Here is a 115343-nt window from a genome sequence, read left to right on the forward strand (position 1 = left end):
GGTGCGCACTTCGTGCGCGACCTCCATCGGGGGAGGCTGCGCGTAGCGCATGCCTCAGGGGCGCGGGGAACTGCGCGACCAGCCACGACGAGACCCGCACCCGGCATCGAGGCACCCGGCGCCGGGCATGACTCGGCCGCGGCGGCTCCCCCTCCGCGCCGCCGCGGCCGATCCCCGTCGGGAATGGAAGTCTGTTCAGACCGATTCGCCCGTGGCGTGGTAGTCGTCCGTGGTCGCGTCGCCCTCGCCGGTGGCGTGGTAGTCGGCGGGCTTCACGACGACGGGCTTCGCGGCGGTGGCCTTCGCCGCGACCGTGGTGGGCTCGGTCTCCTCGCCGGTGGCGTGGTAGTCGTTCGGCTTGACGGTGCCGGTCTCGTCGGCCATGACGGTCAACTCCTCTATGTGGGACGGTAGGGAGCGCACCCGCCCGGCAGTTCCCCCGAGGACTGCCGGACAGGCATCGCAAGGCCGTTCACCATAAAGGTGAGACCCAGGCGCCGATCCACCTGCCCCCCGTGGCGGTGGATCGGTAGTTCAGAGAGTGCCGGGTCGCGATAAACGAACGATGAACGCGCCCGGGGAGCGGGGCCGCTGGGTCAGCTCGCCGGTACGGCGCTGAGCAGTCGGCGCACGTCGTCGGCCTCCGCGCCCCCGCGCTCGTCGAAGATCGACAAGGCTTCGCGCCAGCATACGCGGGCCCGTCCGGACTGCCCGATGCCGTGGAGGCCGCTGCCCAGCGTGGTGAGCACGTTGGCGCGGCGCCAGTCGCCGCCGATGCCGTGGAGCACAGAGAGGGCCTGTTCGGCGTGGGCCGCGGCCTGCGCCGGATTGGCGTCGGCGAGGTGGACCTCGGCCAGCCGGTACAGGGTCATGCCGTGCCACAGCCGCTGCCGGGCGTCCTGGAAGACGCGCAGGGCCTCGGTGAGGGTCGCCAGGGCCTGCGTGATGTCCCCGGCCTGGGTCAGGGCGAGGCCCAGCGCGTACTTCGCGTTGGCCAGCCGCAGCGCTCTGCCCGAGGTGTCACCCTCGTAGATGGTCAGTCCCTCTCTGGCCAGGGCGACCGCCGACTGGTGGCGGCCCGTCGCGAGGTGGACCCGGGACAGGTTGCACAACACGCTTGCCTCGCCCGGCTTGTTGCCGTCCTTCTGGAAGGCGTGCAGGGCCCGCGTCAGATGCTCCTCCGCCTCCCGGTGGCGGCCGGTGTACAGGGCGATGATCGCGCGCTGGTTCGGGGCGTGGCTGCACACGATCGGGTCGTCGATGGGCGTGCCCACCAGCAGCGCGCGCTCGGCCTCGGCGTCGGACTCGTCGAACTGGCCGGAGACTTCGAGGATGTGGCTGAGGGTGACCCGCGCGCGCCCCTCGGCCCAGGCGTCGCCGGCGGCCTGCGCGGATTCGATCAGTGACGTGAGGGCCAGGACGCACTGGCGCGAGCTGATGCCCGATTCGCCGAGGTCGGCGGAGACGACGAGGAGGTCCGCGGCCCTGCGCAGCATGCCGGGCGAGGCGGCCTGCTGGGCCGTGGCCAGGATGCCGTTCGCCTCGGCGAACAGCCAGTCGAGGGCCTGCCCGCGGTCGCTGAACCGCAGCCCCGGGTAGGCCCCCAGTGCCAGGTGGTCGAGGACCCGCTCCCCGGGCCGCTCGATCGCGTAGACCCCTGCGGCGGTCGCCAGGTAGAAGTCCAGCAGCCGGGACATCGCCGACTCGTTGTTCCCCGAGCGGAGTTCGTCGCGCTCGGCGCACGCACGCGCGTAGAGCCGTACGAGGTCGTGGTAGCGGTAGCGGCCCGGGGCCGCCGACTCGATGAGGGACGTGTCGACGAGCGACTCCAGGATCTCCTCGGCCTCCTCGACGGCCAGGTCCAGGACCGCCGCGGCCGCCGCGAGGGAGATGTCCGGCCCGTCCGCGAGGCCCAGGAGGCGGAACGCGCGGGCCTGCGCGGGCTCCAACTGTCCGTAGCCCAGCTCGAAGGTCGCCTTCACCGCGAGGTCGCCCGCCTGGAGTTCGTCCAGGCGGCGGCGTTCGTCGGCCAGCTTCGCGGCGAGGACCGAGACCGTCCAGGTGCGGCGGGCCGCGAGGCGGGAGGCCGCGATGCGGATCGCCAGCGGCAGGAAGCCGCACGCCGCCACCACGTCCAGGGCGGCCTTGCGCTCGGCCGCGACCCGCTCCTCGCCGACGATGCGGGTGAACAGCAGGAGGGCCTCCTCCGGGGACATGACGTCCAGGTCCACCAGGTGGGCGCCGGCCAGGTCGACCATCCGGACCCGGCCCGTGACCAGCGCGGCGCAGCCCTCCGTGCCGGGGAGCAATGGCCTGACCTGTGCCGCGTCCCGCGCGTTGTCCAGGAGGACCAGGACGCGGCGGCCGTCGAGCGTCGAGCGGTACAGCGCCGCCCGCTCGTCCGGGGAGTCCGGGATCGCGGAGTCGGGGGTGCCGAGCGCCCGCAGGAACGAGCCGAGGACCGTCTCCGGCTCGGCGGCCCGGGGGCCCGCGCCCTGGAGGTCCACGTACAACTGGCCGTCGGGGAAGGAGGCGCGGGCCGCGTGGGCCACGTGCACCGCGAGCGTCGTCTTGCCCACGCCGCCGATGCCGGCCACCGCGGAGACCGCCATGACGCCGCCCGCGCCGGACTCAGAGGAGGCGGCGGACAGCGTCTCGCTCAGTTCGCGTACGAAGCTCGCGCGACCGGTGAAGTCGGGCACGGTCGCGGGCAGCTGGGCCGGGCGGACCGGGGCGGCCGCGGGCTCGGCGGCCGGCGCAGAGGGTTCGGCGAGGCCGGGGTCGGCCCGCAGGATGCGCTGCTGGAGTTCGGCGAGTCCGGGGCGCGGGTCCACGCCCAGCTCGTCGGCGAGGAGGCGGCGGGTGTCCGCGTACACGGCCAGGGCCTCCGCCTGGCGGCCCGAGCGGTACAGCGCCAGCATCAGCAGCTCGCGCAGCCGCTCGCGCAGCGGGTGGGCCGCGGTGAGGGCGGTCAGCTCCGAGACCGCCTCCGCGTGGCAGCCCTGCTCCAGGTCCATGTCGAGGCAGGCCTCAAGGAGTTGCAGGCGCCACTCCTCCAGGCGGGCGCGCTGGGTCTCCGCGTACGGGCCGGGGACGCCGGCGAGCGGTTCGCCGTCCCACAGGCCGAGGGCCTTGCGGGCGAGGGCCCGCGCCCGGCACAGGTCGCCGGACTGGCGGGCCTTCTCGGCGTCCGCCCACAGTTCTTCCGCCGCCGTCAGGTCCAGGGTGTCGCGCCGGGGCAGCCGGATCGCGTAGCCGCCGGACTCGCTGGCGAGCACGTCCGGGCCCAGGACCTTGCGCAGCCGGGACGCGTAGGTGCGCAGGGCGGCGAGGGCCTGCGAGGGGGACTCCTCGCCCCACAGCGCGTCGATCAGCTCGGCCGCGGTCGCGGTGCGGCCCTCGCGCAGCAGCAGGGCGGCCAGCAGGGCGCGCTGCTGCGGGGAGCCCGCGGCCAGCGGTTCGCTGCCGCGCCAGGCGTGGACCGGGCCGAGGACCTGGAAGCGCAGACCGGATGCGGGCGCGGTCGGCACGGTTTCCTCAGGCGTGCCGGACCGTCGCTGCTCCGGAACCCGCGGTCCACCGTCCATCGTCGCCGCCCCCTGCCGCCACACCAGCACCTGTTCGTCACGTACTCCGCGCCCGTGTTGCGGCGCCTCTGCCCACGCTGTCCAGACGGCGCGCCGTCGTCGGCGCGCTCCCCCCAAGGCAACTCCGTCAGTTTGCCTTGTTCATGGCAGATACGTCAGCCGCGGGAGACTGTCATCACAGACATCTCACGCGTACGACTCTCACCATCCGCACAAATCCGTCGGCGGTCGACTAGCTGACGGGTCGTCAGATCGGCGCTACCGTGAATCCATGGAGACCACGGAGACCGCAAACGCACAAAGTGCCCCGGAATCAGTCGACTTGCCGCTCATCATCTCCGTCGACGACCACACCGTCGAGCCGCCCACCGTGTGGTCCGACCGGCTGCCGAAGAAGTTCGCCGACGTCGGGCCGCGGATCGTCCGCGCGCCCCTGAAGGAAATGAGCTTTCTGGGCGGAAAGTTCGCGCCCGTCATGGGCCGGCCCGGTGACGACGGGCCCATCGGAGACTGGTGGGTGTACGAGGACCTCCACCGGCCCCTCACCCGGCTCGACACCGCCGTCGGCTACGACCGGGACGAGATCAAGCTGGAGGTCATCACCTACGAGCAGATGCGGCCGGGGTCGTTCGACGTCCCCGCCCGGCTGGCCGACATGGACGTCAACCACGTCCAGTCCGCGCTCTGCTTCCCCACGTTCCCGCGCTTTTGCGGGCAGACCTTCACCGAGGCCAAGGACCGGGAGCTGGGGCTGCTCGGGGTGCGCGCGTACAACGACTGGATGGTCGACGAGTGGTGCGGGCCGGCTGCCGCCGGGCGGCTGATACCGCTCACTCTCGTCCCGCTCTGGGATCCCGGGCTGGCCGCCGCCGAGGTGCGGCGCAACGCCGCGCGCGGGGTGCGCGCGGTGGCCTTCTCCGAGATTCCGCCGCATCTCGGGCTGCCGTCCATCCACGGCGACGAGTGGGATCCGTTCCTCGCCGCGTGCGACGAGACCGGGACCGTCATCGCCATGCACATCGGGTCCAGCAGCAAGATGCCGTCGACGTCGCCGGACGCGCCGCCCGCCGTCGGGTCCACCATCACCTTCGCCAACTGCTGCTTCTCGATGGTCGACTGGCTGATGAGCGGCAAGTTCGAACGCTTCCCGAACCTCAAGGTCATGTACGCCGAGGGGCAGATCGGGTGGATCCCGTACATCCTGGAGCGGGCCGATGTGGTCTGGGAGGAGAACCGGGGGTGGGGCGGGGTCGCCGACAAGGTGCGTAAGCCGCCGAGTGAGTACTTCGCCGAGCATGTGTTCGGGTGCTTCTTCGATGATGCGTTTGGGCTGCGCAATCTGGATGCCATCGGGGTGCCCAATGTTCTTTACGAGACCGACTATCCGCACTCCGACTCGACCTGGCCGAAGTCTCGGGAGGTGGGGGAGGCTCAGATGGGGCATCTGGCGCCGGATGTGGTGGAGCGCATCGTGCGGGGCAACGCCATCGATCTTCTCGGGCTGACGCCCGAGGGGCTCTGGGATCCTTCGGCGTCCTGACCTCCGGTCGGGGTGGGTCGCCTGTGGCGGGGCGGGGCTGTTTGCGCAGTTCCCCGCGCCCCTTGAGGGGTTGTTCTTCGGCTTGCGGCCGGTGGCCGCTTCTCGCGCAGTTCCCCGCGCCCCTGGAGATGCGCACTTCGTGCGCGACCTCCATCGGAGGCGCGCCACCTGCCCAAGGCGGAGGCGTGGCCCCTGCCTCAGGTGGAGGTGTGCCCCCTACCCCCTGGTGGAGGCGCGCGCCCCCTGCCCCGTGTGGAGGCGCGCGCCCCCTGCCCCGTGTGGAGGCGCGCGGAGCGCAGCCTCAGAGGGGAGGCTGCGCGCAGCGCATGCCTCAGGGGCGCGGGGAACTGCGCGACCAGCCCCCGCCGGGCCGCAGACGAACGACAACCCGATAAGGGGCGCGGGGAACTGCGCGACCAGCCCCCGCCGGGCCGCAGACGGACAACAACCCCTCAAGGGGCGCGGGGAACTGCGCGAGAAGCTCCGCCGGTCGTCGGGTGGATGGTGGCCCGGGGCTTGTCTGACGGGGTGTCAGGTATGAGGATGGGGGGCGTTGGTATGTGACGGACCGTCAGGTAAGGGGATCCGGGTATGGCGCGGCTCGCTTACGGGATTCAGCTCCCCATTCAGTCCCAGAGCACCATGTACGCAGAGAAGTGGGAGGACGGAGCCGGCGTCGACGACCTCGTGGAGATCGCACGGGCCGCCGACCGTGGCGGGTTCGACTACATCGCCGTCTGCGACCACGTCGGCATCCCGCGACGCCTCGCCGACGCCATGTCGACGACCTGGTACGACCCGGTGGCCACCCTCTCCTTCCTGGCCGGGGTGACGGAGCGGGCGAGGCTGCTCAGTCACGTCGCCGTCGTCGCGCTGCGGCATCCGCTGCTTTCCGCCAAGAGTTACGCGACCCTGGACCACCTCAGCGGCGGGCGCCTGATTCTCGGGGTCGGGGCCGGTCACGTACAGGAGGAGTTCGAGGCGCTCGGCGTCGACTTCGCCCGGCGCGGGGCGGTGCTCGACGAGACCGTCGACGCGCTCAAGGCGGCGCTCACGCAGGAGGAGTTCCCCTCCTATAAAGGGGAGTTGTTCCAGTTCGAGGGGCTCGGGCAGAAGCCCAGGCCCGCACAGGCGCACGTCCCCGTATGGGTCGGCGGTTCCTCGGCGCCCGCCATCAGGCGCGCCGCGCTCAAGGGCGACGGATGGCTGCCGCAGGGCGACCCGCGGGACCAGCTGGCCGAGAAGATCGGGACCATCAGGCGGCTGCGCGCCGAGGCCGGTATCGAGGCGCCGCTGACCATCGGCGCCATCGCCGAGCCGCTGTACGTGGGCGAGCCCTCCTGGCACGTCGGGCGGCGCACCCTCAGCGGCCCGCCGGACGAACTGGCCGAGTCGCTGCGCGCGTACGCGGCCATGGGGGTGCACCAGATCCAGGTGCGGTTCCGCAGTCGTGGACGTACCGAACTCGTCGATCAGATCGCGGCCTTCGCGGCCGATGTGGCACCCCAACTCAGCTGAGGAGCGTAGGGACATGGGCAAGCTCGACGGGCGCGTCGTTCTCATCACGGGTGCGGCGCGCGGGCAGGGCGAGAAGGAGGCGCGGCTGTTCGCCGCCGAGGGCGCGAAGGTCGTCGTCGCCGATGTGCTCGACGATCAGGGTGAGGCTGTCGCGAAGGACGTCGGCGGTCTGTACGTGCATCTGGATGTCAGCAGGGAAGAGGACTGGGGCGCCGCCGTGCGCGGCGCCAAGGACGCCTTCGGGAAGATCGACGGGCTGGTCAACAACGCGGGCATCCTGCGCTTCAACGAACTGACCAGCACCCCGCTGGAGGAGTTCCAGCAGATCGTGAACGTCAATCAGATCGGCGCCTTCCTCGGGATCAAGACCGTCGCCCCCGAGATCGCCGAGGCGGGCGGCGGGTCGATCGTGAACACGTCCTCGTTCACCGGGGTCACGGGCATGGCGCTGGTCGGCGCGTACGCCGCGAGCAAGCACGCGATCGTGGGCCTGACCCGCGTCGCGGCCCTGGAGCTGGCGGCGAAGAAGATACGGGTCAACGCCGTCTGCCCCGGCGCCATCGACACCGCGATGAGCAACCCCGCCCAGCTCGACCCGGGCGGCGACATCCAGGCCGGCACCGAGGCGCTCGACGAGCTGTACCGCAAGCTCGTGCCGCTCGGCCGGGTCGGCAGGCCGGAGGAGGTCGCGCGGCTCGCGCTGTTCCTCACCGCCGAGGAGGACTCCTCGTACATCACCGGGCAGCCGTTCGTCGTCGACGGCGGGTGGCTCGCCGGGGTCAGCATCCTCTAGCCCTGCTCGCCCCGACCCCGGTGTACCTGACGATGCGTCAGGTATTGACGGTCGCAGGTCGCAATGGAACAGTCATCCCATCCAATCTGACGGATCGTCAGAAACTGACGAGGACGGTGAACCTCCTTGGAATTCGGGCTCTTTGTACAGGGATACGTGGGCAAGCAGGCGCTGACCGACCCCACCGCCGAGCACCGCGCGCTCATGAACGAGACCGAGTACGTCATCCAGGCGGACAAGTCCGGCTTCAAGTACGCCTGGGCGTCCGAGCACCACTTCCTGGAGGAGTACTCGCACCTCTCGGCGAACGACGTGTTCCTCGGGTACCTGGCACACGCCACCGACCGGATCCACCTCGGCTCCGGCATCTTCAATCCGCTGGCCCAGGTGAACCATCCGGTGAAGGTCGCCGAGAAGGTCGCCATGATGGACCACCTCAGCGAGGGGCGGTTCGAGTTCGGCAGCGGGCGCGGGGCCGGCAGCCACGAGATTCTCGGGTTCATACCTGGTGTGACCGACATGAACTACACCAAGGAGATCTGGGAAGAGACCATCGCCGAGTTCCCGAAGATGTGGCTCCAGGACGAGTACGTCGGGTTCCAGGGCAAGCACTGGTCGCTGCCGCCGCGCAAGATCTTCCCCAAGCCGCACGGCTCGTCGCACCCCGCCATGTGGTACGCGGCCGGGTCCCCGCCCTCGTACGCCATGGCCGCCAGGAAGGGGCTGGGCGTGCTCGGGTTCTCCGTGCAGAAGGTCTCCGACATGGAGTGGGTCCTGGAGCAGTACAAGACCGCGATCACGGAGGCCGAGCCGATCGGTGCCTTCGTCAACGACAACGTCATGGTGACCTCGACCGCGATCTGTGCCGAGACCCATGACAAGGCCGTCGACATCGCGGTCGGGGGCGGGCTCAACTACCTTCAGTCGCTGGTCTTCCGGTACCACGACACCTTCCCGCGGCCCGAGGGGATTCCCGAGTGGCCGGAGGTTCTTCCCGAGTACAACCGGGAGATCATCGAGCTGCTCATCGCCGAGGAGCTGATGATCTGCGGGGATCCCGGGGAGGTGCTTCAGCAGTGCAAGCGGTGGGAGCAGGCCGGGGCCGATCAGTTGTCGTTCGGGTTGCCGATCGGGATCTCGCACGAGGACACGCTGAACTCGATCAAGCTCATCGGGGAGCATGTCATTCCGAAGATCGACACCGATCCGGTGCATCGGACGACCCGGTTCCGGTCGGCCGGGGTCTGACCTCTTGAGCTGCCCCGGCTTTCCTCCTCCCGGACAGGAGAGCCGGGGCCCTGTCGTAGTCACCGTCACGGGGCTCCGCCCCGGACCCCGCTCCTCAAACGCCGGAGGGGCTTGGTTTGGGGCTCCGCCCCATACCCCGCTCCTCAAACGCCGGAGGGGCTTGAGTTGCTGAGGAGCAGGCATGCTCGATCACCTGATCAAGGGCGCGACCGTCGTCGACGGGACCGGTGCCCCCGCCTACGTCGCCGATGTCGGCATCCGTGACGGGCGGATCGCCGTCATCGCCGAGGCCGGGGCCGTCGCCGAGGAGGCGCGGAGCAGTGAGGACGCCTCGGGGCTGGTGCTCGCGCCCGGGTTCGTCGATCCGCATACGCATTACGACGCGCAGTTGTTCTGGGACCCGTACGCGACGCCCTCGCTCAATCATGGCGTGACGACGGTCGCGGGCGGCAACTGCGGCTTCACGCTCGCGCCGCTGAACCCCGAGCGGCCGGACGACGCCGACTACACCCGGCGGATGATGTCCAAGGTCGAGGGGATGTCACTGGTCGCCCTGGAGGAAGGGGCGCCCTGGAGCTGGAACTCCTTCGGGGAGTACCTCGGCGCCCTCGACGGGCGGATCGCGGTCAACGCCGGGTTCATGGTGGGGCACTGCGCGCTGCGCCGGTACGTGATGGGGGCGGACGCCGTCGGCGGGCAGCCCAGTGAGCAGCAGATGGACGCCATGCTCGCGCTGTTCCACGACGCCATGGACGCCGGCGCGTGGGGTCTTTCCACCACCCAGTCCTCCACGCACTCGGACGGCGACGGCAAGCCGGTCGCCTCGCGGCACGCGCTGCCCGCCGAACTCATCGCGCTCAGCAAGGCGGTGGGGGAGCACGAGGGTACACAGATCGAGGCGATCGTCGCCGGGTGCCTCGATCAGTTCAGCGACGACGAGATCGACTTGTTCGTGGAGATGAGCGCCGCCGCCGGGCGCCCGCTCAACTGGAACGTGCTGACCATCGACGCCGCCGTCCCCGAACGCGTACCGCGCCAGCTCGCGGCGAGTGAGCGGGCCCGCAAGTCGGGCGGCCGGATCATCGCCCTGACCATGCCGATCCTGACCCCGATGAACATGTCGCTCGGCACGTTCTGCGCGCTCAACCTCATCCCCGGGTGGGGCGATGTGCTGGGGCTGCCCGTCGACGAGCGGATCGCGAAGCTCCGCGACCCGGACGTGCGCGCCGAGATGCTGCGCCGCGCCGGCAGCAAGGAGGCCGGCGTCTTCCGGCGGCTCACCGACTTCGGGCGCTACGTCATCGGGGACACGTACTCGGAGACCAACGAGGGGCTCACCGGACGGGTCGTCAAGGACATCGCCGCCGAGCGGGGGCAGGAGCCCTTCGAGTGTCTCGTCGAGATCTGCGCCAACGACCGGCTGCGGACGGTGCTCTGGCCGATGCCGACCGACAACGACCCCGACTCGTGGGCGCTGCGCGCCGAGGCCTGGGGGCACGAGGACGTCATGCTGGGCGGCTCCGACGCCGGGGCGCACCTGGACCGGATGTGCGGGGCGCCGTACACGACCCGGTTCATCGGGGACTGTCTGCGCGGGCGCAGGCTGGTCGGCCTGGAGCAGGCCGTGAAGATGCTGACCTCCGACCCGGCCGAGCTGTTCGGGCTCCGCGAGCGCGGGACCGTGCAGGAGGGGTTCCACGCCGATCTGGTGCTCTTCGATCCGGAGGCCATCGACGCGGGCAAGGCGACGCTGGTGCACGACCTGCCCGGCGACAGCCCGCGCCTGGACTCCAAGGCGATCGGCATCACGGCCGTGTGGGTCAACGGGGTCGAGGCCATCCGCCATGACGTCGTCAGCGGCGCCGTGCCCGGGAAGGTGCTCCGCTCGGGGCAGGACACGCGGACGGTGAGCACCAAGTGAGCGCTGTGGACGGCAGGTTGTTCATCGGCGGCGAGTGGGTCGAGCCCGCGGGCGGCACCTACGACGTGGTCGACCCGGCGAGCGAGCGGGTCGTGGGCGCCGCCCCCGAGGCCTCGCGGCAGCAGGTGCACGACGCCGCGCGCGCCGCCCGGGACGCCTTCGGAGCCTGGTCGCGGACGACGCCCCGGGAGCGGGCCGCGATCCTCGACCGGGCCGCCGACCTCATGCAGCGCGACTTCGCGGCCAACGCCGAGCTGGCGCAGGCCGAGAGCGGCGCCACCACCGGCACCGCCCGCGGGATGCAGGTCGGCGTCGGCATCACCCGCTTCCGGCGGTACGCGCAGGGCGCCCTCGAACCCGTGGAGGAAGGGCTGGCGCCGCAGATCAACGAGGCCGGGCCCATGGGCAAGGCAGGGGTGATGGGCGCGCTCGCCGTGCGCCAGCCCGTCGGCGTCGTCACCTGCATCACCTCGTACAACAACCCGTGGGCCAACCCGGCGGGCAAGGTCGCGCCCGCGCTCGCCATGGGCAACACCGTCGTCGTGAAGCCGGCCCCGCAGGACCCGCTCTCCGTGTACCGGATGGCGGCCGCCCTCGACGAGGCCGGGGCGCCGCCGGGTGTCGTGAACGTGGTGAGCGGTGCCTCGGTGGACGTGGGGGAGGCGGCCGTCGACTCCGACGACGTGGACATGGTGAGCTTCACCGGGTCCACCGCCGTCGGGCAGCGCATCGGCGAGGTGTGCGGGCGGACCATGAAACGGCAGCTGATGGAGCTGGGCGGGAAGGGCGCCGCGGTCGTCTTCGGCGACGCCGACCTCGACTCGGCCGTCGCCGGGATCGGCACGACATACGCCTTCTACAGCGGGCAGATCTGTACGGCGCCGACCCGGGCGCTCGTGCACCGCTCGGTGTACGACGCGTTCGTCGACAAGCTCACCGCGTACAGCGCCTTCATGAAGGTCGGCGACCCGAGGGAGCGCGGCACGGTCGTCGGGCCGGTCATCTCGGCGGCCCACCGCGAGCGCGTCGAGTCGTACGTGGAGCTGGGGCGCAAGGAGGGGGCGACGGTGGTCGCGGGCGGGGAGCGGCCCGCCGGGCCCGGCACGGACACGGGCTTCTACGTCGCGCCGACGCTGCTCGCCGGGTGCACCAACGACATGCGGGTGGTGCGCGAGGAGATCTTCGGCCCGGTCGTCACGGTCGTCCCCTTCGACGGGGAGGGGCCGGGCGACGAGGACGAGGCGGTGGCGCTGGCCAACGACTCCGAGTACGGGCTCATCGACTACGTGTGGTCCGGCGACGTCGCCCGCGCCTTCCGGGTCGCGCGGCGGCTGCGGGCCGGCGGGGTCGGGGTGAACACGGTCGGGCGGAACATGGAGGCGCCGTTCGGCGGGTTCAAGAAGAGCGGGGTGGGGCGGGACGTCGGCTCGTACGCGCTGCACGCCTACAGCGAGCTGCAGTCGATCGTGTGGCCCGGGTGACGTGACGGGGTGACGTGACGGGGTGACGTGACGGGGGTTACGTGACCCAACCGTCACGGGAAAATTTTGAACGGGGCATATCGGACCCGGCTGCGATTCCCGAATATCGGACGCCGGGCCGATCGCCTTGCAAAGTGCGGCTAGGGTGAGAGGGTGGCTCACTAAGTCTTAAGTGGTTGCCCGAATTGCCCATGGATCATTAAGAGTCCATGTCGTGACGAATCCCGCCAGATGTGGAAACCGCAGGATTTAACGTCCTGTTCATGACTCAGCTGGACGTGCGGCCCCAGGAGGGCACAGGGAAGAGCGAGGGCAAGGGCCTCGGCGGGAACTCCGTCGGGCTGCTCGGCAGCGCCGTCATCGGCGTCTCCACGGTGGCGCCCGTCTACTGCCTCACCTCGACCCTCGGCTCGACGGCCGGTGAGGTCGGGCTACAGATGCCGGCGGTGTTCCTGGCCGGGTTCCTGCCGATGCTGCTCGTCGCGTTCGCGTACCGCGAGCTGAACAAGGTGATGCCGGACTGCGGTACGTCCTTCACCTGGACCGTCAAGGCGTTCGGGCCGCGCGTGGGCTGGATGTGCGGCTGGGGTCTCGTCATCGCGACGATCATCGTGCTGTCGAATCTCGCCGGGGTCGCGACCTCGTACTTCTGGCTGCTCGCCGGGGAGATCACCAACAGCTCGGCGGTGGCGGATCTCGACGGCAACAAGGCCGTGCACATCCTCACGTGCCTGGCGCTGATCGCGGCGGCCACGGCGATCAGCTATCGCGGCATGACCGCCACGAAGGGCGTGCAGTACACGCTGGTCGGCCTGCAACTGGTCGTGCTCGCCGTCTTCGTCGTGATGGCGGTGACGAAGGCGGGCTCGGCGGACTTCCCGACCTCGGTGCCGTTCTCCTGGTCGTGGCTGAACCCGTTCTCGGTGCAGTCCTTCGGCGCGTTCACCGCCGGGCTCTCCCTGTCGATCTTCATGTACTGGGGCTGGGACACCTGCCTGACCGCCAACGAGGAGACGATCGGCTCCGAGAGGACGCCGGGGCGCGCCGCGCTCATCGCGATGGTCGTCCTCGTCGGCTCCTACCTGGCCACGGGCGTCGCCGCCCAGATGATCGTCGGCTCCGGAGACAAGGGCCTCGGCCTCGCCAACCCGGAGACCTCCGACAACGTCTTCGCCGCGCTGGCGGGACCGGTGATGGGCCCCACCCTCGGCATCCTGCTCTTCCTCGCGGTCCTCGCCTCGGCGGCGGCCAGCCTGCAGACCACCTTCATCCCGGTCGCCCGCACGGTCCTCGCCATGTCGACGTACGAGGCGCTCCCGGCCTCGTACGCCCGCGTCCACCCGCGCTTCAAGACGCCGGGCCGGGCGACGGTCACCGCGGGCGCGGCCACGGCCGTCTTCTACACGGTCATGACGCTGGTCTCCGAGCACGTCCTGGTCGACACGATCTACGCGCTCGGCCTCATGATCTGCTTCTACTACGCCCTGACGGCGTTCGCCTGCGCCTGGTACTTCAAGGCGGAGCTGCGCTCCTCACTGCGCGACTTCACCTTCAAGGGCCTCTTCCCGGCCCTGGGCGGCCTCCTGCTGTCGGCGGTCTTCGTGAAGACCCTGGTGGACATGTGGAACCCGGAGTACGGCAGCGGCTCCTCGGTCCTCGGCGTGGGCTCGGTCTTCGTGATCGGCGTCGGCCTGCTGCTCATCGGCGTCGTGATCATGCTGGTCATGGGCCGCCGCAGCCCGGCCTTCTTCCGCGGCGAGGTGCTGAACCGGGAGACCGAGGTGCTGGTGGTGGGGGAGTAGGGCCGCTCCCCGGCCGCTCCCCGAACCGGCTCCCGCCCCTCACGCCCCCAAGAAGATCGGGTTCGTGAACGCCGTCAGGGCGCCGGGCAGGCCCGGGACCGTCGTGGGGTGGCGGACCTCGGCGCGTACGTACGCCGCGTAGGACGGCGTCGTCCGCCAGCTCGCGCTGCCTGTGCCGGAGTCGGGCAGTGGAGCCGACGTGAACAGGGTGCCTTCGTCCGTGACGATGTGCAGGGTGCAGCCGGGGGCGCCGCTCACCTTCAGGTCCACCGTCACCGGGGTGTCGGCGGCGACCGTGAGGCGTTCGCCGAGGCCGGCCACCCGGCCCCGGCCGCCGCTCGCCGTGAAGGCGACCTCGACGTCCTTGGTCTCGGCGACGTAGGCGTGGCCCGCTCTGATGCCCGCCTGGATCGCGTCCCGCGTGAGGTCGTCGGCGAGGACCACCGTCTGGGGGCCGCCGACCCGGTCCGGGTCGCGGTGGGCGTCGCTGTTGCCCATCGCGGGCAGCCAGGAGCCGCCGCGGCCACGTGAACGGGCGTAGGAGACAAGGGTGTTGTCCCAGTCGGCCAGGGAGATCTCGTCGTCCGCCGTGTACGGGCCGTTCCACACCTCCACCGCGTCCGCCTCGCCGAAGCCGAACTTCCAGCCGCAGCCGATGCAGGTCGCGTGCGGATGCGCCGGGACGACCAGGCCGCCCGCCCGCCGGATCCGGTCCGCGTACTTGGCCCAGCGGTTGTCCCGGGCCCGGTAGCGCCAGTCGATGAACGTGCCGGGGTCGGTGCCGAGGGCGACGACATGGCCGTTGCGGGTCGTGATCTCCTCGCCGATCATCACCAGCAGGTCGTCGCCCGCCACGTCCGCCCAATGGGCGTGGGAGGAGTGGGTGTTGTGGTCGGAGGTGTTGATGAAGTCCAGGCCCGCCGCCCGCGCGAGGGCGCCGATCTCGGCGGGGGTCCGCTTGCCGTCCGAGTACCAGGAGTGCAGGTGGCAGTCGCCGCGGTACCAGGCCCGGCCGCGCCCGCGCGCCCGCTCGGGCGGATAGGACGGCGCGGGCGTCTCGCCGGGCTCGCCGTGCGTGAGCGTCACCGTGACCGAGTAGGGCAGGCCGTCCGGCGCCACCGTGTACGGGCCGAGCGCGATGTGCCAGGTCCCGGCGCGCACCGGCCCCGGGATGTAGCCGGGCGTCGCGTCGTCGGCCCGCACGAAGAACTCGGTGCGGGCCCCGCCCGACCAGCCCCGGAAGCCCTCGCCGCCGAGCGCCGTGCCGCGCTCGTCGAAGATGCCGATGTCCAGCGCGTTGTTCTGCGTGCCGGCCGGCACGGTGGCCTTCGTGTACGTGTACGCGACCTTGATCTCCCGTACCCCGCGCGGCACCTCCACCGGCAGGTACACGAAGTCGGGGGCGCCCGGCGGCAGCGTGCCGGTGAGCGTCCGGGTCGACCGGGAGCCCTCGGCGGCGTCGGCGAAGCTCATGGTGCCGAGCGTAAGCGCGGTGGCCGCCCCGGTCGCCAGCAGCGCCCGCCTGCCGAGGTCTCTGCCGTCTCCGTGATCGGCGTCGGTGCACATGTCGCGGCTCCCCAGAGTGTCGGATGTGGCGCGGGCAACTCTGGTATTGAGCCGTTAACCGCTCTCCAATGGAAGGGGAGCGGCGGATTACGACCTGGAGCGTTTGCGGAACAGGCCGAAGACCAGCAGGGCGACGAGCACGAGCAGAATGATCAGGATCAGGGCGATCTTTCCGAACGATCCGCCGTGCCGCGATTTGTGTTTCCGCTTGGACTTGCCGATCCGCGTCACCGACTTGGCCACGGTGACCTTGTGCGGCGCCGATGCCGACGACTTGTGCCCCGCCGCCGTCGCGGCCGCCGACACCGTCGTGCTCCCGGTGTGCGCGGACGCCGTCGCCGGAACCGCTCCGAACAGCAGCGCTCCGAGCAATACCAGCACCGCCGCCGGACGTGAACGTACAGACATCGAAAACCCCCGTGAGGAATGGCCCGGAAACAACTCCGAGCCGCGATTCGCAAAAGGCCGGTAAAGAGCTTGTGGCGAATGCGATCAGGGGAGCGTAGCCCTGCCCATGGACTCCTGGAACCCCCGCCGGTAGGAAAGCCGCATGCGGATCTCGACCACGATCTTCCTGACCGACGAGACCATCACGCCCGTGCGCCTCGCCGCCGAACTCCAGCAGCGCGGCTTCGCCGGGCTCTATCTCCCCGAGCACACCCACATCCCCGTGGAGCGCACCAGCCCGTACCCCAACGGCGGTGACCTGCCCCGCGAGTACACCCGCACCCTCGACCCGTACGTCGCGCTCGCCCAGGCCGCCGCCGTCACCGACCACCTCACGCTCGGCACCGGCGTCACCCTCCCCATGGAGCACGACCCGATCGCCCTGGCCAAACAGATCGCCACCCTCGACCACCTCTCCGGCGGCCGCTTCACACTTGGCGTCGGCTTCGGCTGGAACCGCGAGGAGGCCGCCGACCACGGCGTCACCGAGTGGCGCACGCGCCGCGATCTCGTCCGCGAGCGGATGGGTGTCATGCGGGCGCTGTGGGCGGCCGAACCCACGTCGTACCAGGGTGAGTTCGGCCCCGGAGTGCGCGCCAGCCACGCCTTCCCCAAGCCGGTGCGCGGCGGCGCGCCCCGCATCCTCGTCGGCGGCGCCGCTGGGCCGAAGCTGTTCGCGCACATCTGCGCCTACGCCGACGGCTGGATGCCCATCGGCGGCGCCGGGCTGAGCCGGACGGTGCCCGAGCTGAGGGAGCGCTGGCAGGAGGCGGGCCGGGACCCCGGCGCGCTGGAGATCGTGCCGTACGCGGTGCTGCCGACGCCCGGCAAGCTCGCGCACTACGCCGAGCAGGACATCGAGGAGGTGGTGCTGCAACTGCCGCCGGGGGATACGGGGACTGTGCTGAAGTCTCTCGACGAGTACGCGCAGTATTTGTGAACGCCCGGAAGAGGGTTGTTCTCCTGGAGCGCGGCCGCGGGTCTCGTCGTGGCTGGTCGCGCCGTTCCTCGCGCCCCTGAGATGCGCACTTCGTGCGTCATCTCCTCAACCGCCATGCGCTCTCGTAGGCCGGAGGCCCCCGCTCGTATGCTCAATTCATGAGTGATCAGGACGCCGTACCCCAGACGCAGCAGACTGACCGTCCCACGGCCAACGCGATGCGCCGCGCGCTGAAACGGGCCAGGGACGGCGTCGCGCTCGACGTCACGGAGGCCGCCGTGCTGCTCCAGGCGCGCGGCGCCGACCTCGACGACCTCACCGCGTCGGCCGCCCGGGTGCGCGACGCGGGCCTGGAAGCGGCCGGGCGGCCCGGCGTCATCACGTACTCCAAGAGCGTCTTCATCCCGCTGACCCGGCTGTGCCGCGACAAGTGCCACTACTGCACGTTCGTGACCGTCCCCGGCAAGCTGCGCCGCGAGGGCCACGGGATGTTCATGTCGCAGGACGAGGTCCTCGACATCGCGCGCAAGGGCGCCGAACTCGGCTGCAAGGAAGCCCTGATCACCCTCGGCGACAAGCCGGAGGACCGCTGGCCCGAGGCCCGCGAGTGGCTGGACGCGCACGGCTACGACGACACCATCGCGTACGTCCGGGCCATATCGATCCGCATCCTGGAGGAGACGGGCCTGCTCCCGCACCTCAACCCGGGAGTGCTGTCCTGGACCGACTTCCAGCGGCTCAAGCCCGTTGCGCCGAGCATGGGCATGATGCTGGAGACGACGGCGACCCGGCTGTGGTCGGAGCCTGGGATGCCGCACTACGGCTCCCCGGACAAGGAACCGGCCGTGCGGCTGCGGGTGCTTGAGGACGCGGGCCGCTCCTCCGTCCCCTTCACCAGCGGGCTGCTGATCGGCATCGGCGAGACCTACGAGGAGCGGGCGGAATCCCTCTTCGCGCTGCGCCGCGTCGCCCGCTCGTACCACGGCGTCCAGGAACTCATCATCCAGAACTTCCGCGCCAAGCCGGACACGGCGATGCGCGGCATGCCCGACGCCGAACTCGACGACCTGGTCGCCACGGTGGCCGTCGCCCGGCACATCATGGGCCCGTCGGGCAATCTCCAGGCCCCGCCGAACCTCGTAGACGGCGAGTACACGCGCCTCATCGGCGCCGGCATCGACGACTGGGGCGGGGTCTCCCCGGTCACCATCGACCACGTCAACCCCGAGAAGCCGTGGCCGAAGCTGGAGGAGCTGGCCGAGCAGTCCGCGACCGCCGGCTTCGAGCTGCGCGAACGGCTCTGCGTGTACCCGGAGTTCGTGACCCGCGGCGAGCCGTGGCTCGACCCGCGCCTGCTCCCGCACGTCCGCGCCCTCGCCGACCCGGAGACGGGTCTGGCCGTCCCGGACGCGCCGGTGGTCGGCCGCCCCTGGCAGGAGCCCGACGAGGGCTACGTGGCCGCGTCCGGCCGCACCGACCTGCACCGCACCATCGACACCGACGGCCGCACGTCCGACCGCCGCGACGACTTCGACGAGGTGTACGGCGACTGGGAGGCGCTGCGCGAGCAGGCGGCGCCGGGCATGGTGCCGTCCCGCATCGACGGCGACGTGCGCGAGGCCCTCGCGGTGGCCGCCGACGACCCCACCCGGCTCACCGACGACCAGGCCCTCGCCCTGCTCCACGCGGACGGCCCGGCGCTCGACGCCCTCTGCGGAATCGCCGACGACATCCGTAAAACAGTCAACGGCGACGACGTCACGTACATCGTCACGCGGAACATCAACTTCACGAACGTCTGCTACACCGGCTGCCGCTTCTGCGCCTTCGCGCAGCGCCGCACGGACGCCGACGCGTACACCTTGTCCCTGGACCAGGTCGCGGACCGCGCCCAACAGGCCTGGGAGGTCGGCGCGGTCGAGGTCTGCATGCAGGGCGGCATCCACCCGGACCTGCCCGGCACGGCCTACTTCGACATCGCGAAGGCCGTGAAGGAACGCGTGCCCGGCATGCACGTCCACGCCTTCTCCCCGATGGAGGTCGTGAACGGCGCGACCCGCACCGGGATGTCGATCCGCGAGTGGCTGACCGCCGCCAGGGAAGCGGGCCTGGACTCGATCCCCGGCACGGCCGCCGAGATCCTCGACGACGAGGTCCGCTGGATCCTCACCAAGGGCAAACTGCCCACGGCCACCTGGATCGAGGTCATCAAGACCGCCCACGAGCTGGGCATCCGGTCCTCCTCCACGATGATGTACGGACACGTGGACCAGCCCCGCCACTGGCTCGGGCACCTGCGCACGCTCGCCGGAATCCAGCAGGAGACCGGTGGTTTCACGGAGTTCGTGACGCTGCCGTTCATCCACACCAACGCGCCGGTGTACCTGGCGGGTATCGCCCGCCCCGGCCCGACCACCCGCGACAACCGGGCGGTCACCGCGATGGCCCGGATCCTCCTCCACCCCCACATCCCCAACATCCAGACCAGCTGGGTGAAGCTCGGCACCGAGGGCGCCGCCGAGATGCTCCGCTCCGGCGCCAACGACCTCGGCGGCACGCTGATGGAGGAGACCATCTCGCGGATGGCGGGCTCGTCGTACGGCTCGTACAAGTCCGTCAAGGACCTGATCGCGGTCGCCGACGCGGCGGACCGCCCGGCGAAGCCGCGCACGACGCTGTACGGAGCCGTCCCGGAGGAGCGGGTACGGGCCGCGGCCGCGTCGGACGGGCATCTGCCGGAGCTGCTGCCGGTGCTGGAGGACTGAGGGCGGCCGGGACCCGGGGCGCCCGAGCCCGGGTCCCGGCCCTCTTTAATGACTCACTCGTGTCAGTGCCTGCTGTTAGCCTCCTGCGACCCGTGATCAGAACGGGACGACAGGGGAGGGGCCAACATGCCACGCAGTAAAAGGACTTGGAGCAGACTCAGACGGGCGGCCGTCGTGGGCTCGGCGACACTGACGGTCGTCGCGGCGCCGTCGGCGGCCCTGGCGGCCGACAACCTGCCGCCGTTGAAGCCGCTCGTGCAGGACTTGGGGACCGGCGGCAAGGCGTGCGGCACGGGGGCGGAGCGGCCGTACGTCTCGGAGGCGCCGCGGCTGACCGCCGTGCTCTACGACCCCGAGAGCGACGACGGGCCCGTCGAGGGCAACCTCGTACAGGGCGATTTCGAGGCCTGGTGGACGGGTGCGGACGGCGCCGAGCAGCGCAGGACCTACACCTCGTACACGTCGGATTCCGGCAGGGAGCAGTCCTGGCGGATGCCCGACGACGTGCCGCCGGGCACCGTCGTGTCCTGGCGGGTCCGCGCGAACGACGGCGAGGCCGTCTCGGCGTGGAGCTCAGAGGACGGCGGATCCGTCTGCGAGTTCGTCATCGACGACGAGAACCCGGAGGAGCCGGTCGTGTCCTCGGCCGAATTCCCGGAGGATTCGTGGACCTCGCCCGTCGGGGAGTACGGCACCTTCACGGTGGACTCCCCGTCGGACGACGTCGTCAAGTACCGCTACTCGTACATAGGCGGCGGCTATAAGACGGTGTCGCCGAAGGAGCCTGGCGGGCCCGCCGCCATCCGGTTCCTGCCGGTGGACATCGGCCCCGAGACGCTGAGCGTTCAGGCGATCGACCACTCGGGCCGCATCAGCGGCACCGTGAACTACAGGTTCTATGTCACGGACGGCCGCGCGCCCGCCGCCCGCTGGAACCTCGCCGATCCCGCCGGCTCGAAGTCGGCCGCCGCCGAGTCGGGTCCCGCCGCGGAGGCCGGCACCGGCGTGACCTTCGGCGCCGCGGCGCCGGGCGGTACCGACCTGAAGTCCACGGCGAGCCTGGACGGCACGGGTCACGGATTCCTGTCCCCGGGCACGGCTGCGACCGACACCCGGCGGACGTTCGCGGTGGGCGGCTGGGTCCGCCCGGCCGCCACGGACGCGGTGCGGACCGTGGCGAGCCAGGACGCCGACGGCGCTCCCGGCTTCACCCTCGGCCTGCGGCCGGGCAGCGACGCGGCGCCCGTGTGGTCCTTCAAGATCGGCGGCGCGCAGGTGTCCGGGGGGACGCCCGAGACCGGCGAGTGGGCCCACGTCCTCGGCCTCTACGACGCCGAGACGGGCCTCGCCACGCTGTACGTGAACGGCCACGACGTCGGTACGCCCCAGAAGGCGACCCCGGCCGAGGCCGCGGGCGCCTTCCAGATCGGGCGGGCGCGTGGCGCGGCCGGATACCGCGACCGTTGGCACGGTGAAGTGGGTGACGTACGGGTCTACGACCGTGTGGTCGTCCCCGAAGAAGCCACTGAACTGGGCGCCCGCACCCCGGAATTGAAGGGGCACTGGTCGCTGGAGAACGCGGACGGCGGCGTGAGCCCCGAACTGCACGGCGGCGCGCCGCTGAAGCTGTCCGACGGTGCGACGATCCGCCGCAACGTCGACGACGGCTGTGCGCTGGACCCGGACTGCACTCCGGCGACCGACTACGCGCTCGTGGGCGACGGCGACCTGACGCTGGACGGCACGACCGGCCACGCGGCCACGGACGAGCCCGTCGTGGACACGGGCGACAGCTTCACCATCGGCGTCGTGGTCCGCCTCGCGGACACCGAGCCCGAGCACCCGATGACGGTGCTGTCCCAGGGCGGCGAGCACGCGGACGCGTTCAAGGTGCGGTACGACCCCGCGAGCCACCAGTGGCAGCTGGTGGTGACCGGCTCCGACGAGTCCGGGGCGAAGGAGACCGTCGTCGGCCGGCAGGAGTCCGCCGACGGCGGGCAGGGCGCGGGCCACCGGCTGGCCGTCGTGTACGACGACGCGACCGACCAGATCAAGCTCTACGTCAACGGCTACACGAGCGCCGATGCGACCGCGACGTTCCACGGCGCCTGGCACAGCGACGGCGGTCTTCAGGTGGGCCGCGGGCAGGTCGACGGCGCGTGGGGCGAGTACCTGCGCGGCTCGGTCGACGAGGTGCACGCCTTCTCCGGCGCGCTGGACGGCTCCGACATCCTCGGTCTCGGCTCCGGCAACGAACCCTGCATCTGCTGAGGACATGACCTGCTGAGGACGGGCGGACGCACCGATGAGGGTGTGTCCGCCCTTTCGCGTGCGGGCTCAGACCAGCAGGTCGCGCTTCAGGTCGCGCAGTTCGGCCTTGCTGATGCCGAGGCCCTGACGCTCGTACGCGTCGAACGAGCCGAACGTGTCGCGGACCTCGTCGAACCCGGAGTTCAGGTAGCCGGCGCGGACGTCCAGGAGCGGCTTGTAGACCTTGGCCTGCTCCGGCGGCATCGAGGCGAGGGCCGCCGCGTTGGCCTCGGCGCGGTAGTCGTTCGAGGCGAGGTAGTCGGCCATGACCGTTTCGCGGGGGACGCCGAGGGCGGTGAGCAGCGCGGCGTTCGCCCAGCCCGTGCGGTCCTTGCCCGCCGTGCAGTGGAACAGCACGCTGTCGCCTGCCGTGATGCCCGAGAAGACCTTCCGGTAGGCGGTCTTCGCGGAGGCGCCGCTGACCATGAACTTCTCGCCGTCGGTCATCATCGCGACGGCCGCCGCCTCCGTCGTGGGCAGCGTGGTGCCGGTGTCCTGGCCCGCGAGGACGTCCGCGACCACGTACGAGGTGCCGGCCGGGACGCGGTCCGGCGCGGCGGAGCGCTCGGAGGCCATGCGCAGGTCGAAGTCCGTGTCGATGCCGAGCCGCTTCAGCTTGGCGAGGTCGGCGGGGGTCAGCTTGTCGAGCGCGTCCGAGCGGTAGATCTCGCCCATCTTCACCCAGTGGCCGTCGCTGGTGCGGTAGCCGCCGGCGTCGCGGAAGTTCACCGCGCCGTCGAGCTTGACGAGGCGGTCGGCCAGGTGCAGGCCGTGGCCGCGGTCCGCGGTGAGGTCGAACCACTGGCGGTCGGCGTTCGCCGGGAGGCCGGTGACCTTCACCGTGCCGGTGGAGCCGCCGCTCGCCACGGTGCGGCCGTTCGCCTTCACGGTGACGTGCCGGGTGCCGGGCGCCTTCCAGGAGATCTCGTACGTGCCCGGGGTCGCCGCCGCCGTGACCACGGCCTGCGTGAAGGGGATCCGGGCGGACGGCGCGTGGTGCCCGGCGTGTGCGGTGTGCGCGGAGGCCGCCGGGGCTGCGAGAGTGGCCAGGAAAGCGGCGGCCGACAGAGCGGTGACCGTGCCCCTGACACGCGTCATCTGCTGCTTCGTGTGCGTCATGAGGCGGATGCTTCGGGCCCCCGGAGAGCGGGGGGCGACGGGGCGGTGAACGGCGCGGGAACCTCAGGAAGCGGACTCTTCTGTACCTTCGCGAACTGGGCAAATGCGCGCCGAAGTGACCACAAGGGCGTCTCTTCCCATACCAGTTGAGGTCGCTTGGATCACTGAAGCGAACGTTCCTGGTCGATTACAGTGCTGCGAGTCGAAGGCCGCAGGGCAGCGAAGGAGAGCCATGGGCGCACCACCCGCCGCCGGGGCCGTCTGGGGCCGCGCCGAACAGCAGGACTTCCGCAGCCGGGTGCGCGGCGCGTTGCTCGGCTCCGCGCTCGGCGACGCGCTGGGTGCCCCGCTCGACGAGAAGGCGCCGGACGACGCCCCCGCCGCGCGCGGCGCCGAGCTGCTGCCCGCCTACGGCCGCACCGGTGCCGTCACGGCCGCGACCCAGCTCGCGCTGTTCACCGTCGACGGGCTGATCCGCGCCCAGGTGCGCCGTGACACCGGCGCCTGGCACCCGCCCACCGATGTGCACCGGGCCTATCTGCGGTGGGCCGCCACCCAGCGCGACTGGGGGCCCGACGAGCGGCGCAAGGAGGACGGCTGGCTGGCCCGCGAGGAGTGGCTGTACGCGCGCCGCGGGGCCGTTCCGGCGTGCCTGCTCGGGCTCGGCAACGACGTCATGGGCACCATGGACAAGCCCAAGAACCCCGACGCGGACGGGCCCGAGGCGGCGACGCGGTCCGCCGGGTTCGGGCTGCTGGTCGGCTGGGAGCCGCAGCTCGTCCTTCAGCTGGCCGTCGAATGCGCCGTGCAGACGCACGGGGCGCCCGAGGCGTATCTCTCGGCGGGCGCGTACGCCGTGATCGTGCACGCCCTGGCGCGCGGTGACTCGCTGGACGCGGCGGTCCAGCGGACTCTCGCCCTGCTCGCCGCACGGCCCGGGCATCCGCCGGTCGCGGACGCGCTCAAGCATGCGCTGGGCGCCGTACGGCAGGGCATGCCGAACGCGGCGCGGGTCGGGGAACTCGTCGACGAGGGCGGGGCCGTCGGGGCGCTCTCGGGGGCCGTGTACTGCGCGCTGGTCGGCGAGGACATCCGTCACGGGCTCGGGCTCGCCGTCCACCACGACGGGCCTTCTGCTGCCGTCGGGGCGCTCTGTGGGGGGTTGCTCGGGGCGCTGCACGGGGAGACCGCGTTGCCTCCGGCGTGGGTGGTGGAGCTTGAGGGCCGGCCCACGATTCTTGAACTGGCCGACGATTTCGCCATGGAGATGACGCAGGGGGCCGCGCTGCATGGCCCTGCCGGGGCGTCTGAGGGGTGGCTGGCCCGGTATCCACGGGCGTAGGCCCTGGCCGGCCGGTGGTCGGGTGCGGGTCGCGTCGTGGTTGCTCGCGCAGTTCCCCGCGCCCCTGGAGATGCGCACTTCGTGCGCGATCTCCATCGAGGGAGCTGCGCGAAGCGCACGCTCCAGGGGCGCGGGGAACTGCGCGACCGGCCACGACGAGAGCCGCACCCGGATCGCGACCCGCGGTCTACAGGCGCTGGACGTCGTCCTGGGCCCCGGTGGGAGCCGGGATCGTGGCAGCTGCCGAACCGGAGCCGTCGTCGTCGGTGTTGATGCGTTCGATGATGTCGTCGCGCTCGGGAGTGTCCTCGGGCTTGATGAAGCCGATGCCGATGTAGAGGACGAGGGACACCGCGAGCGGGATCGAGACCTGGTACTGGAGCGGGACGCCCCCGTCGACGTTCCAGCTGATCGGGTAGTTGACCAGCCAGAAGGCCAGTAGACCCATCGCCCAGCTGGTGAGCGCCGCGGTCGGCCCGGATTTGCGGAACGCGCGCAGCAGCCCGAGCATCATCGGGATCGCGATCGGCCCCATCAGACCGGCGACCCACTTGATGACGACGGTGATGATGTCCTTGAAGGTGGGCGAGTTGACCTGCGTGGCCACCGCCATGGACAGGCCGAGGAAGACGACGGTCGTCAGCCGGGCGGCGATCAGGCCCCGGCGTTCGTTCCAGGAGCGCGCCTTGGCGGAGAGCACCGGGGCGACGTCACGGGTGAAGACGGCCGCGATGGCGTTGGCGTCCGAGGAGCACATGGCCATCGTGTGCGAGAAGAACCCGACGATGACGAGGCCCAGCAGCCCGTGCGGCAGCAGCTGCTCGGTCATCAGGCCGTAGGAGTCGGAGCCGTCCGGCTTCTGCGCGTGGACGAGCAGCGGCGACATCCACATGGGGAAGAACAGGACGGCCGGCCACACCAGCCACAGGACCGCCGACAGCCGGGCGGAGCGCGTGGCCTCCTTGGGGGAGGCGGTGGCCATGTAGCGCTGGGCCTGGTTGAGCATGCCGCCGTTGTACTCGAAGAGCTTGATGAACAGGAACGCGAGCAGGAACACCGCGCCGTACTGGCCGACCAGCGGCTTGCCGTGGCCCTGGAGTTCGGGCCGGTTCCAGGCGTCGAGGAAGCCGATGTTCTTGTCGTCGAGCTTGATGACGACCGCGATGAACATCGAGACACCGGCGAGGAGCTGGATGATGAACTGGCCCAGCTCGGTGAGGGCGTCGGCCCACAGCCCGCCGATGGTGCAGTAGACGGCGGTGATGGCGCCGGTGATCAGGATGCCCTGGTTGAGGGAGATGCCGGTGAACACCGAGAGCAGGGTGGCGATGGCCGCCCACTTCGCCGCCACGTCGACGATCTTCAGCAGCATGCCGGACCAGGCGAGCGCCTGCTGGGTCGGCAGGTTGTAGCGGTTCTTCAGGTATTCGAGGGGTGACGCCACGTGCAGCCGGGACCGCAGGCGGTTGACCCGGGGTGCGAAGAGGTTGGCGCCGATGGCGATCCCGATCGCGATCGGGAAGGACCAGGTGACGAAGGACGTCACGCCGTACGTGTACGCGATGCCGGCGTAACCGGTGAACATCACCGCGCTGTACCCGGACATGTGGTGCGAGATGCCCGACAGCCACCACGGCATCTTGCCGCCGGCCGTGAAGAAGTCGGAGACGTTGTCCACACGTTTGTGGGACCAGACGCCGATCGCGATCATGATGCCGAAATAGCCGATGAGCACGACCCAGTCGAGACTGTTCATGTGCCCCCTCCAGGGGTCCGCCTTGTGAACGTTGCGGCTCTTCGTCAGTACGTCCGTTTCAGCGGGCGCCCCCGTGCGGGAGTGGGGACTTCGGGGATTGAACCCCTTGTTCGGGGAGCCGGTCAAGGGCTCTCACGGTCATGGATGTGAACCGAGATCAGCAAGTCGAACGATTTTGCACTTTCGTGACCCGGCGGGGAGTTGTCGTGAACGTGACCGGGGCCACACCATGAGCGGGCACTTCGTCAGTAGCCACCAGAGCCATCAGAGCCACCAGCAGCGCACAGACGCGAACGACCGCACGGGATGCGGGTCCCGTGCGGTCGCGTGAGAGGAGTGTTCTCGACTCCGATGATCAGTGCATGAGTTCGCCCGCGTTCACCAGCAGTTGCTGACCGGTGATCGCGCGGGCCCGGTCCGACGCGAAGAAGACCGCCGCGTCGGCCACATCGCCGTCCGTGGCGAGTTCGGGCAGGGCCATCCGTTCGGTGAGCCGCCCCAGGACCTCGTCCTCCGGCACCTTCTCGGTGTGCGCCGTGAACTGGACGAAGGCCTGCACCGGCGGGCCCCACATCCAGCCCGGCAGCACCGTGTTCACCCGGATCCGGTGCGGCCCCAACTCCCGCGCCAGGGAGTACATCGCGCTCGTCAGCGCGCCCTTCGACGCCGCGTACGCCGCCTGCCACACCTGGGTCGGCGCCGCCACGGCCGACTGCGTCCCGATGATGACGACCGAGCCGCCGCGCTCCTTGAGGGCGGGCAGGCAGGCTCGGGTCATGCGCAGCGTGCCGAGCAGATTGACGTCGAGCACCCCGCGCCAGGTCTCGAAGTCGGCGTCCTCCAGGCCGCCGAAGTAGCTGTCCCAGGCGGCGACATGGACCACCGCGTCCACCCCGCCGAACCGCTCGCGGGCCAGCTCGGCGAGGGCCGCGCACTGCCCCTCGTCGGTGATGTCCGTGGCCCGGTACGCGGTCCGGGCGCCGGCCGGGTCCAGCTCGGCGGCGGCCTTGGCCAGATTGGCCTCCGTGCGCGCCCCGAGCACCGCGTTGCCGCCGTCGCGCAGCACGGCCGCGGCCACCTGGTGACCGAGCCCGGCGCCGACGCCGGAAATGATCACGGTCTTCCCGGCGAGCAGCTCACCATTCCCCATCGGTCGCCTCCCGGCTCTGGTCATCTTTCTGACGGAGCGTCAGAGTAGGGGCGTCGCACGGAGGACGGAAGGGGATCGGCATGGACACCCACAGTGACTCGGGCACCCACGGTGACTCGGACACCCACAGTGAGACCTACGCGGAACTGGCGGCCGTCGGCCCGTACGGAGTGCGCCCCGGGCACGCCCTGATCACCATGGTCGAACCGCACCCGGGCCACGAGTACGCGTACAACCGCTGGTACGAGGACGACCACTACTACGCCGGCGCGATGGCCATGCCCTGGATGTTCGCCGGGCGCCGCTGGGTCGCCACCCGCGACCTCCAGCTCCTGCGCTACCCGGAGAAGTCGGCGGTCGCCGAGCCGGTCACGGCGGGCTGCTACCTCTCCACGTACTGGGTCACCGAGGGCCGCTACGACGAGCACATGAAATGGACCGTCGGCATCAACAAGCGGCTCAACCGGGACGGCCGGGTCTACCAGGACCGCACCCACGTCTTCACGGCCTTCCAGGACCACGAGGCGACCGTCTACCGGGACGGGGCGGCCGGACCCCGGGACTTCCACGCCCTCGACCACCCGTACGCGGGTCTGGTCGTGGAGGTCATCGACGTCGAGCGGCCGGAGCAGCGCGCCGGACTCGTGGAGTGGCTGCGCGCGCGCCATCTGCCGAAGACGCTCGCGGGCTCACCGGCGGCCATGGTCACGCTCTTCAGGCCGACACCGCTGCCGGGCGACAGGATGACGTACGTGAAGCAGGTCGAGGGCGTCGACACCCGGCTGACGCTGCTCTGGTTCCTGGAGGCGGATCCGCGCGAGTGCTGGCAGGAGCACTTCGCGGGGCTCGGCGAGCGGGTGGCGGGGGCGGGGCTCGGGGCGCGGGTGGAGCTGATGGCGCCGTTCGTCCCGACGGTGCCGGGGACCGACCGGTACGTGGACCGGCTCCGCTGAGATACGGCCGAGCCCCCTCGGCCAGGACGGCGACCAGTCGAGAGGGCTCCCACAGTGATGCTCAGTGTTGCTCTGTGATGCTTGCTGTGCGTATGCGGTTGTTGAGCCGTGGTGCATCGGCACGCTTCGTGCCGCGGGTGTCTCCGTGCGGTCAGAACGCGCCCGTGCTCACCTCGTGCACGAACGCGGTCCACGAGCCGGGCGTGAAGCCGATCGAAGGCCCTTCCACGACCTTCGAGTCCCGTACCGCGATGGCGTGCACCACGGGAGACTTGACCTCTACGCACGCGCCGTTGCCCGTGGAATACGAGGACTTGATCCAGGATTCCGTGGCGCCTTGCTGGATTGCCATGTTCGCTCCGGTTTAGCCAGTGGTCGAATTACATCCCCGCTCGGTGATCCAGAGCGGTTCCCGCCAACGATGGTGACTCGGTGGCGTGATCGACGCTACTCGCCAACTCGGGTGCGTGAAGCGGGCATTCACTCGACCGGATGGCATATTCCACTGGGGTCTTCCGTTCGCCAGAGGCGAAGGTGTACCGTGCGGCGCCTTTGTCCCGAAGTCGCGGAGAATGCCGAATCTGCCCGGAATTTGATCTTCCGGAAAGGCCGCCGAAGATCGTCAGCGAGCGTACTCCTTGGCGATCTCGGAGATGAACTGTTGCGATTGGTCCACATTCAGCGCTTGTGCCCGCAAATGCTCGTACATGACGCTGTACTTCTGCACATCGTTGGCCTTCTCCAGGTACAGGTCGCTGGTGACGCCCTCGATATAGACCACGCTGGAATCCGCCGCGTCGGGGAACTCCAGAATCGCGTACTGCCCGTTGAGCCCCGGGTGCGCGCCCATCTCGAACGGGATGACCTGGACCGTCACGTGCGGCAGCTGGGACTGCTCGACCAAGTGCTCCAACTGCTCCCGCATGATGCCCCGGCCGCCGACCGTGCGGCGCAGCGCCGCCTCGTCGAGCACCGTCCACAGGCGCAGCGGGTTGTCGGGCGCCTGGATGCGCTCCTGGCGCCGCATCCGGACCTGGACGCGCTTGTCGATGTCCGACGGCATCGTCTCCGGCAGCGCGCCGTTGATGAGCGCCTCCGCGTAGCCCCGGGTCTGCAGCAGGCCCGGGACGACCTGGGGGTCGTAGACGCGCAGGCTCGCCGCGTCCGTCTCCAGGCCGATGTACACGCTGTACGGGATGTCGCCGAAGGAGTGCCACCAGCCCTGCTGGCGCGAGTCCTTGGCCATCTGCATCAGCGAGTCCACGATGCGGTGGTCCTCGACCTCGTAGACCCCGCACAGGTCGCGGACATCGCGCTGGCTGATGCTGCGCCGCCCGTTCTCCAGGCGGCTGATCTTCGACTGCGACACCAGCAGGCGCTCGGCGACCTCCTCGGCGGTCATGCCCTTGAGCTCACGGAGCCTCCGCAGCTCCTGGCCCAACCGGCGTCGCCTGACGGTGGGATTGACGTTGGACGCCACGGGACGTGCACCTCCGGCTGCGTGCATTTTTTTGTACGTTGCGTATCTGCTGTTCAGCAGATTGCCACCAACCGGCCGCCACCGCTGCCAAACAGCGGATATGCGGGGGGTGCGCAGCGGGAACGCGACCGCGCGGGGCGATGCCCCGGGGTCCGCTCCGCGGTGCGGAGGACGGACGCCGGGCGCATCACCCCGCGCGGTACAGCGGCTCCCGAACCGGGTCTTGGGGACTGCGGTGCGGCGCTGGTGCGGTTGGTGAGTCAGTTACTCGTGGTGCTGGTGGTGCTCGTACTGCTGGTGGTGCCCATGGCTCGCACAGTGCTGCGCCGACGGCTTCCGAGTCTCCTCAGTGGGCCGCGGCGCGCGCCATGTGGCCGTGGTGGTGCTGTTGCATCGGAACGCCCCTTGCGGGTTCCGGTGCGCCCCGGCCCGCCGGGGTGGCGGGCGAACGGCGTGGCTGCGCGGCCACCCCGTTCTGGACGTCCATCACGGCGTGCGCCACGAGGCCGCCCATCGGGTCGTGCCTGATCAGATCCCGCAACCGGGAGCGGGACGATCGTCCCTCGTTGCCCGGGTACAGGTGCTTGCCGAGTCCGACCGCGTGGGCCAGTGCGGCGAGCGCCGCGGTCCGTGGGTCCGGCGGGACGCCGGTACGGATCGCACTGTCCAGCCGGGCCCTGATCTCCCGGCTGATCGCCGTGTCCGTCGCCTGGTAGCGAGTCGTCGGCAGTACCCCGCACATCTGGCCGGCCACGGCATGCACCATGCCGCACCGCTCCAGGTGCGAGAGGTAGGTCTGGCGAAGCCCCAGTCGTGGCCCGCCAATCCAGTGGACTGCCCGCACAGGAGCGCCGCGCCTTCGCAGCAACTCCAACGCGCAGTCCAGAGTCGGATCTCCGGTCGGCCGTGGTGCCACCACGGCGATACGATCCCCGTCTGGGGCTATCCGTCCGGCCAGCGCCAGCTCTACTAGCTGTGCTCCGGCCAGACCTAGGTCGAGCGACTGCGGCTGCGCTGTGGTACCCGTGGCCGGGTCCAGAGCGAGCAGCAGAAGCTCCTCCGGAATTGTTCTGCGGCTCCTGCCCATCCATGCCTCCCCGCGTGGATGAATGACAGGGTGACCCCTCTCACATTGGTCTGTCGAGAGTGCGTGGGGGCTTTGGTAGGGAACCAGTAGGTATGTCGTTCTCGTCTACCACGTGGGTTAAGCCCCCACACAGGACACTGGTACATGGTTCGGACAGCGCTGGTTTGCGTCGGCGTCTAGTGGTTAGCGGTCGAGGAGGCATCGGTGGCGGGGACCCCCGACAGGTCGGGAGAGCAGCAGGCGTCGGGAGGCCCGGGCTCGCAGGAGCGCGATCCGCGCCTCGCTGTGGCGCGGGAGACGAGCCCGGAGGTGGATCGCGCTACGGCGGTCTTCTCGGTCCGTGACGCCGCGGGGACGGGGTCCGGTTCCGGATCCGGCTCCGCGGCGGGTACGCGGTCCGGTCCGGGTGCTTCGGGTACTTCGGGTACGGAGACGGAGTCGGCCGCCGGGGCCGACGCGGGTGCGGACGAGCCCGGTGACGCGCGGTTGCGCGCCGCTGTGGCCGCGTGGGTGTCCGGTGGCGGTACGAGTGACAGTGCGGGGGGCTCCGCCGGTGCGGGGTCCGAGGAGGCCGGGCCGGCCGACGCCGACGACGTGAGCGAGGAGAGCGCCGCCGTGCCGGACGCCGACGCCGAGGATTCCGCTGCCGAGCCCGCGGGCGCGGACGCCGGGGACTCGGGGGCCGAGGATGCCGCCCCGGAGACCGTGGCCGAGGCCGCGGACGCCAAGGACAGCGGCGCCGAGGACGCGGACGGCAAGCCGGCCGACGCCGAGCCCGTCGCCCCGGAGGCTGCCGCCGGGAGTGCGGACGCAAAGGGAACCGGAGCCGAGGATTCGGCCGCCGAGCCCGTGGACGCCGAGGCTGCCGCCCCGGAGGCTGCCGCCAAGGGGGCCGACGCCGAGGACGCGGACGCCGAGCCGGCCGACGCGAAGCCCGCAGGCGCGGACGCCGAGGCTGCCGAGGCCGAGGACAGCGGCGCCGAGGACGCGGACCCTGAGCCCGCGGACCCTGAGCCCGCGGACCCTGAGCCCGCCGACGCCAAGCCTGCCGGTCCGGAGGCGGCCGCCAAGGGCGCGGATGCCGAGGGCAGCGACGCCGAGGACGCGGACGCCAAGCCCGCGGCCAAGGACGCCGACGCCGAGGACACCGGCACCAAGCCCGCCGCTCCCGAAGCCGACGCCAAGGGCGCCAGCGCCAAGCCCGTCGACGCCAAGGACACCGCGGCCGAGGTTGCCGGTGCCAAGGGCGCGGATGCCAAGGACAGCGGCGCCAAGCCCGCTGACGCCAAGCCCGCCGCCGTCGACCAGCCCACCGCCGTCTTCAAGGCCGTTCAGCCGCCGGTCGATCAGCCGACCACGATGCTGAAGTCGCCCGCCGCCGGGGGGGCCGGGAAGGCCGGTGCCAAGGAAGAGTCCGAGGCTGAGCGGACCAGTCGGTTCGTGCCGCTCAAGCCGCTCGACGAGAGCGGCCCCGCTGCCGCGAAGGCGGACGGGCCCGCCGTCGCGGAGCCCGAGCGGACGCGGCAGCAGCCGTTGCCGCCGAAGCCGCCGATCGACCTGCTCGCCGAGCTGACCAACACCCCGCCCCCGCCGGAGACCCGCACCCGCACCGCGGTGCGCCGGGTCAAGGTGTGGACGCCGATCGTCATCCTCCTGATCGTCGCGTTTGCGATCGTGCAGGCCGTACGCCCGCTGCCGACGCCCACGCTGGCGCTGACCGCCGACGACTCGTACTCCTTCGACGGCGACAGCACGAAGCTGCCGTGGCCGTCCGAGGGCCAGGGCTGGATGGACGTCCAGGGCATCGGCACCATGGACGACTTCGGCAAGCAGACGCCGGTGCCGATCGGCTCGGTCGCCAAGTCCATGACCGCGTACATCATCCTGCGCGACCACCCCCTGAAGGCGGGTGCGGGCGGCCCCGAGATCAGCGTCGACAAGACCGCCGAGAAGGAGGGCGGCTACGACGCCGACGGGCAGAACGAGTCGACGCTGAACACCGTCAAGGAGGGCGACAAGCTCTCCGAGAAGGACGCGCTGTCGGCCGTGATGATCCCGTCGGCCAACAACATCGCGCGGCTGCTCGCGCGCTGGGACGCCGGTTCCGAGGAGGCGTTCGTCAAGAAGATGAACGCCACCGCCAAGAAGCTCGGCATGAAGAACACCACGTACACCGACCCCTCGGGCCTGAAGGAGAGCACCGTCTCCACCGCCGAGGACCAGGTGAAGCTCGGCAACGAGCTGGTGCAGATCAAGGCGCTCACCGACATCACCAAGCTGCCGGTATGGAAGGACCCGTCGGGCAAGACGTGGACCAACTACAACCGGCTGGTCCCGTACGACGGCGCCATCGGCATCAAGACGGGCACGACGACGAAGGCGGGCGGCAACCTGCTGTTCGCCGCGACCAAGGAGGTCGGCGGCGAGACCGTCACCGTCGTCGGCGCGATCCTCGGCCAGCACAAGGCGCCGATCATCGACACCGTCAACGCGGTCAGCAAGACGGCGATGATCGCCGCCCAGGGCGCCCTGAAGCCGGCGACCATCCTGAAGAAGGGCGACGTCGTCGGGTACGTGGACGACGGCCTCGGAGGGCACACGCCGGTCGTGCTGACCAAGAACGTCACCGCGGTCGGCTGGGCCGGCAAGACCGTCAAGCTGGAGATCGCCGACCAGAGCGGAAAAACCGTTCCGCACACCGCCACCGCCGGTACCAAGGTGGGCGTGCTCAAGGTGGGCGACGGGGAGGGCGGGGCCGTCGAGGTGCCCGTCGCGCTGCAGAGCGACCTCGCCGAGCCCGGCTTCGGAGCGAAAATCAAGCGCGTCGGCTGAGGTGGTTGCGGGAGGCTGGTGACCACCGGCCTCCCGCGGCGCCCGTTCACAGGTGCCGTGCTAGCGTCGCGAGACCGGGGCAGGACCGGGGCGTTCGGGACGTTCCCCTCGGTCGTCACAACGGTACGTACGGGGAGTGTCAGCAGTGGCCACAGCGGAGCCGACGCGTGCCGACGACGCGGACGCGGAGCCGGGCTCGGAGCGCGTACGAATACGGCCCGCGCACGAGTCGCGCGGTACGGCGAGGAGAGCGGCGGCGCGGCGTGCCGCACAGCATCCCGTCCTGCTCGCCACCGCGATCGCCGGGATCCTGCACCTCATCTGGTTCTTCACGTTCGCGAACAGTGGCGGTGACCTCGCCGCGCAGGACGCGTGGGCCGAGTTCGTGGGCCGGCACCCCGACTCCGCGTACAACCTCGCCTGGTACGGCGGCATGCACCCGGTCTCGTACAGCGTGGTGTCGCCCTATCTGATGTCCGTGCTCGGTGTGCGGACGACGATGATGATCGCGGGGACGCTCTCCGCCGCCCTGCTGACCATGATCCTGATCCGTTCGCGGGCCGTCGCCAGGCCGCTGTGGCCCGCGCTCGCCGGGGTCTTCGCGCTGCTGTGCAACGCGGCTTCGGGCCGGGTCACGTTCGGGCTCGGCATGATGTTCGGGCTCGGCGCCGTCGCCGCCGTCTTCTGCTGGCCGCACCGCTGGCGCTACAAGCGCTGGGCGAAGGCCGTCGTCGCGGCCCCGCTGGCCGGCATCGCGACCGCCTGCTCGCCGGTGGCCGGGCTCTTCGTCGGGCTCGTCGCCGTGGCGCTCTTCCTCCAGAAGAGACGGCCGGGAGCGTACGCGCTCGGGATCGCGCCCGCCGCCGTGGTCGGGCTCTCGGCGTGGCTGTTCCCGTTCTCGGGGACGCAGCCGATGTCGTTCTGGTCGGCGCTGCTGCCGATGGTCTACGGCGTCCTCACCTACGTCCTCGTCCCCAAGGAATGGGTGACGGTCCGGATCACCTCCGCCGTCTACACCCTCGCCGTGCTGCTGGTGTGGCTGATCAGCTCGCAGATCGGCTCCAACATCACCCGCCTCCCGATGCTGTTCGCGGGCGTCGCGCTGCTGGCCGCGCTGCCGTTCACCGTGCCGCGCTCACGCAAGTGGTACGTCATCGTCATCGCGTTCGTCGGGTTCAACGGGTGGATCGGCTTCAAGTCCGTCGACGACGTCGTGCACACCACCCCGGCCGCCTCCTGGGCCCGCGAGCTGGCGCCGCTCGTCAATGAACTCCAGCAGGTCAGCGCCGAGCGCGGCCGCGTCGAGGTCGTGCCCGCCCGCTCGCACCGGGAGGCCTCCGCGCTCGCGCCGTACGTGAATCTGGCGCGCGGCTGGAACCGGCAGAACGACATGCAGCGCAACCCCCTCTTCTACGACGACACGCTCAACTCCGCGAACTACCACGAATGGCTCAAGCGTTGGGCCGTGCACTATGTGGTGCTGCCCAAGGGGGAGCCCGACGGCTCCGGTGGTGAGCGTGAGCGGGAGCTGGTGCAGCGCGGGCTGCCCTATCTGAAGCAGGTGTGGGGCGACGCCAACTGGCAGCTGTTCGCCGTCACCGATCCGACGCCGATGGCCGAGCCGCACGCGCGGGTCGATGCCGCCGAGCAGAGCGAGCTGACCATCGAGGTGACGAAGCCGGGGCGGGTGCTGATCCGGATCCCGTACTCGCCGTGGCTGTCCGTCGTGGACGCCGACGGCAAGGGTGTCGGTACGCCGCAGGAGACCGAGGCGTCGAAGCGGGCGCGGGAGGCGGACGACAGCCTTCCGCGGGCGTTCGACAATGTGCACGGGTGCCTGATGGAGACCGACAAGGACGACTCGGGTGACCAGTGGACCGTGCTCCTCGCCCCGAGGCCCGGCACCTATCGCCTGGCGGCGCCGTACCAGTGGTCGCGGGGAACCCCGTGCCCGGAGGAACTCCGCTGACGGTGCCCCTGTGCGGCGCTCGTCGCGGTTCCCCCGCGCCCCTTTTCGGGTTGTCGTTTGGCTGCGGGCGGGTGGGGGCTGGTCGCGCAGTTCCCCGCGCCCCTGGGTAGTCGGTCGTGTGCGGCCCGGTGGCCGCTTCTCGCGCAGTTCCCCGCGCCCCTGGAGATGCGCACTTCGTGCGCTGTCTCCATCAAGGCGCGCCACCCACCCAGGGTGGAGGCGCGGCCCTGGTTCAGGGGGGAGGTGCGCCCCTTGCCTTCGGATGGAGGCGCGCGCAGCGCAGCCTCCGAGGGGAGGCGGCGCGTAGCGCCTGCCTCAGGGGCGCGGGGAACTGCGCGAGAAGCGGCCACCGGCCCGCAGGCGGAGAACTACCTAGGGGCGCGGGGAACGGCGCGAGAAGCGGCCACCGGCCCGCAGGCGACGAACTACCTAGGGGCGCGGGGAACTGCGCGACCAGCCCCCCACCGGGTCGCAGGCGTGAGACGGGCTCAGTGGGACAGTAGGGCCGCGAGGCGGGGGAGTTGGGTCGGGTCCTCCAGGGCGGAGCCCACCGCGACGACCCGGGCGCCGGCCGCCAGGTACTCGGCGGCGTTGCCGGCATCGATGCCACCGGTGGCCACGAACGGCACCTCCGGGAACGGCCCCCGCATGGCCCGGAACCACTCCACCCCCAGCACACTCGCCGGAAACGCCTTGAGCCAGTCGAGCCCGAGCCCCCGCGCGGCCTGCACATCGGTGGGCGTCGCCACCCCGGGCAGATGCGGAAGCCCGGCGACGGCGCTGGCCCGCGCCACGGCGGCGTTGAGACCCGGCGCCACGGTGAACGCCGCCCCCGCCGAAACCGCCCACTCCAACCGCTCCATGCCGGTGACGGTCCCGGCCCCCACCGGTTTCCCCCGCTCGGCACCGGCGGCGACCACCGCCCCGAGCACCCGCGCCGCCTCCTCGCTCTGCACCGGCACCTCGACGCACTCGATGCCCAGGTCCCAGGCCCGCGAGGCCAGCTCGACGGACTTCTCGGCGGACATCCCGCGCAGGATCGCCATCACCGGCACCCCGGCGAACAACGTGTCGAAGGTCGTCATGGTCGCCATCCCAGCTCCCTGGAGATCGTCTCGGTCGTGGTCAGCAGATCGGGCAGGACGTCACGGATCAGCGCGTCGAGGCCGGCCCGCGCCTTGAGCGCGGTCACCGACACGGCCGCGACGACCTCGCCGCCGCAGTCCCGTACGGGGACGGCGACACAGTTCACGTAGGACTCGTACTCGCCGTCGTCGACGGCCCAGCCGCGCCCCCGCACCGTTTCGAGGGCCGCCCGATAAGCGCCCCGGTCGGTGATCGTCGTATCGGTGCGGGGCGCGAAGTCGCAGTCGGCCAGCAGGAGTTCGGCCCGCTCCGGCGGCAGGTGCGCGAGGATCGCCTTGGCCACCCCCGCGGTGTGCAGCGGCACGGGCCGGCCGATCTCGGCGTACAGCCGCACCCCGTCGGCCGGGTCGACCTTGTCGGCGTAGACGATCCGCTCGTCCTCCAGCGCGGCGAGGTGCACGGTGTGCCCGCAGGCCGCGCCGAGGGCGCGCAGCGGTCCGGCCGCGATGTCCCGCAGCCCGAACTGTTCCCGGGCCAGGTGGGCGAGTCCGGCGAGCCGGTACCCGACCGCGTACCGCCCGTCGGGCAGCCGGCGCGCGAGGCCGCCCTCGGTGAGCGACTCCAGGATGCGCAGCGCCGTCGAGCGGTGCACGCCCAGGTGGTCGCCGACCTCGGTCTGGGTGCGGGGGCTGCGGGCGACGTACTCCAGGATGTCGATGGCCCGCCGTACGGTCTGGGACACGGGATCACCCACGCTCTTCGGAGAGAGTGATGTCGGTGGCCGGGACGTAGTCCTCCACGCTGCGCAGGGTGCGTCCGGCGAGCCGGTGGCCGAGGGCGAGCCGGTCGCGCTGCGCCGCCCCGGCGAGCAGCCCGCCGAGATAACCGGCGGCGAAGGCGTCCCCCGCGCCGACGGCCTCGACGACCTCGACGGCGGGCGCGTCCACGAACTCCCGTACTCCCGGGGCGAATACGGTCGCGCCGACCGGGCCGTCCTTCACCACGAGGGTGCCGCGCGGCGCGAGGTGCTCGTGCAGGTCGTCGGCGGTGGCGGTGCCCCACAGGGCCTCGCCCTCGTCGCGGCCGACGAACACGATGTCCGCACGGCGGGCGAGGTCGAGCAGCGCCTGCGCCGCCAGCTCCCGTGAACTCCACAGTGCTGGGCGGTGGTTGACGTCGAAGGAGAGCGGCGTGCCGTGTGCTGCGGCGCGTTCCGCGAGTACGCGGACCGCGTCCGCGCAGCCCTCGGACAGCGCCGGGGTGATGCCGGTCAGGTGCAGCAGCCGTACGCCGTCCAGGGCGATGCGCTCCGCGTCGGCGGCCGTCATCCGGGAGGCGGCCGAGCCGCGCCGGTAGTAGTGGACGCGGGTGGTGCCGTCCGGTGCCGGGTCCTTGAAGTAGACGCCGGTGGGGGCGTCCCGGTCGACGCTCACGTGCGCGACGTCCACCCCGCGGCCCGCGACCGCCGTGACGATCCGCCGTCCGAAGGGATCGTCGCCGACCCGGCTCGCCCAGGCCGTGCGGTGCCCCAGATCGGCGAGGTACTGCGCGACGGTCGACTCGGCGCCCGCGACGGCGAGCCGGATCTCCCGGCTGTGCTCAAGGCCCGCGCCGTCGGCCGGGGTCAGCTGCGCCATGGTCTCGCCGAGGCAGATCACCTCGGGACGGTACGGGGACGGCACGGGCGGCTCCTGTCGTGCGGGACTGACTCACTCGGGCCGACGCTAACAGCCACTCCGCAACGAGCGTGCACATGGTGCAACAGCCTCGCCGAGGCCGTTCCGGAAACCGGATGCGCCCGCCCCGCGCCGCCCGGCATGCTGCGGACCATGCCCTACCTGATGCAGCCCGCCATCGCGCCCGGCACCCTCTCCCGCACCCCGCAGCCGACCCTGCGCACCGCCGACGGCGACCTCGTCCTGCGCCCCTTCGAACCCGAGGACGCCGCGGCGATCCATGCCGCCTTCCAGGACCCGGTGCTCCAGCACTGGCACATCCGCACGATGGACTCCGCCGACGAGGCGGGGGAGTGGCTGGAGTCGGTGCGCGCGGGCTGGCACAAGGAGACCTGCGCCCAGTGGCTGGTGGTCCGGGCCGCGGACGGGGAGCCGCTCGGCCGGATGGCCCTGCGGAGCCTGAACCTGGAGGACGGGGTCGCCGAGGTCGGCTACTGGGTGATGGCGGGCGCCCGCGGCCTCGGCGTGGCCCCCAGGGCGCTGACCGCGATGACGGACTGGGCCCTGGCGGCCGGCTTCCACCGCATCGACCTGGAGCACTCCACCGGCAACGAGCCCTCGTGCCGGGTCGCGGAGAAGGCCGGCTACCCGCTGGAGGGCACCCGGCGCAGCTCCGCGCTGCACGCGGACGGCTGGCACGACATGCACGTCCACGTACGCATCCGACAGGACTGACCGGAGGGGGAGTTACGCGAGCGCCAGGGCGGCGACGACCGGCGCCGCGTACAGCAGCGGGAACGGTACGTGGCTGAACCAGCGGGCCCGCACCACCGTGACGACGGCCCCCGCGAAGTACAGCACCAGGCCGATCCCGGCGATCGCTCCGATCACCGGCACGGCGAGCCCGACGAGCAGGCCCACGGCCCCCGCGGCCTTGGCCGCGCCCAGCCACGGCAGCCAGCCGGCCGGGACGCCGTAGTCCGCGATGGGCTTGACCACCCACTCGGCGCGGGCAAAGACGGAGACGGCCGAGAAGGCGGTCATGGCGGCGGCGATCACGGTGACGACGACGAAGGCGACGGACATCGGGGGCTCCTCAACAGGCTTGTCGGGCTGCGGAATTGATCCGCTGCCTCACTGACGCGGCCCGCGCCGGAAGTGTGACAGCGCCGCCGTACCCGACTTCGTACCGAAGCTGCCCGAAGTACTCTTGACAGCGTGCGTACTGTTTCGCGACCTTTGAGCCCTATGGGGGAACAGGGGGGGCCCATGCTGCGCGCCCCTGCCGAAGGGCGGTCGATCGCACGGTGAACATCACCACGTACAGACCCGACGAGCTGAGCGCGTCGCTGCGCGCCGTCTGGCACGAGATCATGGACGACGCGCCTGACTACCAGAACCCTTTCCTGTCACCGGAGTTCGCGCTCGGCGTCGCCCGGCACCGGCCCGGTGTGCACGTCGCGGTGTTGCGTGAAGGGGGCGAGCCGGTCGGCTTCCTGCCCTTCGAGAGGGGCCCGCTCGGCGTCGGCCGCGCCATCGGGCTCGGCCTGTCCGACTGCCAGGCGCTGGTGCACCGGCCGGGCGTCGGCTGGGACACCCAGCAGCTGCTGAGGGCCTGCGGACTCTCGGTGTTCGAGTTCGACCACCTCGTGGAGGAGCAGAAGCCCTTCGCCCGCTACGTCACCGGCACGTTCGCCTCCCCGGTGCAGGACCTCAAGGACGGCGGCCACGACTCCTACCCGGAGTGGCTGCGCGCGACGTATCCGGGGCAGGCCAAGACGATGCTCAAGAAGGAGCGCCGCCTGTCGCGCAACGTGGGGGAGATGCGCTTCGTCTACGACGAGCACGACCCGGCCGTGCTGCGCCGGCTGATGCGCTGGAAGTCGGCCCAGTACCGCCGCACCGGCCGGATGGACCGCTTCGCCCGCCCCTGGATCGTGGATCTGGTGACCGATCTCGCGACCGTCCAGGAGCCCCACTTCACCGGCGTGCTCTCTGTCGTCTACGCGGGCGGGCGGCCGGTCGCCGCGCACTTCGGCCCGACGTCCCGCACGGTCTTCGCGGGCTGGTTCACCGCCTACGACCCCGAGTTCAGCTACTACTCGCCGGGCCTGATGATGCATCTGCGGATGGCCGAGGCGGCGGGCCGGCACGGCATCCGGATGATCGACTGGGGGCGCGGCGAGAAGGAGTACAAGGACTGGCTCAAGACCCGTGAACTGCGCGTCACCGAGGGCTTCGCGAGCCGCCCGCACCCGGTGGCGGCCGCCCACCGGCTGTGGCGCCGCCCGGTCCGCGGCCTGCGCAACACGGTCCTGGCCCACCCGGGACTGCGCGACCGCGCGGACCGCCTCCTGAAGACGGTGGGCGCGCTGCGCGGGTGAGCCCCGGGGGCCCTGCGGCTCGTACGTCCTCAGGCCTTGCGGCCCACACCCCCGTAGAACCCGATCCTGCCCGCCTCCGCGGGCGGCGGGGAGTCGGGCCGCCAGTACGAGATCTGGGAGAGCCCCGGATCGACCAGCTCGAAGCCCTCGAAGAAGCGCTCCACCCGGTCCTTCGCCCGCAGATTCAGCGAGGCGGAGGCCTTGCTGCTGTATCCGGCCTCGGCGTTCCTGCGGTCCGCGAAGTCGCCCGTGGCGTGCGACAGCACCACATAGCTCCCGGCGGGCAGCGCGTCCCGCAGCTCGGCGGCGACGCGCTCCGGCTCGTCGTCGTCGGTGAGGAAGTGCAGCACGGCGACGAGCAGCAGTACCAGCGGCTCGTCGAAGTCGATCAGCCGCCGCACGTCGGGGTGCCCGGTGATGCTCCCCGGATCCCGTACGTCACCCAGGACGATGCCGGTCGAGCCGGTGCGGCTGAGCAGCGCGTCCCCGTGCGCCTTCACGATCGGGTCGTTGTCGACGTACGCGACGCGCACGCTCTCCCCGGCGGTCGTCTCCGCGATCTCGTGCACGTTCGGCGAGGTGGGCAGCCCGGTGCCGATGTCGAGGACCTGGCGCACCCCCTGCCCGACGGCGAAGCGCACGGCCCGCTCCATGAAGGCCCGGTTCGCCCGCACCCCGTCCCGCGCCTCGGGCGCCACGGCGATGAGGTCCTCGCCGGCCTGCCGGTCCACGTCGTAGTTGTTCTTGCCGCCCAGCAGGTAGTCGTAGATCCGCGCAGGATGCGGCCTGCTGGTGTCGATCACCCCGGCCTGCATGTCGTCCCGCTGCACGTTGTGCTCCCTCCGTGATCAGATACGGACAGCTTCGCACATCAACTAGTGGCTTGAACGGCGTAGTTGACCGGGAGCACACATCAAGGCCGGTCCCGTACCCACGAGATACGGGACCGGCATGCGGGAGTCGCGCGGTCGGCCTGTCCGAGTCCGGCCGCTGTCGGCGTCGGCGAGCTGACAGCGGCCCCTCCCATAGGAACAACGTAGAGGCGGGGGCACAGGAGGTGACAGCCCCAACTGCACTGTTCCGGCAGCCCAGATGGGCCGTTCCGGGTGCGCGCCGGTCCGGTGCTCACGGCTCCCGGAACTCGCGCAGCAGCCCCGACCGCGCGGCGGTGACGACCGCCTCCAGCTGACTGTGCGCGCCCAGCTTCGCCATGATCCGCTTCACATGGCCGCGCGCGGTGTGCGGGCTCACCACGAGCCGCTCCGCGATGGCCCGCGGACCGAGCCCCTGGCCCATCAGCCGGAGCACCTCGCCCTCCCGCGGGGTGAGCCCCCGATGGTCGCGGGCGGGCCCTTCGGGCAGGGAGTCGAGCGCCGAGACGAGCAGGCTCAGCGTGGACTCCTCGACGTACACCGGTCCCTCGGCCGGGGCGCGGACGGCCGCGAGGACGGCGGGGAACGGGCTGTCCTTGGCGATGAATCCGGCCGCCCCCGCCGAGGTGCCCGCCACCAGCTGGCTGGGCCGGGTGTCCGCGGTGAGCAGCAGGACCCGGGTGCGCGGATGGTCCGCCCTGATCCGGCGGGTGCCCTCGATGCCGTCGGCGCCCGGCAGGTGGATGTCCATCAGCACCACGTCGGGCGCCTGCGCGGCGACGAGCGGAACGGCCTCCTCGACCGTGGCCACCGCGCCGACGCACACCAGGTCGGGCTGGGCCCCGAGCGCGATCTCCAGCGCGCCCGCCATCGCCTGCTGGTCCTCGACGACAAGTACTCGGATCATGGCGGCACCCCGGCCCGAACCCGCTTCGCGACTGTCGTCCGAGCGTAGCGGCGCAGGGCCCGCGCGCATCCGCCCAACGGCCGATCCGCCTTTCCGAAAGGGCTCTGGCCGTCACCGCCGGTGCTGCGTAGCGTGAAGGGAGCAGCCAGACTGCGGAGGCTTCGCGATGAGCGGCGCAGGCGATCCGGCACCACGCCATGAGCTGATTCCCGTACGGGAGTCAGGGCCACGGCGCCGTCCGGTCAGGGACCACCGATGACCCGCGACGCGGGCACCTACGTCTTCACCCTGTACGTGGCCGGAGCGACGGAACGCTCCGACGCCGCCCGGTCGAATCTGCGCCGGTTGTGCGCATCCCGGCTCGTGGACGGTTACGAAGTCACTGTGATCGATGTCGTGGACCGGCCCGAACTGGCCGAGGAGCACCGCATCCTGGCGACCCCGACCGTCATCAGGATCGCACCGCTCCCGCAACGACGCGTCATCGGCGACCTGTCCGACGAACGCCGTGCGGCTCTCGCGCTCGGATTGCCCGACTCGGCCGAACTCTCCGAGGAGAGGGGGGGGCGATGACTGACACCGACGCCATCCCGAGGATCCCTACCGGCATCAACGGCTTCGACCAGATCGCGCTGGGCGGGCTGCCCGCGGGGCGCTCGACGCTGGTGGCCGGGACGACGGGCAGCGGCAAGACCCTGTTCGCCATCGAGTTCCTCGCGCGGGGAGTGCAGAACCACGGCGATCCGGGGGTGTTCGTCACCTTCGAGGAGGACCCCGACGCCATCCGCACCAATGTCGCCTCACTGGGCTTCCCCATCGCGGAGTGGGAGGCGACGGGTAAGTGGACATTCGTCGACGCCTCGGCGGACATCGCCATGGAGGCGGCGACGATCGGGGCGTTCGACCTGGGCGCCCTGACCGTGCGCATCGCGCACGCGGTCCGCCGGATCGGCGCCCGGCGCGTCGCGCTCGACTCGCTCGGCGCGGTCTTCGGCAACCTGAACGGCTTCGGTTCCCTGCGGCACGAACTGTTCCGCATCGTCTCGGCCCTCGACCTGCTCGGGGTGACCACCGTGATCACCTCGGAGCGGCCCGAGGAGTACAACAGCGTGTCGCGCCTCGGCGTCGAGGAGTTCGTCCTGGACAACGTCATCATCCTGCGCAACGTCCTGAGGGCCGAGCGGCGGCGGCGGACCGTCGAGATCATCAAGTTCCGCGGTACCAGCCACCGCACCGGGGAGTGGCTGTTCACCATCAGCCCGCGCGAAGGCATCGTGATCATGCCGCTCGCCTTCCTGCGGCCGCGCGAACGGGCGTCGACCGAGCGCGTCTCCTCCGGCAACCGCGACCTCGACGCCATGTGCGGCGGCGGCTTCTTCCGGGACTCGATCGTGCTCCTCACCGGCCCGACCGGCACCGGCAAGACCCTGACGAGCCTGTTCTTCGCGGCCGCCGCCGTCCGGGCCGGAGAGCGCTGTCTGCTCCAGACCTTCGACGAGACCCGCGAACAGCTCGCCCGCAACGCCGCGAGCTGGGGCCTCGACCTCGACGCCATGGAGGGATCGGGCCTGCTGCGCATCGTCTCCGAATATCCCGAAGTGGCCTCGCCGGAGGATCACTTCCTGCGGATCCGGCGCGTCATCGAGGAGTTCGGTCCCTCGCGGGTGGCCATCGACACCCTCTCCGCGCTCGAACGGATCGTCAGCTCCCGCGCGCTGCTCGACTTCGTCATCGCCCTGGGCGCGGTGCTCCGGCACCACGAGATCACGACCCTGCTGACCTCGGCGCCGACCGGCCGGGTCACCCCGACCGTCACCCCGGCGATCGCGATGGAGGTCGCCAGCCTCACCGACGTGACGATCCTGCTGCGGTACGTGGAGACCGGGGGCGAGATCCAGCGGGGCATCGCCGTTCTGCAGACGCGCGGTTCCGCCCACGACCACAGCATCCGCCGGTTCGAGATCGACAACACCGGGATGCACATCGGCGATCCGATGCGCGGCCTGTCCAGCGTCCTCGGCACGGTCGACCCGGCGGCCCCCGGCGGCCTGGCCCAGCCCTCCCCTCAGGCGGGCGGGGAGCGGCCGGGCGAGCGGGACGTGCGCCGTCCCGACGGGGATGCCGATGGCTGAAGCGGAACGGCCGGCGGACCCGGCCGTGAGCGGTGAGGAGCCGGGCAGCGGGCCGGGCCGCTCGCCGGACGGCGCGGTGGACGGGGTGGCGCGGGGGGCGGGGGCCAAGGGTGCGGGGTCCGGTACCGGGTGCGGGGGTGCGGGGCACGGCAGGGTGCCGGGCGCGGCTCCCGGTGTGGCGCCGGGCACCGTGCCCGGAACGGTGCCCGGCGTGGTGTCCGGTGCAGTGCCCGGCGTGGTGCACGGTCACCCGAGCGAGGCGGTCCTGGCGGAGGTGCCCGACGGGATCGTCGTGGTCGACGACGAAGGGATGATCAGGCTCTGCAACCCGGCCGCCGCCGCCCTGTTCGGCCGCTCCGCCGGAGAGCTCCTCCACCTCCCCTTCGGCTTCCCGGTCACGTCCGGCGGGGGGACGGAGATCGACCTCGTGCTGCCCGCCGCCGGCCCGGCACGCATGGTCGAGATGCGGGTCACCGAGACGCACGCACTGGGCGAACGCCTCTACATCGCGACGCTGCGCGACGTCACCGAGCGGCACCGGGCGCAGCGCGCGCTGGAGGCGGAACTCGACCGCCAGGGCACCATGATCGCGGTCACCGCGCACGAACTGCGCACGCCGCTGGCCACCATCGGCGTCCTCGCGCACACCCTGCGGGACACGGGCCCCCACCTCACGGACGCCCAGCGCGAGGACATCGCGCACCGCATCATCGACAGCACCGAACGGCTGCGGGCCCTCGTCCGCAAACACCTCGCCGCGGCCCGCATCGACGCGGAGGCCACCGACGCCGCCCCGCTGCCCGTCCCCGTCCTCGAATTCGTCCTGGAACACCTCGGCCAGCTCGGCGAGGACGCGCCCCAGGTGGACGTGGACTGCCCGCCCGACGTCGAGGCGTACGTGGACCGCGGCGACCTCTGGGAGATGCTGGCCAACTACCTGGAGAACGCCTTCACCTACGGCCGCCCACCGGTCAGCGTCAGTGTCACCCCCGCGCCGGCGCCGGGAGACGACATCGTCCTCCGCGTCCACGACGACGGCCCCGGCGTCCCACCGCCCGCGGTCCCCGACCTCTTCCACCGCTTCGCCCGCGGCACCGGCGCGCGCCGGGGCACGGGCCTCGGCCTGTGGATCGTCCGCAGGCTCGCGCGGGCGGCGGGGGGCGACGCCTGGTACGAGGCCGGTCAAGCCGACGCGGGGCCCGCGTTCTGCCTGCGGCTGCGGCGGGCGCCGGAGGAGCCCTGACCGTCATGTCCTCAGAACGGCCGCCTCTTCAGTCCCGCCAGACGGAGACCAGCCGCGCCGCGACGGCCAGCACGATCGCGGAGCCGAGGAGATACAGCGCGAGCCGCGAATCGGGCAGGTCCGACGACCACACCTGCCAGGCCGACGGGCTGTATCCGTCGGCGTCGAACGAGGACCCGTACGAGCCGGAGTAGAGCAGGAGGGTCGAACCGGTCCGGCTGCGCACCCACAACAGAGCGCCTATGACGGCGCAGGTCGCCGCTATCGAGTAGAGAATCGTGGCGCTGCGCGGGGCCTGTCTGTTCACTGGGTCTTCCTTGTCACTCAGGGCCGTTGAGAGTACCTGGAGCGGTCGCAGGCCCTCCAGGAACGAGCGGCGGTTGAAGTCAGCGGCGCCTCAGTCCCGTTCGGTCGTTTCGAGGGGGCCCGAGGCCAGACCCGTGAGCCCCACGCCGACGAGCATGACGGCACAGGCGACAACGACGACGGTGGCGCCCCGAAGGTCGACGAGTGCGCCGAGCACGTTGTTCATCAGCAACAGGGCCGAGCTCTGCACGAGTACCAACACCGCCTGGATCCGGGACAAGTGGGAGTCGGGTGACGACGCGAGAACCAGCGGCGCGATGTGCGCGGAGAACGTCCCGTTACCGATTCCGATGACCAGGCCGGCGGCGACGGATGCGGTCGCGCCGGGGGAAAGACCGAGCACGAGCACGCCCACACCCGCCAGGATCAGCGCGCTCGCCGCCATCAGACCGGGCCGTCCCAGCGGGCCGCGCCTCACCACCACCAGGGTGACCGCCACCATGCCCACGCCCTGCGCTCCGAGCACCAGCCCGGCAGCTCCCGCGCCCCACTCCTCCTCGCGTGCGAGCAAGGGGACCAGCAGGGACAGCACGGGCAGCAGGAAACCGGCCGCCGCCCCAGTGAGCAACAGCCCCGGGCGCAGCACCGGATGGGAGAAGGCCACCTTCACCCCGCTCAAGGCTTCCTTCAGGAGACCGTCCGTCTTCGGGACCCGAGGCACGTCGTGCCGGGGACGGACGGCGATCAGGACAACCAGAGTGAAGGCGAAGGTGAGCGCGTTGACGAAAGCGGCGCCCGCGAACCCGACCAGGCCGACCAGCACGCCGGCCAGCGGACCGCCTCCCATGCTGATCACCTGGCCGCCGACCTGCCTGAGGGACAACGCACGAGGCAACTGGCCCTTGGCCACCAGGCGGCGGGGCATGGACCCCGAGGCCGGCAGATAGAACGCGTCGACGACGCCGACCGCAACGCCCGTCGCGATGAGCAACAAGGGCGTGGCCCCCAAGTAGTAGGCGGCGGTCGCGAGGGCGAGCGAGAAGACCAGCATCGCCGCGTCGCCGGTGATCAGGACACGGCGTGCGCTGACGCGGTCGCTGACCGCTCCTCCGACGAGGAGGAGCAGGACGCGGGGCAGCGTGATCGCGCTCAGGGCCAGCGCCGCGACGCTCCCGCCATGCTCGCTGGCCTCCCAGCCGAGAGCGAAGTAGAAGACCTCATTGCCCACGAGCGACACCAGAATGCCGACGAGCCACAGCGTGTAGTCCCGAGGCAGCCGGTCCTGTCCATGCTTCTCGTCGCACACCTCCGGGACCCGGACGACACCGGTCTCCACGGTCCCCTCGGCCGCCTCATCACTGGCCGCCATTGGCCCCCCGATCGATCCCGACGATGACGATGATCACGGGGCCGACAGTGCCACACGGCACTGACATCGGGCCCGCTCGTCGAGATGCCCGCACCAGAGGGAACTGCCCTACAACGCTGGAGACTTGCTCGTTCGGCCGTCGAGATTGCGGTGAGACCGCCTGCCCCTCACAGAGCCAAGGAGATCCTGATACCGAGCGCGACGACGAAGACCACGGCCATGCCGTTCAGGAAGCGACGAACCGGTGTTCCGTCCTTGGACAGCGCGAAGCGGGAGGAGCGGCCTACTGCGGGCGGCTCGAGCACGAAAGGGGGCACACTATCCGCGTGGGCCGGGAACCTGCTTCCAGCCGTCAACAGACCGCGTAATGAACAGCACCCGGTAGACGTCTCTGCTCCATACGGTGGCACCCTCCCCGTGCTCGGCGAGTTCGGCGAACGCCTCCTCCTCCGAGTCGAAGTGGTACTTCCGCCCCTTCGCGTTCCGGATCATCCACTCTCTGCCGGGCAGCCCTGCGAGTCCCATAGCCACGAATATCGTCCCCTCCCGTGTTGTGGGCGAGATCGTAGCTCCCCACGCTCGCCACGATGTGCCCGCGGGGCCGGGATCACGGCAAAGGGCCAGTTCAAGAGGATCAAGCCTCTGAACTGGCCCTTCATGGTGTGCCCCCGGCAGGATTCGAACCTGCGACACCCGCTTTAGGAGAGCGGTGCTCTATCCCCTGAGCTACGAAGGCGGGACAAGGCGGCCAGGTGGTGCGGGGCCGCCGCGGTCAGTGTAGCGGAGGGTGGTTTGGTGGGGTGGAGGGCTTGGGGGCGTGGGCGGCCCCGGGAGGGCGGCGGGTCAGGGGGTGTCCAGGGTTTCGAGGAGGTCTGTCACGCCCTTGTGGATCGAGGGGGAGTCCGCCCCCTCGGCGTAGAGGGTGGTGAAAGTCTCCGGGGGAAGCGCCGTGCGGACCGCTGATTCGCAGGTGTGGCGGTGTTCGGTCATCTCCGGGGAGCCGAGGTGCGGGGTGCCCAGGATGTTCCAGGCGCGGTCGACCAGGCCGAAGATGCGGGCCGCCAGTTCGGGGCGACGGTCGCCGGTGGCCGCGAGGGCGAGGGAGTCCAGGGTGACCGCGATGCCGTAGAGGTCGTCCAGGTGGCACTTGGCTTCGAGGGAGGAGCACAGGGGGGCGATCGCCTCGGCGGGGCTGCCCTGGGCGATGCACTGGTTGCCCCAGACGTAGTCGGCGTAGGCGCCCGCCCACATCTCGCCGATCGGGGAGGTCAGCTCCTTGAGGCGGTCGACGCGGGCCCGGACGCCGTCGGCGTCGCCGAGCATCATGTGGGCGTAGCCCCACACGGGCAGCGAGATCAGTTCGATGATGCGCGGCCCGGTGCGGGCGGCCTGTTCGTGCGCCGCCGCGTAGAGGGGAAGGGCCTGGTCGGGGGCGCCCTGGAGGGTCAGGGCGCTGGCGTGCACGCACAGGGCGCCGGCCAGCGCGGGTTCGTCGTCGTACTTCTCGGCGAGGGTCCGCGCCTCGGCCGTCAGCCGGGTCGCGGCCTCCAGGTCGCCCTGGCCGACGGCGACCATGCCGCACGACCACAGCGCCCGCGCGGTGCCGCGCGGCCGGTCGGGGGCGAGGGCCAGGGCCGCCTCGGTGTAGTGCCGCCCCTCGCGCAGATGCCCGCAGCAGAACCAGAAGTAGACGAGGTCGCTCGCCATCTCCAGGGCCGTGTCGGGCTCGGTGGCCAGGCACGTGGCGAGGGCGGCCCGCAGGTTGGGCAGCTCGGTGGCGGTGCGGGCCTGCCACTGCGCCTGGTCGGGGCCGATCCACTCCTGCTCGCCGCGGTGCGCCAGGAGCCGGTAGTAGTCGCGGTGGCGCAGCCGCAGCCGGTCGCTCTCGCCGAGCCGGTCGAGCCATTCGGCGCCGTACTCGCGCACGGTGTCGAGCAGCCGGTAGCGGGACTCCTGCGGCGGGCCCTCCCGCAGCAGCACGGACTTGGCGACGAGGCCGTGCAGGACCTCGGTGAGATCGCAGTCGGCGAGCGGCTCCGAGCTGCACACGAAATCGACGGCGCGGGTGTCGAAGCTGCCGGGGAAGACGGAGAGCCGCGCCCACAGCAGCCGCTCCTGCGGGGTGCACCACTCGTGGCTCCAGCCGATGGTGGTGCGCAGGCCGCTGTGCCGGACGGGCCGGTGGAGGGAGGGGACGCAGTCGTCGAGGCCTTCGTCGAGGCCGTCGTCGGTGACGGGCGGCTCGGCGCCGGCGTTCGACGACAGTACGTTCATGCGTTCGTCGAGGCGGTGGACGAGGTGGTCGACGGACGTGGCGCGCAGCAGGCCGGCGGCCAGTTCGATGGCGAGCGGAACGCCGTCCAACAGGTCGCAGAGCCGCGCCAGTTCGGCCTGCTCGGCCTGTTCCGGCTCGTGGTCGTCGGGCCAGGCGCGGGCGCGCAGCAGCGCCGGGGCCTCGCCCTCGGGGCCGGTGTCCATGGGGCCGACGGCGACGCGGTGTTCGTCGGGGATGCCGAGGGCCTGCCTGCTGGTGGCCAGGATCCGCAGGCCGGGCGCCGCCGCGAGCAGCGTGCGGGCCAGCTCGGCGCACTCCTCGACGAGGTGCTCGCAGGTGTCCAGGACGAGGAGCAGTTCGCGCTCGCGCAGATAGTCCGAGAGCACGTCGATGAGCGGGCGGTTCGTCTGGTCGGCCACCCCCAGGACGCCCGCGACCGTGTGCTCCAGCAGGTCGGGGGAGAGGACCGGGGAGAGCTCCACGAGCCAGGCGCCCTGGGCGAATCCGGGCGCGGTCCGCGCGGCGGCCCGCAGCGCGATCCGGGTCTTGCCGATGCCCCCCGGGCCGGTGAGGGTGACGAGCCGTGCTGTGCCGAAGGCCTCCAGGACCTCGTCCGTCTGCCGGGCCCGGCCGACGAACGCCGTGGTCTCCAGGGGCAGGTTGCCGTACTTGGGGTTGTCGCTCTGCGTGGCCATGGGGGGAACTCACCTCTCCCAGCGGGACTCCGGAGGACTCCCCTGGTGGACCGGTTTCCAGACACGGAGCGTTGCACACCCGGAGACCGCCTGTCACTCGAACGGGGGACACCTGCCCGATGCAGTCAAGAGGCGGCCGAAGGGTGGACGGTGCAGGCGCCTTGACGCGGGCCGGGGACAGCGACGTACCGTCCGGTATGGCCTCGTCCCCGGAAGACCTGAGAGCCCTGGAAGCCCTGCTCACCGCCCCCGGTGCGCCCTTCGCCGTCGTACGTGACGAGGGCGGACGCCTGTTCTACGCCGAAGGGCCGCGCACGCTGCGGGAGTTCGCCGAGACGACGTGGGCGTTCGGCGACACGCCCTTTCTGATCGCCGACACCGGGCGGCTCACGTACGGCGAGTTCTTCGCGGCGGCGTGCGCGCTGGCCCGCCGTTTCCTCGCCGCCGAGAGCGAGGGCGGCTACGGGCTGCGGCCCGGCGACCGCGCCGTCATCGCCCTGCGCAACCATCCCGAGTGGCAAGTCGGCTTCTGGGCGGCCCAGTTGGCGGGCCTGGTGGCGGTGCCGCTGAACTCCTGGTGGACCGCGGACGAGCTGGCGTACGCCCTCGACGACTGCCGCCCGCGCGTGCTGTTCGTCGACGGGGAACGGTACGAGCGCGTCGCGCCCTGGCTGGCCGGCGTCGGCGACAGTGAGCGGCCCTGGACGCTGGTCTGCCACGAGGAGGGGCGCGCGGTGGGCGGTCCGCGCGTCGAGCGGTACGCCGATCTGCCCGTCGCCGATCCGCTGCTCGGGCCGCCCGATGTCGACGTCTCCCCGGACGCGGACGCCACGATCCTCTACACCTCCGGCACCACCGGCCGCCCCAAGGGCGCCGTCGCCACGCACCACGCGCACATGGCGGCCATCGCCAACCCCCGCTATTTCGCGGCGCTTTCGTCCCTCGGGCGGGGTGTGATCCCCGGGCAGGGGCCGCTCCTTCCCGGGCTGCTCACCTTCCCCTTCTTCCATGTCGCCGCCTTCACCGGGTTCTACGGGGCCATGGCGGCGGGCGGCACGCTCGTGCTGATGCGCAAGTGGGACACCGATGCCGCGCTCGCGCTGATCCGGGAGCACGGCATCGGGAGTTTCGGGGGCGTACCGGCGACGGCTCTGCAACTCCTCGCCCGCGCGGACGAGTTGGACGACGACCTGCCGACCCTGGCCATGTTCAACACGGGTGGTGCCGCCGCGCCGCCGGAACTGGTGGCCCGGCTCACCGCCCGCTTCGGCGAACGCATCGAACCCCGTAACGGCTACGGGCTCACCGAGACGCTCGGCGGCATCAGCGCCAACTTCGGCGAGCAGTACCGGCGGCTGCCCGGCAGCGTGGGGCGGCCCGCGCCGGCCGTCGAGGCGCGGGTCGTCGATCCGGGCGGGGTGGCGCTCGGCGAGGGGGAGGTGGGGGAGCTGTGGTTGCGCGGGCAGTGTCTGATCCGGGGCTACTGGGATGATCCGGCGGCGACCGGGGCGGCCTTCACCGACGACGGGTGGTTCAGGACCGGGGACCTCGCCGAGATCTCCTCCGACGGGCTGATCAGCGTCGTCGACCGGATCAAGGACATGGTGATCCGGGGCGGGGAGAACGTGTACTGCGTCGAGGTCGAGGGCGTGCTGCACGGGCATCCCGATGTACTGGAGGCCGCCGTCGTGGGGGTGCCGGATCCCGTGCTCGGGGAGGTGGTCGCGGCGGTGGTGCGGGCTCGGGCCGGTTCGGGGCTCGATGCGGCCCGGGTACGGGAGTTCGCCGCGCGGTCGCTGGCCGGGTTCAAGGTGCCTGAGCGGGTGGTGGTGCAGGAGGTCGAATTGCCCCGTAATGCTACGGGGAAGGTGTTGAAGCGGGAGGTGCGGCGCGGGTTCGTCTAGGCCCGACGGGGGCTGGGTGCTCAGTTCCGTCGTTCGTCCGCGGGCCGGTGGCCGCTTCTCGCGCAGTTCCCCGCGCCCCTGAGGCATGCGCTTCGCGCAGCCTCCCGATGAGATGGCGCACGAAGTGCGCATCTCAGGGGCGCGGGGAACTGCGCGACCAGCCACGACGCGACCCGCACTCGGCGACGGTCCCTATTTGCGGGTGACGGAGACTCGGTAGTCGCCGGATGCGTCGACTCCGGTCACCGCGATGCGGACCCCCGACTTCCGGTCACGGAAGACCTCGCCGGGGCGCCACGTGGCGTCGGACAGCTCGGCGTGGACGTTGGGGCGGCGCGTGCAGCCGCCGGAGTCCGGCGTCGCGTCCTCCACGGCGACGGGCCCGTGCCCGGTGTCCACATCGGCGTCGACCCGGTAGATGAGCACCCCGGGCCGGCACACCGCCTCGTCGTTGCCGCCCGGCGTCCGCACCTCGACCGCGTACCCGGTCTTCTCGGTCAGCGGCACGAACGCCACCTTCGTACCGCCGCCCTGCGCCGACATCGGCGAGATCACGTGCTGGGTGGTGCCCGGCTGGGCGGCGCAGCGGATCTGGGAGTCGTCGAGCCAGCCCAGCTTCCACTTGTGCCAGCCGAGCAGATCGTTCCCCACGCCCCAGTCCTCGCTCATGATGTCCCAGTGCCCGACGGCGCCCCCGCCGTCCTGGGTGTAGAGGTCGGGCAGGCCGAAGACGTGCCCGTTCTCGTGCGGCAGGACGCGGTAGCCGGTCTCCGCGTAGGAGCCCGAGCCGTCGTCCTGCCGGGAGTAGACGAAGGACATGTTCGACAGCGGCACCCCGTCGGCGACGGGGGCGTCGTGGTTGCCCGCGAAGGTCACCGACAGCACGGTGTCCAGGGCGGACGGCCCGGCGTTCGGGGTGACCAGGATGTTCACGAGGTCGTAGGCGCGGAAGTCCACGTCCGGGTCGGCAGCCGCCACGATGTCGTCGACCAGCTCGCGGTAGCCGGGGTCGAAGGGGGCGCCGCGCTCTATCCCGTACGCGCCGAACGCCTTCGGCATCCGCAGCCAGTGCCTGATCGGGGCCTCGGGAACGTAGTCGAGCTTGCCGTACGAGGCGGTGGCGAACCAGCGCTGGGTCTGCGGGAAGAACTCCGCGAGCCGGTCCGTGGCCCGGCCCTCGCCGGGGGCGTCGGGGAAGTCGACCATCAGGTTGAGCGCGTGGACGGTGCCGGTGGAGCGGGCGTAGCCGGAGGCGGTGGGGACGCCCTCCGACATCTGGACGCCCATCGTGCCGCGGATCATGCAGGAGCCGAGGGAGGTGGCCCGGGCCAGTGACACGGGGCCCGCGGCGGTCGGCCGGCTGTCGACGGTCCGGCCGGTGCTGGCGGACATGGTCAGCGCGAGAGCCACCGCGGTGGCCCCGGCGAGCAGCGCGCCGCCGCGCCGGCCCCTGCGTATCTGCTGCCGCATCCGATCCGCCTCACCGTCGTGGTCCGGGGTCCGTTTCGATCACCCTGTGACGAGGTGCGGCGGGTCGCGCGCTGGGTGCGCCGATCGTGGGTTTCTGCGCCGGAGGCGTGTGAGCCAGGTCACATGAGGGCGGGAAATAACCGGGGACGGTTTCCCCGTTTGGGATAGGTGTCCGACGAAGCGGGGACCTGCTCCCCGCTTCGCGAATCCGGACTCAGCCCCAGACCCAGTACAGAAGGAGACCGTCGTGGCCACCGCCCCCGTGACCGAGCAGCCGCAGCGCCGCGTCCCGCGCCCGCGGGCCGACGCCGTGCGCAACCGGGAGCGGATCGTGGCCGCCGCGCGCGAGCTGCTCGTCGAGCACGGGACGGAACTCCCGCTCGACGAGGTGGCCCGCCGCGCGGGCGTCGGCAACGCCACGCTCTACCGGAACTTCAAGGACCGGGGAGAGCTGCTGCACCACGTCGTCCTCACAGTCACCGACCATGTGACGGACCACGCGGAGCAGGCCCTCACCGCCGAGGACGCCGGCGAGGACTCCTTCGAGGTGCTGCGCGGCTTCGTGCACGCCGCCGCGGACGAGCGCATCGGCGCGCTGTGTCCGCTGCTCAACGCGACCTTCGACCAGGAGCACCCCGAGGTGGTCGCCTCCCTGGACCGGCTCACCGCCGCCATCGAGGACCTCATCGGGCGCGCCCACGCGGCCGGGCGGCTGCGCCCCGACGTCGGCGTCGGGGACCTGATGGTCGCCCTCTCCCAGCTCACCAGGCCGCTGCCCGGCACGGCATGCCTGGGCTTCGACCGCTACGTCCACCGTCATCTGCAGCTGTTCCTCGACGGCCTGATGACACCCGCCCGCTCGGAACTCCCGGGTGAGGCCGCGACCTTGGAGGACCTCCGCCAGGACTAGCTCCTCGCCCGATCCTGCATTTCCCTACGCGCATCGTCCGGGCGCGCCCTGTACGTCACGGGGCCCCGCGCATGCTCGTACGCACCCGAATTCTCACGCTTATTCACGACTTGGAGTCCCGCTGTGGGTACGCCCTTGCCTGACACGGCACCCGACGCGCGGCGCTGGAAGGCTCTCGTCTTCATCGCGCTCGCCCAGCTGATGGTGGTCCTCGACGCCACCATCGTGAACATCGCCCTGCCCGCCGCCCAGAGCGACCTGGGCATATCCGACGGCAACAAGCAGTGGGTCATCACGGCCTACGCGCTCGCCTTCGGCGGCCTGCTCCTGTTCGGCGGGCGCATCGCCGACCTGTGGGGCCGCAAGCAGACCTTCGTCACCGGCCTGATCGGCTTCGCCCTCGCCTCCGCGATCGGCGGTGCCGCGCAGAACGAGGCCATGATGTTCGGCGCCCGAGCCCTCCAGGGCCTCTTCGGCGCCCTCCTCGCCCCGGCCGCGCTCTCCCTGCTCGCCGTGATGTTCACGGACGCCAAGGAGCGCGCCAAGGCGTTCGGCATCTACGGTGCGATCGCCGGTGGCGGTGGCGCCGTCGGCCTCATCCTCGGCGGTTTCCTCACCGAGTACCTGAACTGGCGCTGGACGTTCTTCGTGAACATCCCGTTCGCGATCGTCGCCGCCGCCGGTGCCGTCCTCGTCATCCGTGAGCCGGCCGGCGGCCGCAACCGCTCGCCGCTCGACATCCCCGGCGTGCTGCTCTCCACCCTCGGCCTGGTCTCGCTCGTCTACGGCTTCACGCGCGCCGAGACCAACGGCTGGTCCGACGCGACCACCATCGGCATGTTCGTCGCCGCCGCCGTGCTGCTGCTCGCCTTCGTCGCCGTCGAGGCGCGGGTCAAGCACCCGCTGCTGCCGCTGCGCGTCGTCGCCGACCGCAACCGCGGCGGTGTCTACGCCTCGCTCGGTCTCGCCGTCATCGGCATGTTCGGCCTGTTCCTCTTCCTGACCTACTACCTCCAGGTCGTGAAGGGCTACTCGCCGGTCAAGACCGGCTTCGCGTTCATGCCGATGATCGCGGGCATGATCACGGGCTCCACCCAGATCGGCGCCCGCCTGATGACCCGCGTGCCGCCGCGCCTGCTGATGGGCCCGGGCTTCCTGGTCGCCGCGCTCGGCATGGGTCTGCTGACCCAGCTGTCGGTCGACGCCTCCTACCCGGCTCTGATCCTCCCGGCCCAGCTGCTGCTCGGCCTCGGTATGGGTACGGCGTTCATGCCGGCCATGTCGCTCGCCACGATCGGTGTCGAGGCGCGGGACGCGGGCGTCGCCTCCGCGATGGTCAACACCTCGCAGCAGGTCGGCGGCGCCATCGGCACCGCTCTGCTGAACACGATCGCCGCCTCGGCCACCACCTCGTACCTGGTGGACCACGCCGCCGGTGCCCGCAACCCGCAGCTGCTGCAGGCGCAGGCCCTGGTGAGCGGCTACAGCCACGCCATCTGGTGGGCCGTCGGCATCCTGCTCGTCTCGGCGACGATCGCCTTCACCCTCATCAACACCGGTGTCCCGGGTGTCGGGTCGGCCTCGGCCACGTCCGGCGACGCGGACGGTGTCGAGGACGAGTTCAAGGTGCCGGTGATCGCGCACTGATCCCGGTACCGGCCCCGGTGGGCGGCCTCACCTGAGCCAGGGGAGGTCCGCCCCGGCCTCCTTCGGCTGAAGTCCCTCGGCGACGATCCGCATGATCTCGCCGAGGGACTTCTGCTGTTCCGCGTCGAGCCGGTCGAAGAGGGCGTGCCGGACGGCCGCCACATGGCCCGGAGCGGTCCGCTCCAGGACGCCGAGCCCCTCCTCGGTGAGCACCGCGAACTGGCCGCGCTTGTCCGAGGGGCAGTCCTCGCGGCGCACCCAGCCGTTCGCCTCCAGGCGGGCGATCGCGTGCGACAGGCGGGAACGGGTGATCTTCGCGTCCCGCGCCAGCTCCGTCATCCGCAGCCGCTTGCGGGGGGACTCGCTCAGCTTGACCAGGAGCCCGAAGTACACGTGCGGCATCTTCGCGTCGCGCTGGAGTTGCCGGTCGAGGTGATCCTCCAGGAGCGTGGTGGCATGGAGGTACGCCCGCCAGGTGTGCTGTTCGTCCTCGGTGAGCCACGGGGGCTCGGTGCTGTCCGCGCTGTTCTTCGGCTCCATGGCATCCATCGTAGAGACCTCCTTCTTGAATATTAAACAATTGGCGCGTACTTTCGTGTACAGCAGCACTTGAAACTTCAAGGAGGTTCGTCGTGACCGCCCCTCTGGCACCCGAGCGCATGCCCGCGCTCTACCTCTCCCACGGCGCCCCGCCGCTCGCCGACGACGCGCTCTGGCCCGGCCAGCTCGCCGCCTGGTCGGCCGGTCTGCCCCGCCCCAAGGCGATCCTGATGGTCTCGGCGCACTGGGAGGAGGCCCCGCTCGCCCTCGGCGCGATCGAGACGATCCCGCTCGTCTACGACTTCTGGGGCTTCCCCGAGCACTACTACCAGGTGACGTACGCGGCCCCGGGCGCGCCCGAACTCGCCGACTCCGTACGCAAGTTGCTGCGCGCTCCGGGAATCCCGGTGCAGGACGTGCCGGACCGGGGCCTCGACCACGGCGCGTACGTCCCGCTCGTCGAGATGTACCCGGACGCCGACATCCCCGTCCTCCAGGTCTCCATGCCGACGCTCGACCCGCAGAAGCTGATGGACATCGGGCGGCGGCTGGCTCCGCTGCGTGACGAGGGCGTGCTCATCGTCGGCTCCGGGTTCTTCACGCACAATCTTGCGGCGCTGCGACAGGGAGGCATTCCTTCGTGGTCGGTGGAGTTCGACGACTGGGGGCAGCGGGCGCTGGACGCCGGGGACGTGGACGCGCTGCTCGACTTCACGCACAAGTCGCCGGCCGGCGCGCTGGCGCATCCGCGGACCGAGCATTTCGCTCCGCTGTTCGTGACGATGGGCGCCGCGGAGGCCTCCGGCGAGTTGGGGGTGCAGCGGTCGGTGATCGACGGGTTCTGGATGGGGCTGGCCAAGAGGTCGCTGCAGTTCGGGTGACGCTTTCGTGGTCGGGCGCGGGTGCGTCGTGGCTGGTCGCGCAGTTCCCCGCGCCCCTGGAGTGCGCACTTCGTGCGGCATCTCCATCAGGAGGCGCGGCGGGGCCGCAGCCTCAGGGGGAGGCGGCGCGTAGCGCCTGCCTCAGGGGCGCGGGGAACTGCGCGAGAAGCCCCACCGGCCGTCAGCCGACCGACGACCTATGAGCCCCCACCGGGCTGCGGACGACGACGGTGGTCGTCCTAGCCTCGGGGCATGAGTGATGCGACAGAGGCGACGGTCAGGGCGGGGCGCGAGAGCGACCTGGAGGCGCTGACCGAGCTCTACAACGAGTACGTCCGGGCGACCCCGATCACCTTCGACACCGAACCGTTCACCGCGGAAGCGCGGCGGCCCTGGCTCGACGCGCATCCGAACCACGGCCCGCACCGCCTCTTCGTCGCCGAGGAGGCAGGGGATGGCGGCCGGATTCTCGGGTACGCGACCTCGAGCGCGTTCCGGCCCAAGGCGGCGTACTCCACCTCCGTGGAGGTCACCGTGTACTGCGCCCCGGCCGCGGGCGGCCGCGGTGTCGGAACACTGCTGTACGAGGCGCTGTTCAAGGCCCTCGCCGACGAGGACGTGCACCGCGCGTACGCGGGCGTGACCCAGCCCAACGAGGCGTCCGTGCGGCTGCACACCCGTTTCGGGTTCCGGCCGATCGGCACCTACCGGGAGGTCGGGCGGAAGTTCGGCCGCTACTACGACGTGGCCTGGTTCGAGAAGGACCTGGATGACGGACCCGAGTGAGGGACCTGAGTGAGGGACCTGAGTAAGGGGACCGCGTGACGAAAGGCCCTGGATCTCGTGACCTTCGCGGGCGGCACGACGGCCAGGAACAGGCAACCATCAGAGCGCCGGGGTCGTCTCAGGTGGCAGAGGCCCGCCGCCGACCGAGGGCCACGTCACTCGTGTCCCACTGCCTGACCTGCGTCTCTGTGGATCCTGGTGGTATCTCGTCGGCCTTCTCGCGCAGTGTGGCGCGACAGGGTACTGCATGATCAGAAAAAAGATGGGCGGCTTGGGAATTCTGTCCGGATTCCAGACGTTGATTCGTTCGGATGCAGGGCACCCGAGAGGGCGACAAGCCGACCTACCACCGCAAGGGAGCACGCATGGCAACCCGTGCCGTAGCCCGTCGTAAGTCCGCCGCCTCCGGCGAGACTGATGCGGCACGCAGTGTTCGCGCCGTAGGCGGGGAGATCGCCGACCGCGACCTGGTCGGCATGTACCTCGACGAGATCGCGCGGACACCGCTGCTCGACGCCGCCAAGGAAGTAGAGCTCTCGCAGACCATCGAGGCGGGCGTCTACGCCCAGCAGATCCTCGATGGCGAGCTGGGCGATTTCGGCGACAGCGAAGCCGCGGGCAAGGCGTCCCGCGAGGAGCTGGAGGCGCTCGTCGCCGAGTCCGACAAGGCCAAGGACATCTTCATCCGGTCGAACCTGCGGCTGGTGGTCGCGGTGGCCCGTCGCTACCCGCGCGCGGGCCTGCCCCTCCTCGACCTGATCCAGGAGGGGAACGCCGGCCTGGTGCGCGCCGTCGAGAAGTTCGACTACCGCAAGGGCTTCAAGTTCTCGACGTACGCGACGTGGTGGATCCGTCAGGCCATCACCCGTTCCATAGCCGACCAGTCCCGCACCATCCGCCTCCCCGTCCACCTGGTCGAGGAGCTGGGCCGGATCCGCCGGGTGCAGCGCGAGTTCAACCGCGAGCACGGGCGCGAGCCGGAGCCCGCCGAGATCGCCGCGCAGCTCGAGAAGACGACGCCGGAGCGCGTCACCGACGTCCTGGACTGGGCCCGCGACCCGGTCTCGCTGAACATGTCGGTGGACGACCAGGGCGAGACCCAGTTCGGGGACCTGCTGGAGGACACCTCCGCGGTCTCCCCCGAGCAGTCGGTCCTGACCCTGCTGCGCAGCGAGGAGCTGGACGATCTGATCGGCCGGCTCGACCAGCGCACCGCGTCGATCATCAAGATGCGGTACGGGATCGACGACGGGCGGGAGCGCACGCTCACCGAGGTCGGCAAGGAGCACGGGCTCACCCGTGAGCGCATCCGGCAGATCGAGAAGCACGCGCTCCTGGAGCTGAAGAAGCTGGCCCGCGACACCGGCTTCGACGCAGCTGCCTGATCCGTCTACGGGGTGCGGTCCGCCGCGCCCCGCCAGGGGCGCGGGGAACTGCGCGCTCAGCCACGTACAAGCCGCAGACGCGTTTGCTCATGCACCGAGCAGACGCGTCTGCGGCTTTCGTCGTGGTTGCTCGCGCCCACGCGGCGGAGCCGCAAATCGACACAGCCCCGCGCCCCTTACGGGGCGCCCCGCACCATGCGGGCGCCCATTTCCCGTACGGCGGAGATCAGTTCCTCAGGGCCCCGGACCCGGAAATCGAACCCGGTCATAGCCAACCGCACGGCCACCCACTCCACGGCATCGGACGAAGCCCCCCGCAACCGGCACCCGGAACTGTCCGGCAGCGGCTCAAGGGTCCCGGCCGCCGGAGGAACCCGTTCGGCGACCACCTCCACCGGCGCCGCGAACTCCACGTCCAGCTCGTACGACCCCGCGCCCCGCGACGACATCGACCGCCGCACGAACTCCGCCGCGTCGCCGCCCGGCACCTCCCGCGGAGCGAACCGCGCACCGGTCGCGAACGGCTCGGTCAGCCGGTCGACCCGGAACGTACGCCAGGCGTCGCGATCGATGTCGTACGCCACGAGGTACCAGCGGCGCCCGGTGGAGACGAGCCGGCACGGCTCGACCAGGCGGCGCGTCTCGGAGCCGTCCGCCGCCCGGTAGTGGAAGCGGAGCCGCTCCGTGCCCGCCGTCGCCGAGGCGATCACCGTCAGCGTCCCGGGCTCGATGGTGGCGCCGTCCCCCGAGGTCAGCGGGATCGTCGCCGCCTGGAGCGTGGCCACCCGGTGCCGCAGCCGGCCCGGCAGCACCTGTTCCAGCTTGGCGAGGGCGCGTACGGACGCCTCCTCCACCCCTTCGACGGCGTGCCCGGCCCCGGCGCGCAGGCCGACCGCGATGGCCACCGCCTCCTCGTCGTCGAGCACCAGCGGCGGCAGCGCCTTGCCCGCGACCAGCCGGTAGCCGCCGTCGGCGCCCAGCGTGGCCTGCACGGGATAGCCGAGGTCGCGCAGCCGGTCGATGTCGCGGCGGACGGTGCGGCGCGAGACCCGGAGCCGGTCGGCGAGTTCGCCGCCGGGCCATTCGCGCGGGGTCTGCAGCAGCGAGAGGAGGGTGAGGAGCCGGGCCGGGGTGTCCGTACTGGGCGTCGTCATGCGTCTCAGGATGCTCCTCATCTAGGACACGATCTGACCTATATGACTTCTAGTGTTCGGGACATGACCTCAACCGCAGCAACCGAACCGGCCGGTACGCCCGACACGACCGGTACGGCCGATTCGACCGGTACGGGCGTCGGCGACCGCCGTCGCTGGTTCGCCCTCGCCATCGTCATGACGGCGGCGTTCATGGACCTCGTGGACGTCACGATCGTGAACGTCGCCCTGCCCACCATCCAGCACGACGAGGGCGCCACCGCGGGCCAGCTCCAGTGGATCACCGCCGGGTACGCGCTCGCCTTCGCGGCCCTGCTCATCACGGGTGGCCGGCTCGGTGACGTGTTCGGCCGCAAGCGGCTCTTCCTGCTCGGCATCGGCGGCTTCACCGTCGCCTCCGCGCTGTGCGGGTTCGCCGCGAACCCGGAGATGCTGGTCGCCTCGCGGATCCTCCAGGGCGGCATGGCGGCGATGATGGTGCCGCAGGTCCTGTCGATCGTGCACGCCACGTTCCCCGCGCACGAACGCGGCAAGGTCTTCGGCCTGTTCGGCGCGATCGTCGGACTCGGCGCGGTGACCGGCCCCCTGCTCGGCGCGCTGCTCACCGAGTGGAACATCGCGGGTCTGGAGTGGCGCCCGATCTTCCTGATCAACCTCCCGGTCGGCATCGCCGCGCTGATCCTCGGCTCCCGCGTCATCACCGAGTCGAAGGCGCCCAAGGCGCTGAAGCTGGACCTGGTCGGCGTCGTCCTGGTCACCCTCGCGATGCTCGCGCTCGTCTACCCGCTGACCGAGGGCCGCGAGAACGGCTGGCCGGTCTGGGGGTACGTGATGATGGCGGCCTCCGTGCTGATCGCAGGAGTGCTCGTCGCGTACGAGAAGGCCAAGACCCGGCGCGACGGCTCCCCGCTCATCGAGCTGTCCCTGTTCAAGGTGAAGAGCTTCGCGGCCGGTATCGCCGTGCAGACTGTCTTCGGTATCACCACCGGCATCTTCTTCCTGACCTGGACGCTGTACATGCAGCTCGGCCTCGGCTGGAGCCCGCTGCGGGCGGGCCTGACCGGGGTGCCGTTCTCCATCGCGGTGTCGGTCGCCGCCGGGATCTCGGTGCAGAAGCTGGTGCCGCGCTTCGGCCGCAAGGTGCTCCAGGCGGGCGCCCTGCTGATGGCCGCCGGTGTGCTGATCTACGTATGGCAGGCCGGGCACTACGGGCTCGGGATCGCCTCCTGGCAGATGGCGCTGCCGCTGGTGGTGATGGGGCTCGGCATGGGGCTGATCGTCGCGCCGCTGACCGACGCGGTGCTCTCCGATGTGCCGCGCGAGCACGCCGGTTCGGCGTCCGGGCTGATCAACACCGTGATGCAGATGGGCAACGCGCTGGGTCTGAGCCTGGTCTCGGTCGTCTTCTTCAACGTCGTCGAGGACCATGCCGCCCAGGGCAGCGCGGCCTTCATCGACGGCTTCCGCAGCGCGCTGCTGTGGGCGGCCGGCATCCTCGTCGGCATCTTCCTGCTGATGTTCGCGCTGCCGAAGAAGGCTTCCGAGGGCGTCGGCGAGGCGGCCGAGCCGGAGATCGAGCGGGAGCTGATCGCGGCCCCGTAAACGGGAACTGATCGCGGCCCCGTAAGGGGCGCGGGGCTGTATCAATATGCGGCTCCGCCGCGTGGGCGCGAGCAACCACGACGAAACGCGCACCCGGCAACGAGACGACTCGACTTCAGGCGCCGGCCCCCACCCGGTCCAGCGCCTGAAGCACGTCCGAAGGACTGCCCCCCGGCGCCACGGCCCGCCCGATCCCCCGCCGGACGGCGCCCCGCACGGTGGACCAGGACCGCAGCCCCACCGGATGGAACTCGGCGTCCGGCAACTGGTGGACGAACGGCCACAGCGCCCGCTGCGCGCTGTCCTCCTCCAGCTCTTCCGAGTCGCTGACGGTCGCGGGCAGGGTGCCGGTGTCCGAGCCGTAGGTGCGGGCGGCCGGTGAGGTGAACAGGAAGGTCAGGAACGTCTTCGCCGCCGAAAGGCGGCCGTTCGCCTTGAACGCCATCAGCCAGTCGTTGAGCCCGACCGGCGGCGCGACCCCGTCGCCGTCCCGCTTGGGGAAGGGCGCGGTGGCGTACTTCACGCCCGCCCGGCCGGCCGCGGAGAGCAGCACCGGGTGGGCCAGCAGCATCCCGGCCCTGCCCTGGAGGAACTGCGCGTAGGCCTGGGTGCGGGTGAGCCTCGCCGGGTCGGCGCCCGCGAGGCCCGGCACGACGAGCTTGTCGCGCAGCCAGGTCAGCGTCGCCACGTTCTCCGTGGCGGCGAAGTCGTAGCCGGACAGCGACGCGTAGCCGCCGTCGCCCGCGAGCAGCCAGGCGAGCAGTTCGTCCTCGGCGGCCTCGGGGCCGAAGGTGAGCGCGTAGGGCGTGGCGACGCCGATCCGCCGCAACGCCTGGGCGCAGGAGCGGAGTTCGGCCCAGGAGGCGGGGGCGCGGGTGAGCCCGGCCTGCTGGAACAGGGCCGTGTTGTAGAACAGGCGCGGGGCGCTGGCCTGCGTCGGGATGCCGTACTGGATGGTGTCGATCTTGCCCGCGTCGGCGAACGAGCCGATGAAGTTCGCCTGCACCGGCACGGCGAACAACTGGTCGGCCGAGTAGAGCCTGCCCTCCTCGGCGTACGGCGCGAAGAAGTTGCCCTCGGAGATGTCGGGGGCGCGGCCGTCCTTGACCCGGCGGGCGAGTGTGGCGTCCAGCTTCAGGAAGGGGACGCGCTCCACCTTCACCCTGATCGCCGGGTGCTTCTTCTGGAAGGCCCGCACCGCGGCGTTCCAGCGCTTCTCGATGGATGTGCCGACGGTGCCGTCGTAACCGGCGAGCAGCACGTCGAGCGTGGTGGCGTCCCCGCCGCTGTCGCCGTCCGAGCCGCAGCCGCTCATCGCCAGGGCGCCCGCCCCGCTCAGGCCCGCCGTCTGAAGAAGGAACCGCCGTCGCCGCACTGCGCTTTCCCCGCTGTTCTGTTGTGAGTACCCCGGGTCTTTCGTCCGTGGCACATTGTGCCACACGGGCATACTCTGACTTTGTGGCAGGTATGGCCGTTCACCGGCCTCGCCCGCCCGGTACATCCCCAGTGAAGTGGAGTCCCTGATGAACGACCTGACCGGCAAGACCGTCCTCGTCTCCGGCGGAGCCCGTGGCATCGGCGCCGAGATCGCCCGGCGCGCGGTGGCCGCGGGCGGCGCCGTCGTGATCGGCGACGTACTCGACGACGAGGGCCGGGCGCTCGCCGCCGAGCTGGGCGAGCGGGCGCGCTTCGTCACCCTCGACGTGACCTCGGAGGGCGCGTGGCAGGCGGCCGTGGCGTACGCGGTCCAGGAGTTCGGCGGCGTGCACGGCCTCGTCAACAACGCCGGGGTCTCCACCGGGACGCCCCTGGAGCAGGAGAGCGTGGAGCACTTCCGCAAGGTCGTCGACATCAATCTGGTCGGCGTCTTCGCGGGCATGAAGACCGCGATCCCGGCCATGAAGGAGGCGGGCGGTGGCTCCATCGTCAACATCTCCTCGGCCGCCGGACTGATGGGGCTCGCGCTCACCTCCTCGTACGGCGCCTCTAAGTGGGCCGTGCGCGGCCTCACCAAGATCGCGGCGGTGGAGCAGGGCACCGCGAGGATCCGCGTGAACTCCGTGCACCCCGGCATGACGTACACCCCGATGACCGCCCAGCTCGGCATCCCGCGCGGCGACGGCGGCTACCCGAACACCCCGATGGGCCGGGTCGGCGAGGCCGAGGAGATAGCGAACGCCGTGGTGTTCCTGCTGTCGGACGACGCGGCGTACGTGACCGGCGCCGAGCTGGCGGTGGACGGCGGCTGGACCACGGGCCCGACGGTGAAGTACGTCATGGGGCAGTAGGAGCCGACCGGCGCAGGGTGCCCGTTTGTGTCTGCCTGATGCCCGAGTCTGTTTACTTTCTGGAAATTCAGCCGTAGCCTGCCAGTGAAGCAACAGATTCGGGCATATTCGCAGGCGAGAGCACAGGTATACGGGCATGTACGCACCGGAGCGTCAGCAGGAGATCCTCCGACTCGCGCGGGACGGCGGCCGGGTCGACGTGCTGTCCCTCGCCGAGGAGTTCCAGGTCACCGCCGAGACCATCCGGCGCGACCTGAAGGCCCTGGACCGCGCGGGGCTCGTCCGCCGGGTGCACGGCGGCGCCATCCCGGCCGGACGCCTCGACTTCGAGCCCGACCTCGCCGAGCGCGAGTCCACCGCGGCCGACGAGAAGGACCGCATCGCCCGCGCCGCGCTCGCCGAGCTGCCGGCCGAGGGCAGCGTCGTCCTGGACGCCGGTTCGACGGTCGCCCGGCTGGCGGCCGCGCTGCCGCCGGAGTCCGCGCTGACCGTCGTCACGCACTCGCTGCCCATCGCGGCCCGGCTCGCCGACCACCCCGGCATCCAGCTCCACCTCGTCGGCGGCCGGGTCCGCAACCGCACCCGCGCCGCCGTCGACGCCTGGGCGCTGCGGGCCTACGGCGAGATCCGCGCGGACGTCGTCCTCCTCGCGGCGAACGGCTTCTCGGCCGCGGCCGGACTGACCACCCCCGATCTCGCCGAGGCCGCCGTCAAGCGGGCCGCCGTCGCCGCGGCCCGCCGCGTCGTGCTGCTCGCCGACTCCGGCAAGCACGGCCAGGAGCACTTCGCCCGCTTCGGCGACCTCGCCGACGTGGACCTGCTGATCACGGACACCGGCCTCGGTGACGAGGACGCGGCCGCGATCGAGGCGGGCGGCACGGAGGTGATCCGCGCATGAGCGGCACCCGCACCCCCGGCCAGGCCCCCAGTCAGCAGAACGGCGACACCCGCATGATCCTCACCGTCACCCCCAACCCCTCCCTCGACCGCACCTACGAGATCCCCGGCCTCGACCGCGGCGAGGTCGTCCGCGCCGCCGGCGAGCGCATGGACCCGGGCGGCAAGGGGGTCAACGTCTCGCGGGCGGTCGCCGCCGCCGGCGCCCCCACCCTCGCGGTCCTGCCGCTGGGCGGCGCCCCCGGCGCCCTGGTCGCCGACCTCCTCGACGCGCAGGGCATCACGGTCCACCCGGTGCCCGTCGCGGGCCAGACCCGTTCGAACATCGCCCTCGCCGAACCCGACGGCACCCTGACGAAGATCAACGCCCCGGGACCCGAACTGAGCGCGCGGGAAGCCGAGTCGCTGCTCGCCGCGGTGGCGGAGCGGTCGGCCGGCGCCGACTGGATCGCCTGCTGCGGCAGCCTGCCGCGCGGCCTGGCCCCGGCCTGGTACGCCGAGCTGGTGGCCCGCGCGCACGAGGCGGGCGCCCGGATCGCGCTCGACACCTCGGGCCCGGCGCTGCTCGCGGCCCTCAAGGAGCGCCCCGACGTGGTCAAGCCCAACGCCGAGGAACTGGCCGAGGCCGTCGGCCGCCCGCTCACCACGATCGGCGACGCCGTCGCGGCGGCCGAAGAGCTGCGCGGGGCGGGCGCCGCCGCCGTCCTCGCCTCGCTCGGCGCCGACGGCCAGCTTCTGGTCGAGGCGTCCGGCACCTGGTTCGCGAGCGCCCCCGTCGACGCGGTCCGCAGCAACGTCGGCGCGGGCGACTCCTCACTCGCCGGCTTCCTGATCGCGGGCGGCGAGGGCCCCAGCGCCCTCGCCTCGGCCGTGGCCCACGGCGCGGCAGCGGTCCAACTCCCGGGCAGCGCAATGCCGACCCCGGGGGACCTGGTGCCGGACGCGGTGGTGGTGACGGCGGAGGTGCCGCTGGGCCGCCCCTTGAAGGAACCGGTGACCCGATGAGCAGCCCCACCAGGGGCGCGACCAGCCACGACGCCCTCAGGGATCGCCCCGCCAGGGGCGCGGGGAACTGCGCGACCAGCCACGACGCACCGGCACCCGTACTCACACCGGCACCCGCCCCCACCTCGGCACCGGTACCGGCCCCCGAACAAGCCACCCCGCACCGTAGGCAAAGGAGCCCGCGATGACCACGGCCCAGATGATCACCGCGGACCTGGTCGACCTCGACCTGTCCGCCGAGACGAAGGACGAGGCGGCCCGCTCCCTGGCCACCCGCATGGTGACCCTCGGCCGGGTCACCGACCTGGACGGCTTCCTCGCCGACGTAGCGGCAAGAGAGGCCCAGATGCCGACCGGCCTAGACGGCGGCATCGGCATCCCGCACTGCCGCAGCCCCCACGTCACCGAGCCCACCCTCGCCTTCGGCCGTGCGGCCCACGGCATCGACTTCGGGGCGCCGGACGGCCCGGCCGACCTGATCTTCCTGATTGCGGCCCCCGCCGGAGCGGACGACGCCCACCTGACGATCCTGTCCGCACTGGCCCGCCAGCTGATGGACGAGGACTTCAAGGCGGCCCTGCGCGCGGCGACCGACACCGAAGCGGCCGCGGCGCTGATCCGCGGCGACTCCCAGGCCCCCCACGAGCAGGACGCCGAGACCGCCTCGCCCGCCGAGACCACCACGCCCGCCGGGACCGCCGCGCCCACCGGGACCACCACGCCCGAGCCCGAACCCCCGGCGCCGGCCGACACGTTCAAGATCGTCGCCGTCACCTCCTGCCCCACCGGCATCGCCCACACCTACATGGCGGCCGAGTCCCTGGAGAACACGGCCCGCGACACCGACGGCGTCGAACTCGTCGTCGAGACCCAGGGCTCGGCCGGTTTCACCCGCCTCGACCCGGCGGTCATCGCGGCGGCGGACGGCGTGATCTTCGCGCACGACGTGCCCGTACGGGAGAAGGAACGGTTCGCCGGAAAGCCGACGGTCGACGTCGGCGTGAAGGCGGGTATCAACCGCCCCGCCGAACTCATCTCAGAGGTACGCGGCAAGGCGGCCCGAGGCGAGATCACCGGAGCCGGATCGGGCGCCGGGTTCGGAGCCGATCCGTCATCCACAGCTGTGGACAACTCTGGTGAATCCGGGGATGGATACGGGACAAAGCTCCGCAAATGGCTGATGTCAGGCGTCAGTTACATGGTGCCCTTCGTCGCCGCCGGAGGCCTGCTCATCGCGCTCGGTTTCGCGATCGGCGGCTACAAGGTCGCCGACGTGAAGGTCGAGACCCTGCTCAACAGCTTCGACTGGACCTCGTCGACGAGCTGGGCCGCGCTCCTCTTCTACACCGGCCAGGCCGCCTTCGCCTTCCTCGTCCCGGTCCTGGCCGGCTACATCGCGTACGGCATGGCGGACCGGCCGGGGCTCGTGCCCGGCTTCGTCGGCGGCTCCATCGCGCTGACCGTGAACGCGGGCTTCCTCGGCGGCCTCGCGGCGGGCCTCATCGCGGGCGGCGTCGTCATGGCGATCCAGAAGGTGAACGTCCCGGCGGTGCTGCGAGGCATCATGCCGGTCGTCGTGATTCCGCTGCTGTCGTCGATCGCCGTCGGCTTCCTGATGTTCGTCGTGATCGGCAAGCCGATCGCCTCGCTGCAGAGCGGGCTGACCGACTGGCTGAACTCCCTGTCCGGCGCCAACGCGCTGCTGCTCGGCGCCCTGCTCGGCCTGATGATGTGCTTCGACCTGGGCGGCCCGCTCAACAAGGTCGCCTACGCCTTCGCGGTCGGCGGCCTCGCCGACCCCACCGACGGCTCCCTGAAGATCATGGCCGCCGTGATGGCCGCCGGCATGGTGCCGCCGCTGGCGATGGCCCTGGCCACCACGGTGCGCGGCAGCCTCTTCACCCGCTCCGAGCGGGAGAACGGCAAGGCGGCCTGGGTGCTCGGCGCCTCCTTCATCACCGAGGGCGCGATCCCGTTCGCCGCGGCCGACCCGCTGCGCGTCATCCCGGCCTCCATGGCGGGCGGCGCGGTCACCGGCGCCCTGTCGATGGCCTTCGGCTGCACCCTGCGCGCTCCGCACGGCGGCATCTTCGTGGTCCCGCTGATCGGCAACCCCTGGCTCTACCTCGTCGCCATCGCGGCCGGGGTCTGTGTCGCCGCCGCCCTGGTGGTCGTACTGAAGGGGATGCGCAAGAACGCGCCGGGCAAGAGCGAGACGGCGGCCGACGGTGCGGCGTCCGCGGAGGCTCCGGTCCCGGCCGCGGTCTGAACCCGCGCGGGCGGAAGCCGACTTCACGGACGGCGCACGGTCCAGTGCGAAGGCGGCTCAGGGCCCGGTCAGGGTCCGGTCGAAGTGTCCGGTACTGCGAACACTGTGAATACTGTGAACACTGCGAGATACGTCACGGTCCGGGACCAAAGTCCCGGACTGTGGTGTTCACTGGACCGCATGCCTGAGCACGTGTCGATCCTTCAGCAGATAGGCCTGGCGGCGCTCGCGCTCGTCACTGTGGCCTGGGTGGTCGGTCTGGTCCGCCTGGTACGTGTCGTCGCCGTCGCCCCGCCGGAGCCGCCCCGGTCGCTGCCGCTGGGCGTGCTGCCCGGCCAGGGCAAGGCACCGGCCGTGGAGTCGGTGCCGCTGACCGCCGACGAGCAGGACGCGTTCGCCGGACTGGTCCGGCAGTTCAGCCGCCGCTAGGCGCTGTGCCTACGGTCGCCGCCGTCGGCCGGGCCGACGTCACCGTCTGACTCTTGAGGCGGCCCGCCGGTCGATCGCGGCGCGGGCGGCCTCCTGGGTCAGGTACACCTCGCACATGTGCGAGCCGTCCGGCGTCGCCGTGTGCTCGACCTCCCACAGGCTGACCTCGCAGCCGTCGCCCAGCAGGAACGCGTGCTCGTACAGCGCGAATCCGGGGCTGAGCCGACGGCCGAACGCCTGCGTGATCTGGTGCGCGCACGCCTCCCGCAGCAGCCGCGCCGTGCCGGGGCCGGGGCGGGTCTCCACCTCCGGGTTCTCCGCGCGGCGCAGCAGTCTGCGGGCGTGGTCGACGGAGCTGTCCGGGTCGGCGGGCCCGAAGGCGGGGCGCTGCGGCGGTACGGGCGGCAGCTGTACATGGGCGCCGGGGGTGTCGACGGCGGTCTCGGGAAGCCCGTGGCCGTCCGAGGTCTCCGAACCGTCGAAGTCGGTGAGGGCTCGGAAGGCGCCGAAGGTGCCGAAGGTCGTGAACGTGGTGAAGCCCTCGGGGGCGAGGGACACGTCGAGGTCGAAGCCCGGCGCGGCCTCCGGCGGCATCGGCAGCCGGCCGGTCGCCAGATGCACCTCGTCCGCGGTGACGTAGACCTCGTGCTGGGCGATGCCGTCCCGGCCGGTGTTGTGCACCAGCTCCCACAGGGTCAGCGGGCTGCCGTCGACGAGCAGCCAGGTGTGCCGGTACGTCTCGCGGTGCAGGCCCGCGCTGTGGTGGGCCGAGTGGAGGGAACTGTCGTACGCCAGCGCGCAGTCGATGCCCTCCAGCGTCTCGTCCGGCAGCTCGAAGGAGTTGATCGAACGGCCGAGGAGGCGTGCGAGTTGCTCTTCGGGCGACCTGTGGGACGGGGCGTCGTACAGGTGGCCGGACTCGTCGTCGTACGGAACGCTCAAGACACCTCCCGGCATTGCCGCATGTCACCTAGTGGGTGCATACCGTAGCGCCTCGGTCGGACATCGTGTCCGTGAAATCGCAAACAGAGAGCGGGAATTGGGTGCGTTCCTGCTGCTTCCTGGACAACGTGCGGGCCGCGCGAGAGGTTCCTGCGCGCCCCGCATGTGAAATTCGACCAGAGAGAGCGGGGGAGGGGAAGAGCGACGGGGAGTGAACGGGCGACGGTGAGCCGGGAGGGGACGGTCAGCCGGCGCTGGCGGCCGTCCACTGGCTCCACGGCATGTTCCAGCCGTTGAGGCCGTTGTCCGGCGAGATGGTCTTGTCGTGGGAGTTCTTCACGACGACGACGTCACCGACGAGGGAGTTGTCGAAGAACCACTTCGCGGTCGTGTCGCCGCCCGCGCCGCGCACGTCCTGCAGGCCGACGCAGCCGTGGCTGGTGCCCTGGGAGCCGAAGATGCCGGGCGAGCTCCAGTAGTTGCCGTGGATGAACGTGCCCGACTGCGACAGACGCATCGCGTGCGGCACGTCCGCGATGTCGTACTCGCCGCCGAAGCCGACCGTGTCGCCGTTCATCCGGGTCTGCACGAACTTCTCGGAGATCACCATCTGGCCGTTGTACGTGGGGTGGGCCGTGCTGCCGGTCGAGACGGGGACCGTCTTCAGCGTCTGCCCGTCGCGCACCACGGTCATCTTCTGCGTGTTCACGTCGACGGTGGAGACCTGGGCGCGGCCGACGGTGAAGGTGACCGTCTTGTTCTGCACCCCGTGGATCCCGTTCGCCCCCTCGACCCTGTCGAGGTCGATCTTCATCGTGACCTTGGAGCCGGCCTTCCAGTACTCCTCGGGCCGGAAGTCGAGGCGCTGGGAGTTGAACCAGTGGCCCACGACCTGCTGCCCGCTGCTGGACGTCACCTTGATGTGCGACTGCACGTCCTTCTGCTGGGTGATCGCCTTGTCGAACGTGAACGAGACCGGCATCCCGACGCCGACCGTCGTGCCGTTGTCCGGCGTGTACGTGCCGATGAAGCTGTTCGCCGTGGTCACCGTGGTGAAGATGGAGTTGGCGGCGGCCGTGTCCCCGTCGCCGTCCTTGGCGGTCGCCGATATGCGGTACTTGGTGCCGCGCTCCAACTGCTCCTTCGGCTTCCAGGACGCGCCGTCCGCGGCGATGGTCCCGGCGACCTGCTTGCCGCCGGCCTCCTCGGTCATCTTCACGTCGGTGAGCTTGCCGTCGGCGACCTTCACCCCGGTGGCGTTGATGGAGGCGCTGGTGGAGCCGTCCTTCGCGGAGATGGTGATGCGCGGGGCGTCGCCGCCCTTCCCGCCCTTCTCGTCGTCCGCGGTGGCGCTGCCCCCGCAGGCCGTGAGGGTCAGCGCGCCAAGGGCGAGGGCGGCGCCGATGACGGCCATGTTCTGCCTGCTCACGGTCTGCTCCTTCTTGTGGTCTTCTACGTCTTTTCAGGTACTCCCGGCTGTTTCTCCGGTACGAGGAGAGAGTCCGAAAGGACTGGAAGAGTTCCTTCCGTTTGTTGTGAAGGCAGCCACAGGGACAGTCCTGTTACGTCTGTTACGCAACCGTCCTACGCCTGGTCGTAGAGGTCGCCGTACGCCAGGTGCGTCCCGCTGGGGGTGACCGCCGACTCCGCCGCCCGCACCGCCCGCACGATCGCTCGCGTCACCAGGTCCGCGCCCGCCGCCAGGATCTCGTTCAGCGCCAGCGGGTTCGCGGCGTCGAGCGGCCGCGCGCCGGTGGCGAGGGCGAAGACCGTGTCGCCGTCGTTGAGCAGATGGACGGGGCGCACGGCCCGCGCGATGCCGTCGTGCGCGGTACCCGCCACCTTCTGCGCCTGGGCGCGGGTCAGGTCGGCGTCGGTGGCGACGACGGCGAGGGTGGTGTTCAGCGGGGGCGGCGGCGCGCCCTGATCTGCCGCTCGCCGCTCGGACAGCGGTGCCGGCCCGTGTGCCGCCTCGGCGTCCGCCCGGGCCCGCGCCAGCCGCCGGCCCGCCGCCTCGTGCACGGCGGGAGAGGGATACGTCACCGGGCCGTGCCCCGCGAAGAAGTCCCCGTACAACGCCCCCGTCACCGGATCGATCGCCGAACCCGCCGCATTGGCGACGACCAGCACCCCGACCGTGATCCCCGACGCGAGCACGGTCGACGCGGTGCCGATGCCGCCCCGCACCGGGCCGACGAGCGCCCCCGTGCCCGCGCCCACGCTCCCCTCCTGAACGGGCGCCCCGAGCTCGCTCCGCGCCGCCGCCTCCACCGCGGCGCGGCCCGTGCCGGCCCCCGGCCGTGCCCGCCAGTCGCCGCCCCGGCCCAGATCGAACACGCAGGCCGCCGGAACCACCGGCACGACCTGCCCGGGACCCCCCACCGGCACCCCGCGCCCCTGCTCCTCCAGCCAGTCCACGACCCCCGACGCCGAGTCGAGCCCGAACGCGCTGCCGCCCGTCAACGTGATCGCCTCGATCCGCTGCACCAGATTGCGCGGATCGAGCGCGTCGGTCTCCCGGGTGCCGGGCCCGCCCCCGCGCACATCGACCGCGGTGACCGCACCCCCCTCCGGGGCCAGCACGACCGTGGTCCCGGTCAGCCATCCGTCCTCCGCGCAGGTGGCGTGCCCCACGCGCAGCCCGTGGACATCGGTCAGAGCGTCTTGAGGAAGCAGAGCGTCATGGATGTGCGTCATGGACCATGCCTAACACGGCAGTTGGCCCACCAGCGGCCCACCAGCGGTCCATCAGGGGCCCGGTACCAGTGCGCCATCGGCCCGTCGGCGGTCTACCAGCTCTCCGCCCGGACCGCCGCCTCCTCCCGCCCGGCCCGTGTCGACAGCGTCATCCCCGCCGCCACCGTCAGCGCCGTCACGATGCCCGCCGCGAGCACCGCCCAGTGCCCGGCGAACGTGCAGGCGAGCACCAGCACCGCGCTCACCGGCAGGGTCAGCTGCTGGGCGAGGCCCACCTTGAAGAACCGTGCGTGCAGCGCCCACACCATGACCAGGAACACCGCGCACGGGATCGTCACGGCGGCGGACGCGGCCGTTCTGCTCAGGTGCGCCTCGCCGACGGCCTGCTCGACCGCGACCTCGATGCCCGCCCCGATCGCCGCCGCCGACGCGAAGATCAGGTAGTGGCCGTATCCCCAGACGAACGCCTGCCGGTTGTCGTGCAGCCGGTCGTGGATCGGCACCGCGAAGTAGATCCACCACGCGGCGAAGACGATGAGCAGCCCGCCGGCCGCGATCGGCAGGAGTTCGCCGAGGGCGTCGTGCTCCTCGATGCCCGACTTCACCGCGACCGTCGCCGCGGCGATCGTCTCGCCGATCACGATGATCGTGAACAGGCCGTACCGCTCGGAGATGTGGTGCGCGTGCCAGGACGTCTGCCGGTCCCGCTCCGCAAAGACGGGGACGCACATCTCGAGGACCGCCATCGCCAGGAAGATCCAGCTCTGCACCGCCCAGTCGGGCGTGAGCATCAGGGCGAGCCAGCCGACCTGGCACAGCAGCACCCCGCCCGCGTACCGCAGGGCGACCTTCCGCTCCGCCCCGCTGCTGGCCCGTGCGGCCCGCAGCCAGTGCGCCGCCATGGCGACCCGCATGATCAGGTAGCCGAGCCAGACGACGGTGAAGTCGTCGTTCTCGAAGGCCCGGGAGACGCCCGCCGCGAGCACCAGCACGCCCGCGATCTGGACCAGCGTGACGACCCGGTAGATCACGTCGTCGTTGTCGTACGCGGAGGCGAACCACGTGAAGTTCATCCACGCCCACCAGATGGCGAAGAAGATCCGCGCGTAGTTGATGACGCCGCTGCCCGTATGCCCCTCGGCGATGGCGTGCACCAGCTCCACCCCGCCCTGGGCGACCGCCACGACGAAGCAGAGGTCGAAGAACAACTCCAGTGACGAGGCCACCCGATGCTGCTCGTCCCGCCCCCGCTCGACCATGCGGCGGACGGGGGAGCGCCGGAGCCGTTCCTGATGCGTGGGTGAGCTGTTGTGCGGGTGTGGATCGTGGTGCGCATCCGGGCTCCGGTGCGGGTGTGGATCGTGTGGTGTGGACGACGTCATGGGACAAGCACAGCAGATCAGCCGCGTGATGTGCCCACACCACGGACGAACGGCCGGTCCCAACGCGTCGCACCCGTCGGGACCTTGGTCGCCCCCTGCTCCGTACTTTCGGGGAGCGCGACACCCGACCAATTCCCCTTACACCCCATTTATCCCGGCGGGACTCTTGAGGAGCAACAACTGTCAGGAAACCCCTCCTCACCACCAGGAACACGTCATGAGTCCTGCCGTCAGGGACGCCGCGGTCGACGACGTCACTTCTTCCTACGACCCGGGGCAGTACCGTCCGGGCCGCACCATCGCCGACTGGGAACCCGAGAACGACCTCTTCTGGAAGTCCATCGGCAAGCGGGTCGCCACCCGCAACCTGTGGATCGCCGTCCCCGCACTCCTCGTGGCCTTCGTGGTGTGGCAGGTGTGGAGCGTCACCGCGACGAACCTGACGGACGTCGGCTTCGCCTACAGCACCTCGCAGCTGTTCTGGCTGACCGCGATCCCCGGGCTCACCGGCGGTACGGCCCGGATTTTCTACACCTTCCTCGGCCCGCGCATCGGCCAGCGCCGCTTCACCGCGCTGTCCACCCTGGTCCTGGTGGTCCCGCTGATCTGGCTCGGCGTCGCCGTGCAGAACACCGGCACCCCCTACGCCGTGATGGTCGCCATCGCCGCGCTGTGCGGCATCGGCGGCGCCAACTTCGCCTCCTCGCTGGCCAACATCGGCTTCTTCTTCCCCAAGCGGGAGAAGGGCAGCGCCACCGGCATCAACGGCGGCCTCGGCAACCTCGGCGTCTCCGTCGTCCAGCTGCTCACCCCGATCGTCATCACCAGCTCGGTGATCGCGATCGGCTCCGCCCAGCACAAGGCCGACGGCACGCCCGTCTATCTGCAGAACGCCGCGTTCCTCTGGGTTCCCGTCCTCGTGGTCCTGGCGGTGATCGCCTGGTTCGGCCAGAACGACCTCAAGGTCGCCTCCACCCCCTTCAAGCAGCAGAAGGTCATCTTCAAGCGCAAGCACAACTGGCTGATGACCTGGCTCTACGTCGGCACGTTCGGCTCCTTCATCGGCTTCGCCGCCGCCCTGCCGATGCTGATCAAGACCACCTGGACCCCGATCGACGCGGCCTACACCGCCGCCACCTACGCCTGGATCGGCCCGGCCATCGGCGCCCTCGCCCGCTGGGGCGGCGGCTGGCTCGGCGACAAGCTGGGCGGCGCGCGCGTCACGATCATCTCGTTCGCCGGCATGGCCGTCTCGATCATCGGCGTCATCAACTTCATGCCCTCGAACGGCGCGGGCGGCAACTTCTGGGGCTTCCTCGCCTGCTTCTACCTGGCGTTCCTCTTCAGCGGCGTCGGCAACGGCTCCACGTTCCGCCAGATCCCCGTGATCTTCCGCGGGCAGCACCTGAAGAACCTGACGGAGGGCACCCCCGAGTACACCAAGGCGCTCAAGCAGGCGGAGATGGAGTCCGGCGCCGTCACCGGATTCACCTCGGCGATCGCCGCCTACGGGTTCTTCTTCATCCCCGCGATGTTCGCCAACTTCGCGGTCACCAGCGCCCTGTGGTGCTTCGTGGGCTTCTACGCCACCTGCATCGGCGTCTGCTGGTGGTTCTACGCCCGCAAGGGCGCCGAGTCCCCGAGCTGACTTTCTGCGGAAAATCTTGTGAATGCGTTCACAAGGGAATTCGGGTCGAAAGTCCCGATAGAAACCCCAGGTCAGACGGCGAATCCCCGTCGCTGCCGCCCCAAAAGTGGGTCCAATGGTCCCGAACTCAGGACCATTGCGGCCCCCGGCGGCGGCGCGACGGGAGTCCAATGAATACGTAGCAACGAACCGGTCGAAGAGATGGGGAAGGTGCCGCAGATGACTGCCACTCCCGCGGAGCAGACGACGCAAGCGACGACGCACGGCGAGGCCTGGGACGGCTTCAAGGGGGGCCTGTGGCGCGACGCCGTCGACGTCCGCGACTTCGTCCAGCAGAACTACACCCCCTACGAGGGTGACGGCTCCTTCCTCGCCGGCCCGACCGAGCGCACCACCGCCGTCTGGGACAAGCTCCTCTCGATGTTCCCCACGGAGATCGAGCGCGGCATCTACGACGTCGACGCCAAGACCCCGTCCCGCATCGACGCCTTCCGGCCCGGCTACATCGACGGCGACGCCAAGGACCACAAGGACCTCATCGTCGGCCTCCAGACGGACGGCGCGCTCAAGCGCGCGATCATGCCGAACGGCGGCTGGCGCATGGTCGAGGGCGCCCTCAACGCCTATGGCTACGAGGCCGACCCCGAGGTCAAGGAGATCTACACCCACCTTCGCAAGACCCACAACGAGGGCGTCTTCGACGCCTACACCCCCGAGATCCGCGCCTGCCGCTCCTCCGGCATCATCACCGGCCTGCCCGACGCCTACGGCCGCGGCCGCATCATCGGCGACTACCGCCGCGTCGCCCTCTACGGCGTCGACCGCCTCATCGCCGCCAAGCAGGCCGACAAGGACCGGCTCGGCGCGGACTGGCCCACCGAGCACGTCATCCGCGACCGCGAGGAGATCTCCGAGCAGATCAAGGCGCTCAACGAGCTCAAGGCCATGGCCCTGTCGTACGGCTACGACATCTCCGGCCCGGCCCGCACCGGCCGCGAGGCCGTCCAGTGGCTGTACTTCGCCTACCTCGCCGCCGTGAAGGAGCAGAACGGCGCGGCCATGTCGATCGGCCGCATCGACAACTTCCTCGACATCTACCTCCAGCGCGACATCGAGGCCGGCCGCATCACCGAGGCCGAGGCCCAGGAGTTCATCGACGACTTCGTCATCAAGCTCCGCATCGTCCGCTTCCTGCGCACCCCCGAGTACAACGACCTCTACTCCGGCGACCCGACCTGGGTCACCTGGTCGATGGCCGGCATCGGCGAGGACGGCCGCCCGCTGGTCTCCCGGACGACCTTCCGCGCCCTGCAGACCCTCTACAACCTCGGCCCGGCCCCCGAGCCGAACCTGACGGTCTTCTGGTCGCGCGCCCTGCCCAAGCGCTTCAAGGACTTCGCCGCCCAGGTCGCCATCGACAGCTCGGCCATCCAGTTCGAGTCCGACGAGCTGATGCGCCCCAAGTACGGCGACGACACCGCGATCGCCTGCTGCGTCTCCGCGATGGCCGTCGGCAAGCAGATGCAGTTCTTCGGCGCCCGCGTGAACGTCGCCAAGGCGCTGCTCTACGCGATCAACGGCGGCCGCGACGAGAAGTCCGGCAAGCGCGTCGTCGAGGGCTTCGAGCCCATCGAGGGCGACTACCTGGACTACGGAGTCGTCGCCGAGCGCTACGACGCGATGCTGGACTGGCTGGCGAAGACGTACGTCCACGCGCTCAACGTCATCCACTACATGCACGACAAGTACGCCTACGAGCGCATCGAGATGGCCCTGCACGACCAGGAGATCCTGCGCACCATGGCCTGCGGCATCGCGGGCCTGTCCGTCGCCGCCGACTCCCTCTCCGCGATCAAGCACGCCAAGGTCAAGGTGATCCGCGACGAGACCGGCCTCGCCGTCGACTACGAGATCGAGGGCGACTACCCGGCCTACGGCAACAACGACGACCGCGCCGACCAGATCGCCAAGAGCATCGTCCACGGCTTCATGGAGAAGATCCGCAAGCACCCGACGTACCGCGACGCGGTGCACACACAGTCGGTGCTGACCATCACCTCGAACGTCGTCTACGGCACGAAGACCGGCAACACCCCCGACGGCCGCCGCTCCGGCATGCCGTTCGCCCCCGGCGCCAACCCGATGAACGGGCGTGACGAGCACGGCTACATCGCCTCCGCGCTGTCGGTCGCGAAGCTGCCCTACGACGACGCCGAGGACGGCATCTCGCTGACCAACACCATCACCCCGGACGCCCTGGGCCGCACACCCACCGAGCGGATCGGCAACCTCTCCGGCGTGCTCGACGGGTTCATGGCCAGCGACGGCTTCCACATGAACGTCAACGTCCTGGACAAGGCGACCCTCGAGGACGCCATGGAGCACCCGGAGAACTACCCGCAGCTGACCATCCGGGTCTCCGGCTACGCGGTGAACTTCGTCCGCCTGACGCGCGAGCAGCAGCTGGACGTCATCAACCGCACCTTCCACGGCTCCCTGTGAGCCCCCGCTGATCCGCGCTCCCGGGGCCGGGCCCTCACCCCGGCCCCGGGCGGCGCGAACACCCCACCTCCACCTCGGACTTCGAGGAGCCCTGCCATGACCGTGCTGCTCACCCAGAACCTCGCCGCGAACGACGCCGCGACCCCGGCCGCCGCCGCGACGCACCGCCCGACCGAGGGCTCGGTGCACTCCTGGGACCTGTCGACCGGCGTCGACGGACCGGGCACACGCTTCGTCACGTTCCTCTCCGGGTGCCCGCTGACCTGCCTGTACTGCCACAACCCCGACACCTGGCGGATGCGCGACGGCAAGCGCACCTCGGCCGACGCGATCGTCGCGGAAGCCGCCAAGTACACCCGGTTCATCGAGGCAGCGGGCGGCGGCGCCACCATCAGCGGCGGCGAGCCGCTCCTCCAGCCGGTCTTCGCAGGTGAACTGCTGCACCGCTTCAAGCGCGAACTGGGCCTGCACACCGCCCTGGACACCTCGGGCTTCCTCGGCGTGCGCGCCACCGACGCCCTGCTGCGCGACGTGGACCTGGTCCTGCTCGACATCAAGTCCTGGGACCGCGCCACCTACAAGAAGGTCACCGGCCGCCCGCTGCAGCCCACCCTGGACTTCGCGCACCGGCTGGCCGACCTCGGCAAGAACGTCTGGGTGCGTTTCGTGCTCGTCCCCGGCCTGACCGACGACCCCGCCAACATCGAGGGCGTCGCCGCCTTCGCCGGCTCCCTGGGCAATGTCTCCCGGGTCGACGTGCTGCCCTTCCACAAGCTCGGCGAGGCGAAGTGGGAGGCGCTCGGCAAGACCTTCACGCTGCACGACACGCCCTCGCCCACCCCCGAGCAGGTCGCCGAAGCCAAGTCGATCTTCGAGGCCCACGGCATCCAGGCGGTCTGAGCCCGCTCCGCCGACGGCGACGTACCCTGGAGCCATGAGCAGCACCGCCCCCGACCCCAAGAAGCGTGACCCGAAGAAGCGTGACCCGAAGGCCGCGCTGATCTTCGACGATCCGCTGACGGCGCAGTCCTCGGACGACTCGGACCGCGGCTGGGGCGAGAGGCCGACGGCGTCCGACAACAGCGCCGCCGACCTGGCGCGCTTCCTCGACGAGAAGCCGCCCCACCACATCTGATCCGCTACGGGGTGCTGTGCCCCGAACCGCGCTGCGAGATGAGCGCGTCGCGGATCTCCTTGAGGACCTCCAGCTCCGAGACCTCGATCGTCTCCTGAGCGCCCTCCTTCGCCGCCTTCCGGGCCGCCGCCTTCGCCAGATACTTGGCCATCGGCAGCACCATCAGGAAGTAGACCACCGCGGCGGTGATCACGAAGCTGAGGACGGCGCTGAGCACCGTGCCCCACATGATCGGGATGCCGCTCGTGACCTCCCCCGCCGCGTTCACCTTGCAGGGGTCCTTCAGGCACGAGCTGTAGTGGTCGAGGTCCTGGGTGCCGAACGCACCCACCAGCGGATTGATCACTCCCTTGACCACGGAGTTCACGACGTTCGTGAACGCGGCGCCGATGACGACCGCGACCGCGAGGTCGATCACGTTGCCACGGAGCAGGAAGGCTTTGAAGCCCTCCAGAATGCTTGTCTTTTCCTCGGTCACGCTCGAGCCCTTCTTGACATGTGGGGGAGGGGTACGAGACCCCCGCGTCACCTAAGTCGGGCTGTTCCGAGCATGTCCAATCCTGTACTCCGGGAGGGTGACAACGCCGCAAGGCCGTCGCAATTCCGGGCGTGACCGGCGCGCATTCGCTCACCACACCGTCACCGCCAGCCGGGAGGACGCACCCGCGCCGGCGAGCCGCACGGCCGTCGCGCGCTCCACCGACAGCACCACCAACGCCCCGCCGTCGGCCGCGACTTCTCCCGGCCCGCCGGACCGCGCCGCCCGCGGCACCGAGGCGACCCGGGCCCCCGAGGCCAGCACCCGCACCCCCGGCATCCCGTCGGCCCGCGCCGCCACCACGTCGACCCGGTCGCCGGGCCGCAACAGCCGCACCGCCCCCGCGTCCGCGATCCGCACCGGCGCGGAGACCGGCGCCGCCCTCCGCGGCGCACCCACGTGCTCGCCCGGCGGCGCCTGCGCGCGCTCGTGCCCGCGCCCCGGCCCCGAGGACGGCACCGCGGCCACCAGAGCCGCCGCCGTCAGGGCGAGCCCGGCGCCGACGACGGCCCGCCGCCGACGCCCCGCGCCGGACCGCCACCGCCCACCCCGCACCCGTACCGGCGCGAAGGCGGGGATCGCCGACGTCGGCGGAGCGCTGAACCGAGGCGGACCGGGCGCGAAAGCGGACGCAGAAGGGGAAGCGACAGAGGAATCGGCGCAGGGACGAGAAGGAGAGTCAGCGAACACGGACGTCACCGCCAGGCGGTCGGAAGGAGGACCTCGATCGGCCGAGCCGGGCACCGCGCCCGTCTCGCCGACCACGATCCACTCCCGCGCCACATCCCGCCGGACCCCGTGTACTACCGACCGGTTGTGGACAACTCCCTCATCCGAAGGGGGCGTTCCGCCGGCGCGAGGGCATCACGGCAGCCGGATCCCCGGGTCCATCCCACCGAGCGCGCTCGCACAGAGACAGTCCCGCTCCCCGGCCGCCGGCAGCCCCGCCACCGCGTCGAAGAGCACGGTCCGCAGCCGGTCCACGTTCTGCGCGAACACCTTCAGCACCTCGTCGTGCGAGACGCCCTCACCGCTCTCGGCGCCCGCGTCCAGGTCCGTGACGAGCGTCATCGACGTGTAGCAGAGCTCCAGTTCACGGGCGAGCATCGCCTCGGGATGTCCCGTCATGCCGACCACGGACCAGCCCATGGAGGCATGCCACCGCGACTCGGCGCGCGTCGAGAAGCGCGGTCCCTCGACGACCACGAGGGTGCCGCCGTCCACCGGTTCCCAGCCCTTGCCGCGCGCCGCGGCCACCGCGGCCTTCCGGCCCACGGGGCAGTACGGGTCGGCGGGCGAGACGTGCACGACGTTCGGCACGGTGCCGTCCGGCAGCGGATGCCCGTCGAAGTAGGTCTGCGCCCGGGACTTCGTCCGGTCCACGAACTGGTCCGGCACCAGCAGCGTCCCGGGACCGTACTCCGGCCGCAGACCGCCCACCGCGCACGGTCCGAGCACCTGGCGCACCCCCACCGAGCGCAGCGCCCACAGGTTGGCCCGGTAGTTGATGCGGTGCGGCGGCAGATGGTGACCGCGCCCGTGCCGGGGCAGGAAGGCGACGCGTCGCCCGGCCACCTCGCCGAGGAAGAGCGAGTCGCTCGGCGGGCCGTAGGGCGTGTCCACCTGGACCTCGGTCACGTCGTCCAGGAACGAGTAGAAGCCGGAGCCGCCGATCACGCCGATCTCGGCGTCGGCAGTTGTGTTCGCGTTCGTCACCATGGTCAGCACAGTAACCAAGCCCAGGCACGCCAAAGACCCCGCCGTCGGGGACGACAGGGTCTGTAAGACGTGGGGCGTCGGAGAAGCGTGCGCCTACGCGGCCGACGACGAGCTGGAAGAGCTCGACGTGGTGGACGAGGACGACTTCGAGTCCGAGGACGACGAAGAAGACGACGAGGTCGAGGAACCCGACTTCGCGTCCGACTTCGACTCGGACTTCGAGGACGACGCCGGGCTGCTGCTCGACGACGAGCCACGGCTGTCATTGCGGTAGAAACCGGAGCCCTTGAACACGATGCCGACGGCCGAGAACACCTTCTTCAGGCGGCCACCGCAGTTGGGGCACTCGGTCAGGGCATCGTCGGTGAACTTCTGCACCGCCTCGAGGCCCTCGCCGCACTCGGTGCACTGGTACTGGTAAGTCGGCACTGTGTCTTCCTCCTGGCACTCTCACTCAATGAGTGCTAACGACGCTCCATAGTGGCCTATTCCACGGGATCAGTCCACTGCCACCGGCACTCGGTGACCCACACCACGTGCCACGGTCCGCCCCGCGGACGGCGGAACGAGCCGCGAACGCAGCAGGAACATGACCACCAGGGCCAGCACGGTGCCCCCCATCGGGACGAGGAATCCGGCCCCGTCCCAGAAGCCGTCCTCCAGCTGTCCGGCCACCGTCACGGCGGCCGCCTGGCCGAGCGCGACCGCGCCGGTGAGCCAGGTGAAGGCCTCCGTGCGGGAGGTCGCGGGCACGATCTTCTCGACGAGCGTGTAGCCGGTGATCAGGGACGGCGCGATGCACACGCCGACCAGCAGACCGAGCCCGGCGAGCACCACGACGGACTGCGCGGCCCACAGGCCGGACGCGGTGACGGCGAGCGCCGTGTAGCCGATGAGCAGGCGGCGCTGCGGGGCGATCTTCCACGCGACGGCGCCGCAGACCAGTCCGGAGAGCATGTTGCCCGCGGCGAAGATCCCGTACAGGACGCCGTTCAGCCCCGGCCGGCCGATCGCCTCGGAGTAGGCGGCGAGCGAGACCTGCATGCCGCCGAAGACCGCGCCGATGCCGAGGAACGTGACGATCAGGACGCGCACCCCGGGCACCCGCAGCGCGGACACCTGCTCCACGCGCGCGTGCTCCCCGACGGTGCGCACCTGGGGCTGGGTGCCCTTCTGGGCGGCGAACAGCAGGCCGCCGACCAGGGTGAGCGCCGCCTCCGTGATGAGCCCCGCGGCCGGGTCGACGCCGGTGCACAGCGCGGTGGCGAACAGCGGGCCGAGGACGAACGTGAACTCGTCCGTGACCGACTCGAAGGCCGCCGCGGTCGTCATCAGGGGCGAGCCCTGAAGCTTCACGCCCCAGCGGGCCCGCACCATCGGCCCGATCTGCGGCGTGGAGGCACCGGTCGGCACGGCGGCCAGGAACAGCGCCCAGGTGGGCGCCCCCGACAGCGCGAGCACGGTCATCGTGAGACCGGCGGCGGAGTGCACCAGGACGCCGGGCAGCAGGACGGCCCGCTGGCCGAAGCGGTCGGCCAGTTTGCCGCTGTAGGGCGCGAACAGCGCCATGGAGACACCGGTCGCCGCGGAGACCGCGCCCGCGGTGCCGTAACTGCCGGTGGTGTGCTGCACGAGCAGCACGATCGAGATGGTCAGCATCGCGAACGGCTGGCGCGCCGCGAAGCCGGGCAGCAGGAACGTCCAGGCGCCGCGGGTGCGCAGCAACTGGCCGTAGCCGGGGCGCTTGGTCCGCCCCTCGTCGGGTTCGGTGACCGTGTCCTTCTGTGGCACGGCCCTTGCCTTTCTGCCGCCTGGTAGTACCCGCCTCCCGGTCGGGGAGGCGGGCACCGAGAGCCGTCCTCATGCGCCGGGAACCGAGTGATACCTGCGGTCCGCGCCAGGAGAGGCCCTGGCCAAGCGGTTCGCGCGCGTGAGTGCGGGCGCCGCACGGGGACCGCGGCCGCTTTGCGGTCGCGCCGGCTCTACTTCAGGCAGAGTCGGTAGTACGCGGGAACGCGTACGTGGTACGTCGGTCTGGGAGCCGGGCACGCGGGTCTGGTCATTCGCCCATGTACACGGATCCGGTCTCCATGTTAACGGCCGGTTTCCGGTCCGGTGCCCAGCCAGCCGGCGAGCTTGCCGCCGTGGCCGATGGCGCGCAGCCGGGCCTCGGCCGCGTCCCGCACGGGGTCGGTCGCGACCACGAGCAGTTCGTCGCCGCGCCGCAGCACGGTCGTCGGGCCGGGCACGAACGATTCGCCGTCGCGGACGACGAGCGTCACGGAGGCGCCCTTGGGCAGCCGCAGCTCCCCGACCTCCACACCGTGCATCCGCGATCCCTTGGGCACGGACACGGACAGCAGGTGGCCGCGCAGCCGCTCCAGGGGCGCCGACTCGATGCCGAGGTCGGCGGCCTCCGACGAGTCGCCCAGCTTCAGCTTGCGGGCCAGCCAGGGCAGTGTCGGTCCTTGGATGAGGGTGTAGACGACGACCAGCACGAAGACGATGTTGAAGATCCGCTGGCTGTCGGCGACGCCGGTCACCATCGGGATGGTCGCCAGGATGATGGGCACCGCGCCGCGCAGGCCGGCCCACGACATGAGGGCCTGCTCCTGCCATCGCATACGGAACGGCAGCAGGCTGATCAGTACTTCCAGTGGTCTGGCGACCATGGTCAGCACGAGGCCGATGAGGAGCGCGGGCACGATGTCGTCGGCCAGCTCGTGCGGGGTGACCAGCAGGCCGAGCAGCACGAACATGCCGATCTGCGCGAGCCAGCCGAGCCCTTCGGCGAAGCCGCGGGTGGCCGGCCAGTGCGGCAGTTTGGCGTTGCCCAGCACCATGGCGGCCAGGTAGACGGCGAGGAAGCCACTGCCGTGGGCCAGGGCGCCCGCGGCGTAGGCGACGGTCGCGATGGCCATCACGGCGATCGGGTAGAGGCCGGAGGCGGGCAGGGCGACGTGCCGCAGCCCGTAGGAGCCGAGCCACCCGACGGCGAGACCGATCGCGGCGCCGATGGCCAGTTCCAGGGCGATCTCGCCGATGAGGACGTACCAGTGCTCCACGGGGCCCGAGGCCGAGAAGGCGACCACGAGGATGACGACCGGGGCGTCGTTGAAGCCGGACTCGGCCTCCAGGACACCGGTGATGCGGGCCGGCAGCGGCACCTTGCGCAGCACGGAGAAGACGGCCGCGGCGTCCGTGGAGGACACCACCGCGCCGATGATCAGGGACGGCCGCCAGTCCAGGCCCACCAGATAGTGCGCGCCCGCCGCGGTCACGCCCACGCTCACCGCGACGCCCACCAGCGACAGTGCGACGGCCGCGGGCAGTGCGGGTTTGATCTCCTTCCACTTCGTGCCGAGGCCGCCCTCCGCCAGGATCACGACAAGAGCCGCGTATCCGATGACCTGGGTCATCTCGGCATTGCTGAAGGAGACATGGCCGATGCCGTCCTGACCCATGGCGATGCCGATGCCGAGGTACAGGAGCAGGCTGGGCAGCCCGCTGCGCGAGGAGATGCGCACCGCGGCGACCGCGATGAGCAGCACAAGGGCGCTGACGAGCAGGAGCTGGTTGAGGTGGTGGACAGTCAGGGGCCGTTCCTTCCGCGAGGAGACTTCGCACGGTCGACGTGGGGGGAGTTACTTCGTTACCTTACCTAATCTTTGACGCTTTCTTGACGCGAGGGCCGTTTCACCGACCGCTCAGGGGTGCCTCCTTCCTGACTCCGCGTCCGAGCGCGACAGGTACTGCTCGTATGGTTGCTCTCGCCCGCCGCTAGCGAAGGACAGCAAGGATCGCGATGCCCTCCACTACGAACGCCTCTGCCGGCAGCAAGCCGCGCAAGAAGAAGGGGCGCCGAGCCCGACTGATCGTGATCGTCCTGGTGTTGGCGGTGATCGCGGGCATCGGGTACGGCGCCTACTGGAGCGTCGACAGCGTCCGTGCCTCCTTGCCGCAGACCACGGGCTCGATCAAGCTCGACGGTCTCGACGGGCCGGTCCAGGTCAAGCGGGACGGCTACGGCATCCCGCAGATCTACGCCTCCTCGGACGAGGACCTGTTCATGGCCCAGGGCTTCGTGCAGGCGCAGGACCGGTTCTACGAGATGGACGTGCGCCGCCACACGACGTCCGGCCGGCTCTCCGAGATGTTCGGCAAGGGCCAGGTCAAGACCGACGAATTCCTGCGCACGCTCGGCTGGCACCGGGTCGCGCAGAAGGAGTACGACTCCAAGCTCTCGCCGTCGACCAAGAAGTACCTCCAGGCGTACTCCAAGGGAGTCAACTCCTACCTGTCGGGCAAGAGCGGCAAGGAGATCTCCGCCGAGTACGTCGCTCTCGGCTTCGAGAACGACTACAAGCCGCAGGCGTGGACGCCGGTCGACTCCGTGGCCTGGCTGAAGGCGATGGCCTGGGACCTGCGCGGCAACATGCAGGACGAGATCGACCGCTCCCTGATGACGAGCCGCCTCGGCCCCAAGCAGATCGCCGATCTCTACCCCGAGTACCCGTACGACCGGAACAAGCCGATCGTCCAGGAGGGCGCCTACAACAGCGCCACCGGGAAGTACGAGCAGAGTGCCACCAGCACCTCCACGCAGTCCGGCACCACCGGCGGGACGGCGGGCACCGGCCTCACGGGCAACGCGCAGGCCCCCAGCAGCCTCCAGAGCCAGCTGGGCGGCCTCTCCGACGTCCTGGACCAGATCCCCGACTCCGCGGGCCTGGGACCGAACGGCAACGGCATCGGATCCAACTCCTGGGTCGTCTCCGGCAGCCACACGGTCAGCGGCAAGCCGCTGCTCGCCAACGACCCGCACCTGGCGCCGCAACTGCCCTCGGTCTGGTACCAGATGGGCCTGCACTGCACGAGCATCAGCGCGAAGTGCCAGTACGACGTGACGGGCTACACCTTCGCCGGGATGCCCGGCGTGGTCATCGGCCACAACCAGGACATCTCCTGGGGCCTGACCAACTCGGGCGTCGACGTCACCGACCTGTACCTGGAGAAGTTCAGCGGCGGCGGCTACCTGTACGACGACGCGACCAAGCCGTTCACCACCCGCAAGGAAGTCATCAAGGTCGCGGGCGGCGACTCCAAGACCATCACGGTCCGCGAGACCAACAACGGCCCGCTGCTGTCCGACCGTGACGACGAGCTGGTGAAGGTCGGCAAGAAGGCGAGCGTCGGCTCCTCGGGGCCCGACCGCGGCGACGGCTACGGCGTCGCGCTGCGCTGGACCGCGCTGGAGCCCGGCAACACCATGGACGCCGTCTTCGAGATCGACAAGGCGAGGAACTGGACCGAGTTCCGCAAGGCCGCCGAGGACTTCCAGGTGCCCTCGCAGAACCTCACGTACGCCGACACCGAGAACAACATCGGCTACACGCTGCCCGGCCGGATCCCGACCCGCGCCGAGGGCGACGACGGCTCGCTGCCCTCGCCCGGCTGGGACTCCAAGTACCGCTGGACCGGCTACATCGACCAGGACGAGCTGCCCTACGAGTACAACCCCAAGCGCGGCTACATCGTGACCGCCAACCAGGCCGTCGTCGGCGAGGACTATCCGTACACGCTCACCACGGACTGGGGCTACGGCACCAGAAGCCAGCGCATCTCCGACCTGATCGCCTCGAAGATCAAGGACGGCGGCAAGGTCTCCACCGACGACATGCGCACCACCCAGATGGACAACAGCAGCGAGATCGCCAAGCTGCTGGTGCCCTACCTGCTGAAGATCGACGTCCAGGACAAGGACGTCCGCGAGGCCCAGCAGCTCCTGGAGAACTGGGACTACACCCAGAACCCGGACTCGGCGGCCGCCGCCTACTTCAACTCGGTCTGGCGCAACATCCTGAAGCTCGCCTTCGGCAACAAGCTGCCCAAGGAGCTGCGCGTCGAGGGCCAGTGCCTGACCGTCGACCCGGTCGACAACACCGGTCCGGCCGACGAGGACCGCAAGGTCCGCGAGTGCGGCCAGCGCGACACGGACTCGGCGCAGCCCGACGGCGGCGACCGCTGGTTCCAGGTCGTCCGCAACATCCTCAAGGACGAGAAGAACGACTGGTGGAAGGCGCCCAAGTCGCGCACCGACAGCGCCACGAACACCCGTGACGAGCTGTTCGGCCGCGCTCTTGAGGACGCCCGCTGGGACCTGACCGCCAAGCTCGGCAAGGACATCGACACCTGGAGCTGGGGCCGCCTGCACAAGCTGGAGCTGAAGAACCAGACCCTCGGCACCGAGGGCCCGGGCTGGCTGCAGTACGTACTGAACCGCGGCCCCTGGAAGCTCGGCGGCGGCGAGGCGGCCGTCGACGCGACCGGCTGGAACGCGGCGGGCGGCTACGGCGTCGACTGGGTGCCGTCGATGCGCATGGTGGTCAACCTGGACGATCTCGACAAGTCCCAGTGGATCAACCTGACCGGCGCCTCGGGCCACACCTTCAGCGCCCACTACACGGACCAGACCGACAAGTGGGTCAAGGGCGAGCTGCTGCCGTGGGCGTTCACCAAGGACGCCGTCGGCAACACCACGTCGGACACGCTGGTGCTCAAGCCCTGACACCGGGAACGTGAGAAGGGCCCTCCACGCGCGCGTGGAGGGCCCTTCTCACGTACAGGCCGCTAGAAGCGGCGCACGCCCGACGGCGTCACCACGGCGTGCACGGCCTTGTCGTGCGCCTCGTGCGGGAGGCGTGCGACGACCTCGGTGTCGTAGAGCAGCACGACGAGCGCCGGGTGCGCGTCACCTGCTTCGAGCCGGGCCAGTACGCGGTCGTAGGAGCCGCCGCCCCGGCCGAGCCGCATCCCGCGCGCGTCCACCGCGAGCCCCGGCAGCAGGACCACGTCGGCCGCGAGCACCGCGTCGGGGCCGAGCCGCTCGCCGCCCGGTTCCACCAGCGTCATCTTGCCCGGGTGGCTTACGCGCACGAGTGAGCCGGCCCCGTCGTACGCGCCCCAGTCCAGGTCGTTGTCGGGCAGCAGCACCGGCAGCAGAACCCTCGTCCCACGCGCGCGGAGCGCGTCGAGCAGATCCCCTGTGCCGGGCTCGCCGCCCACGGAGACGTACGCCGCGACGGTGCCCGCCGTCGCCAACTCGGCCAGGTCGAGAGCGCGCCGGGCGAGAACCGTCCGCGCCTCCTGGACGTCATCCATTGGCAACGCGCTCCTCACCGCGAGGAACTCCCGCCGCAATGTGCGCTTGTCAGGCTCGGCGGCGCGGGTGTCACGTGGGTGTGGGTTCATAGCCAACTCACAAACCTCTCCTCATCAACTCATATATGTACCAACAAAGCGGACCCACAGATTCCGCCCATTGGCGCCGGATATGGTGACGGACATGACTGACTCGCACACCCGGATCACCAAGGCTGTCATCCCCGCTGCGGGCCTCGGCACCCGGTTCCTGCCGGCCACCAAGGCGACTCCCAAAGAGATGCTCCCGGTCGTCGACAAGCCTGCGATCCAGTACGTGGTCGAAGAGGCCGCGTCGGCGGGTCTCGATGACGTACTCATGATCACGGGCCGCAACAAGCGCCCCCTCGAGGACCACTTCGACCGCAACTACGAGCTGGAGTCGGCCCTCCAGCGCAAGGGCGACGCCAACCGCCTCGCCAAGGTCCAGGAGTCCAGCGACCTCGCGACCATGCACTACGTCCGCCAGGGCGACCCCAGGGGCCTCGGCCACGCCGTGCTGTGCGCCGCCCCGCACGTCGGCCACGAGCCCTTCGCGGTCCTCCTCGGCGACGACCTGATCGACCCGCGCGACCCGCTGCTCGCGCGCATGGTCGAGGTCCAGGAGCGGCACGGCGGCAGCGTCATCGCGCTCATGGAGGTAGAGCCCTCGCAGATCCACCTGTACGGCTGCGCCGCCGTGGAGACCACCGCCGACGGCGACGTCGTCAAGGTCACCGACCTCGTGGAGAAGCCGGACCCGGCGGACGCGCCCTCCAACTACGCGGTCATCGGGCGCTACGTCCTCGACCCGAACATCTTCGACATACTGCGCAAGACCGAGCCGGGCCGCGGCGGCGAGATCCAGCTCACCGACGCCCTGCAGAAGCTCGCCGCGGACGAGACGATCGGCGGCCCCGTGCACGGCGTCGTCTTCAAGGGCCGCCGCTATGACACCGGCGATCGCGGCGACTATCTGCGTGCCATTGTCAGACTCGCGTGCGAACGTGAAGACCTGGGCCCGGACTTCCGGACCTGGCTTCGCAGTTACGTCACCGAGGAGATGTAGCACCTTGAGCAGCGCGACCACACCGTCCGCCACCGGCCAGCACCAGCTGTGGTCGGTGGACGAGCACCTGGACGACATCCTCACCACCGTCCAGCCGCTCGACCCCATCGAGCTGCAACTCCTCGACGCCCAGGGCTGTGTGCTGGTCGAGGACGTGACGGTGCCGGTCTCGCTGCCCCCGTTCGACAACAGCTCGATGGACGGATACGCGGTGCGCGTCGCCGATGTCGCGGGCGCGAGCGAGGAGTTCCCCGCCGTGCTCACGGTGATCGGCGACGTCGCGGCGGGCGCGGCAGGACCCGACGGGCAGCTCAGCGTCGGCCCCGGCCAGGCCGCCCGCATCATGACCGGCGCCCCGCTGCCGCCCGGCGCCGAGGCGGTCGTCCCCGTCGAGTGGACCGACGGTGGCCTCGGCGCGGGCCCGGTCTCCTCGATGACGGCCCACAGCGCGGCCCCCGAGGGCGCCTCCGGCGAGGTCCGCGTGCACCGCCCCGCCCAGGCACGCGCGCACGTCCGCGCGCAGGGCAGCGACGTCCAGGCCGGAGACAGGGCGCTCGCCGCCGGAGCCGTGCTCGGCCCGCCGCAGATCGCCCTGCTCGCCGCCATCGGCCGCGGCACCGTACGCGTACGCCCGCGCCCGCGCGTGGTCGTCGTCTCCACCGGCAGCGAACTCGTCCAGCCCGGCGAGCAGTTGGCCGATGGCCAGATCTACGACTCCAACAGCTTCGCGCTGACCGCCGCCGCCCGCGACGCCGGAGCCATCGCCTACCGGGTCGGCGCGGTCGCCGACGACGCCGAGACGCTCCGCTCCACCATCGAGGACCAGCTGATCCGCGCCGACCTCATCGTCACCACGGGCGGCGTCAGCGTCGGCGCGTACGACGTCGTCAAAGAGGCCCTGACCTCCATCGGCGACCCCGACGAGGAGGACGGCCTCGGTGCGGGCAGCGGCGTCGAGTTCCGCAAGCTCGCCATGCAGCCCGGCAAGCCGCAGGGCTTCGGCTCGGTCGGCCCCGACCACACCCCGCTGCTCGCCCTGCCGGGCAACCCTGTGTCGTCGTACGTCTCCTTCGAACTGTTCGTCCGGCCCGCCGTCCGGACGCTGATGGGCCTGCCCGCCGAGTCCGTCCAGCGCCCGAGAGCCCGCGCGGAGCTGGCCGCCGACAAGGCGCTGACCTCGCCGTCGGGCCGTCGGCAGTTCCTGCGCGGGGTGTACGACGCTGAGGCCGGCCGGGTCGCGCCCGTCGGCGGCTCCGGCTCCCACCTCGTCGCGGCCCTCGCCCAGGCGGACGCGCTGATCGTCGTGCCCGAGGACGTCACGTCGGTGGAGCCCGGCACCGAGGTGGACGTGGTCGTCCTGGGCTGACCGGCCCGGTCGCCGCGGGCTCGCGATACCGTGTCGCGCACAACAGTCCGGCGCGCCCGCACCGCGCACGGCTCGGATCGGGAGCGCCACCACGCCATGAGCACTTCGCAAGACCGGCCCACGCGGCTCACCCACCTCGACGAGGCGGGTGCGGCCCGCATGGTCGACGTGTCCGGCAAGGACGTCACCGCACGCACCGCACGGGCCAGCGGGCGCGTGCTCGTGTCGTCGCGCGTGGTCGAGCTGCTGCGCGGCGAGGGCGTGCCCAAGGGCGACGCCCTCGCGACCGCGCGGATCGCCGGGATCATGGGGGCCAAGCGCACGCCCGACCTGATCCCGCTGTGCCACCCGCTGGCCGTGTCCGGGGTGAAGGTCGAGCTGTCCGTGGCGGACGACGCCGTCGAGATCCTGGCGACCGTGAAGACGACGGACCGTACGGGGGTGGAGATGGAGGCGCTCACCGCCGTCTCCGTCGCCGCGCTCACCGTCGTCGACATGGTCAAGGCCGTCGACAAGGGTGCCGTGATCTCCGATGTGCGGGTCGAGGAGAAGACGGGCGGCAAGTCCGGTACCTGGAGCCGGTCGTGACGGTGACTCCGTCGGTTCGGCGGATTTCCGGGCGGCCTGCGCCCTCGTCGCGCGAGGGACAGGTGCGCGTGCTCCCGTCGGCGGCCGCGAGCCGGTGGTCCTGCTGCGCGCAGTTCCCCGCGCCCCTGACGGGGCACGACCGCGAGCAAGGAGCCCGCGCATGACCGCTCCCTACCGCGCACTCGTCGTCACCGCCTCCAACCGGGCCGCCGCCGGGGTCTACGCGGACAAGGGCGGGCCCCTGATCGCCGAAGGGCTGCGGGGGATGGGGTTCCACGTCGAGGGGCCGCAGGTCGTCCCGGACGGGGACCCGGTCGAGGCCGCTCTGCGGGCCGCGGTCGAGGCGGCGTACGACGTCGTCGTCACCACCGGCGGCACCGGGATCTCGCCCACCGACCGCACCCCCGAGGCGACCGCCCGCGTCATCGACCACGAGGTGCCGGGCATCCCGGAGGCGATCCGCGCGTACGGGCGGGAGAAAGTGCCCACGGCCGCGCTCTCGCGTGGCCTCGCCGGGGTCGCCGGGCGCACACTGATCGTGAACCTTCCGGGGTCGAGCGGGGGAGTGAAGGACGGCCTGGCCGTCCTCGCGCCGCTGCTCACCCACGCCGTCGACCAGCTCCGCGGCGGCGACCATCCCAGACCGGACAGCGGACCGGATGCCCACGCCGGGGGTGCGCTCTGAACAGCCCGTCCTGGCCCGTCGTCCTGGTGGAGGGCGATGTGGTCCTCCGCCCGATAAGGCTGCGCGACCAGGCTGCCTGGCGCGAGGTGAACCGGCGCAACCGCGACTGGCTGCGCCCCTGGGAGGCGACGATCCCGCCGCCGACCCCGAGCGGCCCGATCACGCACCGCCCGACCTACCGCCAGATGGTCCGCCACCTGCGCTCGGAGGCGAACGCGGGACGGATGCTGCCCTTCGTCATCGAGTACCAGGGCCGCCTGGTGGGGCAGTTGACCGTCGCCGGGATCACCTGGGGCTCGATGTGCTCGGGGCACGTCGGCTACTGGGTCGACCAGTCCGTGGCCGGGCGCGGGGTGATGCCGACGGCCGTCGCCCTCGCCGTCGACCACTGCTTCCGCACCGTGGGCCTGCACCGCATCGAGGTCTGCATTCGCCCGGAGAACGGGCCGAGCCGCCGCGTCGTGGAGAAACTCGGATTCCGCGAGGAGGGGATTCGTCCACGCTATCTTCACATCGACGGCGGCTGGCGCGATCATCTCGTCTTCGCGCTCACCGCCGAAGAGGTCCCCGAGGGCATGATCAGGCGCTGGCGGCGCGAGCGCCCCGGCAACAGCGCAGGTCCGGGGGCACCCAACACGGTGGATCCGGGGACCCCCTCGAAATAAAATAAATGTTCGAATTTGATCGCCGGTGGACCGCGAGAGCCATTAAATTCCCGCCCCGGCGACCCAGTTGATCGCATCAGTCGCAAAAAAAGCTCGAAATATCAGCCAGATCGTGCGACACACCGACTCAATTGGCGGATGGCCTCACGCAAACCCCTCTACGGTGTGACCGTGAGCAGCAGCGGCCTCATCTACGCAGTCATCGTCGGGGCCTGGGCCGCCTACTTGGTGCCGATGTGGCTCCGTAGGCAGGACGAGCTGAACGAAGCCCGTCCGACGGAACGCTTCAGCACCGCGATCCGACTTCTCTCCGGTCGGGCGGGCATGGAGCGCCGGTACGCCAAGGACCTCCAGGCGCGCTCGCCCGAGGACGAGCGGCGCGGCGACCCGGTCGACCCGGACGCGCCCACCGATCCGGTGGACGTCCGGGCCTTCGTCGCGCCCCCGGCCGGCGAACGGCCCCCCGCGGTCACCGAGCGGCCCCCGGCCGACGACCGCCCCCCGACTCCCCAGCGCCCGGCGGCCACCCAGCGCCCCGCGCCCGCCCAGCGGCCCCCGGCCGCCGGACGGGACCACCCCGAACCGGTGCGCGAACCGGCGCCGCAGACCCCCAAGTCCCGCGCCGCACGCGCCGCTTCCGCCGAGGCGCAAGCCCGCGCCCGCCGCTCCAAGGTGCTCGCCCGCCGCCGCCGTACCACCGTGATGCTCTTCATCGCGTTCACCATCGGCGCGGTCGTCGCCGGAGTCGGCGGCATCGCGTTCCTGTGGGCACCCTCGGCACCGGCCCTGCTGCTCAGCGCGTACATCGTCTATCTGCGCCTCCAGGAGCGCCGCCGCTTCGCCTATGTCATGGACCGCCGCCGCGCCGAGATCGCCGCCCAGCGGCTGCGCGAGCGCCAGCCCCGCAGGCGGCAGTCGGCCGGGGGCCGTGCCGCGGCCGAGTACGCCGAGTCCGCCGCGTACGCCGACACCGCGGAGGACGGACCAGACGCCGCGGAGAGCGCGACCGACCCCGGCCTTGAGGCACTCGCCGCCGACCGGCGCGCGCTCGTCGAGCAGACCGACCACGCCGAGTGGGTCGACCAGCAGCGCGAGCGCCAGCGCCACGCCGGCCCCGGCGACAGCTGGGAACCGGTGCCGGTCCCGCTGCCCACGTACGTGACGGCGCCGGTCGCCCCGCGCGCAGGCGGCGGCATCGACTACGGCGCCCCGGAGACCTGGAGCGCCGCCCGCTCGTCGTCCGTCGAGGAGGAGCAGGCCGAGGAAGCGCCCGCGGCCGACGACGGACGCAGCGACGCCCGCCGCGCCGCCTCCGCCCGCCGCTCGCGCGAGCGCGGCCGCACTCCGCTCTTCGACCAGTACGACGACGGCGCGGACGGCCGGCCGCGCGCCGCCAACGAGTGACCGGGCTGACCAGCCCGGGAACGGATTTCCAAGCACCCCGGCCAGGGTGCTAGAGTTTCACTCGTTGCAAGGGCCTGTGGCGCAGTCCGGTAGCGCACCTCGTTCGCATCGAGGGGGCCAGGGGTTCGAATCCCCTCAGGTCCACTGCAACACCGCTTGTGAGGAGACTCGCAGACGGTGGACAAGATCCCGTCCGATCGTTCAGATCGGGCGGGATCTTTGCGTTGGCGTGCCGGGCGACGGTGAAATCCCCTGTTCCGCACGGCTTTCGCGCGCGAGAATCGCGACCATGCCTGAGACCTCTGAGACCCCCGGTGGCGCCTCCGCCTTTCATGATCTGTCCGCCTTCCTCGCCCAGCCCCGCGTCAACTCCCTCGCTCTGTCAGCAGACGGCGGCAGACTGGTCGCCGCCGTGCAGAACCTGTCGGGCGACGGGACCCGGTTCGTGTCCGGGCTGTGGGAGATCGACCCGGCGGGCGAGCGCGAGGCGGTCCGGCTGACCCGGTCCGACAAGGGCGAGTCGGGGCCCGCGTTCGGCCCGGACGGAGCGCTGTACTTCCTGTCCGGCCGCCCCGGTGACGCGGATGGCGACGAGGGCGAGCACGAGGGGGCCGCGCTGTGGGCGCTGCCCGCGCGCGGCGAGGCAGCCGTCGTGGCCCGGCACCCGGGCGGCATCGCGGCGTTCACCGTCGCCCGCGTCTCCGGGGCGCTCGCCCACACCGCCGGGCTGCTGCCCGGCGCGGCCGACGCCGAGGAGCACAGCAGGCTGCGCAAGGAACGCAAGGACGCGAAGTTCACCGCGATCCTGTACGAGGCCGGGCCGACCCGCGCCTGGGACCACGACCTCGGCCCCGAGGACCCGCACGTCTTCGTCCGGGCCACGGCCGGCGCCGATCCGGTCGACGCGGGCGGACAGGGCGCCGGCCTGGAGGCCGCGGGCGACGCCGTGCTGTCGCCGGACGGCACGCGGGTGGCGTACACCCGGTTCACGGTCGGCCGGGTCCCGGACGAGAACCGCACCGCCGTGGTGATCGCCGACGCGACGACCGGCGAGGAGCTGCACGTCGCCGGCGACCTGGTGCACATCTACGAGGCGCCGGTGTTCACCGGTGACGGCACGGCCGTCGTGTGCTGCCGGCTGCGCTTCCCGACGTACGACGAACCCTGGGACGGCACGCTCGTCCGCATCGACCTGGCGAGCGGCGAGGTCGACGATCTGCTGCCCGGGTTCGACAACTGGCCCGGCGGCACGGTCTGTTCACCGGTCGACGACACGCTCTTCTTCACGGCCGACGAGAAGGGCCACAGCCCCGTCTTCCGGCGCGACGCCGACGGCACCGTCACCCGGCTCACCGCCTCGGGCGCGTACGGGTCGCTGTGCGTGGCCCCCGACGGCCGGACGCTGTACGCGCTGCGCAACGCGATCGACTCGCCGCCGCGGCCCGTACGCATCGACGCCGCCTCGGCCGATCAGGCGCCGGTCGAGCTGCCCGCCCCGGGCGCGTTCGACGCGCTGCCCGGCACGCTCACCGAGGTGCACGTCGAGGCGGACGACGGATTCCCGCTGCGCGGCTGGCTCGTGCTGCCCGAGGGAGCGTCCGCCGAGCGGCCCGCGCCGCTGCTCGTCTCCGTCCACGGCGGTCCGGAGGGCACCTGGAACTCCTGGACCTGGCGGTGGAACCCGTGGCCGTTCGCCGCGCGCGGGTACGCGGTGCTGCTGCCGGACCCGGCCCTGTCGGCCGGCTACGGGCAGCGCAACCACGAGCGCGGCTGGGGGCAGTGGGGCGGGCGCCCCTACGACGACGTGATGGCGCTGACCGATGTCACCGAGGCCCGCGACGACATCGACGCCACCCGCACGGTGCTCGCGGGCGGCTCCTACGGCGGCTACATGGCCAACCGCGTCGCCACCAGCACCGACCGGTTCAAGGCGATCGTCAGCCACGCGGGCCTGTGGGACCTGCGGTCGTTCCAGGGCGACACCGACGTCCCCTGGTACTTCCAGCGGATCTTCGGCGACCCGCTGACCCGCCCCGAGCGCTACGAGGCGAACTCCCCGTACGAGAACGCCGCGAAGATCCGCACCCCGATGCTGGTCATCCACGGCGCGAAGGACTACCGGGTGCCGGTCGGCCAGGGCTCGGCGCTCTTCCAGGACCTCCAGCGGTTCGAGGTCCCCGCGAAGTTCCTGTACTTCCCGGACGAGAACCACTGGATCCTGTCGCCGAGTCACATCAAGATCTGGTACGAGACGTTCCTGAACTTCATCGACCACCACACCCTCGGCGCCGAGTGGCGGCGCCCCGGCCTGCTGTGACCCTCAGCCCTTGAGGGGCTTGGCGTAGCAGCGGCTGAGGTCCTCGAAGCGGTAGTGGCCGAACTTCGTGCACGGCTCGTACCCGCTCGACAGGTACAGCGCTATGGCCTCGGGCTGCTTGGTCCCGGTCTCCAGCACCATGCGGGTACGGCCCGCCGCGCGGGCGTCGTCCTCCAGGGCGGCCAGGATGCGGCGGGCCAGGCCGAGGCCCCGGGCCTCCGGGGTGACGTACATCCGCTTCAGCTCGGCGTCCCCGTCCGCGTACCCCTCGTCGTTCTCGTCCTGCGTGCGCCAGCCGCCCGTGGCCAGCGGGACGCCCGCCGCGTCGTAGGCGATCAGGTACCGGCCGCGCGGGGCGTCGAACATCGTCGGGTCGAGCGGTGTGACGTCGCCCTCGTCGCCGTAGCGCTCCGCGTACTCGAGCTGTACGCGGTCGTTGAGCGCGACCGCGTCGGGGTGGCCGAAGGAGACCGGGCGCAGGGTGATCCCGGGTGCGGGGGCGGACGACGCCGACTGAATACTCATACGTTCCATCGTAACTCTATGCTGATGCGGTTGCGGCTGATCCGTCCAGTGTGCCGGTACCGTGGCCGGGTGCTGACTGTGACCAGTGTGAACGTGAACGGGCTGCGGGCCGCCGCCAAGAAGGGCTTCGTGGAGTGGCTCGCCGAGACCTCCGCCGACGTCCTGTGCCTCCAGGAGGTGCGCGCCGAGCCGCACCAGCTGCCCGACGAGGTGCGCGAGCCCGAGGGCTGGCACGTCGTGCACGCCCCGGCCGCCGCCAAGGGCCGGGCCGGCGTCTCCCTCTATACGCGCCGCGAGCCGGAGCGGGTCCAGGTCGGATTCGGATCGGCCGAGTTCGACGACAGCGGCCGCTACGTGGAAGTGGACCTCCCCGGCGTCACCGTCGCCTCCCTCTACCTCCCCTCCGGCGAGGTCGGCACGGAGCGGCAGGACGAGAAGATCCGCTTCATGGCCGAGTTCCACGCCTACCTGAAGGGCCTGCGGGAGCGGGCCGCCGCCGACGGCCGCGAGGTCGTCGTCTGCGGCGACTGGAACATCGCCCACCAGGAGGCCGACCTCAAGAACTGGAAGGCCAACAAGAAGAACTCCGGCTTCCTGCCCGAGGAGCGGGAGTGGCTGGGCCAGGTCCTCGACGCCGGTGACGGCGGCTACGTCGACGTCGTGCGCGCCCTGCACCCCGATGTCGAGGGGCCGTACTCGTGGTGGTCGTACCGCGGACGTGCGTTCGATAATGATGCAGGATGGCGCATCGACTATCAGGTATCGACGCCGGGCCTCGCGCGGCGCGCGGTCAAGGGGTTCGTGGAGCGGGCGGCCACGCACGCCGAGCGCTGGTCGGACCACGCCCCGGTCACCGTCGTCTACGAGTAGGACCCGCCCTGGGGCGGGCTGAGCCTGCGGTCCAGGGCCATCGAGAGTTCCGCCTCCACCACCGATTTGGCGAGCGGGCGCAGGCGTTGGACGTCCTTGTCGTCGCCGTGGGCGAGGACCAGGTCGTGGAAGAGGGTGGCCAGGGCGTCCGCGTGTTCGCGGACCGTGCGGGCCGCCGCCAGGACCTCGGCCAGGGGGATGCCCTCGCGGACCAGGGCCGCCGAGACGTCGAGCAGGCGGCGGCTGACGTGGACGATCTCCTCGCCGTCGGTGCCCAGGTAGCCGAGGTCCAGGGCGGCCTGGAGGTTCTCCGGGGTCACGTCGCCGGAGAAGTGGTCGGCGAGTTCGGTCGCGGTCAGGCGGACCGGGATCTCCTCCGTGGGTTCGCCGATGCCGAGGAGTTCGGCGACGTCGCGGCCGCGGTCGAAGGCCTCGGAGAGTTCGGCGATGCCGGTGAGGGTGTGGCCGCGCTCCAGGAGCTGGGCGATCGTGTGCAGGCGGGCCAGGTGCGTGTCGTCGTACCAGGCGATCCGGCCCTCGCGGCGCGGGGGCTTGATGAGGCCGCGCTCGCGGTAGAAGCGCACGGTGCGCACCGTGATGCCGGCCGCCCTGGCCAGCTCCTCCATGCGGTACTCGCGCTGCTCGCTGGGTTCCGTCGCTTCTGTGGGCACGGCACGACCCTATGTTGTACCGCCGGTAACTTTCCTGGGTCCTACCCCTACCGCTCGGTAGGTACCTGCTCTACTCTCCGAACTGCGCCAGTGTTCACTGGCAGGGTTGTGCGGCGAGGGAGGCCCCGGGATGACCGAGCACGAGCATGTACGGGTGGCGGTGATCGGATCCGGGTTCGGCGGGCTCGGCGCGGCGGTCAGGCTGCGCCGTGAGGGCATCACCGACTTCGTGGTCCTGGAGCGGGCCGGCGAGGTGGGGGGCACCTGGCGGGACAACAGTTACCCCGGCTGCGCCTGTGACGTGCCGTCGCACCTGTACTCGTTCTCGTTCGCCCCCAATCCGGACTGGCCGCGCACGTTCTCCGGGCAGGAGCGCATCCAGGAGTACCTGGAGGGGGTCGCCGACACCTTCCGGCTGCGCCCGCACATCCGGTTCAACGCGGAGGTGAAGCAGGCGCGTTGGGTCGGTGAGAAGGGGTGGTGGGAGCTCGAGACCGCCGCCGGCACGATCACCGCCGACGTCGTCGTCTCCGCCACCGGGCCGCTGTCCGACCCGAAGATCCCGGACATCAAGGGGCTCGACACCTTCCCCGGCAAGGTCTTCCACTCGGCCCGCTGGGACCACGACTACGACCTGCGCGGCAAGCGCGTCGCCATGATCGGGACCGGCGCGTCCGCGATCCAGATCGTGCCCGCCGTCCAGAAGGAGGTCGGGAAGCTGACCCTCTTCCAGCGGACGCCTCCGTGGGTCATGCCGCGCGCCGACCGCGCCATCTCCAAGGCCGAGCGCTGGCTGCACCGCCAGCTGCCGTTCACCACGCAGGCGCGGCGCGGACTGCTCTGGGGCATCCGGGAGTTGCAGGTCCAGGCGTTCACCAAGCGGCCCAACGAGCTGGGCATGGTAGAGCAGTTGGCGAAGCGGAACATGTACCGGGCGGTCAAGGACCCGGCGCTGCGCGCCAAGCTGACGCCCGACTATCGCATCGGCTGCAAGCGCATCCTGCTCTCCAACGCCTACTATCCGGCGCTGGCCCAGCCCAACGTCGACGTCGTCGCGTCCGGGCTGAGCGAGATCCGGGGGAACACGCTGGTCGCCGCCGACGGCACCGAGGCCGAGGTCGACGCGATCGTGTTCGGCACCGGGTTCCACGTCACGGACATGCCGATCGCCGAGCGGGTCGTCGGCGCCGAGGGCGTCAGCCTCGCCGAGAGCTGGAAGGGCGGGATGGCGGCGCTGCGCGGGGCCACGGCCGCCGGGTTCCCGAACTTCATGACGATCATCGGCCCCAACACCGGGCTCGGGAACTCCTCGATGATCCTGATGATCGAGGCCCAGCTGAACTACCTGGCCGACTACATGCGGCAGTTGAACGTGCTCGGCGGGCGGGTCGCCCTCACGCCGCGCGAGAGCGCCGTCGCCGGCTGGAACAACCGCGTACAGGACCGGATGAAGCGCACCGTGTGGAACACCGGTGGCTGCGACAGCTGGTACCTGGACGAGAACGGCCGCAACACGACGGTGTGGCCGGGCACCACGACCGAGTTCCGGCAGGCCACCCGCCGGGTGGACGTGGGGGAGTACGAGGTGGTGCGCCCGCCCGTCGCGGCGGCGTCCGGAAAGTCACGTACCAAGAAGAAGACAGGGGTGAGTGCCGCGTGAGCCGTCTGACGCATGTGCGGACCGGGCCGTACGCGCCGCCGGTGGCCGCCGAGGAGCGAGTCGTCACGTCGGCGGACGGCGCCCGGCTGCACGTCGAGGTGCACGGTCCCGCCGATGGGCCCGCGGTCGTGCTCGCGCACGGCTGGACCTGCTCGACCGCCTTCTGGGCGGCGCAGACGCGGGCCCTCGCGACCGACCACCGGGTGATCGTGTACGACCAGCGGGGCCACGGCCGCAGCCCGGCCGCCGCCCAACTCCCGTACACCACGGACATGTTGGCCGACGACCTGGAGGCCGTGCTGGGCGCGACGCTCGCGCCGGGGCAGCGGGCCGTGCTCGTCGGGCACTCCATGGGCGGGATGACGCTGATGGCCGCGGCGGGGCGGGCGAAGGTCGCGGAGCACGCGGCCGCGCTGCTGCTGTGCAGCACCGGCAGTTCGCGCCTCGTCGCCGAGTCGACCGTGGTGCCGCTGCTGCCTGCGGGTGGGCTGCGCACCCGGCTGACCAGGGCGGTCCTCGGCTCGAAGGCGCCGCTCGGGCCGGTCACGCCGGTCGGCAAGAAGGTCCTCAGGTACGCGACGATGGGCCCGGGTTCGTCGCCCGACAAGGTCGAGGCGTGTGCGCGGATCGTGCACGCGTGCCCGCGCGGGGTGCGGTACGGCTGGTCGCAGGTGCTCGAACAGCTCCAGGTCGACGCCGGGGTGCGGGAGTTGTCCATGCCGGTGGCCGTGCTCGCCGGCACCGCCGACCGGATGACGCCCGTCGTGCTGGCCCGGCGGATAGCCGCGGAGCTGCCCCACTGCGTGGGCCTCACCGAGCTGCCGGGGCTCGGCCACATGACGCCGATCGAGGCACCGGAGGCGGTCACCGGGAAGATCCGGGAACTGTCACGCACGTACGTACACACTCAGGTCGAGCAGGATCAGGAAGGGGTGGACGCCGCATGAGCAAGGTCAGTCTCGAAGGTCAGGTCGCGGTCGTCACGGGCGCGGCGCGCGGGGTCGGCGAGCTGCTCGCCCGCAAGCTGTCGGCGCGCGGCGCCAAGATCGCGCTGGTCGGTCTGGAGCCGGACGAGCTGAAGCAGGTCGCGGGGCGGCTGCACTCCGACGCCGACTGGTGGCACGCCGATGTCACCGACCACGAGGCGATGGCGCAGGTCGCGCGGGAGGTGAAGGACCGGTTCGGGAAGGTCGACATCGTCGTGGCGAACGCGGGGGTGGCGACCGGCGGTCCGCTCGTCGACTCCGACCCCGTCGCCTGGCGGCGCGTCATCGAGGTCAACCTCATCGGCTCGGCCGTCACCGGGCGCGCCTTCCTGCCCGTCCTCATGGAGTCGCGCGGTTATCTGCTCCAGATCGCCTCGCTCGCCGCGATCACCCCGGCGCCGATGATGAGCGCGTACTGCGCGTCGAAGTCGGGTGTCGAGGCGTACGCGCACAGCCTGCGCGCCGAGGTCGGCTACAAGGGCGTACGGGTCGGCGTCGGTTATCTGTCGTGGACCGACACCGACATGGTGCGCGGCGCGGACCAGGACGACGTGATGCGTGAGCTGCGCCAGCGGCTGCCGTGGCCGGCGAACAAGACGTATCCGCTGGGCCCGGCGGTCGACCGGATCGTGGACGGCATCGAGCGGCGGTCCTCGCACGTGTACGCGCAGTGGTGGCTGCGCGGCATGCAGGGCATCCGGGGCTATCTGCCCGCGCTGATCGGGACCGTCGGGCAGCGCGAGATGCGCCGGTTCGAGGGGCGGCTCGGGCATGTGCCGAAGGGTCTGGTGGGGGCCGGCGGGGCCGCCGACGAATCGGTGCGGGGCCGCTGACCTGCGCTTTTCCTGGTCCTGCACGGTCGGTCATTGATCGAAATGCGGCTTATGTCACCCCGTGTCAGTCTGGTCGAGGCCCCAACCCCTCACCCATTACGGGAGTGAACAAGCATGGGCATCATGGACCAGTTCAAGGACAAGGCCGACCAGCTCCAGGACCAGGCCAAGGAGAAGCTCGGCGGCGCCAAGGACGAGGCGAGCGAGCGTTCGTCGCAGGCCCAGGACCAGGCCGGCGAGCGTGCTCAGCAGGCCAAGGACGAGGCGGGCGAGCGCTCGCAGCAGGCTCGGGACAAGTTCCAGCAGGACTCCTGACCCGCGCGTTCACGGTCTGTCCGTCCTGAGCGCTCCTTGAGCGCACCACGGACACCGATCGGGCCCCACCCGGAACTCCGGGTGGGGCCCGATTTTTGTTCACGAGGTCACCGGGGCGGCAGTTCCGGCCGCCTCCGGTCCGGTACGTCCGTGTAGTCGGGCGGGGTGAGGGCGCCCTGTTCGCGCAGCAGGTTCAGGGCCAGTTCGACGGCGTCGTCGAGCTGGGCGTGCCGGCCCTCGGCCCAGTCCAGCGGGGTGCGCAGCGCCTCGATGTCGGGGTCGACGCCGCGGTTCTCGATCGACCAGCCGTACTCGGGGAACCAGGCCGCGTTCATCGGCACGGTGATCGCCGTGCCGTCGCCGAGCTTGTGCCGTCCGGTCATGCCGACGACGCCGCCCCAGGTGCGCTGGCCGACGACGGGGCCGAGCGCGAGCAGCTTGAACGCGGCGGTGATCATGTCGCCGTCGGACGAGGTCGCCTCGTCGGCGAGGGCGACCACGGGACCCCGCGGGGCGTTGGACGCGTAGGACACCGCCTGCGCGTTGCGGGTGAGGTCCCAGCCGAGGATCCTGCGGGACAGTTTCTCGACGACGAGTTCGCTGATGTGGCCGCCCGCGTTGCCGCGCACGTCGACGATGAGGGCGGGCCGGGAGACCTCCATGCGCAGGTCCCGGTTGAACTGGGCCCATCCTGAGCCGCCCAGGTCGGGGATGTGCAGATAGCCGCACTTGCCGTTGCTCAACTCCCGTACGACGGAACGGCGTTTGGCGACCCAGTCCTGATAGCGCAGCGGCCGCTCGTCGACCAGCGGGACCACCGCGACCCGGCGGGCCCGGCCCTCGCCCTCGGCCGGGGCGAAGGTCAGCTCCACCGTGGTGCCCCCGGCGCCCGCGAGCAGCGGGAAGGGGCCCGCGACCGGGTCGACCCGGCGGCCGTCGACATGGGTGAGGGCCGCGCCCTCGCGGATGCCGGTGCCGGACAGCGGGGAGCGGGCCCGGGAGTCGGAGGAGTCGCCGGGCAGGATCCGGCTGACCAGCCAACTCCCTTCGCGGCAGACGAAGTTGACGCCGAGCAGGCCCTGGGCGCGCTGGTAGTGGGGCGGGCCCTCGTTGCGGCGGGCCGGGGAGACGTAGGCGTGCGAGGTGCCGAGTTCGCCGAGCACCTCGCGCAGCAGGTCGGCGAACTCGTCCGGCGACGCGACCCGTTCCACCAGCGGCCGGTACTGGTCCAAGACGGCGTCCCAGTCGATGCCGCACATCTTCGGTTCCCAGAAGTAGGCGCGGATGATCCGGCCCGCCTCGGCGTAGGCCTGGCGCCACTCGGCGGCCGGGTCGACCTCGTGCAGGATGCGGCGCAGGTCGATGAAGACCGTGGTGTCGGTGTCGCCGGCCTCGGTGGAGGGGACGGCCTCGATGTCGCCCTCGTCGGCGACGACGAGCCGGGTGCCGTCGCCGCTGACCGCGAACCAGTCCATGTGGTCGACGAGTTGGGTCTTCTTGCCCTTGGTGAGGTTGAAGTGTTCGAGGGTCGGCTGGGACGAGGTGTCGGCCGGGTTGGCGAACGTCTCGCCGAGTGCCCCGGAGATCGGCCAGCGCAGCCAGACCAGGCCGCCGCCGGAGACCGGGTGCAGCGCCGAGTACTTGGAGGCCGCGACGGGGAACGGCACGACCCGGTTGGCGAGGCCCTCGATCTCGACCAGCGGGGCGCCGTCGCCGCCGGTGTCCTCGACCGGGTCGAGACCGCCCGCCGCGGTGCGCCCGTCGGGCGACAGGGCGAAGGGGGACGGTGTCGCGGACGACAGCGGTACGAGGTAGGGGCGGCAGCCGAGCGGGAAGGACAGGTCGCCGGTGTGCACGTCGTAGACCGGGTCGAAGCCGCGCCAGGACAGGAAGGCGAGATAGCGGCCGTCGCGGGTGAAGACCGGGTTCTCGTCCTCGAAGCGGCCGTTGGTGACGTCGACGATCCCGCGCTCGCCGGGGCCGGTGATGCGGGCCATCTTGATCTGGCGCAGGGAGCGGCCGATGCCCGGGTGCGACCAGGTCAGCCAGGCGCCGTCGGGGGAGAAGGCGAGATCGCGGACCGGGCCGTTCGTGGACCGGATCAGCTCGGTGACCTCGGCGCTCTGCGTGACCTCGGTGGCCGCGGCGTCCGTCGCGCCGTCGCCGGGCACGGTGAGGAGCAGCAGGCGGCCGTCGTTCGAGGCGATGGCGAGGCGTCCGCCGTCGGGGTCCGAGACCAGCTCCTGCACCCGGCCGAGCCCGCCCGAGGCGAGCCTGCGGGGCGGACGGTCGCCGCTGGCGCGGGGCAGATAGGCGATCTCGACGGCGTCCTCGCCGGGCGCGTCGGTGACGTACGCGACCTGTCCGCCGGAGCCCAGCATCTCGGGCAGCCGTACGCGCACGCCCGGGGTGTCGGCGATGGTGCGGGCCGGGCCGTCGCGGTGGGTGAGCCAGTACAGGGAGCCGCGCACGACGACCGCGCTGGCCCGGCCCGTCTCGTCGACGGAGAGCGAGTCGACGTGGAGGGCGGCCGGGACCTGGTAACTGCGGCGTCCCGCGCGCGGCCCGCCGAGCCGCACCCGCAGCTTGCGCGGCACGGAGTCGGGGGCGAGGGAGTCCAGGATCCACAGGTCGCCCGCGCACTGGTAGACGACGCGGCTGCCGTCGGTCGAGGCGTGCCGGGCGTAGAAGGCGTCGTGGTCGGTGTGCCGGGTGAGGTCGGAGCCGTCGGGGAGGCAGGAGTAGACGTTGCCGATGCCCTCGTGGTCGGAGAGGAAGGCGATCCGGCCGCCCACGAACATCGGGGCGTCCAGATGCCCGTCGAGGTCGGCGAGGATCCGCTGCCCGTGCACCCACAGCCGGCCCTGCGCGCCGCCCCGGTACCGCTTCCAGGCGGCCGGTTCGTGCGGCGGCGCGCCCGTGAGCAGCAGCGTGCGCCGTTCGCCGTCGATGTCGGCGATCTGGATGTCGGAGACCGGGCCCCAGGGCAGTTTGCCGCCGGGGGAGCCGTCGGTGGGGACGCTGTAGGCGAACGTGAAGTAGGAGAAGGGCTCGCCGTGGGAGGCGACCGCGAGGATGTCGGCTCTTCCGTCCTTGTCCGGCGGTGTCCAGCCCCTGACCTGGGTGTCGACGCTGCCCCAGTAGGTCAGCCTGCGGGCGGCTCCGCCGTCCACCGGGGCCAGGTGGATCTCCGGGTCGAGGCTGCGCCAGGTCGTGTACGCGATGTGGGCGCCGTCGGGCGAGAAGCGCGGGTGGCTGACCTTCGTCCGGTCGACGGTGACCCGCCAGGCTCTTGCCGAGCCGTCGATCGGGGCGATCCAGAGATCGTCCTCGGCGGCAAAACACAGCTGGTCGCTGTGCAGGTGGGGGAACCTCAGGTACGCCTCGGCTGCATCTTGAGTCACCTCACCATGCTTTTCCGCGAAAGGGCCTCCGGCAACCTGGGTGCTTCGTCCGCGGCTCTCGTCGTGGCTGGTCGCGCCCGCGCGGCGGAGCCGCATATAGACACAGCCCCGCGCCCCTTACGGGGCTTGTGTGGCGCGGCACCGAGCCACTGACGGGGCGCCAGTGTGGCGCAGCGCACGTACGAAACTGTTTCGTTTCGTTAAGGGGGAGGGTATGTTCAGAGCGTACGGACCCGGAGAGGTGAGGTCATGGTCGCCGAAGCGGCAGCGAGACGGAGTCGGATCACGCCCGAGCGCGAGGCCGAGCTGTACGCGGCCGTGCTCGACCTGCTCCGGGAGGTCGGCTACGACGCTCTGACGATGGACGCCGTGGCCACCAGGACCCGGGCCAGCAAAGCGACGCTCTACCGCCAGTGGGGCGGCAAGGCCGAGCTGGTCGTGAAGGCGCTGCGGCACCAGAAGCCGCACTTCGACGAGGTCGACACGGGGTCGCTGCGCGGCGATCTGCACGCGATGGTGCTCCGTGACGACGACTGTCACATGGAGCAGAACAGCGCGCTGATGCGCGGCCTGATGGTGGCCGTGCACGCCAACCCCGATCTGCTCGCCGCCTTCAAGGAATGGATCGTCGAGCCGGAGATGTCCGGTGTGGACCGCGTGCTGCAGAGAGCGGTGGACCGAGGTGAGATGCGGGCCGACAACCCGGCGCGCGCCTACATCATCCACATGCTGATCGGCGGTTTCGCCACCCGGACGCTCATCGACGAGCAGCCGCCCACCCAGGCCTACCTCACCTCGTACATCGACGCAGTGGTTCTCCCCGCCCTCGTCGCCTGAGCTCCTCCCGGAGACCAGTCACGTTCACCTGACGCGCACCGCTCACGTCGTCGGGCTGATTCCCCCTGCCCTGGGGACCCGGGCCGGATGCCCGCGTCCCGACCCCACGACACCGACCGGAGTACGCCTTCGTGGCCACCTTCCTCTACAAACTCGGCAAGCTCGCCTTCCGCCGACGGCACTTCGTCGCCCTGATATGGGTGGCCCTGCTCACGCTCGCGGGCGTGGGCGCGGCCTCCGCGCCGACCGCCGCCTCCAGCTCCTTCTCGATTCCCGGTACCGAGGCCCAGAAGGCCTTCGACCTGCTCGACCAGCGCTTCCCCGGCTCTGCCGCCGACGGCGCCACCGCCCGGGTCGTCTTCAAGGCGCCCGCCGGCGAGAAGCTCACGGACGCCGCCAACAAGACGGACATCCAGGACACGATCTCCGCGATCAAGTCCAGCTCGAAGCAGGTCGCCTCCGTCGCCGACCCGTTCGCGGGGAACACGGTCAGCAAGAACGGCGAGATCGCGTACGCCTCGGCCTCGTACAAGGTCTCCTCGATGGAGCTGACCGACGACGACCGGGACGCGTTGCAGAAGGTCATCGACGACGCCAAGGACACCGGGCTGACCGTCGAGGTCGGCGGTGACGCGCTCCAGGCCATGCCGGAGACCGGCGCGACCGAGGTCATCGGCATCGCGGTCGCGGCCGTCGTGCTCGTGATCACCTTCGGCTCGCTGATCGCGGCCGGTCTTCCGCTGCTCACCGCGCTGATCGGCGTCGGCATCGGCGTCTCGACCATCACGGCGCTCGCCAACGCCCTGGACCTGGGCTCCACCACGTCCACCCTCGCGATGATGATCGGCCTCGCCGTCGGCATCGACTACGCGCTGTTCATCGTCTCCCGCTTCCGCGCCGAGCTGGCCGAGGGCCGCGAGCGCGAGGAGGCCGCCGGACGGGCGGTCGGCACCGCGGGTTCCGCCGTCGTCTTCGCCGGACTCACCGTCGTCATCGCACTCGTCGGCCTGGCCGTCGTCAACATCCCGATGCTGACCAAGATGGGCATCGCGGCCGCCGGCACCGTCGCCATCGCCGTGCTCATCGCGCTCACCCTCATCCCGGCGCTGCTCGGCTACGCGGGCAAGCGCGTCCACGGCCGCAAGGCCCGCAAGGCCGCCGAGTCCGGTGTGCAGGCCGAGGCCAAGCCCAACATGGGCACCCGCTGGGCCCGCTTCGTGCTGCGCCGTCCGGTCGCCGTCCTCGTCGTCGGCATCCTCGGCCTCGGCGCGATGGCCGTACCCGTGGCCTCGCTCGAACTCGGCCTGCCCGACGACGGCAGCCAGCCCACCAGCACCACCCAGCGCAAGGCGTACGACCTGCTCTCGGAGGGCTTCGGCCCTGGCTTCAACGGCCCGCTGATGACCGTCGTCGACGCCCAGGGCGCGGACGACCCGAAGGCCGCCGTCGACGACGTCGTCTCGACGATCAAGAAGACCAAGGGCGTCGCGGCCGTCGCGCCGGCCACCTTCAACAAGGCGGGCGACACCGCCATCATCAGCGTCGTCTCGAAGTACAAGCCCTCCTCGGTGCAGACCGAGGACGTCGTCCACGACATCCGGGACGCGGGCAAGGACATCAAGGCCGACACCGGCGCCGAGCTGAGCGTCACCGGCTCCACCGCGATGAACATCGACGTCTCGCAGAAGCTGAACGACGCGCTCGTGCCGTACCTGGCGCTCGTCGTCGGCCTGGCGTTCCTGCTCCTGATGGTGGTCTTCCGCTCGGTCCTGGTCCCGCTCAAGGCGGCGCTCGGCTTCCTGCTCTCGGTGCTCGCCGCGCTCGGCGCCGTCGTCGCCGTCTTCCAGTGGGGCTGGCTCGGCTCGCTCTTCGGCGTCGAGCAGACCGGCCCGGTCATGTCGATGATGCCGATCTTCATGGTGGGCGTGGTCTTCGGTCTCGCGATGGACTACGAGGTCTTCCTCGTGACCCGGATGCGGGAGGCGTACGTCCACGGGGAGCGCCCGGCGCAGGCGATCGTCACCGGGTTCCGGCACGGGGCCCGGGTGGTCAGCGCCGCGGCCGTCATCATGATCGCGGTGTTCGCGGGCTTCATCGGCAGCTCCGAGCAGATGGTGAAGATGATCGGCTTCGGTCTCGCGATCGCCGTCTTCTTCGACGCGTTCATCGTCCGCATGACGATCGTGCCCGCCGTCCTGGCGCTGCTCGGCAAGCGCGCCTGGTGGCTGCCGAAGTGGCTGGACCGGGTGCTGCCGAACGTCGACGTGGAGGGCGAGGGCCTGAAGACGGCCTCCGGCACCACGGGCAACGACGACGACAGCGACCGGGAGCTGGTCAGCGCCTGATCAGCCCGTAGTGGTCGCCGGGGTGGTGGCCGTGTACGTACGACGCAGGAAGCGGATCAGCGCCTTCACGTCGAACTGCACGACCGCCACCCCTTCGCGTGCGTGGAACTCGATGACCGCCTGCACCCGGCCGCACGGCCAGACGCGGACGTCACCGCCGGTGGCGGGCGCCCGCAGCCCGCGTTCGAGCAGTTCGCGCGGGAAGGTCCACTCGCCCTCGGGCGGTGGCAGCACCACCCGGACCTGACCGTCCCCGCCATAGCGCAGCACGACCGGTACGGCCCGGTGCTCGTCGGCGGAGCCGGTGACGAGACGGGCGCGCGCGTACTGCTCGACGTACTGCTCGTCGGCACTCATGAGTTAAATGTCGCATATGTGCAACTATTCGGGCCAGAAGTAATTGACGACAGGGCGCTCTTGCGAAGGGTTCGCAACAAGGCACTATCATCGAACGGTTAACCAACCGCCGAGCGCCGGAGATCCCTGCCATGCATGTCCCCGACGGATTCATCAACGCCCCCGTCTCGGCGGCCGCCGGTGTCGTCGCCGCGGGCGCCGTCGCCGTCAGCCTGCGCGGCGCACGCCGTGAGCTGGACGAGCGCACCGCCCCGCTCGCGGGCCTCGTCGCCGCCTTCATCTTCGCCGTGCAGATGCTCAACTTCCCGGTCGCGGCGGGCACCTCCGGCCATCTCCTCGGCGGCGCGCTCGCCGCGATACTCGTGGGCCCCTACACAGGGGTCCTGTGCGTGTCCGTGGTGCTGCTGATGCAGGGCGTGCTGTTCGCCGACGGCGGCCTGACCGCGCTCGGCGTGAACATCACGGACATGGCGATCACCACGACCGTCGTCGCCTATCTGGTCTTCCGGGGCCTGGTGAAGCTGCTGCCGCGCGGCCGCCGCTCGATCACGGTGGCGTCCTTCGTCGCCGCGCTCCTGTCGGTCCCGGCCGCCGCCGTGGTCTTCACCCTCGTCTACGCCATCGGAGGGACCGCCGACGTCTCGATCGGCAAGGTCGCCACCGCGATGGTCGGCGTGCACGTCCTGATCGGCATCGGCGAGGCCGTCATCACCGCGCTCACCGTCGGCGCGGTCGTCGCCGTCCGGCCCGACCTGGTGTACGGCGCGCGCGGCCTGACCGCCCCGCTCAAGCTCAAGGTCGGCGGCGAACTCGTCGACGCCCCCACGGCGGCCCCGGCCCCGGTCGCCGCCCGCTCGCACCGCAAGATCTGGATCACCGGCCTGATCACGTCGCTCGTGCTCGCCGGCTTCGTCTCCTTCTACGCGTCGGCGAACCCCGACGGCCTGGAGAAGGTCGCCCACGACAAGGGCATCGACCAGAAGGCGAAGCCGCACGCCTCCTCCGACTCCCCGCTCGCCGACTACGGCGTCAAGGACGTCACCGACGCCCGGCTCTCCGGCGGCCTCGCCGGGATCATCGGCGTCGGCGTGACCGTCGTCGCGGGCTCCGGGATCTTCTGGGCGCTGCGCAGGCGCCGCACCAGTGACGCCGCGTCCACCGAGGTCCGTGCGCAGGAGACCGTCTGACATGGGCGCCGGACACGCCCACCGCCTCTACCGCGCGGGGACCTCACCGGTCCACGCGCTGCCCCCGCACACCAAGCTCGCGGCCGTCCTCTGCTTCGTGATCGTCGTGGTGTCCACCCCGCGCGAGGCGATGTGGGCCTTCGCCCTGTACGCGGTGCTGCTCGCGACCGTCGCGGCCGTGGCCCGGGTCCCGGCCGGCTTCCTGCTGAAGCGGCTGCTGATCGAGATCCCGTTCGTGGCGTTCGCGGTGCTCCTGCCGTTCGTCGCCGAGGGCGAGCGCATCCACGTACTCGGCCTGTCGCTCAGCGAGAGCGGACTGTGGGGCGCCTGGAACGTCCTCGCCAAGGGCACGCTCGGCGTCGCCGCGTCCGTCCTGCTCGCCTCCACGACGGAACTGCGCGAACTGCTCCTCGGCCTCCAGCGCCTGAAACTGCCGCCGCTCCTCGTCCAGATCGCGTCCTTCATGATCCGGTACGGGGATGTGATCACGGACGAGATGCGGCGCATGAAGATCGCGCGCGAGTCACGCGGCTTCGAGGCGTCCGGCATCAAGCACTGGGGCGTCCTCGCCAAGACGGCCGGAGCGCTCTTCATCCGCTCCTACGAGCGGGGCGAGCGCGTGCACCTCGCCATGGTCAGCCGGGGGTACGCGGGCTCGATGCCGGTGATCGACGAGGTCACGGCGTCGCGCACACAATGGTCGTACGCGCTGGCCCTGCCGGGTACCGCGCTCGTGGTGTGTCTGCTGGGATGGATGCTGTGACTCTCGCTTCTCTGGACGTCTCCGGGCTCGCCTTCGCCTACCCCGACGGGCACCAGGCCCTCTTCGGCGTCGACTTCTCCGTCGGCCGCGGTGAGCGCGTCGCCCTGCTCGGCCCCAACGGCGCGGGCAAGACCACTCTCGTCCTGCACCTCAACGGCATCCTGACCGGCGGCGCCGGCACGGTGACCGTCGCCGGGCTGCCCGTCGACAAGCGGAACATGGCGGAGATCCGCCGCAAGGTCGGCATCGTCTTCCAGGACCCCGACGACCAGCTGTTCATGCCGACCGTCCGCGAGGACGTCGCCTTCGGCCCGGCCGCCGCCGGGATGAAGGGCGCCGAACTGGAGGCGCGGGTCCGCAAGGCCCTCGCCCTGGTCGGCATGGAGGAGTTCGCGGACCGGCCCCCGCACCACCTCTCCTTCGGCCAGCGGCGCCGGGTCGCGGTCGCCACCGTGCTCGCGATGGAGCCCGAGATCCTGGTCCTGGACGAGCCGTCCTCCAACCTCGACCCGGCCTCGCGCCGCGAACTCGCCGACATCCTCAGGTCGTTGGACGTGACGGTGCTGATGGTCACCCACGACCTGCCGTACGCGCTCGAACTCTGCCCCCGCGCGATGATCCTCAGCGGCGGCGTGATCGCGGCCGACGGCGCGACCGGCGACCTGCTCCTGGACGAGGACCTGATGCGGGCCCACCGCCTGGAGCTGCCGTTCGGCTTCGACCCGGCGTCCGTAGCGGGCCGGCGCTGACCCGGCGCACCGGAATCATCCCGCGCCGCGCCCTGTTGGACTTTGCGTGGAGACAGCAGTGAACGGCACGACGGACCCCCGATTCGACGGCGTACGCACCGCCTTCGCCGAGAACTTCACGGCCCGCGGTGAGCGCGGTGCCGCCGTCGTCGTGTACGAGGCCGGGCACAAGGTCGTCGACCTGTACGCGGGCAGCCGGAACATCGAAGGCGTCGGCGTCGGCGACGGGCCGCGCTGGGAGCCCGGCACCGCGCAGATCCTGCGCTCCGCCACCAAGGGCGTCGCCGCGGCCGCGCTGCTCCTGCTCCACCAGCGCGGCGAGCTGGACCTGGACGCGCCGGTCGGGGCGTACTGGCCCGCGTTCAAGGCGCACGGCAAGGAGCACGCCCGGGTCCGCGACGTGCTCGCGCACCGCGCCGGGGTGCCCGCCCTCGACCGGCCGCTGACCCCCGCCGAGGCCGCCGACCCGGAGCGCGGCGCCGCGGCGGTCGCGGCGCAGGCCCCGTTCTGGGCGCCCGGCACCGATCACGGCTATCACGCGCAGACGTACGGCTGGCTCGTGGCGGAGCTGGTGCGCCGGGTCACCGGGGACGACATCGGCACCTTCGTCGCACGGGAGATCGCCGCTCCGGCCGCCGCCGACGTGTGGATCGGACTGCCGGACGCGCAGGCCCACCGGGCCGGCCGGGTCGGGCCGGTCGAGGCGCCGGTCACCGCGGGCGGGCTGCGGGCGCGGCCCAGCCGCCGCCTCGCCGCGGCGTACGGCGACCCGGACTCGCTCACCCGTCGCGCCTTCGGATCCGTCGACCCGGCCCCGGACGAGAACGACCCGGCGTACCGCGCCGCCCAGCTCGCGGGATCCAACGGCATCGGCACGGCGGACGGCCTCGCCCGCCTCTACGCCTCGCTGATCGGCGAACTCGACGGCGGCAGAAGGCTGTTCACGCCGGAGACCGTCCGGCTCGCCCGCACGGAAGCCTCCTCGGGCCCCGACCGGGTCCTCGTCGTCCCCACCCGCTTCGGCCTCGGCCACATGCTGCACGGCGTCGCCTCCCCGCTGCTGGGCCCCGGCTCCTTCGGCCACCCGGGCCGCGGCGGCGCCCTCGGCTTCGCCGACCCGGAGTCCGGCATCGCCTTCGGCTACGTCACGAACGGGATGCGTACGGGCGTCACCGCCGACCCGCGCGCTCAGGCGCTGGTCAGGGCCGTGCGGGAGGCGCTGGGCCGCCACCACAGCGGGGCGTAGCCGAGCAGCAGGAGCACCGCGCCGAGCGGGATCAGGTCCTTCGTGGTCAGCGGCAGCAGCGAGGCGGCGAAGACGAGGCACGGCGCCCAGAGCGGCAACCTGCGCAGCGCGTAAAGGCGCAGGGCGAGGACGACCTGGCCGATGAAGAAGAACATCGGGCCGACCGCGTAGAAGGCGAGTTCGGCGCCCGGCAGCGAGCCGAAGCTGTCCGACAGGCGCGCCATCTCGGCGTGGCTGCCGTCGGCCATCAGGCCCGTCACGATGTCCACGCCGAACTGCACGGCGAGCGCGCACGATCCGGCGACGGCGGCCACCAGACCGCCGGTCGCCCACCGGTCGGACCGCCCGGCGGCCGCCCGCATCGCGACGAACGCGCGCACGAAGAAGCCGAGCCCGACGAGGAAGCACAGATGCCCGGCGGTCCAGGCGAGCCCGGGACCCTTGACGCCGTCCAGGCCGTCGAGGAGCCGGATGACGCCGTACGCGCCGAACAGGGCGGGGGCGATGACATACGCGCTGCGAGGTGAGGTCATGAGCCGAGTCTTCGCGCATCACCGCCCCAACTCGACCCGGAAGAACCCTGGTCGGTCCCGCAGCGCACCCCGAGGGATCTCTCGGGGTTGTCCCGGGTAGCGTCCCGGCCATGACACGTTTCGAGGGGTACGCAGCCCTGGTCACCGGCGCCGGACGCGGCATCGGCGCCGCCGTCGCCCGGCGGCTCGCCACGGAGGGCGCGAGCGTCCTCGTCACCGACATCGACCTGCCCGGCGCCCGGAAGACCGCCGCCGAGATCCGCGAACAGGGCGGTACGGCAGTCGAGTTCGGCTGCGACGTCGGCGACAAGGAGTCCGTCCGGGCCGCCGTCGCGCACGCCGTCGACACCTTCGGCCGCCTGGACGTCCTGGTGAACAACGCCTACGCCTGCCACCCCGACGCCCCGCTCTTCGAGGACGAGGACGACGACGGCTGGGCCCGCGACCTCGACCTCAGCCTCACCGGCGCCTACCGCTGCAGCCGCGCCGCCCTCCCGCACCTGGTGGC

At 71.3% G+C, this 115343-nt stretch carries 96 protein-coding genes and 2 tRNA genes (1 of these 98 running past the window's edge); 56 read left to right on the forward strand and 42 right to left on the reverse strand.

Features of this window, described 5'->3' with window-relative positions:
- Positions 1-195: 195 nt before the first annotated feature.
- Positions 196-384 carry a hypothetical protein gene (locus ACFVDP_RS30525; RefSeq protein ID WP_383496674.1) on the reverse strand — a complete coding sequence of 63 codons (189 nt, stop codon included), beginning with the start codon at positions 382-384 and terminating at the stop codon, positions 196-198.
- A 212-nt stretch (positions 385-596) separates the two neighbouring features.
- Positions 597-3587, reverse strand: a complete 2991-nt coding sequence (locus ACFVDP_RS30530) for a BTAD domain-containing putative transcriptional regulator (protein WP_383496677.1) — start codon at positions 3585-3587, stop codon at positions 597-599.
- 271 nt (positions 3588-3858) lie between these two features.
- On the opposite strand from ACFVDP_RS30530, the gene ACFVDP_RS30535 reads away from it, so the two are divergent.
- From ACFVDP_RS30535 to ACFVDP_RS30565, 7 genes are all read left to right on the forward strand, one after another.
- Entirely contained in the window at positions 3859-5127 is a 1269-nt protein-coding gene (locus tag ACFVDP_RS30535; RefSeq protein WP_383496680.1) for an amidohydrolase family protein, read from the forward strand.
- Between the two features lie 591 nt (positions 5128-5718).
- A complete protein-coding gene (locus ACFVDP_RS30540) occupies positions 5719-6645 on the forward strand; it encodes an LLM class F420-dependent oxidoreductase (protein ID WP_383496683.1) in 927 nt (308 codons plus the stop codon).
- A 13-nt stretch (positions 6646-6658) separates the two neighbouring features.
- Positions 6659-7438 carry an SDR family NAD(P)-dependent oxidoreductase gene (locus ACFVDP_RS30545; RefSeq protein ID WP_383496686.1) on the forward strand — a complete coding sequence of 260 codons (780 nt, stop codon included), beginning with the start codon at positions 6659-6661 and terminating at the stop codon, positions 7436-7438.
- Between the two features lie 126 nt (positions 7439-7564).
- Positions 7565-8686 carry an LLM class flavin-dependent oxidoreductase gene (locus tag ACFVDP_RS30550; RefSeq protein ID WP_383496688.1) on the forward strand — a complete coding sequence of 374 codons (1122 nt, stop codon included), beginning with the start codon at positions 7565-7567 and terminating at the stop codon, positions 8684-8686.
- A gap of 181 nt (positions 8687-8867) precedes the next feature.
- Positions 8868-10607, forward strand: coding sequence for an amidohydrolase family protein (locus ACFVDP_RS30555; protein WP_383496691.1), 1740 nt, complete (start codon positions 8868-8870; stop codon positions 10605-10607).
- The gene (locus tag ACFVDP_RS30560) at positions 10604-12088 is read left to right on the forward strand and encodes an aldehyde dehydrogenase family protein (protein ID WP_383496694.1); all 1485 of its coding nucleotides are present in this window, start codon (positions 10604-10606) and stop codon (positions 12086-12088) included. Before ACFVDP_RS30555 ends, ACFVDP_RS30560 begins: the two co-directional genes overlap by 4 nt.
- A gap of 263 nt (positions 12089-12351) precedes the next feature.
- Positions 12352-13890 carry an APC family permease gene (locus tag ACFVDP_RS30565; protein ID WP_383496697.1) on the forward strand — a complete coding sequence of 513 codons (1539 nt, stop codon included), beginning with the start codon at positions 12352-12354 and terminating at the stop codon, positions 13888-13890.
- A gap of 39 nt (positions 13891-13929) precedes the next feature.
- On the opposite strand, the gene ACFVDP_RS30570 is transcribed toward ACFVDP_RS30565, so the two are convergent.
- Together ACFVDP_RS30570 and ACFVDP_RS30575 are read right to left on the reverse strand one after the other, a co-directional pair.
- Positions 13930-15456, reverse strand: coding sequence for a CehA/McbA family metallohydrolase (locus ACFVDP_RS30570; RefSeq protein WP_383496700.1), 1527 nt, complete (start codon positions 15454-15456; stop codon positions 13930-13932).
- 87 nt (positions 15457-15543) lie between these two features.
- On the reverse strand, positions 15544-15864 hold the full coding sequence (locus ACFVDP_RS30575) for a hypothetical protein (RefSeq protein ID WP_383496703.1): 321 nt from the start codon (positions 15862-15864) through the stop codon (positions 15544-15546).
- A 142-nt stretch (positions 15865-16006) separates the two neighbouring features.
- Between ACFVDP_RS30575 and ACFVDP_RS30580 the strand changes: the two genes are divergently transcribed.
- From ACFVDP_RS30580 to ACFVDP_RS30590, 3 genes are all read left to right on the forward strand, one after another.
- A complete protein-coding gene (locus ACFVDP_RS30580; RefSeq protein ID WP_383496705.1) occupies positions 16007-16843 on the forward strand; it encodes an LLM class F420-dependent oxidoreductase in 837 nt (278 codons plus the stop codon).
- Positions 16844-17001: 158 nt separating this feature from the next.
- Entirely contained in the window at positions 17002-19608 is a 2607-nt protein-coding gene (locus ACFVDP_RS30585) for a bifunctional FO biosynthesis protein CofGH (protein ID WP_383496708.1), read from the forward strand.
- A gap of 126 nt (positions 19609-19734) precedes the next feature.
- Positions 19735-21879 carry a LamG-like jellyroll fold domain-containing protein gene (locus ACFVDP_RS30590; RefSeq protein WP_383496711.1) on the forward strand — a complete coding sequence of 715 codons (2145 nt, stop codon included), beginning with the start codon at positions 19735-19737 and terminating at the stop codon, positions 21877-21879.
- 66 nt (positions 21880-21945) lie between these two features.
- On the opposite strand, the gene ACFVDP_RS30595 is transcribed toward ACFVDP_RS30590, so the two are convergent.
- A complete protein-coding gene (locus ACFVDP_RS30595; RefSeq protein WP_383496714.1) occupies positions 21946-23037 on the reverse strand; it encodes a tyrosine-protein phosphatase in 1092 nt (363 codons plus the stop codon).
- Positions 23038-23269: 232 nt separating this feature from the next.
- Between ACFVDP_RS30595 and ACFVDP_RS30600 the strand changes: the two genes are divergently transcribed.
- On the forward strand, positions 23270-24379 hold the full coding sequence (locus ACFVDP_RS30600) for an ADP-ribosylglycohydrolase family protein (protein WP_383496717.1): 1110 nt from the start codon (positions 23270-23272) through the stop codon (positions 24377-24379).
- A 187-nt stretch (positions 24380-24566) separates the two neighbouring features.
- Here the strand turns inward: ACFVDP_RS30600 and ACFVDP_RS30605 are convergent, their stop codons facing one another.
- Positions 24567-26135 (reverse strand): sodium:solute symporter family protein, encoded by a 1569-nt coding sequence (locus ACFVDP_RS30605; RefSeq protein ID WP_383496719.1) that lies wholly within the window; start codon positions 26133-26135, stop codon positions 24567-24569.
- 355 nt (positions 26136-26490) lie between these two features.
- Positions 26491-27285, reverse strand: coding sequence for an SDR family oxidoreductase (locus ACFVDP_RS30610; protein WP_383496722.1), 795 nt, complete (start codon positions 27283-27285; stop codon positions 26491-26493).
- A gap of 80 nt (positions 27286-27365) precedes the next feature.
- On the opposite strand from ACFVDP_RS30610, the gene ACFVDP_RS30615 reads away from it, so the two are divergent.
- Positions 27366-28238 carry a hypothetical protein gene (locus tag ACFVDP_RS30615; protein WP_383496725.1) on the forward strand — a complete coding sequence of 291 codons (873 nt, stop codon included), beginning with the start codon at positions 27366-27368 and terminating at the stop codon, positions 28236-28238.
- Positions 28239-28389: 151 nt separating this feature from the next.
- Here the strand turns inward: ACFVDP_RS30615 and ACFVDP_RS30620 are convergent, their stop codons facing one another.
- From ACFVDP_RS30620 to ACFVDP_RS30630, 3 genes are all read right to left on the reverse strand, one after another.
- A complete protein-coding gene (locus tag ACFVDP_RS30620) occupies positions 28390-28590 on the reverse strand; it encodes a DUF397 domain-containing protein (RefSeq protein WP_383496727.1) in 201 nt (66 codons plus the stop codon).
- A 270-nt stretch (positions 28591-28860) separates the two neighbouring features.
- Positions 28861-29718, reverse strand: coding sequence for a helix-turn-helix domain-containing protein (locus ACFVDP_RS30625; RefSeq protein WP_383496729.1), 858 nt, complete (start codon positions 29716-29718; stop codon positions 28861-28863).
- Positions 29719-30064: 346 nt separating this feature from the next.
- Positions 30065-30805, reverse strand: a complete 741-nt coding sequence (locus ACFVDP_RS30630; RefSeq protein ID WP_383496732.1) for a GPP34 family phosphoprotein — start codon at positions 30803-30805, stop codon at positions 30065-30067.
- Positions 30806-31009: 204 nt separating this feature from the next.
- On the opposite strand from ACFVDP_RS30630, the gene ACFVDP_RS30635 reads away from it, so the two are divergent.
- Positions 31010-33637, forward strand: a complete 2628-nt coding sequence (locus ACFVDP_RS30635; RefSeq protein WP_383496734.1) for a D-alanyl-D-alanine carboxypeptidase — start codon at positions 31010-31012, stop codon at positions 33635-33637.
- Positions 33638-33782: 145 nt separating this feature from the next.
- On the forward strand, positions 33783-35606 hold the full coding sequence (locus ACFVDP_RS30640; RefSeq protein ID WP_383496737.1) for an MFS transporter: 1824 nt from the start codon (positions 33783-33785) through the stop codon (positions 35604-35606).
- 488 nt (positions 35607-36094) lie between these two features.
- Here the strand turns inward: ACFVDP_RS30640 and ACFVDP_RS30645 are convergent, their stop codons facing one another.
- From ACFVDP_RS30645 to ACFVDP_RS30655, 3 genes are read right to left on the reverse strand one after another with little or no spacing between them, the layout of a single operon-like run.
- Positions 36095-36700, reverse strand: coding sequence for a bifunctional 4-hydroxy-2-oxoglutarate aldolase/2-dehydro-3-deoxy-phosphogluconate aldolase (locus ACFVDP_RS30645; protein WP_383496740.1), 606 nt, complete (start codon positions 36698-36700; stop codon positions 36095-36097).
- Positions 36688-37434 (reverse strand): IclR family transcriptional regulator, encoded by a 747-nt coding sequence (locus ACFVDP_RS30650; protein ID WP_383496743.1) that lies wholly within the window; start codon positions 37432-37434, stop codon positions 36688-36690. Before ACFVDP_RS30650 ends, ACFVDP_RS30645 begins: the two co-directional genes overlap by 13 nt.
- A 4-nt stretch (positions 37435-37438) precedes the next feature.
- Complete coding sequence (locus ACFVDP_RS30655) at positions 37439-38374, reverse strand: sugar kinase (RefSeq protein ID WP_383496746.1); 936 nt, start codon at positions 38372-38374, stop codon at positions 37439-37441.
- 147 nt (positions 38375-38521) lie between these two features.
- Here ACFVDP_RS30655 and ACFVDP_RS30660 point away from each other — a divergent pair, with 147 nt between their 5' ends.
- The gene (locus tag ACFVDP_RS30660; RefSeq protein WP_383496749.1) at positions 38522-39103 is read left to right on the forward strand and encodes a GNAT family N-acetyltransferase; all 582 of its coding nucleotides are present in this window, start codon (positions 38522-38524) and stop codon (positions 39101-39103) included.
- Positions 39104-39115: 12 nt separating this feature from the next.
- Here ACFVDP_RS30660 and ACFVDP_RS30665 read toward each other — a convergent pair whose 3' ends face one another.
- Positions 39116-39454 (reverse strand): DoxX family protein, encoded by a 339-nt coding sequence (locus ACFVDP_RS30665; RefSeq protein WP_383496751.1) that lies wholly within the window; start codon positions 39452-39454, stop codon positions 39116-39118.
- 221 nt (positions 39455-39675) lie between these two features.
- On the opposite strand from ACFVDP_RS30665, the gene ACFVDP_RS30670 reads away from it, so the two are divergent.
- Positions 39676-40752, forward strand: coding sequence for a GNAT family N-acetyltransferase (locus tag ACFVDP_RS30670; protein ID WP_383496755.1), 1077 nt, complete (start codon positions 39676-39678; stop codon positions 40750-40752).
- A 29-nt stretch (positions 40753-40781) separates the two neighbouring features.
- Here the strand turns inward: ACFVDP_RS30670 and ACFVDP_RS30675 are convergent, their stop codons facing one another.
- Together ACFVDP_RS30675 and ACFVDP_RS30680 are read right to left on the reverse strand one after the other, a co-directional pair.
- Positions 40782-41567 (reverse strand): SAM-dependent methyltransferase, encoded by a 786-nt coding sequence (locus ACFVDP_RS30675; protein WP_383497090.1) that lies wholly within the window; start codon positions 41565-41567, stop codon positions 40782-40784.
- Positions 41568-41877: 310 nt separating this feature from the next.
- Positions 41878-42531 (reverse strand): response regulator, encoded by a 654-nt coding sequence (locus tag ACFVDP_RS30680; protein WP_383496757.1) that lies wholly within the window; start codon positions 42529-42531, stop codon positions 41878-41880.
- Between the two features lie 255 nt (positions 42532-42786).
- On the opposite strand from ACFVDP_RS30680, the gene ACFVDP_RS30685 reads away from it, so the two are divergent.
- The 3 genes from ACFVDP_RS30685 to ACFVDP_RS30695 are packed head-to-tail and all read left to right on the forward strand — an operon-like array spanning position 42787 to position 45906.
- The gene (locus ACFVDP_RS30685; protein ID WP_383496760.1) at positions 42787-43104 is read left to right on the forward strand and encodes a circadian clock KaiB family protein; all 318 of its coding nucleotides are present in this window, start codon (positions 42787-42789) and stop codon (positions 43102-43104) included.
- A complete protein-coding gene (kaiC, locus tag ACFVDP_RS30690; protein ID WP_383496763.1) occupies positions 43101-44663 on the forward strand; it encodes a circadian clock protein KaiC in 1563 nt (520 codons plus the stop codon). Before ACFVDP_RS30685 ends, kaiC begins: the two co-directional genes overlap by 4 nt.
- Positions 44656-45906, forward strand: a complete 1251-nt coding sequence (locus ACFVDP_RS30695; protein ID WP_383496766.1) for an ATP-binding protein — start codon at positions 44656-44658, stop codon at positions 45904-45906. Before kaiC ends, ACFVDP_RS30695 begins: the two co-directional genes overlap by 8 nt.
- A 28-nt stretch (positions 45907-45934) precedes the next feature.
- Here ACFVDP_RS30695 and ACFVDP_RS30700 read toward each other — a convergent pair whose 3' ends face one another.
- The 6 genes from ACFVDP_RS30700 to ACFVDP_RS30725 form a co-directional block, all read right to left on the reverse strand.
- Positions 45935-46213, reverse strand: coding sequence for a hypothetical protein (locus ACFVDP_RS30700; RefSeq protein WP_383496769.1), 279 nt, complete (start codon positions 46211-46213; stop codon positions 45935-45937).
- A 90-nt stretch (positions 46214-46303) separates the two neighbouring features.
- On the reverse strand, positions 46304-47581 hold the full coding sequence (locus ACFVDP_RS30705; protein WP_383496772.1) for an MFS transporter: 1278 nt from the start codon (positions 47579-47581) through the stop codon (positions 46304-46306).
- 167 nt (positions 47582-47748) lie between these two features.
- Complete coding sequence (locus ACFVDP_RS30710; RefSeq protein WP_383496775.1) at positions 47749-47886, reverse strand: hypothetical protein; 138 nt, start codon at positions 47884-47886, stop codon at positions 47749-47751.
- A 13-nt stretch (positions 47887-47899) separates the two neighbouring features.
- Positions 47900-48106, reverse strand: a complete 207-nt coding sequence (locus tag ACFVDP_RS30715; RefSeq protein WP_383496777.1) for a hypothetical protein — start codon at positions 48104-48106, stop codon at positions 47900-47902.
- A 138-nt stretch (positions 48107-48244) separates the two neighbouring features.
- Positions 48245-48317 (reverse strand) — tRNA-Arg (locus ACFVDP_RS30720).
- 107 nt (positions 48318-48424) lie between these two features.
- Positions 48425-50551 carry an ATP-binding protein gene (locus tag ACFVDP_RS30725; protein ID WP_383496780.1) on the reverse strand — a complete coding sequence of 709 codons (2127 nt, stop codon included), beginning with the start codon at positions 50549-50551 and terminating at the stop codon, positions 48425-48427.
- A 197-nt stretch (positions 50552-50748) separates the two neighbouring features.
- On the opposite strand from ACFVDP_RS30725, the gene ACFVDP_RS30730 reads away from it, so the two are divergent.
- Complete coding sequence (locus ACFVDP_RS30730; protein WP_383496782.1) at positions 50749-52455, forward strand: class I adenylate-forming enzyme family protein; 1707 nt, start codon at positions 50749-50751, stop codon at positions 52453-52455.
- 192 nt (positions 52456-52647) lie between these two features.
- On the opposite strand, the gene ACFVDP_RS30735 is transcribed toward ACFVDP_RS30730, so the two are convergent.
- On the reverse strand, positions 52648-53925 hold the full coding sequence (locus ACFVDP_RS30735; protein ID WP_383496785.1) for a M6 family metalloprotease domain-containing protein: 1278 nt from the start codon (positions 53923-53925) through the stop codon (positions 52648-52650).
- A 247-nt stretch (positions 53926-54172) separates the two neighbouring features.
- Here ACFVDP_RS30735 and ACFVDP_RS30740 point away from each other — a divergent pair, with 247 nt between their 5' ends.
- Together ACFVDP_RS30740 and ACFVDP_RS30745 are read left to right on the forward strand one after the other, a co-directional pair.
- Complete coding sequence (locus tag ACFVDP_RS30740) at positions 54173-54835, forward strand: TetR/AcrR family transcriptional regulator (protein WP_383496788.1); 663 nt, start codon at positions 54173-54175, stop codon at positions 54833-54835.
- A 123-nt stretch (positions 54836-54958) separates the two neighbouring features.
- Entirely contained in the window at positions 54959-56482 is a 1524-nt protein-coding gene (locus tag ACFVDP_RS30745; RefSeq protein WP_383496791.1) for an MFS transporter, read from the forward strand.
- A gap of 27 nt (positions 56483-56509) precedes the next feature.
- Here the strand turns inward: ACFVDP_RS30745 and ACFVDP_RS30750 are convergent, their stop codons facing one another.
- Entirely contained in the window at positions 56510-57022 is a 513-nt protein-coding gene (locus ACFVDP_RS30750) for a MarR family winged helix-turn-helix transcriptional regulator (RefSeq protein WP_383496794.1), read from the reverse strand.
- Between the two features lie 119 nt (positions 57023-57141).
- Between ACFVDP_RS30750 and ACFVDP_RS30755 the strand changes: the two genes are divergently transcribed.
- The 3 genes from ACFVDP_RS30755 (at position 57142) to ACFVDP_RS30765 (ending at position 60074) form a co-directional block, all read left to right on the forward strand.
- Positions 57142-57903 (forward strand): dioxygenase, encoded by a 762-nt coding sequence (locus tag ACFVDP_RS30755; protein WP_383497093.1) that lies wholly within the window; start codon positions 57142-57144, stop codon positions 57901-57903.
- A gap of 252 nt (positions 57904-58155) precedes the next feature.
- Positions 58156-58689, forward strand: coding sequence for a GNAT family N-acetyltransferase (locus ACFVDP_RS30760; RefSeq protein WP_383496797.1), 534 nt, complete (start codon positions 58156-58158; stop codon positions 58687-58689).
- 365 nt (positions 58690-59054) lie between these two features.
- Entirely contained in the window at positions 59055-60074 is a 1020-nt protein-coding gene (locus ACFVDP_RS30765; RefSeq protein ID WP_383496799.1) for an RNA polymerase sigma factor RpoD/SigA, read from the forward strand.
- 176 nt (positions 60075-60250) lie between these two features.
- Here ACFVDP_RS30765 and ACFVDP_RS30770 read toward each other — a convergent pair whose 3' ends face one another.
- The gene (locus tag ACFVDP_RS30770; protein WP_383496802.1) at positions 60251-61228 is read right to left on the reverse strand and encodes a helix-turn-helix transcriptional regulator; all 978 of its coding nucleotides are present in this window, start codon (positions 61226-61228) and stop codon (positions 60251-60253) included.
- A gap of 63 nt (positions 61229-61291) precedes the next feature.
- Here ACFVDP_RS30770 and ACFVDP_RS30775 point away from each other — a divergent pair, with 63 nt between their 5' ends.
- Positions 61292-62830 (forward strand): MFS transporter, encoded by a 1539-nt coding sequence (locus ACFVDP_RS30775; RefSeq protein ID WP_383496805.1) that lies wholly within the window; start codon positions 61292-61294, stop codon positions 62828-62830.
- A 115-nt stretch (positions 62831-62945) separates the two neighbouring features.
- On the opposite strand, the gene ACFVDP_RS30780 is transcribed toward ACFVDP_RS30775, so the two are convergent.
- Positions 62946-64205, reverse strand: a complete 1260-nt coding sequence (locus ACFVDP_RS30780; protein WP_383496807.1) for an extracellular solute-binding protein — start codon at positions 64203-64205, stop codon at positions 62946-62948.
- A gap of 148 nt (positions 64206-64353) precedes the next feature.
- Here ACFVDP_RS30780 and ACFVDP_RS30785 point away from each other — a divergent pair, with 148 nt between their 5' ends.
- The 5 genes from ACFVDP_RS30785 (at position 64354) to ACFVDP_RS30805 (ending at position 69718) form a co-directional block, all read left to right on the forward strand.
- Positions 64354-65118 carry a glucose 1-dehydrogenase gene (locus tag ACFVDP_RS30785; protein WP_383496810.1) on the forward strand — a complete coding sequence of 255 codons (765 nt, stop codon included), beginning with the start codon at positions 64354-64356 and terminating at the stop codon, positions 65116-65118.
- Between the two features lie 136 nt (positions 65119-65254).
- On the forward strand, positions 65255-66016 hold the full coding sequence (locus ACFVDP_RS30790) for a DeoR/GlpR family DNA-binding transcription regulator (protein WP_383496813.1): 762 nt from the start codon (positions 65255-65257) through the stop codon (positions 66014-66016).
- Positions 66017-66069: 53 nt separating this feature from the next.
- Complete coding sequence (pfkB, locus tag ACFVDP_RS30795) at positions 66070-67020, forward strand: 1-phosphofructokinase (RefSeq protein ID WP_383497096.1); 951 nt, start codon at positions 66070-66072, stop codon at positions 67018-67020.
- Between the two features lie 184 nt (positions 67021-67204).
- Positions 67205-69289 carry a fructose-specific PTS transporter subunit EIIC gene (locus ACFVDP_RS30800; RefSeq protein WP_383496816.1) on the forward strand — a complete coding sequence of 695 codons (2085 nt, stop codon included), beginning with the start codon at positions 67205-67207 and terminating at the stop codon, positions 69287-69289.
- Positions 69290-69469: 180 nt separating this feature from the next.
- Entirely contained in the window at positions 69470-69718 is a 249-nt protein-coding gene (locus ACFVDP_RS30805) for a hypothetical protein (RefSeq protein ID WP_383496818.1), read from the forward strand.
- Between the two features lie 39 nt (positions 69719-69757).
- Here the strand turns inward: ACFVDP_RS30805 and ACFVDP_RS30810 are convergent, their stop codons facing one another.
- The 4 genes from ACFVDP_RS30810 to ACFVDP_RS30825 form a co-directional block, all read right to left on the reverse strand.
- Positions 69758-70660, reverse strand: coding sequence for a DUF6227 family protein (locus ACFVDP_RS30810; protein ID WP_383496822.1), 903 nt, complete (start codon positions 70658-70660; stop codon positions 69758-69760).
- A 244-nt stretch (positions 70661-70904) separates the two neighbouring features.
- Complete coding sequence (locus ACFVDP_RS30815; protein ID WP_383497099.1) at positions 70905-72074, reverse strand: Ig-like domain-containing protein; 1170 nt, start codon at positions 72072-72074, stop codon at positions 70905-70907.
- Between the two features lie 170 nt (positions 72075-72244).
- Positions 72245-73357: a P1 family peptidase gene (locus ACFVDP_RS30820; RefSeq protein ID WP_383496825.1), complete on the reverse strand. Its 1113-nt coding sequence runs from the start codon at positions 73355-73357 to the stop codon at positions 72245-72247.
- Between the two features lie 92 nt (positions 73358-73449).
- Positions 73450-74616, reverse strand: a complete 1167-nt coding sequence (locus ACFVDP_RS30825) for a low temperature requirement protein A (RefSeq protein ID WP_383496828.1) — start codon at positions 74614-74616, stop codon at positions 73450-73452.
- Between the two features lie 340 nt (positions 74617-74956).
- Here ACFVDP_RS30825 and ACFVDP_RS30830 point away from each other — a divergent pair, with 340 nt between their 5' ends.
- The 4 genes from ACFVDP_RS30830 to ACFVDP_RS30845 all read left to right on the forward strand — a co-directional run bounded on the left by ACFVDP_RS30830 (position 74957) and on the right by ACFVDP_RS30845 (position 80024).
- Positions 74957-76387 (forward strand): MFS transporter, encoded by a 1431-nt coding sequence (locus ACFVDP_RS30830; protein ID WP_383496831.1) that lies wholly within the window; start codon positions 74957-74959, stop codon positions 76385-76387.
- 219 nt (positions 76388-76606) lie between these two features.
- Complete coding sequence (pflB, locus tag ACFVDP_RS30835) at positions 76607-78889, forward strand: formate C-acetyltransferase (protein WP_383496834.1); 2283 nt, start codon at positions 76607-76609, stop codon at positions 78887-78889.
- A 96-nt stretch (positions 78890-78985) separates the two neighbouring features.
- Positions 78986-79789 (forward strand): pyruvate formate-lyase-activating protein, encoded by an 804-nt coding sequence (pflA, locus tag ACFVDP_RS30840; protein WP_383496837.1) that lies wholly within the window; start codon positions 78986-78988, stop codon positions 79787-79789.
- A gap of 34 nt (positions 79790-79823) precedes the next feature.
- A complete protein-coding gene (locus tag ACFVDP_RS30845; RefSeq protein ID WP_383496840.1) occupies positions 79824-80024 on the forward strand; it encodes a hypothetical protein in 201 nt (66 codons plus the stop codon).
- Between the two features lie 4 nt (positions 80025-80028).
- Here the strand turns inward: ACFVDP_RS30845 and mscL are convergent, their stop codons facing one another.
- From mscL to ACFVDP_RS30875, 6 genes are all read right to left on the reverse strand, one after another.
- Complete coding sequence (mscL, locus tag ACFVDP_RS30850) at positions 80029-80502, reverse strand: large conductance mechanosensitive channel protein MscL (RefSeq protein ID WP_383496843.1); 474 nt, start codon at positions 80500-80502, stop codon at positions 80029-80031.
- Between the two features lie 150 nt (positions 80503-80652).
- A complete protein-coding gene (locus tag ACFVDP_RS30855; RefSeq protein WP_383496845.1) occupies positions 80653-81117 on the reverse strand; it encodes a hypothetical protein in 465 nt (154 codons plus the stop codon).
- Positions 81118-81426: 309 nt separating this feature from the next.
- Positions 81427-82281, reverse strand: coding sequence for an S-methyl-5'-thioadenosine phosphorylase (locus tag ACFVDP_RS30860; protein WP_383496848.1), 855 nt, complete (start codon positions 82279-82281; stop codon positions 81427-81429).
- 93 nt (positions 82282-82374) lie between these two features.
- Positions 82375-82710 (reverse strand): FmdB family zinc ribbon protein, encoded by a 336-nt coding sequence (locus ACFVDP_RS30865; protein WP_383496850.1) that lies wholly within the window; start codon positions 82708-82710, stop codon positions 82375-82377.
- Positions 82711-82779: 69 nt separating this feature from the next.
- The gene (locus ACFVDP_RS30870) at positions 82780-84072 is read right to left on the reverse strand and encodes an MFS transporter (RefSeq protein ID WP_383496853.1); all 1293 of its coding nucleotides are present in this window, start codon (positions 84070-84072) and stop codon (positions 82780-82782) included.
- A gap of 302 nt (positions 84073-84374) precedes the next feature.
- Positions 84375-85877, reverse strand: a complete 1503-nt coding sequence (locus tag ACFVDP_RS30875) for a potassium/proton antiporter (RefSeq protein ID WP_383497103.1) — start codon at positions 85875-85877, stop codon at positions 84375-84377.
- A gap of 209 nt (positions 85878-86086) precedes the next feature.
- On the opposite strand from ACFVDP_RS30875, the gene ACFVDP_RS30880 reads away from it, so the two are divergent.
- Positions 86087-88849, forward strand: a complete 2763-nt coding sequence (locus tag ACFVDP_RS30880; protein WP_383496857.1) for a penicillin acylase family protein — start codon at positions 86087-86089, stop codon at positions 88847-88849.
- A 62-nt stretch (positions 88850-88911) separates the two neighbouring features.
- On the opposite strand, the gene ACFVDP_RS30885 is transcribed toward ACFVDP_RS30880, so the two are convergent.
- Positions 88912-89532, reverse strand: a complete 621-nt coding sequence (locus ACFVDP_RS30885; protein ID WP_383496860.1) for a 5-formyltetrahydrofolate cyclo-ligase — start codon at positions 89530-89532, stop codon at positions 88912-88914.
- A 94-nt stretch (positions 89533-89626) separates the two neighbouring features.
- Here ACFVDP_RS30885 and galU point away from each other — a divergent pair, with 94 nt between their 5' ends.
- From galU to ACFVDP_RS30925, 8 genes are all read left to right on the forward strand, one after another.
- Positions 89627-90529 (forward strand): UTP--glucose-1-phosphate uridylyltransferase GalU, encoded by a 903-nt coding sequence (gene galU / locus ACFVDP_RS30890; protein WP_383496863.1) that lies wholly within the window; start codon positions 89627-89629, stop codon positions 90527-90529.
- A 4-nt stretch (positions 90530-90533) separates the two neighbouring features.
- The gene (gene glp / locus ACFVDP_RS30895) at positions 90534-91895 is read left to right on the forward strand and encodes a gephyrin-like molybdotransferase Glp (RefSeq protein ID WP_383496865.1); all 1362 of its coding nucleotides are present in this window, start codon (positions 90534-90536) and stop codon (positions 91893-91895) included.
- Positions 91896-91991: 96 nt separating this feature from the next.
- Complete coding sequence (moaC, locus tag ACFVDP_RS30900) at positions 91992-92483, forward strand: cyclic pyranopterin monophosphate synthase MoaC (RefSeq protein ID WP_383496868.1); 492 nt, start codon at positions 91992-91994, stop codon at positions 92481-92483.
- A gap of 160 nt (positions 92484-92643) precedes the next feature.
- Entirely contained in the window at positions 92644-93168 is a 525-nt protein-coding gene (locus ACFVDP_RS30905; protein ID WP_383496872.1) for a molybdenum cofactor biosynthesis protein B, read from the forward strand.
- Positions 93165-93833 carry a GNAT family N-acetyltransferase gene (locus ACFVDP_RS30910; RefSeq protein WP_383497106.1) on the forward strand — a complete coding sequence of 223 codons (669 nt, stop codon included), beginning with the start codon at positions 93165-93167 and terminating at the stop codon, positions 93831-93833. Before ACFVDP_RS30905 ends, ACFVDP_RS30910 begins: the two co-directional genes overlap by 4 nt.
- Positions 93834-94004: 171 nt before the next feature.
- Positions 94005-95237 (forward strand): gephyrin-like molybdotransferase receptor GlpR, encoded by a 1233-nt coding sequence (gene glpR, locus ACFVDP_RS30915; RefSeq protein ID WP_383496875.1) that lies wholly within the window; start codon positions 94005-94007, stop codon positions 95235-95237.
- Between the two features lie 70 nt (positions 95238-95307).
- Positions 95308-95381: transfer RNA gene (locus ACFVDP_RS30920), tRNA-Ala, on the forward strand.
- 145 nt (positions 95382-95526) lie between these two features.
- A complete protein-coding gene (locus ACFVDP_RS30925) occupies positions 95527-97554 on the forward strand; it encodes an alpha/beta fold hydrolase (RefSeq protein ID WP_383496878.1) in 2028 nt (675 codons plus the stop codon).
- A gap of 3 nt (positions 97555-97557) precedes the next feature.
- Here the strand turns inward: ACFVDP_RS30925 and ACFVDP_RS30930 are convergent, their stop codons facing one another.
- Positions 97558-98079 carry a GNAT family N-acetyltransferase gene (locus tag ACFVDP_RS30930; RefSeq protein WP_383496882.1) on the reverse strand — a complete coding sequence of 174 codons (522 nt, stop codon included), beginning with the start codon at positions 98077-98079 and terminating at the stop codon, positions 97558-97560.
- A gap of 69 nt (positions 98080-98148) precedes the next feature.
- Here ACFVDP_RS30930 and ACFVDP_RS30935 point away from each other — a divergent pair, with 69 nt between their 5' ends.
- Positions 98149-98949, forward strand: coding sequence for an exodeoxyribonuclease III (locus tag ACFVDP_RS30935; RefSeq protein ID WP_383496885.1), 801 nt, complete (start codon positions 98149-98151; stop codon positions 98947-98949).
- On the opposite strand, the gene ACFVDP_RS30940 is transcribed toward ACFVDP_RS30935, so the two are convergent.
- Positions 98940-99575 carry a MerR family transcriptional regulator gene (locus tag ACFVDP_RS30940; protein ID WP_383497109.1) on the reverse strand — a complete coding sequence of 212 codons (636 nt, stop codon included), beginning with the start codon at positions 99573-99575 and terminating at the stop codon, positions 98940-98942. The genes ACFVDP_RS30935 and ACFVDP_RS30940 overlap by 10 nt on opposite strands.
- Positions 99576-99750: 175 nt before the next feature.
- Between ACFVDP_RS30940 and ACFVDP_RS30945 the strand changes: the two genes are divergently transcribed.
- From ACFVDP_RS30945 to ACFVDP_RS30960, 4 genes are all read left to right on the forward strand, one after another.
- On the forward strand, positions 99751-101280 hold the full coding sequence (locus ACFVDP_RS30945; protein ID WP_383496888.1) for a flavin-containing monooxygenase: 1530 nt from the start codon (positions 99751-99753) through the stop codon (positions 101278-101280).
- A complete protein-coding gene (locus ACFVDP_RS30950) occupies positions 101277-102227 on the forward strand; it encodes an alpha/beta fold hydrolase (RefSeq protein ID WP_383496891.1) in 951 nt (316 codons plus the stop codon). The genes ACFVDP_RS30945 and ACFVDP_RS30950 overlap by 4 nt, the downstream gene beginning before the upstream one ends.
- Positions 102224-103099 carry an SDR family oxidoreductase gene (locus ACFVDP_RS30955; protein WP_383496894.1) on the forward strand — a complete coding sequence of 292 codons (876 nt, stop codon included), beginning with the start codon at positions 102224-102226 and terminating at the stop codon, positions 103097-103099. The genes ACFVDP_RS30950 and ACFVDP_RS30955 overlap by 4 nt, the downstream gene beginning before the upstream one ends.
- Positions 103100-103213: 114 nt before the next feature.
- Complete coding sequence (locus tag ACFVDP_RS30960) at positions 103214-103414, forward strand: hypothetical protein (RefSeq protein ID WP_383496897.1); 201 nt, start codon at positions 103214-103216, stop codon at positions 103412-103414.
- Between the two features lie 107 nt (positions 103415-103521).
- On the opposite strand, the gene ACFVDP_RS30965 is transcribed toward ACFVDP_RS30960, so the two are convergent.
- The gene (locus tag ACFVDP_RS30965) at positions 103522-106818 is read right to left on the reverse strand and encodes a S41 family peptidase (protein WP_383496900.1); all 3297 of its coding nucleotides are present in this window, start codon (positions 106816-106818) and stop codon (positions 103522-103524) included.
- A gap of 249 nt (positions 106819-107067) precedes the next feature.
- Between ACFVDP_RS30965 and ACFVDP_RS30970 the strand changes: the two genes are divergently transcribed.
- Together ACFVDP_RS30970 and ACFVDP_RS30975 are read left to right on the forward strand one after the other, a co-directional pair.
- Positions 107068-107655 (forward strand): TetR/AcrR family transcriptional regulator, encoded by a 588-nt coding sequence (locus ACFVDP_RS30970; RefSeq protein WP_383496903.1) that lies wholly within the window; start codon positions 107068-107070, stop codon positions 107653-107655.
- A gap of 131 nt (positions 107656-107786) precedes the next feature.
- On the forward strand, positions 107787-110000 hold the full coding sequence (locus ACFVDP_RS30975; protein ID WP_383496906.1) for an MMPL family transporter: 2214 nt from the start codon (positions 107787-107789) through the stop codon (positions 109998-110000).
- Here the strand turns inward: ACFVDP_RS30975 and ACFVDP_RS30980 are convergent, their stop codons facing one another.
- Positions 110001-110357 (reverse strand): SsgA family sporulation/cell division regulator, encoded by a 357-nt coding sequence (locus tag ACFVDP_RS30980; RefSeq protein WP_383496908.1) that lies wholly within the window; start codon positions 110355-110357, stop codon positions 110001-110003. It lies immediately after the preceding gene.
- A gap of 131 nt (positions 110358-110488) precedes the next feature.
- On the opposite strand from ACFVDP_RS30980, the gene ACFVDP_RS30985 reads away from it, so the two are divergent.
- The 4 genes from ACFVDP_RS30985 to ACFVDP_RS31000 are packed head-to-tail and all read left to right on the forward strand — an operon-like array spanning position 110489 to position 114302.
- Positions 110489-111544, forward strand: a complete 1056-nt coding sequence (locus tag ACFVDP_RS30985; RefSeq protein ID WP_383496910.1) for an energy-coupling factor ABC transporter permease — start codon at positions 110489-110491, stop codon at positions 111542-111544.
- Between the two features lies 1 nt (position 111545).
- On the forward strand, positions 111546-112307 hold the full coding sequence (gene cbiQ, locus ACFVDP_RS30990) for a cobalt ECF transporter T component CbiQ (protein ID WP_383496913.1): 762 nt from the start codon (positions 111546-111548) through the stop codon (positions 112305-112307).
- Complete coding sequence (locus tag ACFVDP_RS30995) at positions 112295-113056, forward strand: energy-coupling factor ABC transporter ATP-binding protein (RefSeq protein ID WP_383496915.1); 762 nt, start codon at positions 112295-112297, stop codon at positions 113054-113056. The genes cbiQ and ACFVDP_RS30995 overlap by 13 nt, the downstream gene beginning before the upstream one ends.
- 58 nt (positions 113057-113114) lie before the next feature.
- Positions 113115-114302 (forward strand): serine hydrolase domain-containing protein, encoded by a 1188-nt coding sequence (locus tag ACFVDP_RS31000; RefSeq protein WP_383496917.1) that lies wholly within the window; start codon positions 113115-113117, stop codon positions 114300-114302.
- Here the strand turns inward: ACFVDP_RS31000 and ACFVDP_RS31005 are convergent.
- Positions 114245-114835, reverse strand: a complete 591-nt coding sequence (locus ACFVDP_RS31005) for a hypothetical protein (RefSeq protein ID WP_383496919.1) — start codon at positions 114833-114835, stop codon at positions 114245-114247. The genes ACFVDP_RS31000 and ACFVDP_RS31005 overlap by 58 nt on opposite strands.
- A 110-nt stretch (positions 114836-114945) precedes the next feature.
- On the opposite strand from ACFVDP_RS31005, the gene ACFVDP_RS31010 reads away from it, so the two are divergent.
- A protein-coding gene (locus ACFVDP_RS31010) for an SDR family NAD(P)-dependent oxidoreductase (RefSeq protein ID WP_383496922.1) crosses the window boundary here: on the forward strand, positions 114946-115343 show its 5' portion. It continues 385 nt past the right edge of the window; the window shows 398 of its 783 coding nt (coding positions 1-398); its start codon is at positions 114946-114948; the stop codon falls past the right edge of the window.

The organism is Streptomyces sp. NPDC057694 (genome assembly GCF_042799415.1).
GTDB lineage: Bacteria > Actinomycetota > Actinomycetes > Streptomycetales > Streptomycetaceae > Streptomyces.

Coding starts and splice junctions, on each gene's coding strand:
- ACFVDP_RS30615 (WP_383496725.1), top strand. CDS start 27,366: ATGGACACCCACAGTGACTCGGGCACCCACGGTGACTCGGACACCCAC.
- ACFVDP_RS30925 (WP_383496878.1), top strand. CDS start 95,527: ATGCCTGAGACCTCTGAGACCCCCGGTGGCGCCTCCGCCTTTCATGAT.
- ACFVDP_RS30960 (WP_383496897.1), top strand. CDS start 103,214: ATGGGCATCATGGACCAGTTCAAGGACAAGGCCGACCAGCTCCAGGAC.
- ACFVDP_RS30815 (WP_383497099.1), bottom strand. CDS start 72,074: ATGGCCGTCATCGGCGCCGCCCTCGCCCTTGGCGCGCTGACCCTCACG.
- ACFVDP_RS30760 (WP_383496797.1), top strand. CDS start 58,156: ATGAGTGATGCGACAGAGGCGACGGTCAGGGCGGGGCGCGAGAGCGAC.
- ACFVDP_RS30600 (WP_383496717.1), top strand. CDS start 23,270: ATGGGCGCACCACCCGCCGCCGGGGCCGTCTGGGGCCGCGCCGAACAG.
- ACFVDP_RS30755 (WP_383497093.1), top strand. CDS start 57,142: ATGCCCGCGCTCTACCTCTCCCACGGCGCCCCGCCGCTCGCCGACGAC.
- ACFVDP_RS30685 (WP_383496760.1), top strand. CDS start 42,787: ATGACCCGCGACGCGGGCACCTACGTCTTCACCCTGTACGTGGCCGGA.
- ACFVDP_RS30980 (WP_383496908.1), bottom strand. CDS start 110,357: ATGAGTGCCGACGAGCAGTACGTCGAGCAGTACGCGCGCGCCCGTCTC.
- ACFVDP_RS30995 (WP_383496915.1), top strand. CDS start 112,295: ATGGATGCTGTGACTCTCGCTTCTCTGGACGTCTCCGGGCTCGCCTTC.
- moaC (WP_383496868.1), top strand. CDS start 91,992: ATGAGCACTTCGCAAGACCGGCCCACGCGGCTCACCCACCTCGACGAG.
- ACFVDP_RS30750 (WP_383496794.1), bottom strand. CDS start 57,022: ATGGAGCCGAAGAACAGCGCGGACAGCACCGAGCCCCCGTGGCTCACC.
- ACFVDP_RS30530 (WP_383496677.1), bottom strand. CDS start 3,587: ATGGACGGTGGACCGCGGGTTCCGGAGCAGCGACGGTCCGGCACGCCT.
- ACFVDP_RS30565 (WP_383496697.1), top strand. CDS start 12,352: ATGACTCAGCTGGACGTGCGGCCCCAGGAGGGCACAGGGAAGAGCGAG.
- ACFVDP_RS30630 (WP_383496732.1), bottom strand. CDS start 30,805: ATGGGCAGGAGCCGCAGAACAATTCCGGAGGAGCTTCTGCTGCTCGCT.
- cbiQ (WP_383496913.1), top strand. CDS start 111,546: ATGGGCGCCGGACACGCCCACCGCCTCTACCGCGCGGGGACCTCACCG.
- ACFVDP_RS30665 (WP_383496751.1), bottom strand. CDS start 39,454: ATGTCCGTCGCCTTCGTCGTCGTCACCGTGATCGCCGCCGCCATGACC.
- pflA (WP_383496837.1), top strand. CDS start 78,986: ATGACCGTGCTGCTCACCCAGAACCTCGCCGCGAACGACGCCGCGACC.
- ACFVDP_RS30735 (WP_383496785.1), bottom strand. CDS start 53,925: ATGCGGCAGCAGATACGCAGGGGCCGGCGCGGCGGCGCGCTGCTCGCC.
- ACFVDP_RS30660 (WP_383496749.1), top strand. CDS start 38,522: ATGCCCTACCTGATGCAGCCCGCCATCGCGCCCGGCACCCTCTCCCGC.
- ACFVDP_RS30845 (WP_383496840.1), top strand. CDS start 79,824: ATGAGCAGCACCGCCCCCGACCCCAAGAAGCGTGACCCGAAGAAGCGT.
- ACFVDP_RS30880 (WP_383496857.1), top strand. CDS start 86,087: ATGCCCTCCACTACGAACGCCTCTGCCGGCAGCAAGCCGCGCAAGAAG.
- ACFVDP_RS30905 (WP_383496872.1), top strand. CDS start 92,644: ATGACCGCTCCCTACCGCGCACTCGTCGTCACCGCCTCCAACCGGGCC.
- ACFVDP_RS30955 (WP_383496894.1), top strand. CDS start 102,224: ATGAGCAAGGTCAGTCTCGAAGGTCAGGTCGCGGTCGTCACGGGCGCG.
- kaiC (WP_383496763.1), top strand. CDS start 43,101: ATGACTGACACCGACGCCATCCCGAGGATCCCTACCGGCATCAACGGC.
- ACFVDP_RS30790 (WP_383496813.1), top strand. CDS start 65,255: ATGTACGCACCGGAGCGTCAGCAGGAGATCCTCCGACTCGCGCGGGAC.
- ACFVDP_RS30675 (WP_383497090.1), bottom strand. CDS start 41,567: ATGCAGGCCGGGGTGATCGACACCAGCAGGCCGCATCCTGCGCGGATC.
- ACFVDP_RS30585 (WP_383496708.1), top strand. CDS start 17,002: ATGAGTGATCAGGACGCCGTACCCCAGACGCAGCAGACTGACCGTCCC.
- ACFVDP_RS30590 (WP_383496711.1), top strand. CDS start 19,735: ATGCCACGCAGTAAAAGGACTTGGAGCAGACTCAGACGGGCGGCCGTC.
- ACFVDP_RS30825 (WP_383496828.1), bottom strand. CDS start 74,616: ATGGTCGAGCGGGGGCGGGACGAGCAGCATCGGGTGGCCTCGTCACTG.
- ACFVDP_RS30645 (WP_383496740.1), bottom strand. CDS start 36,700: ATGGCGACCATGACGACCTTCGACACGTTGTTCGCCGGGGTGCCGGTG.
- ACFVDP_RS30575 (WP_383496703.1), bottom strand. CDS start 15,864: ATGTCTGTACGTTCACGTCCGGCGGCGGTGCTGGTATTGCTCGGAGCG.
- ACFVDP_RS30535 (WP_383496680.1), top strand. CDS start 3,859: ATGGAGACCACGGAGACCGCAAACGCACAAAGTGCCCCGGAATCAGTC.
- ACFVDP_RS30695 (WP_383496766.1), top strand. CDS start 44,656: ATGGCTGAAGCGGAACGGCCGGCGGACCCGGCCGTGAGCGGTGAGGAG.
- ACFVDP_RS30985 (WP_383496910.1), top strand. CDS start 110,489: ATGCATGTCCCCGACGGATTCATCAACGCCCCCGTCTCGGCGGCCGCC.
- ACFVDP_RS31005 (WP_383496919.1), bottom strand. CDS start 114,835: ATGACCTCACCTCGCAGCGCGTATGTCATCGCCCCCGCCCTGTTCGGC.
- ACFVDP_RS30620 (WP_383496727.1), bottom strand. CDS start 28,590: ATGGCAATCCAGCAAGGCGCCACGGAATCCTGGATCAAGTCCTCGTAT.
- ACFVDP_RS30525 (WP_383496674.1), bottom strand. CDS start 384: ATGGCCGACGAGACCGGCACCGTCAAGCCGAACGACTACCACGCCACC.
- ACFVDP_RS30605 (WP_383496719.1), bottom strand. CDS start 26,135: ATGAACAGTCTCGACTGGGTCGTGCTCATCGGCTATTTCGGCATCATG.
- ACFVDP_RS30930 (WP_383496882.1), bottom strand. CDS start 98,079: ATGAGTATTCAGTCGGCGTCGTCCGCCCCCGCACCCGGGATCACCCTG.
- ACFVDP_RS30885 (WP_383496860.1), bottom strand. CDS start 89,532: ATGAACCCACACCCACGTGACACCCGCGCCGCCGAGCCTGACAAGCGC.
- ACFVDP_RS30555 (WP_383496691.1), top strand. CDS start 8,868: ATGCTCGATCACCTGATCAAGGGCGCGACCGTCGTCGACGGGACCGGT.
- ACFVDP_RS30940 (WP_383497109.1), bottom strand. CDS start 99,575: ATGGAGGAGCTGGCCAGGGCGGCCGGCATCACGGTGCGCACCGTGCGC.
- ACFVDP_RS30730 (WP_383496782.1), top strand. CDS start 50,749: ATGGCCTCGTCCCCGGAAGACCTGAGAGCCCTGGAAGCCCTGCTCACC.
- ACFVDP_RS30770 (WP_383496802.1), bottom strand. CDS start 61,228: ATGACGACGCCCAGTACGGACACCCCGGCCCGGCTCCTCACCCTCCTC.
- ACFVDP_RS30800 (WP_383496816.1), top strand. CDS start 67,205: ATGACCACGGCCCAGATGATCACCGCGGACCTGGTCGACCTCGACCTG.
- ACFVDP_RS30570 (WP_383496700.1), bottom strand. CDS start 15,456: ATGTGCACCGACGCCGATCACGGAGACGGCAGAGACCTCGGCAGGCGG.
- ACFVDP_RS30580 (WP_383496705.1), top strand. CDS start 16,007: ATGCGGATCTCGACCACGATCTTCCTGACCGACGAGACCATCACGCCC.
- ACFVDP_RS30970 (WP_383496903.1), top strand. CDS start 107,068: ATGGTCGCCGAAGCGGCAGCGAGACGGAGTCGGATCACGCCCGAGCGC.
- pfkB (WP_383497096.1), top strand. CDS start 66,070: ATGATCCTCACCGTCACCCCCAACCCCTCCCTCGACCGCACCTACGAG.
- ACFVDP_RS30715 (WP_383496777.1), bottom strand. CDS start 48,106: ATGGGACTCGCAGGGCTGCCCGGCAGAGAGTGGATGATCCGGAACGCG.
- ACFVDP_RS30820 (WP_383496825.1), bottom strand. CDS start 73,357: ATGACGCACATCCATGACGCTCTGCTTCCTCAAGACGCTCTGACCGAT.
- ACFVDP_RS30785 (WP_383496810.1), top strand. CDS start 64,354: ATGAACGACCTGACCGGCAAGACCGTCCTCGTCTCCGGCGGAGCCCGT.
- ACFVDP_RS30540 (WP_383496683.1), top strand. CDS start 5,719: ATGGCGCGGCTCGCTTACGGGATTCAGCTCCCCATTCAGTCCCAGAGC.
- ACFVDP_RS30725 (WP_383496780.1), bottom strand. CDS start 50,551: ATGGCCACGCAGAGCGACAACCCCAAGTACGGCAACCTGCCCCTGGAG.
- ACFVDP_RS30610 (WP_383496722.1), bottom strand. CDS start 27,285: ATGGGGAATGGTGAGCTGCTCGCCGGGAAGACCGTGATCATTTCCGGC.
- ACFVDP_RS30705 (WP_383496772.1), bottom strand. CDS start 47,581: ATGGCGGCCAGTGATGAGGCGGCCGAGGGGACCGTGGAGACCGGTGTC.
- galU (WP_383496863.1), top strand. CDS start 89,627: ATGACTGACTCGCACACCCGGATCACCAAGGCTGTCATCCCCGCTGCG.
- ACFVDP_RS30860 (WP_383496848.1), bottom strand. CDS start 82,281: ATGGTGACGAACGCGAACACAACTGCCGACGCCGAGATCGGCGTGATC.
- ACFVDP_RS30680 (WP_383496757.1), bottom strand. CDS start 42,531: ATGATCCGAGTACTTGTCGTCGAGGACCAGCAGGCGATGGCGGGCGCG.
- pflB (WP_383496834.1), top strand. CDS start 76,607: ATGACTGCCACTCCCGCGGAGCAGACGACGCAAGCGACGACGCACGGC.
- ACFVDP_RS30805 (WP_383496818.1), top strand. CDS start 69,470: ATGCCTGAGCACGTGTCGATCCTTCAGCAGATAGGCCTGGCGGCGCTC.
- ACFVDP_RS30830 (WP_383496831.1), top strand. CDS start 74,957: ATGAGTCCTGCCGTCAGGGACGCCGCGGTCGACGACGTCACTTCTTCC.
- ACFVDP_RS30595 (WP_383496714.1), bottom strand. CDS start 23,037: ATGACGCACACGAAGCAGCAGATGACGCGTGTCAGGGGCACGGTCACC.
- ACFVDP_RS30945 (WP_383496888.1), top strand. CDS start 99,751: ATGACCGAGCACGAGCATGTACGGGTGGCGGTGATCGGATCCGGGTTC.
- ACFVDP_RS30765 (WP_383496799.1), top strand. CDS start 59,055: ATGGCAACCCGTGCCGTAGCCCGTCGTAAGTCCGCCGCCTCCGGCGAG.
- ACFVDP_RS30545 (WP_383496686.1), top strand. CDS start 6,659: ATGGGCAAGCTCGACGGGCGCGTCGTTCTCATCACGGGTGCGGCGCGC.
- ACFVDP_RS30775 (WP_383496805.1), top strand. CDS start 61,292: ATGACCTCAACCGCAGCAACCGAACCGGCCGGTACGCCCGACACGACC.